This is a genomic window from Flavobacterium reichenbachii (assembly GCF_002217435.1).
Lineage (GTDB): Bacteria > Bacteroidota > Bacteroidia > Flavobacteriales > Flavobacteriaceae > Flavobacterium > Flavobacterium reichenbachii.
In genome coordinates this window covers 1-115,343 of record NZ_MUHF01000016.1, presented here as the reverse complement: position 1 = coordinate 115,343, position 115,343 = coordinate 1, and the positions used below count along the sequence as shown (strand labels likewise).

Genomic DNA, 115,343 nt, shown 5'->3' with positions numbered 1-115,343 from the left:
CGAACTTCATTCGAACTTACTTTTTTATTTTCAGAATTGTAAACTCTCCCTCCGCTTTTGTATGTCAACTGCTGTGAATATCCCGCAATCGTAAGCATCAAAAATAAAACAATCAGGTTCTTTTTCATAGTTTAATGGTTTTTGGTTATGTTATAAATGCATTTTTTTATCAAAAAAAGAATTAAATATAAAATCTTTTTTCAGGTTCGCAAAGATTATCAACTATATGATTACAAACAAATCATTTTCTTTATTTTTGCATACTACCTGAAAAATTAAAAAATGCGAACATTTGTTATAGGCGACATACATGGAGGACTACTTGCCTTAGAACAAGTGTTGAATAGAGCCCAAGTTACTAAAGAAGATACCCTTATATTTTTAGGCGATTATGTAGACGGCTGGAGCCACTCTGCAGAAGTAATTGACTTTCTGATTGATTTAAAAAGCAGTCAAAACTGTATATGCGTTAGAGGAAATCATGATCAGCTGGCATTGGACTGGCTGGAAAACCGTCATGACGATTTTGATGAGGAAATGTGGTACAAACATGGCGGAAAAGCAACGGTTGATGGTTATTCGAAACTTTCTGAAGAAAAAAAGAAACTTCATATTGCTTTTTTACAGGATTTGCAGGATTATCATCTTGATGATCAAAACCGACTTTTTGTACATGCAGGATTTACCAATTTGAACGGCGTAAAATGGGAATATTTTGCGAAGCTTTTTTATTGGGACCGAACGCTTTGGGAAACTGCACTTTCTCTAAATCCAGATCTTAAGACAGATGATTTACTTTATCCTAAACGTTTTAATGTTTACAAAGAAATTTTTATCGGTCATACTCCCGTAACACGTATAGGAAAAACAACTCCCGTGCAAAAAGCATGTGTATGGAATGTAGATACCGGAGCTGCGTTTAAAGGTCCACTGACGATTATGGATATTGATACCAAAGAGTACTGGCAGAGCGAACCGTTAAATGAACTGTATTTTAACGAAAAAGGTAGGAATTAAAGCATTAAAAAATTACATTTGCCACGCAAAATAATTAATATTTAAATTTATGAAAAAGGTTATTACACTTTTGTTCTTAGTATCATTTGGTTTTATTAATGCACAAAAGGCTTTTACAGGAAAAGGAGACATTAAAGTAAATGTTGGTGCTAATCTTCAGGATGGCGGTACTGGTATTCAAGGTTCTGTTGATTTTGGTTTAGGCGAAAATTTCTCTGTTGGTTTTGTTTCAAGCTATTTAATTGGCGTAGATAATTACTCAGGTTTTTATAATGGAGGATCTTATGCGTATCTTGATGAGAGACCGGATTTTGTAGATCGTTTTGATGCAAAAGCAAGAATTAATGCAAATTTATCTAGTGTTATTGGTGTTGAACAATTAGATGTTTACCCAGGATTAAGCATTGGAACACATAATTTTGGCGGTCATGTTGGTGGTCGTTACTTTTTTACTGATGGATTTGGAGTTTTCACAGAAATTGGAGTTCCTATTGCAAAATTTGGAAGCAGCAACAATCTTTTTCACGACTTGAACAATCAGGTAACTTTTAGTTTAGGAGCTTCTTTCAATTTGTAATTCAGAAATTGAAGCGCAAAATACGCTAAGGATTTATATAGAAAAACCGCCTCATTGGGCGGTTTTTATTTTTCTAAAGCTTTGTTCTCCACTTATTCAGAAAAAATGCTTTGTGTACATTATTCTTTAAATCCTAAATTGACATTTCTGGAATTTCGCCTTCAATTATCAAATCGGCTTCAGTTGAATTGATAATGTGCTCCACAGAAACACCTGGCGCTCGTTCTAAGAGCTTAAAACCTTTTTCTGTTACTTCCAGAACCGCAAGCTCTGTGACAACCTTTTTAACGCATCCGACGCCTGTTAGTGGTAAAGTGCATTTTTTTAGGATTTTTGATTCGCCTGCTTTGTTGACATGCATCATAGCAACGATGATATTTTCTGCAGAAGCAACCAAATCCATCGCGCCACCCATTCCTTTTACCATTTTTCCGGGAATTTTCCAGTTGGCAATATCTCCATTTTCAGAAACTTCCATTGCGCCCAGAATAGTCAAATCTACTTTTTGGCTTCGAATCATTCCGAAACTAAAAGCAGAATCAAAGAAACTCGCTCCGGGAAGTGTCGTAATTGTTTGTTTTCCGGCGTTGATTACATCTGCGTCTTCTTCTCCTTCAAAAGGAAACGGTCCCATACCCAGAACTCCATTTTCACTTTGAAATTCAACTGAAATATCCTCGCGAACATAATTGGCAACAAGAGTAGGAATTCCGATTCCAAGATTAACAAAGTATCTATCTTTAACTTCTTTTGCAATTCGTTTTGCTATGTCTTCCTTTGTAAGCATATTTTTTTAATGTGTCAATTTTTTAATGTGCCAATTAGTCAATTTGATAATTAGATAATTTTTCTTTGCGCCAGGGGCATTTTCTAATTATCACATTTTCTAATTATCTAATTATTTCTGTCTCACAGTTCTTTGCTCGATTCTTTTTTCAAATTTTTCTCCTTGAAAGATGCGCTGCACCATAATTCCCGGAATGTGAATCTGATTTGGATCTAATGTTCCAACAGGAACCAGTTCTTCAACCTCGGCAATTGTAATTTTTCCTGCTCCGGCCATACAGGCATTAAAGTTTCTGGCAGTCCCTTTAAAGATGAGATTCCCGGCTTCATCACCTTTCCATGCTTTTACAATAGCAAAATCGGCTTTAAAAGCTTCTTCCATAATATGCATTTTACCATTAAATTCGCGTATTTCTTTTCCTTCTGCAACTTCGGTTCCGTAACCCGCAGGAGTAAAAAAAGCAGGAATTCCGGCCTGAGCCGCACGAGAACGTTCTGCTAAAGTTCCTTGTGGAATAAGTTCAACTTCTAATTCTCCGGAAAGCATCTGACGTTCGAACTCAGCGTTTTCGCCTACATAAGATGAAATCATTTTTCTGATCTGCTTTTTCTGCAAAAGCAATCCTAATCCAAAATCATCAACTCCCGCATTATTGGAGATGCAGGTTAAATCTGAAATTGATGTATTTACCAATGCTGCAATTGTGTTTTCAGGAATACCGCATAAACCAAAACCGCCAAACATAATAGTCATGCTGTTTTCAATTCCTTTTATAGCTTCCTGAACATTGTTTACTTTTTTTGTTATCATAACAAAAGTCTTTATTATCGTATAGTTTTGATAAAAATAAGATTTTTTGATTTAATTATAACGATTTCGTAAAAAATAAATCATTTGAATCCAAAAAAATATCCTTTTGCAAACTTTAGAATTTATAAGTCTGCAAAAGGATATTTATATTAGAATGAACTTGTAATTAAAGTTCGAACTCGTCTGTACTTTGTTCTGTGGCAGTAGTGTCTTTTACTTTTGGAGCACTGTAACAATCTACTTTTATAGAAAGATTTGCCGGGCGTTCAAATTCAGATTTTGAGACCTGAAGATTTTTATCGGCATAACATAATTTCATAAAATAAGCCCAAACCGGCAATGCCGCTGTAGCTCCCTGACCGTAAGTTAAACTTTTGAAACGTGCAGAACGATCTTCACATCCAACCCAGACACCTGTTACTAAATTTGGCACCATTCCCATAAACCATCCATCAGATTGATTTTGTGTTGTTCCTGTTTTACCAGCAATTGGATTTGTGAACATGTATGGATAACCTGTCCAGCGATTGTCACCGCTTCCTCCACCCTGTGTACGTAAACGTGCTCCAGAACCAGTTTCGGTTACACCTTGCAGCAGCTTAATTACCGCAAATGCAATGTCTTTGTTTAAAACGTCGTGAGATTCAGGAATTGGTTCATAAATAACCTCACCGCTTTTATTTTCAATTCGGCTTAAAAACTGTGGTTTTACATAAACTCCCTGATTTGCAAAAGTACTGTAAGCCGCAACCATATCTTCGACTGTAATATCTACGGCTCCTAATGCGATAGAAGGCTGGACCGGGATTTCAGTTTTAACTCCTAATTTTTTTGTCAGTTCAACAACTGCTTCCGGACCTGTTCTGTCGATTAACTTTGCCGAAACTGTATTAATAGAGTTTGCCAGTCCTTGTTTTAAAGTTACCATTCCGCGGTATCTGTTGTCTGAGTTTTTTGGCTGCCAATCTTCAGTAACGTGATGGCGTCCTTTATGAATCATAAAAGGTCCGTCAAGAATAGAGTCACAAGGAGACATATTCAATTGTTCTATTGCAGTTGCGTAAACAAACGGTTTAAAAGTAGAACCTACTTGTCTAGCGCCCTGACCTACGTGATCGTATTGGAAATATTTGTAATTAATACCTCCAACCCAAGCTTTAATCGCTCCGGTTTGCGGCTCCATTGCCATTAACCCAGACTGCAAAAAGTGTTTGTAATAACGAATAGAATCTATAGGAGTCATGGTTGTATCACGTTCTCCTTTCCAGGTAAAAATTCGCATTTTGGTTTTTACTTTGAATGAAGCGATAATATCATCTTCGCTTTTATCCATTTCTTTCATCTGAGCCCAGCGAACAGAATTCTTCATTGCCTGCATGATGATTCGATCTGTCTCAGCTTGAGTAATATTTACGAAAGGGGCGTTTTTATTGTTTTTCATATCAATAAAAAACTGCTGCTGCAGATTCTTCATGTGCTCAGAAACTGCTTCCTCTGCATAAGACTGCATTCTTGAATCGATTGTAGTGTAGATTTTTAAACCGTCTTTATAAATATCATAATCAGAACCGTCTGGTTTTTTATTCTCAGCCATCCATTTTTTCATATAATCGCGAAGGTATTCTCTAAAATAAGTTGCAGTTCCTTCTCGGTGGCTTTCTAGTTTAAATTTTAAAGCAATTGGCAGTGCTTTGTACTTCTCTTTTTCAGACTCTGTAATCATCTTTGCTTTTACCATTTGACCAAGCACTACATCACGACGGTTTTTAACACCAACAGGATTTCGCAACGGATTATAAAGAGAGGAATTATTAAACATTCCAACCAATATTGCCGATTCGTCTATCGTTAAATCTTTAGGGTCTTTTGAAAAATAAGTTTGAGCTGCCGAACTTACTCCAACTGCATAATTTCCGAAATCATAAACGTTGCAGTACATCGCTAAAATCTCATTTTTGGTATATTGTCTTTCCAGACGAATGGCGATAATCCATTCTTTTATCTTTTGTACTATTCTAAAAGGCAAAAAGCTGGATCCTCCACGATGAAATAACTGTTTTGCTAACTGTTGTGTTAGAGTACTAGCTCCTCCATTGGTTCCCAAAGAAAAAGCGGCACGTAAAGTACCACGACCATCAATTCCTGAATGTTCATAAAAACGGGCATCTTCGGTAGCAACCAAAGCATCTACCAGGTTTTTAGGTAAATCTGAATATTTAAGTTGAGATCTATTGGTTTTAAAGTATTTACCGATAATTACACCATCAGAAGAAATAATTTCTGTAGCCAGATTTGAATCCGGATTCTCTAAATCTTCAAAAGAGGGCATTGAGCCGAATAATCCCCATGATGCAAACAAAAAGAAAGCAAGAACTCCTAACAAGGAATAAGCAAAAATTCTCCAGAATTTCTTTTTGTAGTAATTAATATCTTTAACGCTATTTGATTGATTGTTTTTCTTAGCAGCCATAACTATTTATTAATCTTTTTGTTCTATTCTAAAACCTACGTCTGTAATTCCTTCTAAAGCTTCCACTCCAGGGATTTTTCCTGATTCGCGAACTGCTTGTTTGATGTGTATTTTATATTTGCCTTTAAATTTTACATCTTCTTTGTAAAACAGTTTACTTTCTTTAATATCAGTAAAACCGTTTCCTAATAATGTTCCGTCGGGATTTGCCATTTGGTACTCTAAAGTATCTACTTTGGTAAAACCGCTAGGGGTTTCTATAGCCACAATTAAAAACAAATTATTAAACGGATAATTGTTGTTGTCTCTCAAATTTACAAATAAGTTGTACTTTTTGGTAGAATCTAAAACGGGCAGATCAAAAGATACAACGCTGTCTTTGTGCCAGGCACTTCCAACAGATTTATACTCGTCAAATACTCTTTTTTTATCACAGGAAAAAAGAAGTATTGCTCCCAAAAGAAGAATACCGCTACTTTTTATTCTCATTTTTAGTAATAATTATAGGTTTTCTTGGTTCAGCAGGTTTATTCTCATTAGGTTTATTTCCTTTGTTCGAATTGCTGTTCTTATGATTTGGCTTATTCGGTTTATTAGGATTTGCGCCTGCCGGCTTATTATTGTTGTTGCTGCTATTAGTATTATTTCCCTGCTGTGGTTTGGCCGGAGTTGCCACAATCGCATTTTCAGCATTTGGTTTGCGTTTACGACTTGGTTTTTTCTTTCTCTTAGGCTGATCAAAACGAGTTAAACTTTCCTGACCCATTGCATTATTAAAATCTTTTTCAGGCTCTGCTGTTACTTCTATAGCAAAGTCTTCTAAAGAAGAAACCTTGTTTTTCTGCTTGTTTTCGGCAATAATTTCTTTTACCTGATCGATTTTCAAAACATGCCAGTTTGCAAAATTGTTGGTGTAAGCAAACCACATTAATCCTTTAAAAATATCTTGTTTCTGGCAGATAGCATCTCCTTTTTCTGTCACTAATTTAGTGTCATAATCCGGAAAATCTTTTAACGCATCCATGTAAGTATCAAGCTCATAATTTAAACAACACTTTAATTTACCGCATTGTCCGGCTAATTTTTGTGGATTTAAAGATAACTGCTGATAACGTGCTGCCGATGTATTGACACTTCTAAAATCTGTAAGCCATGTAGAACAGCAAAGTTCTCTTCCGCAAGAACCAACGCCGCCCAAACGTGCTGCTTCCTGACGAAAACCAACTTGTTTCATCTCAACTCTTGTGCTGAATTCTTTGGCAAAATCTTTAATTAAAAGTCTAAAATCGACTCTGTCGTTTGCTGTATAATAAAAAGTTGCTTTTGATCCGTCACCTTGGAATTCGATATCAGAAATTTTCATTTCCAGTTTATGCTGAATTGCCAATTCTCGCGCGCGAACTTTCATTGGTTCTTCGCGATCACGCGCTACAGACCAAATATCAATGTCTTTTTGAGAAGCTTTTCTATAGATTTTTGGAATTTCGTTACTTTCATGGTTTGCACCTTTTTTCTTCATTTGAATTTTTACCAATTCTCCTGTCAAAGTAACAATTCCGATATCATGTCCTGGCGAAGCTACAGTTGCAACAATATCACCAATACTTAGGGTTAATTTCTCTGAATTTCTAAAAAATTCTTTACGTCCGTTTTTGAAACGAACCTCAACGCAGTCAAAAATTGCTTCTCCATTTGATGGACTCATGTTTGCGAGCCAGTCAAAAACCGTCAATTTATTGCAGCTATCGGTGCCGCAAGTCCCATTATTTTTACAACCTTTTGGTGCGCCGCCATCTGAGGTTGAACAACTTGTACATGCCATAATATATATGTAGTGCCGCAAAAAAGCAGCTTAAGTTCATAAACGTTTGATCGGTAAAGATAGTATTTTTTTTATTTTGCTTTTTATGGATTAGTTCTAAAGGGTTGTTAAATGTAAAAGCTTTTGGGTTTTACCTCAGATATTTCTTTTATAAAAGCCACAATTACCCTAAAAACTTGCCAAAAAAGACCTATTCTATCTATATTATACTTTTTATGGGTAATTTTTAATTTCTTTTTAAAATATATTTATCAGTTTTATGTTTCTTTATTACTAATGTTTAATCTTTTCATAATTCACAACTAGAAATTAACCTTTATCTTTCGATATAATTATACTTTTTTTTCAAATGCAGACACAAAATCAAATTGAGAGTTTTCTTTTTCAGGGAAAATTTGACGACGCCAGAGAATGTTTAAAAAACGGGGAAACATTTAATGAACAATACCTTAAAAACAATTTTTCTCAAATTGCAGCCAAAATCATTGATGCCAAAGAAATTGATTTCATTGAAAAACTGATCAAAGCAGGCTTTATCGAAACTGATATTTACGAACTGGATAGCTTTGATAAGTCGATTTTTAGTCCGCTGGCTATGTATTCAAAAGACGATGATGATTCCATTTCTTTTTTCAAAGAAGTGATGTCGAAAATTGACAATTTAAATGACGAAATCAGTGATCAAACGTTATTGGGATATTTTCTTGAAAAAGGCACTTCGCCAAAAATCATTAAAACTCTTATTGATGATTTTGGAGTTAATGCTCAGTTTAAAAATAACGCTGGTGAAAATTTCATTTATAAAACACTGAACTCTTATGGTTTAGATACAGAAAAAGTAAAAGCTTACATTTCTTTACTTCTGGAAAATGGCGTAGACATTAACGAAAAAAATATTGTTGGAACAACCCCGCTAATGTGTGCCGTTAAGAGAAACAGAAAAGATCTTTTGTCCTTTTTACTTGAAAACGGTGCAGATCCTAATGAAACAGATAATCTCAACAATACTGCTTTTTATTATGCCGCCGCCGAACAGTTTTCTTATGAAATGTACGATGCTTTGGCTTCTGTTTCTACACCAGATTTTAATATTGTGAATAAAGACGGCCGAACATTATTTACAACTTTCGTCAGTTCTGGTTCTACGACCAACATACCGTTTTTAGAAAGATTATTATCTGATGGCGCCGATGTTAATTTCTGCGCTCAATATTACGGACAACCCAAATCTGGTATTGATTTTATTGTCGAAAAAAAATCAGAAGTTTTAAAATCAGTATTAGAAACTATTTCTTTGGATGTAAATGAACAAGACAATCAGGGAAACACTATTTTGCATAAAGTTTGTGCCTACAATGTCAATTATGATGCTGAAACGGCAAAAGAAACTTATAGAAAAGTAAAAATATTACTAGATCAAGGTGTTGATATTTCGATTACAAATGACAAAGATGAAACTGCTTTAATGCTGGCATCGGGAGATAACTTGAAAATCAAAACGGTAGAACTTTTAATGAAACAATAAAACGAAAAACTTACTTTAAAATATTATATACATGTCAATGTCATTTATAATTGCCTGTGAAAACGGCAACAGAAAAATAGCCGAATTATTGCTTCAAAATAAAGAAGTTGATGTAAAATATACGGATGAAAGAGGAAGAACTGCCCTGCATTACGCATCACACAGAGGTTACTTGGATATAGTAAAAATATTGGCCGAAGACGGTGCTGATATCAATTACGAAGATCATCAAGGAGAAACTCCTTTGTATTTTGCCTGTCTGCAAAAACAAAAACAAACGGCGCTGTATCTTTTAGAAAATGGAGCAGAAATTAGCAAGAATGACAAATACGGAAACAGCCTTTTACATTTGGTCGTTCAGACTGCCCAAATTGAAATTGCAACAAAGTTGCTTGAAGCTGGGGCCGACGTTAATCTTCTGAATAACAATGGAGAAACTCCACTTTTATTGGCTTCAGCAAAACTAAACAGAGAAATAATTCAACTTCTTTTAGACAAAGGTGCTGATATTAACGTGACGGATAAACAAGGAAATACACCATTACTTTATGCTTGTCATACCAAATCTATTCCGATGGTAACCTTATTGCTTGACAATGGCGCGGCTATAAATCATGTAAATCATTCTGGCGAAAATGCACTTTTGACAGCCTGTTACGAAACCAACAGAATGCTCGCTAAATTATTGGTAGAAAGAGGCGCAGATGTTTTCACCTCAAACAATAACGGATATTCACCAATCTGGTACGCTTGTTCTAATAATCAAAAGGAAATTGTGGCGTTGTTTTTAGAAAATGGAGTTGATGTAAACTATAGTAAACCACTAGCCGAAGACACCTCATCGATGAATGATTATCTGGACTGGGTTGTAAGTGCGACTAATATTTCTAATGAATCTAGTTTTACATTAAACAGTTCTTATACTTATGGAGGAGAAAGTCTCTTGCATGTTGCAACCAAAAAAGGCAATCTGAGCATGGTGAAATTGCTGATCGAAGCTGGAGCAAATATCAATATACAAGACGAATCCGGAAATACGCCTTTACACTACAGTGCCGCAAACGGAAAGAAAGATGTGGTGAAATACTTGCTTGATAATAAAGCCGACGCCTCTATTGTAAATGTAAAAGAGCAAAAAGCAATTGATTATTCGAATGTTAAAGGATTCAATGAAATTACAGAATTGATTCTAAAATATGCGCCTTCCGGAACAGTGGTAACACTAATTCAGAAAGAAGAACCTCAAAAAACGGATTCATCAAATTCTATGGAAGCCAAAAAGAAAGCGTTACTGGATTTAAAGGAACTTTTGGATGCCGGAATTTTGACTTCCGAAGAATTTGATGCGGAAAAAACCAAAATTTTGAAAGGATAAATAATAAATAATTAAAAAATGAAAAATAGAATAAATAATTCGATCATAGTATTAGTATTAATCGCAGCAAGTATGTTTTCTACTTCTTGCACCAACCTTTCGCCAGAAAAAACTTTTGAATTAGCCGCTTTAAATTCGAATTTGTTATCGCGCTTTGGCAGTAAAGACATCAATTTTAAATTAGAATCTGAGCCTCAGGTTTACGATGAAACTCAAAAGAAAATGATTCCATCTTCTTATTACGGTTATTTTAAATTTGAAATATCCAATTTAGAAACTCAATATAAAAGAATTACAGAAATAAGTGAAGACGATGACAACAGAGAACTTCTTAAGGCATCAAAAGACCTATTCGGGTATGCGATTGCTAAAGAAAAAGAAGGCTATCTGCCAATAGCTAAAATGAAAGACGAAAAAGCTTCTCCAGAACAAATAGAAAAAGCGATTACCGATTTTGACGCGTCAACCCAAAACGAAATTGATAGTAAGTTTACAAAATTAATGACTGTGGCAAAAGGATATTCGGAAAAACATAAAATCAATGCTAAATTTGGTATTTAAATAATCTATTTCTTCTCTTATGAATTATGTTGATTCATAAGAGGAGAAATAAATAAAAATAAGAATTATGCTTATAGAAAAATGGAAAGACACTGTGTTTGGAAGTGACTACGGAGGCGATTTTAAAGACTTTCTGGAAGGAATGGGATCTGGGAAATTGACTTTATCTGAAATTTATAAGCATTGTGACCTTAAAAAATATTTTGACAATCCAATTCTATTAAATCAAAGCACAGATCATAATGTACAACTTGAAAATCCAGATTTTGAACAGTTTGTACATTATGAAGATGCTGTTATTGCATTAACTGCGATTGTTGTTGAGTGCGAGTTAAACGGAAGTGCCGATCTTAAAAACGCATACGGTTCTAAAATACTATCATTTGAAATCGGCAAACCAGAATTAATACATCTAAAAAATGCTTTAGCCTATATTTATGGTAATGCTGAAAAATTTGTATTGTTTGAAATGTGCAGTGCCGAAGAAAGAGAAGAAGCGCTTTCTGATATAGCAGAAATCATTGAGCAGCTTGAAAATTGCATCAGCAAAAAGTAAAATACATTCTTATCAACCTAAAAGCTATAAAATGTTTGACATTTTAAAAATATTATCCACACATACCTTTTTTTTAGAAAACAATCTTAAATTGATTGAACTCAATCAAAGAAAAAATATTGGGCTTTCTTTTGCCAAATTCTATTTTTTACTGCCGAATGTATCCGAATGTTTAGAAGAACATTTGAAAATTAAAGTCTCGGAAGAGCAGTTTATTGCTGATTTAAGAAATGATAATCTCCAATATTTCAAAGATGCATTACAAAAATATGATGCCGAAACAGATTCGTACTCAGAAGATTTTATTGAACTGGAACCAATGGAAATAAATATTCTAAGCGGACTTGAAAATTGCCTTTACAGCTCTGAAAAACCACAAACAGCTATTTCTAACTTTTTATTGATCATTGATATTCTGGATTATTACGAAAATTTCTCAGACAATCCCAAGTATTGGAACAAATTGCTTGAACAAGAAATTAAATCGCAGCAGGAAATAGTGCAAAGAATGGTAAACGGAGAAATAATGAATGAAAACATTTATATTAATCGATATAAAGAAGTTCCGTTTGATAAAATCTAAACTGTCGTTAAAAACTTAAAACTCCTACTCCATCAATGAAATATTCGCTTTTAGTTTTCCTATTTACCTACAACTTCACTTTTTCTCAAATTAAAACACATTCTTCAAAAATGCTTTCCTTTGAAGTTAATTATCCAGCAAATCCTCTGGACATAGAAGATATTGATTTTACTAAAGAAAAACCCAAATGCGAATTTACTTTGAAAGGCAAAATTCCTTTAAAATATTCTTTTCATTTAGAAAGTGATTCTACAGCAACTCTACATCATTTTAAAAATAACAAATTTCATTTGCAGGAAACCTTAAATTACCAGCCTTATTTATGGCATTTAGAAGATCATTTACTTTATTCTAATTTTAAAATAACCGACTTTGACAATGATGGAGATGAGGATTTAGTGTGCTGGGTATATTCTAACATAAACGGAAACGAATGGACTGTTATTTTTATCAACGATCAAAAACAGCAAAAACTAGTCAGGCTTTATAATACAGCAGACAAAACCGATATATGGGACAGTCCTCGATTTGATAAAAAAACCAACATTATTAATACCGAACTTTACGGAAGTGCTTTTGGAGAATCAGAAGAGAGCTCTTATAAATTAAATGGTCTGACCGTTACACCGATAAAAAAGCATTTTCAGGATCGAACGGGAAAACGAATGTATGATTATTACTATATTGGCGAAAAAGGCAAATGGAAATTAAAATCAAAAAAGAAACAAGACAATTAATCTTAAAATAACCTAACCCAATTTACACTATGAATAAACAATACTTATTCTTTATACTCACAATTTTAATGTTTGGATGCAATGATTCTAAAACAAAAAATGACTCTTCGCAATCTGTAGAAAGTCGGGAATTAAAAGAAATTCCAGAAGTTGACGAATCTACAGTTGAAACTAAAAAAACACCTGCTGATTTTATTCCAAAAAACTATGTCTGTTTCGACACAATTTATGGCGATCTCAACAAAGACGGCTTGGAAGACTGTACCCTAATTATCAAAGGAACAGATAAAAGCAAATTTGTTACAGATGAATCTCGTGGAAAATTGGATCGTAATCGCAGAGGAATTATTGTTCTTTTAAATAAAAAAGAAGGTTATGAGCTGGCAGTAAAAAATTACGATTGTTTTTCTTCTGAAAATGAAGAAGGCGGTGTTTATTATGCGCCAGAGCTTGATGTTGAAATAAATAAAGGAAAATTATTTATAAGCTATCGCCACGGAAGATATGGTTACTGGCAGTATATGTTCAGACCTCAGGACAATGATTTAGCACTTATCGGTTACGATTCAAGCAGCAACAACGGCCCAATTGTCCTTACAGAAACAAGCATCAATTTTCTGACGCGAAAACAGATTGTAAACCACAACATCAATGAAAACACCTATGACGGTGAAGAAGTTTTTGAAAAGACGGAAACCAAAATTAGTAGAAACAAATTAATTAAATTGTCTGAAATTAAAGATTTTGATGAACTTCGTTTTTTCGATGAATAATAAAAAATGAACGACAGCTTTTAATCCTATTTTTGTTTTCAGAATACCACTCTTATTAAAGGATTTCTAATTTACTAATCATAAAACCATATTCAAAAGAACATTTTAAACCAACTACATGAGCAAACCAGAAAATGATAGAGAAATTGCAGGACAATGGATAACAATTGAAAATTTTAAAAATTATCCTGCATTAGCAAATAGTTTAACAGATCTAACAGGTGATCACATTTTAGGATATGTCTACATTGATCACGCTGCAGGATTAACTTTAGATATTATAAAACTATTCAACAGAAATGACAATAAAATAGAATTTACAGATACGCTGCGTGATAAGGAATTAAGAGTTATTATACGTCATGCTCAATTTTCAGAAACTTCATATCAGGTTGTAAAAGCTGATTCTTTTGGAGACTTCGAATTAATGAAACCTTCGCATCTGGAAAGTTACGACAGGGACGATCTGACAAACTTTAGAAATGATGAAATTCTTGATTCTTTTAGAGCTCCAGGTTTTCCAGATGATATTCAGATATTATTAATTCAAGATGATGAGGATAGTAGACCCGAGTTAGTTTGGGGTCGTATTGAAAAATATACATCCTCAAATCATACAGGAATATGCCATTTAATGGTACAGCCGCATCAAAATTTCGGAATAAATAAAAATGATGAATTAGCTTTTGCATTGACAGAACTTGAAGATAAAATGTGGCTTCTTGGTTTAATAGAGAATTCGAAAGTAAAAGATAAGCCTTGGTGGAAGATTTGGTAACATTGATTGAATCCAATAATATCAATGTTGATAACGCAGCAGGATTTTTTACGCACTTGACCATCAAGCATTATATAATGAAAAGTAAGGCAGAAATGCTGGTTTTATAGATACGATTGAAAAAAATTATTAAATGAAAAAAAACATATTCCTATTATCTCTAACTATTATTCTGTTTTCTTGTCATAAAACCGAAACATCAAACACTAAAGTTGAAACCACCACTAAAAAAGCTATTGTAAAAGATACAATCAAACCAGCACAAAACAAGAATAGTAGTGATACTATAGCCTGTATTGATGTTGTTCTAGAAATTTTGACAACTGCTCCTTCTTATGCAGAAGGAACAAAAGGTTTATATGAAGCGGTTGTAAAAAATGGCGGAACTTCTTTTGGAATTACCGTAGAAGGAAGTCCTAATCCGGAAAGAGATAAAGCTCTTGATTATTCCGAAAATTATGTTTTAAGTCTTCATGAAACGTATCCAGACCGAATGCCTACTATCGCACGGTATACATTTGATCCGTCGAAAAATGAACTGTATGAATACAATACTGCAGAAGACACTTTATTACCCATTTCTTTTAATAAAGAGCTGCTTTTAAAGTATCGCAAAGTTTGCAAATAAATCAAAGAGCCGCAAATTTGCGGCTCTTTGATAATGTAAAATTCTCCTAAGTCTCCTTAACCGTAATAATCTTTACCGGACAGGCTTTTGCAGCCAATTCAAAACTTTCGACAAGGGTATGATTATTCGATTTTAATGTAAAAAATCCTTTTGCATTCTGTGAATGAATCAAAACAGATTTTCCGTCTTTTTTTGACATTTGAAAATGAACAGGATCCATTTCGACGCAATAATTACAGCCGATACATTTATCTCTTTGCAAAGTTACGATTACCATTAGGCTTCAACAATTTTGTATAATTTGTCCGATATTCTGATTCTGAATGGAAGTTTAAAAGTACAATCGTCACCTTTTGTGGCTTTTTCGGCTTCAAGATCATTTACAAACATTTCGTCGATAATCATTTCCTGGGCTCCAGTACTTGGACCTGTAACCAGAATTTTATCGCCAATTTTAATATCGTAAGCTTCAATTTTGAATTGTCCAACATTAGCTTTCGGAAAATAATGTGTTCCTTTTCCAACATAAACCTTTTTCTGCGTTGCTCCAGAACCCGGAATAGCACTCCACTCGCCCAATTCCTTACCCAGATAATAACCTGACCAAAAACCACGATTGTAAACGGTTTCCAGAGCCTGCATCCAAGCTCCCGTTTTTTCTTTGGAGAAAGTTCCTTCGTAATAAGCATCGATAGCTTCACGATAAGTTTTAATAACCGTTGCTACATATTCAGGCGCACGGCCTCTTCCTTCAATTTTTAAAACCTGAATTCCGGAATCAATAACCTGATCTAAGAAATCCAGCGTACACAAGTCTTTTGGTGACATCATGTATTCGTTATCCAGTTCGATTTCAAAACCCGTTTCCTGATCGATAACAGTATATTTTTTTCGACAGTTTTGTTTGCATGCGCCACGATTTGCTGATGAATTATTCGAATGCAGACTCAAATAACATTTTCCCGAAACCGCCATACACAAGGCTCCGTGACCAAAAATTTCGATTTCTACTAAATTCCCATTTGGACCTTTTATCTGTTCTTTTTCTATCTGAGCTGTAATACTCTTTACCTGTCGCAAACTCAATTCACGACTTAAAACCATCGTATCTGCAAAAAGACAGTAGAATTTTATAGTTTCGATATTTGTGACATTCAACTGCGTCGAGATATGAACTTCCATTCCAATTGATCTAGCCATAGCAATTACGGCTTGATCTGATGCAATTACAGCCGTAATGCCGGCATCTTTGGCTTTGTTCAATAATGTTTTAACGACAGATAAATCGTGATCGTAAATTATGGTATTTAAAGTAAGATAGCTGCGAACGTTTTTGGCTTCACAGCGACTGGCGATTTCCTGTAAATCTTCCATTGTAAAATTCACTGTTGATCTTGCACGCATATTAAGCTGTTCAACACCAAAGTAAACAGAATCACAGCCATTATCTAAAGCAGCCTGAAGCGACTCAAAATTTCCAGCGGGAGCCATCAGTTCAATTTTGTTATTAAGTGTCATTTTTATTTGTATTGGGTCTCCTGAGAGATGTATTATTGTTGTGGATATTCGTTGTATTCCTGCGGTTGAAACCGTAGGCTATGTTTTTATTTTTTGTTCGTTTTCACGATAGGCCGTGGTTTCAAATACGGGAGGCTGCGGTTGAAACCGCAGGCTATGTTTTGGCCCGTTTTCACGATAGGCCGTGGTTTCAACCACGGGAGACATATTGCTGAAGCCTATATTATTGTCGATACTCGTTGTATCCCTGCGGTTGAAACCGCAGGCTATGTTTTTCCTTTGTGTGGTATTTCAATGTAGCCCGTGGTTTCAACCACGGGAGACGTATTGCTGAGCCTGTTATTATTGTCGACATTCGTTGTATCCCTGCGGTTGAAACCACAGGCTATGTTTTCGCCCGTTTTTCAACATAGCCCTTGGTTTCAACCACGGGAGACTTATTGAATAGGATTCATTTATCCAAACCATGCAATTTTACAAACTCATCAAACTCATCTTGTCCAGTTTTCTTAAGATGATGTTGTTTTTGATTTTTAATGTAATTGTAAACAGCAGCTATTTGAGATTCACTTACCGAGAAAGCTCCAAAGCCGTTTGCCATGCAAACTTTTTAAGGATAAGTTCTTCTCTATTTATAAAATGAGAAGAACTTCCTTTTATTTGTTTTACAATGTCTCAAATTGTTTTTTGTGGATTTTGTAAAAATAAAACAAGTATATGATCAGGCATTCCATTTATGATTCTAACTGGGCATCCAAGTTCGATAAGCTCCTCACGGATGTAATCAAACAAGTTTTTCTCAATTGAATCATCAATTAACTCCTGACGATTTTTGGTGGCCCAAATTGCATGAATCCATAATTTGGTAAAGGATTGTGACATACATAAATTAGCATAAAATTTTCGCTAATTTACAATTTTATACAATTTATCTGACAAACGAATACGAAAAGGAACCTCAAAAGTAACCTTATCGCCAATTTTTGCAGTTGAAGCAGTAACTTCATTAACAATCATTTTTTCCAAAATCAATTCCTGATTCCCTGTGGTTGGGCCGGAGATTAAGATTTTGTCGCCAATATTTAATTCGTTGTTTTCAATAGTAAAAAGTCCGACTTGTGCTTTTACGTAGTAATGCTCTGCTTTTCCAAGAAGTACTTTTTTGACTTTTATTTTCTGACGAATATCAACAGGCTTTTCTATTGCGGCCAAAGCATCATTTGGAAGTTCACCTGAATGTTTGAATTTTAGATTCTCGGATTTTCCTTTTCTAAAGACTTTGTTTCCAACTTGTTTTCCGGTTCTCAAACGAACCTGATCAACCAATGGCATATGAATAACCTCTAAACATTCTGTAGAACAGCAGTTTTCCATTGCAGCCTTACATTCATCACATTGAATAAACAATAAATGGCAGCCATCGTTTTCGCAATTGGTGTGATTGTCGCAAGGTTTTCCGCACTGGTGACATTGTGAAATAATATCTTCAGTAATTCTTTCGCCCAGACGATTATCAAACACAAAGTTTTTTCCGATGAATTTACTTTCCAAACCTTCTGCCTCAATTTGTTTGGCGTAATTAATAATTCCGCCTTCTAATTGATATACATTTTTAAAACCTTGGTGTTTAAAATAAGCACTCGCTTTTTCACAACGAATTCCGCCTGTACAATACATGACCAGGTTTTTATCTTCCTTGTGATTTTGAAGTTGTTCGTTGATTATGGGCAGACTTTCTCTAAAGGTCTCTACATCTGGAGTAATAGCATTTTTAAAATGTCCGACTTCACTTTCGTAGTGATTTCTAAAATCTACAACAATTGTATTTGGATCATCTAGAATTTCGTTGAATTCTTTGGCTTTCAAGTGAACGCCAATATCAGTAACATCAAAAGTTTCGTCGTTCAAACCGTCAGCAACGATTTTATCGCGAACTTTAATGGTCAATTTTAAAAAGGAATGATCATCATGTTCTACCGCTTCGTTCAAACGAATGCCTTTCATAAAATCATATACTTCCAGAGTAGCTCTAAAAGCTTCCAAGTTTTCCTCAGGAATACTCATTTGAGCATTTATTCCTTCAGTGGCAACGTAAATTCGGCCTAAAGCATCGAGTGCATTCCAGGCTACAAATAAATCATCGCGAAATTTTTTGGGATCTTGAATTTTGGCATACGCATAGAAAGACAACGTTAGTCGTTGTTTACCGGCATCATCGATCATGATGGCTCTTTCTTCTGCGCTCAAAGTGTTGTACAGTTGCATGCTATAAACAGTTTTAAGTTTAGAAATTATTTTTTGAGGTGCAAAGGTAGAAAAAAGGTTCTAAGTTGCAAAGGTTTTCTTAGGTACAAAGTCGCAAAGGCTCAAAGTTGCAAAGGTTTTAGAAACTTAAACACAAAAAAAGCACTATATTTCTATAGTGCTTTTTAAATCTTTGTACCTCTGTACCTTTGCTACTTTGAACCTCTAATTAACAAAACTCGTTAAACGCATCTTGCAAATTCTCAGCAATTAGTTCAGCTGGACGACCTTCGATGTGGTGACGCTCTAACATGTGAACCAATTCTCCGTTTTTAAACAAAGCCATAGATGGCGATGATGGAGGAAAAGGAAACATATGCTGTCTTGCAGCATCAACAGCTTCTTTGTCAACACCTGCAAAAACGGTAATTAAGTGATCTGGTTTTTTAGCACCTTCTAAACTCATTTTTGCTCCCGGACGTGCATTTCTTGCAGCACAACCACAAACAGAGTTTACAACTACTAAAGTGGTACCTTCAGCTTTGATAGCATTATCTACAGCGTCAGCACTATGTAAATCTTGAAAACCTGCAGCTGTCAATTCAGCCTGCATTGGTTTTACCATTTCTTCTGGATACATATTATTATCTTTTAAATTTTACTTTTGAACTGCAAAGTTACAAAGTTTACTCGCAACTACTTAATTTGAAGTATAAAGTTTTGTTATAGTTGAATTAGTAAAGTCAAAAGGTTTAAAATTATAAATTCGAAAGTAAAAACAAAACCTCAAAACACCTGATTCTTATCTAAGTAATACTCGAAACAAAGCCTTTACAAACGGAACTTTTGGGCATTTCATAATCACTTTAAGATCTTCGATGAAATTGGTTTCTTCGTCCAGAAACTTAAAAATCAAAGCAGGATTTCCTTTTTTAAATAAAGAAGAAAAAATAGCACTTCCCAATTCATTATGACGATACAGAATATCCAGAAGCAATAAATCATAAAACCAAAATTTATTTTTTTTATAAAATGATGCCATTTTTAGTTCTTCCGAAGATTTTTTATTTTGAAGAAACTCAACCAATTCCGAAGATTTTTTATCTGAATTTTTAAAAGTATATCCCGTACTTGCTTTTGTCCAGCCACCTGCAGTTCCGATGTTTAAAACTCTTTTGGTATTTTTCTTCCAAAAAGGAAAACACGTCATCGGGATACTTCCCTGCTCCTTTTCGAGAATTTCGTATTGATCAATTCCTAAATTTCTTAAATAGATTTGAATCTCATTTTCATATTCTTCCTTAGCAAGCAATTTTTCCGAAAACAACGTATATTCAACCAAAGCTTCGGTTTTAGAAGTGGGTAAAACATACATAAATCTGGTATTCCCTCTTTGCTCTACCGAAAAATCCATGAAAGTCGCTTGTTCGGAATGAAAGATTTCAAATTCAGATTTTACACACCAACCCACAAAATGCTGTTGCAAAACAGGATATTTTGTCTGACTTTCGGCGAAAGCCTTAGTATAAATACTATTGAAAAGATAATTTCCTGTATATCGATTTTCTTCTGTTCCAACAAAAACATGCGTTTCGAGTTCATTGATATCGGTTACTTTTTCGTTTGAAAATGTAATATTCGATTGCTTCGAAAGTGTTTCAAAAACAAAATTGTAAAAATCTATTCCGTTGATTTTATTGTATTGATACGGTTTAAGATCTAAATCACGTTTGAAATCTTTAGCAAATAACGCCGAATCCCATTTTTTGGAAATAACCGAATCCCAAATACTTTCCTTTTTATCCCAAAAACACCAGGTTCTGTCGTTTACTTTTTTTGAATCCTGATCTAATAATAAGATAGATTTCTCAGAAAATTTCTCAGACAAAGCCATTTTGTAAACGGTCATCAAAGAAGCCAGACCAGTTCCTGTAAAAATGTAATCGAAGTGTTTGATTTGCGAAGAATTCATTCTCAAAAATAATGATTTTAAACCCATTGATTGTAATTCGTAAAAAAAGAGCACAAAAAGAACCTAATTTCCCCCATACAGCTATATTTGTTAATACAAGTGAAATGCGTCTCTGAAGTTTACAAAGTCTATGATTCTAGTATTAAGAGTTACAGCTGTAGGCTACATTTTATTCTTTCAGTTTTCCTAAAAGAATTTTAAAATCGCTTGTACTTAAATAGAAATTATATTGAAAAATAATTTCATTCTTCTCATTCAAAACACACAAAACAGGATATGTAATCTGATTGCTGATAGTTCCGAGCTGCAAAGCCAGTTCATGAACACCGACATTATTTCCTGAAGGTCTATATTTAAACCTCTGATTATTAAAAGAAATATCGCGTTTTTCCTCGGCATTAAAATCAATAAAATAGAAATCTGAATTTAAAGTATTAATGATTTCCTGATTTTTAAAAGTCGTCGATTTCATTCGCTGGCAAAACTGACACCAATCGGTATGTATGAAAACAATTGTTTTTCGCTTTTGAATTTGCTGTAAACTATCAATTTCTTCAAACCTGCTGCTTTTAAGCTGACAGAATCCTGTTGAAGTAATTCCAAAAAAGAAGATTATCAGAAATAGTTTTTTCATTTTATTTTGTTTTTTGTCACAGATTTAAAGGATTTTTGAAAAAGAGTTGCCACAAATTACATGAATTTCCACGAATCTAATTTGTGGAAATTTGCGTAATTTGTGATGGAAATAATCCTTTTAATCTGTAGCATTAAAATCTACCTCAAATTATATCGCAAACCAAAAAACCCACGAATCGTCTGATTTTGTCCGTAAACATAAGTTGTATCAAAAGTCAAACCATAAGGATTATCTGGAGTTACCATCACTTTTCCGGCCGAATCGTATTGCACATTTTTATCAAAAGGATCGTTACTTCTCGAAATCAAAAACGGATTATTTTGTTTTGGAGTAAAGTTCAAAAGGTTTTTGATGCCGGCATAAACCTCAAAATTCTTCCATCCGGAATAAGTAAACTGAATGTTCTGAATGCTATACCAAGGCGATTTCGGATTTCTCGGGTCGTATTCGTTCAGCAAAGGCAACTTCATCGGACTATAAACATTTCCCGTATAATCCATTGATAAATTCCACGGTTCAATTTTATACGAAACACTCCAGGTTCCGGTGAAATTTTCGGTTAGAAATGGCTGCTGCGAAATTCCGTTTTCTACATTTTTGTTATCTAAAACTGTTGCACCAAGAATAAATTTTAATCCGTTTGTGAAATTCAAATCTACGTTGGTGCTGATTCCCTGACTGATAGCATATCCATCGATATTGTCATAAATAATCTTATTCGGATCTGTTTCATAATCTGAAATGATTTTATTGCTGAATCTGGTATAAAAAGCCGTTGTTTCAATCCCCATAAAAGTTCCGTTTTCGAAATTAATTTTCTGAATGTAATTCAAATTGACATTTACAGATTGTTCCGGATTCAAATTATTTGCAATCACAACATCGCGTGAGCCTGTCAGCGCTGCGTGATCTTCTGTAAACAAATTCACAACCCTAAATCCTGTTCCGGCGTTCAATCTGAAAATCGTGTTTTCATTTGCCTTTAGCCTGTAAGCCAATCTTGGCGTAAAAATCGAACCGTGAATAGAATTGTAATCATAGCGTGTTCCTAGCAAAATCTGACTTTTTGGAGAAATCGTGATTTCGTCCTGAACAAAAATCCCTGGTAACCAAGTACTTTCCGCTTCTTTTGTGGCCGTAGTATTGTCGTCGTAATAGGTATATCGACTGGCAATTCCGGCAAGGAAATCATTTCTGCCAATCTTTTTATCCCAGGTCAATTGCAGGAAACCAATTTTTTGATTGGCGATATAAGATGTTGTTCCATAACGACTGTCTTGATAATGAACATTTCCGGAGAAAGAAAGCATCAGTTTTTCTTCAAAGGGCAATTGATAACTTCCAATTAACTCTGCCCTTTTGGTATAAATGCTTTCGCCGTAAATTTCGTCGCCTCCGCGGAATTTTTTCTCCCAACGCACATCGCCTCCCCAGCGGTCTTCATACATACCACGCGCTGCAATTGTAAAAAGTCGATTATTATTGCGCTGAAAGCTCCATTTATTAAAAACCGAAACGCGTTCAGAAAGCGTTACATCGGTAAAATTATCTTTGTCTTTGTCTATAACCTGATCGTAATTAAAATAGTTAACACCTAAAATTGAGGTCGCTTTTTTTCCAGCATTAAACTTCATTCCCAAATCAAGATTACTTTCAAAATAAGTGGTTGTAAAATAATCCGCAGAAAAAATCGGAGCATTCATTGGGTTTTTAGTGATAATATTGATCAAACCGCCAACCGCTTCACTTCCGTAAAGAGACGAAGCCGGGCCTTTTACAATCTCAATTCGTTCCACCAAAGAATTCGGAATTCCCGACAAACCGTAAACTGTAGAAAGACTGCTTACAATTGGCATTCCGTCAATCAAAACCAAAGTATACGGGCCTTCCAATCCATTAATATGAATATCCCCGGTATTGCAAACCCCGCAATTGAGCTGTGGCCGAACGCCATTAATATTTTGAAGCGCATCGTAAATACTCGCTGTTGGATTTTTTTTGAAGAATGCGGGCGAATAAACCTCAACCGGAACGGCACTTTCTAATCGTTTTACAGGTTTTAAAGTTCCTGAAACCACTACTTCATTAAGTTCGTTTTGATCTTCATCCAAATCAAAGTCAAAGTTTAAATTTTGATTTTCGAATACTGAAATTTTTTGAATTATTGTTTTAAATCCCTTTGACACAACAGCCAACTTGTAAATACCATTCGGTATATTCTCGAGTTTGTAAAGTCCAAGTGAGTCTGTTTGAGTTTTGAAGTTTGTATTTAACAGGCTGATAGAAATTTCGTTCTCTGGAGGAATTACTGTATTCACTCTTCCCGAAATGTTTTGCGAGATCATACTTGTAGTTGAAATTATTAATATCGTCAAAAATAAATATTTCATTATATTAAAATTAAATTTAGACAAATCTAAAAATTAAATTCGACAAACAAATACATTTTTCAAACAATTCAATTTTAATCCGTTAAAATTTAAAATAAAGAATTAATTGATTTTTATTGCTGTTTTTAAAACTTGCTTTCAATAGATTGCCAATAATATTTATCTCGTGTCAAATTATTTACGAATTTTATGTAGATTGTAATTCAATACATGTCCGATAATCATTCCTATGCCTCCAAAAAGAATTAGGTCAAGATGATTTTCATAGAAAAGTTCGCTTAAAATACTAATCCAAATCAGACTCATTGAAACAATCAAAATTGAAGAAACCAAAAGAGAGGTTTTTTTCATAATTTTGAAAATTGCAAATAGACCAATAGAAGCAAACATTAAATCTATAATTGGGTTATGAATAAATCCTAAAGGGAGGATCGTTAAAATTGGAAAAATCAAGCAATGCACTAAACAAAGAGCCGCGCTAGAAATACCTAAAAAATCATAACTGGATGAAATTGTTTTCTTCATAATCCTTACTTTTTATTAATGCAATATTGTTGCAAATATATACAATTTTTATAAAACGCAACATTGTTGCTATAATGTTTTTTAATTGAAATAAAATGAAAACCACCCGTAACACTACAGCAAAGACGGCCGTTTTGGAGATTTTTGAGAAATCTACAACAGCACTATCACATACTGAAATTTACAAAGAATTGCATGATGTGTGCGATCGCGTCACAATATATAGAATTCTGGATCGCTTAATAAATGATGATATAGTTCATAAAATTTCGAACTTGGACGGAACTGTAAAATATGCAAAATGCAATCATTCGCACCAAAAAGTACATATACATAATCATGCACATTTCAGTTGTGAAAACTGCAATGAGATTACCTGTCTTGAAAATGTTAAGCCAAGTTATATTATGCCTCACAATTATAAAGTAAATGAAATTAATTTTACACTTTCTGGAATATGTCCAAAATGTTTAAATTCTAACATTTAACTTTTAGACTTGTCTAAAAATATTGTTGTGCTAATTTAATTTTTCCATATATTTGGAGAATCAATACTTTAGCAATGACCAAATCTTTAGAAGAAGTTAACCAATCGGTCCCTACCGAACATAAAAAAAAGGGATTTAGAAAAATATTAGCCTTCTTAGGCCCGGCATATTTAGTAAGCGTAGGCTATATGGATCCCGGAAATTGGGCAACCGATATTGCTGGCGGCAGTCAGTTTGGTTACACTTTAGTCTGGGTTTTATTGATGAGTAATTTAATGGCTTTGCTATTGCAGAGTTTAAGTGCGCGTCTGGGAATTGTAACACAGCGCGACCTTGCCCAAGCTTCGAGAGAAACGTATTCAAAATATATTAATTACATTTTATACTTTCTGGCTGAAATCGCTATTGCAGCCTGTGATCTTGCCGAAGTTCTCGGAATGGCAATTGGTATTAATCTCTTATTTGGGATTCCGCTGCTCGAAGCTGTATTAATTACTGTTTTAGACACCTTTTTATTGCTTTTCCTAATCAATAAAGGAATTCGAAAAATGGAAGCTTTCATTATTGCCTTAGTTGCTATAATTGGTTTTTCATTTATATTCGAAATGATTTTTGCAGAACCCGAAATGCATAAAGTTTTAGAGGGACTTATTCCTTCTATTCCAAATTCTGCCGCTTTGTACATCGCAATCGGAATTATTGGTGCAACGGTAATGCCGCATAATCTTTACTTACACTCTTCGCTGGTACAGACCAGAAAATTTGACCGAACTCCTGCCGGAATCAAACAAGCTTTAAAATACAATTTTATAGATTCTACAATTGCACTGAATCTTGCATTTTTTGTCAACGCAGCGATTTTAATTTTAGCAGCAGCGACTTTCCATAAAAACGGAATGTTTGAAGTGGCAGAGATTCAGGATGCACATCAATTCTTAGAACCATTATTAGGAACAAAATGGGCTCCTGTTTTATTTGCAGTTGCTCTAATTGCAGCAGGACAAAGTTCGACGGTAACCGGAACACTTGCCGGGCAAATTGTTATGGAAGGTTATCTGCACTTTAGAATTCAGCCTTGGGTAAGACGTATTGTTACCCGATTAATTGCCATTATACCTGCTGTTATTGTAATTCTAATTTATGGCGAAGGCGTAACAGGAAAGCTGTTAATTTTAAGTCAGGTCATTTTGAGTCTGCAATTGGGATTTGCCATTATTCCGCTGATCCATTTTGTGAGTGACAAATCTAAAATGAACGGTTTTCATATCTCAAAAACTACGCAGGTTGTTTCCTGGATTATTGCAGCGATAATTGTGTCTTTAAATGCTAAATTGGTTTATGACGAAATCACTTCATGGCTTGAGAGTTCCAATCATCCAATCATTTTATGGCTGACTGTCGTGCCGCTTGCTTTCGGATTCTTGACTTTACTGCTTTATATTGTTTTTAAACCTTTCATTACCAAAACAAAATCTATCGTAAATCATTCTCCTCATAACTTGCAGCTAAAGTTTACACCCAAGGAAAGTCAGAGCGTAAAAAATATAGCTATTTCTGTAGATTTTTCGAATGCTGATGAAGCAGCTTTAAACAGAGCTTTTGAGTTGGGCGGTACAGCAGCAAACTATACTTTAATTCATATTGTAGAAACAGTTGGCGCACTTATGTATGGTGTTAACGTACATGATCATGAAACTACTATTGACGAAAAATTATTATTGGAGTACAAAGAAATGCTTTCTGAAAAAGGTTTTAACATAAAAACTGAACTAGGTTTCGGAAAACCAAACAAGGTAATCCCAAAAATCATAAATGAAGGAAATTTTGACATCTTAGTCATGGGAACTCATGGTCACACTGGTTTGAAAGATATTCTTTTTGGTACAACAGTAGATAAATTGAGACATAAAATTTCGATACCTTTGTTGATTGTTAAAAAATAGTTCCGCTAAAAGGAACAAAGGTTCAGAGGTTCAAAGCGACAAAGGTTTTAAACTCTGAACCTTTGTACCTCTGCCACTTTGAACCTCTAAAAATAAAAAATGACCTTTTCAGAAGAAAATTATCTAAAATCTATATATCACTTAACTGCTTCGTTAGAAACTGAAGTCAGCACCAATGCCATTGCCGAAATAATGGAAACGAAAGCTTCTTCTGTGACTGATATGCTTAAAAAGCTGGCAGACAAAGATTTGGTTAATTATAAAAAATATCAAGGTGTTTCGTTAACAGAAAACGGAAAGTTGGCTGCCAAAATGATCGTTAGAAAACATCGTTTGTGGGAAGTGTTTTTGGTTGAAAAACTTAATTTCAGCTGGGATGAGGTTCATGATATTGCCGAACAATTGGAACACATTAAGTCTGAGCAGTTAATTAACCGTTTGGATGATTTCCTTGGAAATCCGACTGAAGATCCACACGGAGATCCGATTCCGGATGCAAACGGAAGAATCATTAAAATCGAAAAACAGCTTTTATCTGAATTAGAAGAAAAACAAATCGGAGTTTGTGTGGGAGTAAAAGATACCTCATCAGAATTTTTGAAATATCTGGACAAGCAGGAAATTGCATTGGGTTCTAAAATCGAATTTTTATCTAAAGAATCTTTCGACTTATCGGTAAAAATAAAAGTTGACGGACGCGAATTATCTATTTCGAATAAAATCGCTTCTAATCTGTTTGTAAAGCTGGTTTAGAAGAGGATTCAAAGAGATGCACAAACGTTTTGGGCAACGTCCCGAAATTTCGGGATAATCCGTTGCACGCAATATTTTATTTTAAACAATTCCTTTTTCAATCATTTCCAGCATTACTGGCGAAGCATTTTTAAAAGTAGGTTCCTGCTCGATAATGCTTCCTGCGTTTTTCTTGTTTACTTTAAAAGTCACATCATTGTCTGTAGTAAATAAGAGTGCCGTTAAAAACGGATTCTTAATATAAGTTCCCAAAACCAATAACGCTTCATCGAGAGTATGAATGCTTTCGATTTCTTCTGTTTTATAACGAGTTGTTAATGATATTGAAAAGGTATTATCTTCATTTAAAACCAAACGGAAGTAAATATTTTTGATCTCGGTATCGCCTATTGTTTTTGCCAAAGTTAGTTTAGCGAAAGTTCCAGCTTGAATACTTTCTTTAACGCGTTCACAAAAAAGGGCAAATATTGGTTCGTACATTTTTTTTAAGGTTCTAAGGTTCTGAGATACTAAGGTTCTAAGTTTTTAAAACCTTTATTTAATTATTTAACCGCAAAGGTCGCAAAGTTTTTCGCAAAGGACACAAGAAATTTAAACTTTGTGAACCTTGCGTAAATCTTAGCGACTTTGCGGTTAAAACTTTATTTTCCTGTAAATTCAGCTTTACGTTTTTCTAAAAATGCTGTTGTACCTTCTTTAAAATCCTGAGTTCCGAAACATTTTCCGAATGATTTAATTTCAGTGTCAAAACCGTTTTTTCCGTCTGCAAAATTAGCATTGATTGCTTTAATCGCTTTGCCGATTGCAAAAGGCGCATTTTTAATAATTTTTTGAGCAATAGTTTTTGTAAAAGACAATAGCTCTGTCTGCGATACTACATGATTTACCAAACCGTACTGTATTGCTTCTTCTGCAGTTATCATTCCGGCAGTCATAATCATTTCCATTGCACGGCCTTTACCTACTAATTGCGGTAAACGCTGTGTTCCTCCGTAACCCGGAATCAAACCTAAACTTACTTCCGGAAGTCCCATTTTGGCATTATCAGATGCAATTCTAAAATGACATGCCATTGCAAGTTCTAAACCGCCTCCAAGAGCAAAACCATTGACTGCTGCGATAACCGGTTTTTTTAAATTTTCAATATAATCAAACAGTGATTCCTGACCTTCGGCAGCTAACTGCGCTCCTTCTATTATAGTATAATTAGCAAACTCAGAGATATCTGCTCCGGCCACAAACGCTTTTTCTCCAATTCCTGTAATTATAATTACTCGAACATCATTGTTTTTTCCCAATACTTTTAGTGCTTTACTTAAGTCACTTATGGTTTCTTTATTTAAAGCATTAAGTTTTGTTGGACGATTAATAGTAACAACAGCAATGTTTTCTTCAATAGAAATTAAAAGATTTTCGTAATTCATGATACTTTTTTTAGGAGTTTGTGATAGGCAGAGAAACTATAAAAGTGGTTCCTTTTCCGTAAGTTGATTCAAAGATAATTGTTCCTTTGTAATTTTCGATAATGTTTTTGATAATTCCCAAACCAAGTCCCATTCCGCTGGTTTTAGTTGTAAATTTTGGTTCAAAAATTCTTCCGATATCCATTTTTTGAATTCCGATTCCGTTATCCTTTACAGCAATCTCAACATTATTATTTCTTCGTTTAACTGTAACGACAATCGATTTATTAAATTGGCTTTCAGGAATTGCCTGTGTTGCATTTTTAACCAAATTGGTAATCACACGAATCAACTGTGTTCTGTCCATTTTAGAAATAATTTCATCTTCATCGCTTTCAAAGGAAATGTAATCCTCATTAAAAATATCCAAAGCCAATTCGACAACCTCAACAACATTCAACGTTTCGTTTTGCTGCGCAGGCATCGATGCAAAGTTTGAAAAAGCAGAAGCTACAGCAGTCATGGTATCAATCTGCTGAATCAAAGTTTCTGAATAATCATTCATTTTTTGCTTTACGTCTGGATCTGTTGGATCAAACTTTCGCTGAAAACTCTGCACAGTTAAACGCATTGGCGTAAGCGGATTTTTGATTTCATGCGCTACTTGTTTTGCCATTTCACGCCACGCCTCTTCACGCTCACTTTGCGCCAGTTTTACAGCACTGGTTTCGAGTTTGTCAACCATTCCGTTGTAAGCTTTTATCAGGAAGTTGACTTCTTTGCTGTTTGCTTCAAGTACAATTTTTTCGTTTTTCTGATCCAGATTCGTTTCTTCAAGTTTATCAGAAATAGTTTTAAGCGATTTTGTAATATAAGTTGAAAGGAAATAAGCCAATGCAAAAGCCACTATAAGCATAAAAGAATATACCTGGCTTAACCGAATCAGGAAAGTATTTAACTCGTTGTCATAATAACCGTCATCTTCTAAGTAAGGCAGGTTTAAAACTCCAAGAGGTTTAAATTTTTCGTCTTTTATTAAGCTGTAAGATGATCTGTTCTTAACTCCATCTATTGTTTTAATATCGACAAAACGTTTTTCTATAGACGAACGAACTAATTTTAGAATATAAACCGGAATAGGAGGCGCGACTTTATCAACTGCAAAAGATTCTTTAGAGGATTTGAGCAGTTTTCCGTCAAGGCTGTAAATGTTGATTTCGATTTTATGAATCTGCGCTAACTCGTGAATTTTATCTTTGAAGATTAAATCTAGATTTCCGGTTTTCAGCGGATAAGTTGTGGTTGAAAGCACATAATTAATGTGTTCTTTTACCGCATTTTCTTTTCGTTCTAACCGTTCCTGATGATATTCTTTGGCTTCGGTTTTAAACTGAATAATCGAAATCGAAGCCAATAAAAATGATGCCACAACAATCAATACAATCATCGACAGGAAAATCCTGGTACGAAGGGAAAGCATTGACATTTTTATGTTGTTTTGCATTATTGTTTGTTTTCTTTTGTTTCAGGTTTAAAGTTTCATGTTCCGTTGCGATTTGTAACCTGAAACTTGAAACCTGAAACAAAAAACTATTTTTTCTCTCTAATTCTTTTGTAAAATTTAAAACCAAGCATCAGTAAAACTGAAAATAAAATGATTCCGACCACTCCGAAAATCCAATTGAAGGCACTTTTTAAAACTACTAAAAAAACAATTGCAAACAATATAATCGTTGCGCCTTCATTCCATAAACGCATATAGTTACTCGAATATTTTACTTCATCATTTTGCAATTGCCTGAAAATCTGATGGCATCTTAAATGATACAAATACAAAAGAAAAACGAAACCTAATTTTATATGCATCCAAGGCATTTTGAGCCAGGCATTTCCTAAATCGGTAAAAAACAACATCCAAAAAGCAAAAATGCTTGCTAAAATAGCAGATGGCCAAGTAATAATATACCATAAACGATAACTCATTATTTTGAATTGCGCCTGCAAAATTTCCTTTTCCGGAGATGGTTTACCGTTAGCTTCAATTTGATACACAAATAAGCGTACTATATTAAATAAGCCTACAAACCAAGTTAGTACGAAGATTATGTGTAATGATTTTAGATAATTATAATACTCCATTCTTTTTAATTTTTGATTCCATAAAAACAATAATTTTTTCAAAGTCTTCTATTCCAACTTCCTCTTTTTCAAGAATAAAATTACAAGCAATACTATCTCTTAATTCTAAGATTATATAGTCATTAATAACTTTAAAAGTCTTGATAGTTTCCCATTTAATTTTCAAATCAAATTTATAATTGGAATAACAAAAGTTATCCTCCAGAAACTCCCATACAGCAAAAGATTTTTGAGAAAGACGTCCACTAATATTATCGTCAACTGTTTTAAAGTATATCTTTTTATTCTGATTATAAAAGCGCCTATGATTAATGAAATTAAGCAGTAAATAAGCTCCGATCCCAATAAAAAGAAAACCTATATTATTTTTTCCATAAATTATTAAGGCTCCCAATAAAGTAATTGCAACACCAATGTAGAGTGAGTTTTTGTTTTTTTTTAGTGCTTCTTTCCAATGCATATTAAAAAGAAATACCGATTGTTCTCTTGAAATTTTCTCATTAAATGGGATTTCAAAACGCATAAAATAATGTTTAATCTTTTTCTATCTTCTTTCTTCTATCTTCTTGCTTCTATCTTCTTGCTTCTACTTAGCCCAATCATTAATCCAATTCCCAACAGTTTGACACCATTCGTCGTCATCATTCAAACACGGAATTGCAAGGAACTCCTCTCCTCCATTCGCTTCAAAATCTTCTTTGGCGCGCATAGCGATTTCTTCAAGAGTTTCAAGACAATCCGAAACGAAAGCAGGCGTTACAACGGCTAACTTTTTAATTCCTTTTGCCGGCATTTTATCTATTTCAATGTCGGTATAAGGTTCTAACCATTTGTCTCCCGCCAAACGAGATTGAAAAGTCAGGCTGTATTTATCTTCCGGAAGTCCTAATAATTTAACGACTTGTTTTGTGGTCTCGTAGCATTGATGACGGTAACAAAAATCATGCGCCGCTGAAGGTGTGTTGCAGCAAGAACCGTCAATTTTACAATGTGATTTGGTTACATCAGTTTTACGAATATGGCGCTCCGGAATTCCGTGATATGAAAACAACAAATGATCGTAATCATAACCAACTAAATGTTTCTGAATTGAATCTGCTAAATTCTTGATATAATCTGGTTTGTTATAAAATGCCGGAACATCGGTAAAAGTCATGTGCGGAAATTTCTTCTTACGAATTTCCTCCGCTTTTACTAAAATAGTCAAAGTCGAAGCCATCGCATATTGCGGATATAACGGAAAAAGCATTACTTCTGTAACTCCTTTTTCATGTAATTCCTGAAGTCCTTTTTCGATCGTCATACTTCCGTAACGCATTGCCAAAGCTACAGGAACATTTACCAAAGGCTGTACTTTTTTCTGCATTCTTTCAGACAGCACTACTAAAGGCGAGCCTTCTTCCCACCAAATTTTTGCATAAGCATGCGCAGATTCTTCTGGTCTTTTTCTTAAAATAATTCCGCGAACTAAAAAGGCTCTCAACAAAAATGGAACATCAATTACGTATTTATCCATTAAAAATTCGTCTAAATACGGTTTTACATCTTTTGGTGTTGGACTTTCTGGAGATCCTAAGTTTACTAATAATACGCCTTTCATTATTGTTTTTTTTGCTTTAGGCTTTAAGCTTTAGGCTTTAAGCTTTTTGTTTTTGTTTAAATTTTCGTCAAAAGTAGTTTGTACAACTTTTTGGAAATATGATAAATGTTATTTTTTATTTATTGTTGAATATAGAAAATCAATTTGCTATCAATATATTTTTTTAAAATTTTCTCGCAGATTCAGCAGATTTTAAATTCGTGCTAATTTGTGAAATTAGTGGCGAAAGAAAACTTAAACATTCGTATTAATCGACATCAAATACTTTTTTGGAGTTGTGGCAAACTTTTTCTTGAACGCCGCTATAAAGTGGCTTCCGGTGCTGTAGCCAATTTTCAGTCCAACTTCGTTTACATTATATGATCCGCTGTCGAGAAGTTTTCGGGCGAAATCCATTTTGTAATCGAATAGAAAACCATAAACTGTATCGCCGTAAATTTGTTTGAAACCCATTTTGAGTTTCTTCAAATTCAAACCAATTTCATCTGCCAGTTCTTGTAATCCCGGCGGTTCGGCCATATTGGCGATGATGATTTCTTTGGCTTTTCTGATTTTCAAAACATTGTCTTCATCAATCAAAAACGGACATTGTTCTGCATTTGGATCTTCGGTTCTGTTAAAATACAAACTCAGTAATTCATATCCTTTTCCTTTATAATAAAGGTTTTTTATCGATGGATGAAGGTTATAATGAAACAACTGACTCAAAACAATGGCCATGGACGGACTTATATTTCCTTCGTTATAATACTTTTTATCCTTATTATCAGGACTTAAAAAAGTAATATAATCCGCTTCCGCAGAAAATAACGCGTGAAATTTTTTGATCGATACAATAACCGAAATCACCCAGGAATTTGGAGCGAGTTCTAAATTGAGCGGTAATTCTTTTTGCGGATTGTATAAAAGCAGCGATTTTTCTTCTTTCAATTCTAGAGCATAACTGCCTTGATTGAACAAAAATTTTGCATTCCCTTTTATTCCAAAGTGAAACTGTATCAGCCCAGTACCTATTTCATGCTGTGCAGAAAAGGGTTCTAAACTATCGTTTTGAAAACGGATAAGCGTAAAGTCGTCTTCAATTTTTATAATTTCTTGAGAACTCATAGCGATATTTTTTTAAAACTAAAATCGGATCAAAAGCGAAATGTTATTTAGAATCACTCTAAACAAACCCTTTGTAACCAATTGATTTTGCTACAAAAATACTTCTTTTTACTCAAAAACACCTATTTAGGTTCAAAAAATCATACAGCGACATAAAAAGCACCTGCAGCGTTATTTTTATCAATGCTATAGTAATAATTTTGTTGCACTTTTATGAAAGTGAATTTATGGAAAACAATAACGTACCGAAACACCTTTATTTTTACTCAGTTGGTCTGAGTTACAAAAAAGCTGATGCTGAGGTAAGAGGTCAATTTAGTTTGGATACAATCGCCAAAACGCGTTTGCTGGAACAAGCTAAAGCTGAAGGAATAGAAAGTTTACTTGTCACTTCGACATGCAACAGAACCGAGATCTACGGTTTTGCTGAACACCCTTTTCAATTAATAAAACTTATTTGTGATAACAGCAACGGTTCTGTTGATGCTTTTCAGAAAGTGGGTTTTGTTTATAAAAATCAGGAAGCTATTAATCATCTTTTTCGCGTTGGAACTGGTTTAGACAGTCAGATTCTCGGCGATTTTGAAATTATATCTCAAATAAAAACCAGTTTTATCCACTCAAAATCTTATGGTTTAGCCAATACTTTTATGGAAAGATTGGTAAATGCGGTAATTCAGGCGAGTAAAAGAATTAAAAATGAAACGGAGATTAGCTCTGGCGCCACTTCGGTTTCTTTTGCATCGGTACAATACATTCTTAAAAATGTAGAAGACATCAGCAATAAAAATATTTTGCTTTTTGGTACAGGAAAAATTGGAAGAAATACTTGTGAGAATTTAGTTAAACACACTAAAAACGAACATATTACTTTAATCAACCGTACAAAAGACAAAGCAGAAAAATTAGCTGGAAAACTAAATTTGATTGTTAAAGATTATTCTGAATTACACCTTGAACTTCAAAAAGCCGATGTTGTCGTTGTGGCAACGGGCGCACAAAACCCAACGGTTGACAAAGCGATTTTAAATCTTAAAAAACCTTTATTGATTTTAGATTTATCGATTCCAAAAAACGTTCATGAAAATGTAGAGGATTTAGAAGGTGTCACTTTGATCCACATGGATTATTTATCTCAGCTGACAGACGAAACTTTAGAAAACAGAAAGTTACATATTCCTGCTGCAGAAGCGATTATCGAAGAAATTAAAGAAGAATTTGTAACCTGGATGAAAGGACGCAAATTTGCTCCAACCATAAATGCTTTAAAAGAAAAACTGAATGCCATTAAAAATTCGGAATTAGATTTTCAAAGCAGAAAAATCACCGATTTTAATGAAGCACAAGCTGAAATCATCAGCAACAGAATCATTCAGAAAATCACTACTCATTTTGCGAATCACTTAAAAGACGACGACACCATGGTCGATGAAAGCATCGAATGGATCGAAAAAGTATTCAAAATAAAAGCATCTTAAATAAATTTTAACCATATAAGTTATATAAGCTCATTTAAAAGTAAACTGCTTAAATTATCTTATAACTTATATGGTGCAATTCAACAAAATGGCTGAAAAAACAATCAGAATTGGAACTCGCGACAGCGAATTAGCACTTTGGCAGGCACATAATGTCGAGAAAAAACTAAATGACTTAGGTTATAAAACCTCAATTGTTGCAGTAAAATCTCAAGGCGATATTATTCTGGACAAGCCTCTTTATGAACTTGGCATTACCGGAATTTTTACTAAAACCTTAGACATTGCGATGATAAACGGCGATATTGATATTGCAGTGCATTCTATGAAAGATGTTCCAACGGCTTTGCCAAAAGGAATTGTTCAGGCAGCGGTTTTAGAAAGAGCCAATGTTTTAGACATTTTAGTGCACAAAGGCAATACTGATTTTACAAATCCAAGTACAATTGCAACCGGAAGTTTACGTCGTCAGGCACTTTGGTTTAACAAATATCCGAATCATACTGTAGTTGATTTACGCGGCAACGTAAACACACGCATGCAAAAATTACAAGACAACGATTGGGATGGAGCTGTTTTTGCTGCTGCAGGTTTGGAGCGCATCAACATAAAACCAGAAAATTATATCAATTTAGACTGGATGATTCCCGCACCGGCACAAGGTGCAATGCTTGTTGTGGCGATGGAAAATGACAATTATACTTTAGACGCACTTTCGCAGCTGAATCATATTGAAACTGAAATCTGTACTTATATCGAACGTCAGTTTTTAAGAACGCTCGAAGGCGGTTGTACCGCGCCAATCGGTGCTTTGGTAACGTATAACGAAGACGAAGACACGCTGCATTTTCAAGGTGTTTTGCTTTCTGTTGATGGAAAACAAAAATTGGAAATCGACAAAAAGGTTGACATTTCAGAGTGGAAAAAATTAGGTTTTCATTCTGCTCAGGAAATTTTAAACAACGGCGGAACGGAATTGATGGCATCTATTAAAGAATCTTTAAAAAAATAATGGCAAAATCAATTCAAATATTATCCACAAAAAAGCTATCAGGCGAACAAAAACAAGAGTTGGTGCAAGCCAATATCGAAGTTATTGAAGCTGATTTTATTCAAACCCAAAATAAACCGTTCGAACTAAAAGACCTCAACGAAAGTCTGATTTTTACAAGTCAGAATGCCGTTCACAGCGTTTTATCGAATCCAAAATCGGAAGAGCTAAAAAACAAAAATGTGTATTGCGTCGGACTAAAAACGAAGATTCTTTTGTCTGAAAGTGGTTTTAATGTGGTGGCTTACACCGGTTATGCTTCTGATTTAGCTGAAATTATTACTTTAATTTACCGTAACGAAAGCTTTACTTTTTTTAGTGGAAACATGAGACGAGAAACTTTACCAAAAGCGTTGAAAGATGCTGAAGTAAAATTCAACGAAATTCAGGTTTATGATACTTCATTAACGCCTCAAAAAATAAAAAATCAAGTTGACGGAATTTTATTTTTTAGTCCGTCTGGCGTTGAAAGTTATTTAAAAGACAATACAATTAAGAAAGAAAAGTGCTTTTGCATTGGAGAAACCACCGCCGAAGCTTTACATAAAATTACCAAAAATATCATCATCGCAGATCAGCCAACGGTTGAAGATGTGCTTGAAGATGTTTTACAAGAATATAAATAAAAACCTTTGCAACTTTGTCGCTTTGTGACTTTGCACCTAAAATAAAAAACATGTTAAAAAACGACCTATTTTTAAAAGCACTTAAAGGAGAAACTGTTCAACGTCCGCCGGTATGGATGATGCGTCAAGCAGGAAGATATTTACCTGAATTTATCGCTTTGCGTGATAAATACGATTTCTTCACACGCTGCCAGACTCCAGAATTAGCTGCTGAGATTACAGTTCAGCCAATTCGCAGAATTGCACCGGATGCTGCGATTTTATTCTCCGATATTTTGGTTGTACCTCAGGCAATGGGAATCGAAGTTTTAATGAAAGAAAATTTTGGTCCGTTTTTACCAAACCCAATTCGTTCTTTAGCAGATGTTCACAGAGTTTACGTTCCGGACATTCAGGAAAGTTTAGGATATGTTATGGATGCTATTAAATTGACTAAAGAAATGCTGAACGACGAAGTGCCGTTAATTGGTTTCGCTGGTTCGCCTTGGACAATTTTCTGTTATGCTGTCGAGGGAAAAGGTTCCAAAAGTTTTGATACGGCAAAAGGTTTCTGTTTTTCAAACCCTGCTGCAGCGCATACTTTATTGCAAAAAATCACCGATACGACAATTTTATATTTAAAAGAAAAAGTAAAAGCGGGAGTTGACGCCGTTCAGATTTTTGATTCTTGGGGTGGAATGCTTTCTCCTGTTGATTATCAGGAGTTTTCATGGAAATACATCAACCAAATCGTTGAAGCTTTGGCTGATCACGCTCCGGTTATTGTTTTCGGAAAAGGATGTTGGTTTGCTCTTGGCGAAATGGGAAAAAGCCGCGCTTCTGCATTAGGAGTTGACTGGACTTGTTCGGCTAGAAATGCACGTTATTTGTCTGGTGGAAACATTACTTTACAAGGAAATTTTGATCCGTCAAGATTGCTTTCTCCAATTCCAACCATCAAGAAAATGGTTCACGAAATGATCGACGAATTCGGAAAAGATAAATATATCGTAAACTTAGGTCACGGAATTTTACCAAATATTCCTGTAGATCACGCAAAAGCGTTTATTGATGCGGTTAAGGAATACGGAAATTAGTATATAGTTTTTCAGTCGCAGTTTTCATTCTCTCTTTGAAACTGAAAACTGTGATTAAAACTAAACCATTTGATAAGTATGAACCAAAAGAATGTTAGTACTGAAATTGAGGAAGTGAGTGTTAATTTCATTGGCTTTAACGCTTTATTACTTTTCATTTTTATCATTTGGTGGTATAATGTAATTAGTGCATTTTTTTTTTGTAATTATTATTTATCAGGCGAAAAGCAAATGTTTGAAATATTCATTTATACCATTGGTTCATTTGGTTTACCATTATTATATACTTTTTATATTTTAGCTCATATCGATTACAATAAAATTAAAAATCAGTCACTATATTTTAAACTCATTGGATTAGCCTGGCTCCCATCCTTAATTCTTTTAGTTTGTTACTTTTATAATTTAGCAACTGTTGATAATCGAGTGTATTTCGAATAATAATAACTGATAAATATGTTAAACAAAGGCCTAAGAGACAACGAAGCAATCAGAATTGACAATGTCCTCAAAACATTGCGATCTCTTGACTTTGTACCTCAACCCTTAACAGACGATACGAAATTCGATATCGAAAATCAGTTAAAAGAATTGGCTTTAAATATCGAAACATTAATAAGTTATCAAAATGATGAATTAATTTTATTATTATGTCGTCTTCATTTAGATTTCAACCAATTAGAACAATTTGCAGATTTTTTAATGGATTTCTCTAAAGTTGAAAATTATAATTTCGAAGAAAAAGCACTTGCCGTTTATCAATATATTCAGCAGGAAAGCAAAGTTTTTTCCTTCGGAATAAATACAAAAATCGCTTCTCTAAAAAACAAATAAACATGAGTTTTACAGATTGGAAAACAGATCGAATTGAAGACATTCTTCCCGAAGAGTTTTATAAACTAATTGACAGGAATAAAAATCATATTGGTAAAACTTTTCCGGTAACGCTGGCAAACTCTGACTCTTTAGAAAAAGCTCAAAATTTTATTAAAGAAAGTATTGAAAAAGAAAAAACCAAAGAAGGTTTTCACTTTTATGCACGAGATGTATTAACCAATAATTTGATTGGGTATTTGTGTGTAAAAACGATAAACTACCGCATCTCTAAATGTGAGTTTGGCTATTTTTCTGACAAGGATTATCAAGGAAAAGGAATTACCTCGAAAATGGTTTCTGATGCTCTTGATTTCTGTTTCAATGAATTGATGCTGAATAAAGTATTCATTTGCACTTCAGAAGTTAATATTGCTAGTCAGCGAGTTGCATTAAAACATAATTTTAAACAAGAAGGAATTTTAAGAAACGAATTTAGAAATGGAGACGGCGAACTGCAAAACTCTGTTTATTTCGGATTGCTTAAATCAGAATATAATCAAAATGAATAAATTTCTTATATTATTAATTTGTTTCAGTTTGTTTTCTTGTAAAACCTACACTATTAGTCCTGAAAGCTTTAAAGAACAATTTGGAAATATTGAATATGACTTATCCACATCTAAAAGTATTATAGGTTCAATTTATTATAACGGCTATCAAATCAAAAAATTCATTGTAATAGATAAAAATGAAAAAAAAGAGATTTTAGAAAATAAACCATCTCTGGAAATGCGTGTTACTTTAAATAATAGAAATCGAAAAGTTTTTTACTTTGATAGCATGAAACTTCAAAACGATACTTTGATTGGACATAAATCAAGATTTTTTCCAAAGATGATTACAAAAATTCCATTCAATGACATTTCAAAAATTGAAATTCAAGAAAGTGGAAAGAAAATAGAATACAAAAATTAATCTAAAATGAAAGATAAATTTTACGCTTACATACAAAATTTACAAGACCAGATCTGTGCCGGATTAGAAGCTGTTGACGGAACGGCAAAATTCCGTGAAGATCTTTGGAAACGTCCTGAAGGCGGTGGCGGAAGAACGCGCGTTATAGAAAACGGTTCAGTTTTCGAAAAAGGCGGTGTAAACATTTCAGCCGTTCATGGAACATTACCGGAAGCGATGCAAAAAATGTTTGGCGTTGGCGAAGCAGATTTCTTTGCCTGCGGACTGAGTTTGGTAATTCACCCAAAAAGTCCAATGGTTCCCACTGTTCATGCTAATTGGCGTTATTTTGAAATGTATGATGAAAAAGGAAATGTGATCGAACAATGGTTTGGCGGCGGACAGGATTTAACGCCTTATTATTTGTTTGAGGAAGATGGAAAACACTTTCATCAAACTTGTAAAACTGCCTGCGATAAGCACAACCCTGAATTTTATCCAAAATATAAAAAACAATGCGACTCGTATTTTTGGAACGCGCACCGAAACGAAGCGCGTGGTCTTGGAGGTTTATTCTTTGATTATTGTAAAGCAAACGAACAAATGTCAATGGAAAATTGGTTTGATTTTGTAACTGAAGTCGGAAATAGTTTTCTGGAAGCGTATGTACCAATTGTAGAAAGAAGAAAAAATCTTCCTTATACTCCAGAACAAAGAAACTGGCAGGAAATTCGTCGCGGCCGTTATGTCGAATTCAATTTGGTTCATGATAAAGGCACTTTATTCGGTTTAAAAACCAACGGAAGAATCGAGAGTATTTTGATGAGTCTGCCTCCGCATGTGCAGTGGGTTTACGACCATCATCCGGAAGCGGGAAGCGAAGAAGAAAAGTTATTAAAAGTCCTTGAAACTCCAATTGAGTGGATTTAGAATATTAAAATAAAACATCAACATGATTTAAGAAAAAGATCGACGACTTATCCATTCAAAAGTCTAAATCTGAAATCTAAAATCTAATAATCTATAATTATTATGTTCCCATTACACAGAGGCAGAAGATTAAGAGTAAATGAATCCATCCGTTCTTTAGTACGCGAAACAACTTTAAGTCCGTCGGATTTTATGTTTCCAATGTTTGTTGCTGAAGGCGAAAATGTAAAAGTAGAAATTCCTTCAATGCCCGGAATTTTTCGCAGATCAATAGATTTAACTGTAGAAGAAGTAAAAGAAATTTTTGCTTTGGGAATTCGTGCGGTTAACATTTATGTAAAAGTAAGCGAAAACCTGAAAGACAATACCGGCAAAGAAGCCTGGAACAAAGACGGATTAATGCAGCAAGCCATTCGTGCTATCAAAACTGCTTGTCCGGAAATGATTGTTATGCCAGATGTGGCTTTAGACCCTTATTCTATTTATGGCCATGATGGAATTATTGCAAATGGTGATGTAGAAAACGACAGCACCGTTGAAGCTTTAGTAAAAATGGCGGTATCTCATGCTCAGGCTGGAGCAGATTTTGTAGCACCGAGCGATATGATGGACGGAAGAGTTTTACGCCTTCGCGAAGGTTTAGATGCTGCTGGTTTTCATAATGTCGGGATTATGAGTTATTCTGCTAAATATGCTTCGGCATTTTATGGCCCTTTTAGAGATGCTTTAGATTCTGCACCTGTTGACACTACCGATATTCCTAAAGATAAAAAAACGTATCAAATGGATTATGCTAACCGTATTGAAGCAATAAAAGAAGCTTTGTCTGATGTAGAAGAAGGCGCAGATATGGTAATGGTTAAACCCGGAATTGCTTATCTGGATATTGTTCGTGAAGTAAAAAATGCTGTACATGTTCCTGTTACGGTTTACCATGTTTCTGGAGAATATGCTATGATAAAAGCTGCAGCCGAAAGAGGCTGGCTGGACAACGACAAAATCATGATGGAACAGCTAATGTGTATTAAACGTGCCGGTGCAAGCTTAATCTCTACATATTTTGCTAAAGAAGCTGCAATTCTTTTAAACAGATAAGCAATGCAGAAATTAATTTATTTAACTGCTGTTTTAGCTTTGGCATCTTGCAAAAAGGAAACAACAGAAGATCGAGTTCAAAACACCACAGAATCGTATTCTGAAGGAGAATCGGCGAAAGCCAAAAACCCGGAAGAATTAGGCAGAGAAATTTTTGAAGGCAGCGGTAATTGCGCTTCATGCCATCAGCCGGATCAAAAAATTATAGGACCAAGTATCAAAGAAATTGCAAAAATCTATAAAGACAAAAATGGGGATATTGTGAAATTCTTAAAAGGAAATTCAGATCCGATTGTCGATCCGAGTCAGTTTTCTGTAATGAAAACCAATTTTCCGGTAACACAGGCAATGTCTGAAGACGAATTGAAAGCAATAGAAACTTACATTTACAGTCACCTGAAATAATTTTGTGACTTCTTATTAAATAAAAAACGGCGCCTTTAAAGCGCCGTTTTTCTTGCACAAATTTTTCAGAAAATTAATTAGTGTTGCTGACATACTGTTGTCATAAGCGCACTTTACTTTTGTTGTATTAATAAATAAATCTAAAAAAATGTATAATCAAAAATTCAGCATAATTGGGATTTCGGTAAGAACAACAAATGAAAACGGGCAATCTGCAAAAGACATTCCGGCACTTTGGAACAAATTTATAACGGAAGGTATTGCTGAAAAGATTCCGAATAAGATAAACAACGACATTATTTCGATTTACACCGATTATGAAAAAGATCACACAAAACCTTATACAACCATTTTGGGATGCGTGGTAGAAAATTTAGAGTCAATTCCACCAGAAATGACAGGCAAGACAATGGAAGCTCAACAATATGAAAAATTCGTTGCCAAAGGAAATCTTGCAGATGGAATTGTTTATAGCGAATGGCTAAAAATATGGGAATCAAATCTAGAAAGAGCCTACAATAGCGATTTTGAAGTATATGGTGCAAAGGCGCAAAATCCCGAAAATGCAGAAGTAGAGATTTATATTAGTGTTAAATAGAAATAAAAACGGCGCTTAATAAGCGCCGTTTTACTTTTTATACTATTACCAGATTTTAACTCTTTTCTCTGGTTCAATATACATTTTATCACCTTTTTTGATTCCGAAAGCTTCATAAAAAGTATCCAAATTCTGAATCGGCACTACCGCTCTGTACATTCCTGGAGAGTGCGGATCTGTTTTTACCTGACTTTTAATTGCTTCGTCTCTTGCTTTTGTTCTCCAAACTGTAGCCCAAGAAATAAAGAAACGCTGTTCTGGCGTAAATCCGTCAATTAATCCAGGATTTCCTTTAGCTTTTAGATACAATTGCAAACCATCATAAGCAGCATTTGTTCCTCCTAAATCACCAATATTTTCTCCTAAAGTAAATTTACCATCTACGTGAATTCCAGGCAATGGCTCTAAAGCACTGTATTGCGCTGCAAGTTCTCCTCCAAGAGCTGTAAATTGTTTTAAATCGTCAGCTGTCCACCAGTCAACAAGATTTCCATCTGCGTTGTAACGTGCTCCTGAATCATCAAAACCATGAGAAATTTCGTGACCAATAACAGCTCCAATTCCACCATAATTTACTGCTTCGTCAGCTTGGTAATTGTAGAAAGGCGGTTGTAAAATTGCTGCAGGGAAAACAATCTCGTTGTAAGATGGATTGAAATATGCGTTAACGGTTTGTGGAGACATTCCCCATTCTGATTTATCAACTGGTTTGCCTAATTTATCAAGGTTTTCTGCATATCCCCATTTTGAAATATTTTTCATATTATCAAAATAAGTACCTCCTTCATTAACGTTTTTCACAACTAAAGCTGAATAGTCTTTCCATTTATCAGGATATCCAATTTTAACTGTTAGTTTTTTCAATTTCTCAATTGCTTTAACTTTAGTTTCTTTTGACATCCAAGGTAAAGCATTAATTCTGTTTTCGTACGCTAACATAACGTTTGCAATCATGTCTTTTGCTTTTGCTTTTGCTTCAGCAGGGAATAATTTCTCTACATAAAGTTTTCCTAAAGCTTCACCAGTTACTCCGTTAATTACCTGCAAAGCAACTTCTTCACGCGGACGTTGTTTTAGAGCTCCTGTTAACGTTTTTCCGTAGAAATCAAAGTTAGCATTTTCGATATCTGTACTTAAAGTCGAAGCTGCTCTGTTTAATAAAGACCATTTCAAATACTCTTTCCATGCTTCTACTTTCTTTTCGGTAAAAGTTTTTTCTAAAGCGATCATGTAACGAGGCTGTGCCACATTTACAGTATCTAATTTAGCCATTCCAATTCCGGTGAAATATTTCTCCCATTGAATAGATGGCGTATTTTTTTTCAAATCAGCAACAGCAGTTGGATTGTATTGTTTTCTTCTGTCTCTTCTTTCAACACGATCCAGTCTTGGTGCAGACATTTCAACTTCTAAAGCTAAAATTTGTTTCGCGCTTTCTTTTGCTTTAGCAGGAGATTCTCCAATAAACTGCATCATTCGAGCAACGTGCTCTTCGTATTTTTCACGTTTCTCTTTAGAATCTTTATCATCAGAATTGTAATAATCCTTGTCAGACAATCCTAAAGTACCTGGCGTTAAGCTTACAGAATTTTTGTTACTGTTTTTAGCATCAGCACTTACGTAAACGCCAAAGAAACCTGAACCACCTGTAAGCTGCATTTCTGTAATATAGTTTTGCAGATCTGCAACATTTTTAATTGCGTCGATTTTCTTCAAATAAGGCTGCAGCGGTGTAACTCCTTTTTTATTTCTTCCAACTGTATCTAAGATCGTATTGAATAAAGCAATTGCTTTTCCTTGATCTGTATTTGATTTATATTTTGGATTTTTAGATGCTTCTTTTAAGATCGCAAGCGAATTTTCGTCTGTCTTTTGTCTCAATTCATTAAAACTTCCCCAAGCATTTCTGTCACTTGGAATTTCAGTTTTGTCTAACCATGTTCCGTTAACATACTTAAAGAAATCTTCTTTTGGACTAATCTTAGTATTCATGTTTGAAACATTGATACCTGGTTCCTTTGGTGAGGCATTTTGAGCCTGCAGTGTTGCAAAAGAGAACATTGCAGAAACAACACAAAACACAGGTTTTACAAGCTGTCTTTTCATAATAGTTTATTGTTTTAGGTAAAAGACAAACATATTGTTATTATTTCTAATTTTGTGTTAAAATTTCGACAATATTTAACAATAAATTATCAATATTTTCTTTCAAAAACAACAAATAAGAAAATTATTATTGAATTTGATCCTATTGAAATTTAGATTCAAGGTAATGATCGTTAAATAAATGTGTAAACAAGATTTTAAAAAGTGGTTTTTGTATTTTTGCGCCAAATTTTGTTTATGAAATCGTTACTTTACAAATACCGCAAATTTTTTATTGTTTTAATTATATTTTCGGCAGTCACTATCTCTTTATTTTATGCTGCTTTAAAACCACAAAAAACACTGCCAATTTACAATCCAGCCGATGTAAATCCAGAATTGGTAGACAGTACAATTCAATATAAAAGTAAATATCATACGATTGCAGATTTTTCATTTGTAAATCAAAATGGAGATACAATTACTCAGAAAAATTACGAAGGGAAAATTTATGTGGCAGATTTTTTCTTTACTACCTGCGGTTCGATCTGTCCAAAAATGTCAACCAATCTGTCTGAGGTTCAAAAGGCAGTTTTAAATAATCCAAAAGTTCTGCTGCTTTCTCACACGGTTTTTCCAGAAGTAGACAGTGTTTCTGTTTTAAAAGCTTATGCAGTAAAATATGGAGTTGTAGACAGTAAATGGAATTTGGTTACCGGCGATAAAAAACAGATTTACACTATGGCCAGAAAATCTTATCTGGCTGTAAAATTGGGAAGCCCAGATCAGCTTTATGATATGGTTCATACCGAAAATTTTGTTTTGGTCGATCAAAAAAGACGTGTTAGAGGATTTTATGACGGCACTAATAAAGACGAAATCAAACGTCTTCTGGAAGACATTGATTTCTTATCTCAAGAATAAAAGCCTTATTTTTAGAAACATTTAGCATTTGCTGTCGTATTATATGCCATTATATATAGAATAATTACCTATTTTTGCAATCTAAATTCAATCTAAATAAGCTTTGCAAAATACTATCCATACTCTAAAAAAAGGCGATAAAGCCATTATCAAAGATTTTGATATCGATCTTATTCCTCTCAAGTTATTAGAAATGGGTTGTTTGCCGGGCAACGAGGTAGAATTACTGCAAATTGCTCCTTTTGGGGATCCTTTGTATTTAGATATTAATGGTTCTCATGTTGCTATTAGAATAGAAACCGCTCGTGAAATTGAAGTTGAACTTATCAAAAACAATTTGTAATGAGCCTTCAGAATATCAATGTTGCCCTTATCGGGAATCCAAATACCGGAAAAACTTCTGTTTTTAATCAGCTTACAGGACTTAATCAGCAAGTGGGGAATTATCCCGGAATTACGGTTGAGAAAAAAATCGGGTTCTGTAAATTACCGCACAACATAAAAGCAAACATTTTAGATTTACCCGGAACATACAGCTTAAATGCCAGTTCTATGGATGAAAGTGTGGTTATCGAACTTTTGCTAAATAAAAACGATAAATTATATCCGGATGTTGCTGTTGTGGTAACGGATGTTGAAAACCTGAAAAGGAATTTACTGATTTACACTCAAATAAAAGACCTTGAAATACCAACGATATTAGTCATTAATATGGCGGACCGTATGGAAAGTAAAGGAATTACAATTGATATTCCTTATCTTGAAGAAAAACTTAAAACTAAAATAGCGCTGGTAAGTTCTCGAAAAGGTCATGGAATTGAAGAATTAAAAGAACTAATCGTTTCTTATAAAACTGTTCCTAATGAATCTTGCTTAAATGCATCTGTAATCGATTCTGAATATTTTGAAAAACTGCAGCATGCTTTTCCGAATCAATTGTTGTATAAATTATGGCTTGTAATCACGCAGGATGTTAATTTTTCTAATCTGGATCGAAATGAAATTCGAAGCACTTTCACAAAATCACATTCAGAACTAAAACGACTGCAGCAGCAAGAAACCATAAAGCGTTATCAATTTATTAATGAGGTTCTAAAAGGAGGCTTAAAAGTAGATGCCTCAATGGCGAAAGACGTTAGAGCAAAAATAGATCGTGTTTTAACTCATAAAGTCTGGGGTTATGTAATATTCTTTGCGATTTTGTTTATCATTTTTCAGTCCATATTTTCTTGGTCTACAATACCAATGGACTTTATTGACAGCACATTTGCATCTTTAAGCAGCTGGGCATCCTCTGCGCTTCCGAGCGGGATTTTAACAGATTTAATTTCACAGGGAATAATTCCGGGAATTGGCGGGGTTATAATCTTTATTCCGCAGATCGCATTCCTGTTTTTGTTTATTTCTATCCTGGAAGAAAGCGGTTATATGAGCCGTGTGGTATTTTTAATGGATAAAATCATGCGCAGATTCGGACTTTCAGGAAAAAGCGTTGTACCTCTGATCTCTGGAACTGCTTGTGCAATCCCGGCTATTATGGCCACTCGAAATATCGAAAATTGGAAAGAACGTCTCATTACTATTCTTGTAACACCTTTTACTACTTGTTCTGCCAGATTACCTGTTTATGCGATTATTATTTCGCTGGTAATTCCGAGCAAAAGAATCTTCGGAATCTTAAATCTTCAAGGCTTAACGTTAATGTTTTTGTATGTTTTAGGATTTGTTGCGGCGATTATTTCTGCTTACGTTTTAAATAAAGTTCTAAAATTAAATACCAAAACGTATTTTGTTGTCGAAATGCCAAGTTATAAATTACCGCTTTTTAAAAACGTTGGAATCAATGTTGTTGAAAAAACCAAAGCATTTGTTGTGGGAGCTGGTAAAATCATTCTGGCAATATCTGTTATTTTATGGTTTTTGGCTTCTTACGGACCCGGAAAGGATTTTAACGAAGCAGAAGCCATCGTAAAAGAAAGAACAGCAGAAAAGCCCTTAAACGAAATTGATTTTGAAAATGAGGTAAATTCTCAAAAATTAGAAAATTCGTATATCGGATTAATGGGAAGAGCAATCGAACCCGCAATCGAACCTTTAGGTTATGACTGGAAAATAGGAATTGCATTAATTAGTTCGTTTGCTGCACGTGAGGTTTTTGTTGGAACATTGGCGACAATTTACAGCGTGGGAGACAGCGACAATGAAGCCACGATAAAAAGCAAAATGAAGCAGGAAGTTAATCCGGCAACAGGCGAAAAGATTTTTAATTTTGCTTCTGGAATTTCGCTGCTTTTATTTTATGCTTTTGCCATGCAGTGCGCCAGTACGCTTGCTATTACCAAAAAAGAAACCAATTCCTGGAAATGGCCTGCAATGCAGTTAGTTTTCATGAGCGCCCTTGCCTATTTTGCGGCACTAATCGCTTTCCAAATTTTAAAATAAAACTATTATGATACAAGAAATTACCGCCTTTGCTATTTTAGCGTTTGCCATAGGTTTTTTGATCAAAAAATTCTTTTGGAAATCTAAAAAGAAAAAAAACTGCGGCGACGGAGATTGCGGATGCAGTTAATTGCCTTATTCTAACATAAAAAAAACCTATACAGGAACTTTCAGTGCGATTATGTCTATAATTTTAAGCCATTAATTTCTAAAGCTAAAGACATGAAAAACTCAGAAAGAACAGAGATAATTAGAGACAATAGAGTTGCCAGACTACTATGGTTTTTTTTAGGCTTTATGTGTGCAACTATAATTGTTTACTTTTCTTTGAAACAACATCAATAAACAAAAGGAAATCTTTACAATTAAACTGTCTATATTTCACTCCCTTCTAATCTTAGCAAAATTGAGAAAGAAACGTTTCCATAAACGATTTCCTTAAGTTTGTTTTTATATTTAAAGAAATTTTTTCTTTTATAATATTAAAAAAAACATTTCCACTTCAATACTAATCTGTTTTGATTTAGTAGTAAAAACTCTGTTATTTTTTTTATGCATAATTACTTGTATGAGTTTAAAATTAGCTATTTTCGATGCGATTCAAAAAACAACTAAATCTAATAACTTACACAAATGGCAAAAAACTTCAGATCACGATTTTGGAAATTAAGTAAATGGTCTGCGGGACTTTTTATTTTATTATTTGCATTCAGAATTCTTTATGGTTATGTCGCAGCCGATGCATCTTCGCGTAACGATTACAGTGATAATTTTTTTGGAAGTATAGACAATTTACGAAAAAATTATGCGTCAGAAAAAATCGCAGTCAAAGGAGATATTCAGGCTGCATCAAACATGGCATCGAGTCAAAAATTTGAAAAAACCGCTTCAATCAAATCAAAGACATCTGAATTTGATAAAGATGAAAATCTTATCAAGGCAAAAACAAAATCGTACAACGCTATTATTCAGTACGAACAAAACCTGGGACAAAAAGGCAACAGACAGATTCATCTGCTGATTGGAATAAATCCTGCAAAATTTGAGAATTTCTATCTTGAACTCCAAAAAATTGGAATGCTTAAGGACACTGAAATTACAAAAGTTGACAAAACAAACGAATACCGTCAACTGAATGCTAAAAAGATTTCGATAGAAAAAATGCTTCAGTCTCTCATCGAACTAAAATCTAAAGGAGGGCAGATTGCTGATTTTATTTCGCTGAATAACAAAATTTTAGAAGTTGAAGAACAATTGCAGGGATTGGGAGTTGAACTTGGAAATTTTAACACCGAAAATGAATTCTGTACTGTACGGTTTTCTATGTATGAAGGAGCCACAGAAAAAAGCATAAGTTTTATTCACAGAACAAAAGTCGCGTTTGAATGGACCATAAAATATTTTGCGATACTTGTAATTACTTCGCTGTTTCTTTCTACGTTAATCTTTGTTTTACTTTTAATAGTTGACAAACTAAAAATCATAACTGCTGTAAACAACAAGCTTAACGAGTAATATATTTTAGAACACTTCACTATTCGGATTGATAACAATCATCAATCCGAATACTGAAGTGTTTCTACTTAATCCCTTCCCACTCTGCGTAAAACTGCGCGAGAAAAGATTCCATAAAGCGATGTCTTTCTGCTGCAATTTGTTTTCCAGTTTCGGTATTCATTTTGTCTTTTAAAAGCAAAAGTTTTTCATAAAAATGATTTATCGTTGGGGCATTATTGCTTTTGTACTCTTCTTTTGTCATTGTAGTGACTGGAGCAATTTCAGGATTATATAAAGAGCGGTTTTTAAAACCTCCGTAATTAAAAGCTCTTGCAACGCCAATTGCTCCAATCGCATCTAAACGATCGGCGTCCTGAACAATATCTAATTCTAAAGAAGTAAACTTTTTCTCAAAATTGCCTCCTTTATAAGATATATTCTCGATAATCTTTATTACATGATCAATAATATCTTCTGAGACATTTTTGGATTCCAGAAATAAACGAGCAGTTTTTGGCCCTATCGTTTCATCTCCGTTATGAAATTTGCTGTCTGCAATATCATGAAGCAATGCGCCTAATTGTACCACTGTTAAATCACAATCGGTATCCTTGGCAATTAAAAGTGAATTTTTGTACACACGTTCAATATGAAACCAATCGTGTCCGCCTTCAGCATCATTTAGTTTTTCTTTTACAAAAGCAATTGCAGCGTTTATTAATTCTGTATTATTCATTAAATATTTTTTATTTGGAACAGATTTTAAAACAAAATCTTTCTTAAATTTTCTAAAAGTACTTCAATTTTAAATCAAAAATTAGAGCAGAACAAAGTTGCATTAACAAAATTGTTAAAATTTGATAAAAATAAAAATGTTGATTGTCAAAGATTTATCAGCTTTTTCAATCAACATTTATTTTTTAAAACTTAAACGCAGTTTTGTTGCGTTTATCGTTTTTTCTACTAATTATAATCTTGCAGGTTCAACCCATTTGAAAATGTGAGATTCTTGAGGAATAACCAAACGCTCAGAAATTCTTGCCATACGAGCTGGCAATTTCATTAAATAATCACGCGCTTTTTCGGCTTCGTCTGTCAAATTAGAAATTTTATCAATTTCCCATTTATCCATCAATTTCTGCATAATGTCTACATAATCGTTGGCTGTATAAACTCCTATACGCTGTGCTGAATCAGAAAATTGTTCAAATGCAGTACTTATTTTTTGACCAGATTCTCTTAGGAAATGAGCCGGCATAACGATTTTCTGTTTCATCATATATTGAAAAGCCAACATCATTTCGCTTGGATCAACCTGAAAAATTCTAGTTACAAATTCGCTGTAAGCATGGTGGTGGCGCATTTCGTCACCCGCAATCATTTTACACATTTTAGACAACTTATTATCACCAAATTTCTTTGCGATCTGAGCTACTCTATTGTGCGAAACGTAAGTTGCTAATTCCTGAAAACTGGTATATACAAAATTTTTGTATGGATCAGATCCAGTTCCAATATCAAAACCGTCGTTAATCAAATGCTGTGTTGTCATTTCGACTTCACGCATATTTACACGACCAGACAAATACAAGTATTTATTTAGTAAATCTCCGTGGCGGTTTTCTTCACCTGTCCATTGACGAATCCATTTAGACCAACCGTTTCCACCATCTTCTACCTGATTTACACCTTCTACATCCATTAACCAAGATTCATAGGTTGGCAAAGCTTCTTCGGTAATGGTATCACCTACAAGCGTAACCCAGAAATCATATGGTAATTCTTTGGCAATTTCTCTTAATTCTTTTACCTCTTCAAAGAAATTCTCTCCTTGAGAATTAGGTAAAAAATCTGTAGGCTGCCAAATTTTCTCTACTGGAATTAAATACTGTTCAACGAAGGTATCCACGTTTTTTTCCAAAAACTGCATTACTTCTAATCTAATGTTTTTTATAGACATTATTCATTTTAGATTTGGGACTTTAGTGATTAGCGCTGCTAAAAACAAAAATCTATTTATATTCATTTACTCCTTCTACAATTGCTTTTTCTGTAATTGCCATTAATTCGACAAAATCATAATCTTTTACAGCCAAAGCTTTATGAACTGTAAAGCTAAGGCGATTGCCCAAGCCAACAGGAAACATTCCGTATCTCACCATTTTCCAGGAATTATTAATACTCACCGGCACAATGTACGCACTTGGCGCATATTTGCATAAAATTTTTAAACCGCTTTGAGCAAATTCTTTTGGTTTACCAGTTTTACTTCTGGTTCCTTCTGGAAAAATCACCGCAGATCTGGTATTCTTTTCAATATATTCAGATAAGCCTTTGATTACTGGAATAGCTTGTTTTGGATCTTTACGGTCAATAAGCACTGATCCTCCATGTCTCAAATTGAAAGAAACACTTGGAATACCGCTTCCTAACTCTTTCTTACTTACAAATTTACAATGAAAACGTCTAAAGTACCAAATCATTGCTATGATATCGTACATACTTTGATGATTAGAAACAAAAATCAAGGGAACTCCGACAGGAATAGTTTCCCGGTTTTCTATTTTGTAAGTTGTTCCGACAAGATTAGTACATCTTAAAAGAAAAAAATTTAAATAGTCAACACTCTTTTTGTGAGCCTGATAACCAAAAAGATTTAGGCAGACCCATTGAATAGGGTGAAAAATCGCCAAACAAAATCCAAAACATAAATAGTAAATTACAGATATCGGATATGAAATTATCTTTTGCATGCTTGAAAAATTAAAGGCCAAAAGTAATAAATATATCTTTAGCCCTATTATAATTAAAAACAATAACCGTTTTTCTGGTTTAATTGTACCTTTGTCCTATAAATTTGCAACTTTTTTCTGAATTAAATGAACTTTACTTACCCAAAAAACGAAAGACTTAAAAGTAAAACAACAATTGGTTTACTTTTTTCTGAAGGAAAATCGGTGTCTAAATATCCTTTACGCTTGGTTTATTGCGCAGCCGAAGCATCAAGTGAAGAAAAAATTAAAATGGGTGTTTCGGTTTCTAAGAAATATTTTAAAAAGGCTGTTGACCGAAATTATTTTAAGCGTGTGCTGAGAGAAACCTACCGACTAAACAAACATTTGCTGTGGGATAATCTGCAAGAGCCTTATTCTATAATGTTTTTTTATCAGACCAAAGACAGATTAACTTTTGAAGAAATTAATACCAAAACAATTCAATTGTTTGAGAAGTTTCTCCAGCAAACAGAGAAATCAAAAAATTCTGAAACCACTTTAGAATCTTAAATATACTTTTCTATAGCTGGCGTAAAAGTTATTACTTAAGATTCGGAGAAGCGAATTATCGACATTGACGATTTATTCTTATTTTAGTACATTATTTATCTACATATCATTACAAAATGGCTGATTTTTTCAAAAAGAAGTTTGTTATCCCTGCAGTTGCAGCTGGATTTTTATTTATCGGAACTAGTTTTAAAGACGATTTTTTTGAAATAGCCAAGCAAATCGAAATCTTTACGACTTTGTTCAAAGCTGTAAATACGAATTATGTTGATGACACTAATCCGGGAGATTTGATGGACAAGGCGATAAAAAGCATGCTCGGAAGTTTAGATCCTTATACCGTTTATTTTAATGAACAGGATGTTGTAAATTTTAAAATCAACAATACCGGAGAATATACCGGAATTGGCGCTTTGATTTCTAGAAAGAAAGACCGCCTTATTGTTCGCGAACCGTATAAAAATTATCCTGCAGATAAAGCAGGATTAAAAGCTGGAGATGAGATTATTCAAATTGGCGATGTTTTAATTGCTGATTTTAAAGACGATGCTTCGCAATTGTTAAAGGGAATAAAAAACACAAAAATCACCATTAAATACCTACGTCAGGGAAAAATGAATACCACAGTTCTTGTTTTAGACGAAGTGGATATTAAGTCTGTACCTTTTTACGGAAAAATTGACGACAAAACAGGATATATTGTTTTGGCACATTTTAGCAGAAAAGCTTCAAATGAAGTAAAAGAGGCATTAGAAAAACTAAAAGCAGATGGAGCAACACAAATCGTGCTTGATTTGAGAGGAAATCCAGGAGGTTTATTAAATGAAGCAATTGATATTTGTAATTTATTTGTTCCGAAGAATGAAGTAATTGTTACTACAAAATCTCGCATAGAAAAACACAACAATACTTATAAAACTCAAAAAGAACCAGTTGACACAGAGATTCCGCTTGCTATTTTAGTAAATGGAAGAAGTGCTTCTGCCTCTGAAATTGTATCTGGTGCGTTGCAGGATCTGGATCGTGCCGTAGTTCTTGGAAGCCGCAGTTTTGGAAAAGGTCTGGTACAACGCTCTGTTGATTTGACTTATGGTACTCAGCTAAAAGTTACAATATCAAGATATTACACACCATCTGGCCGTTGTATACAAGCTCTTGATTACGCGCATAAAGACAAAAATGGTGTAGCACAAAAAACAGATGCGAAAAACTTTAATGCTTTTAAAACCAGAAAAGGAAGAACTGTTTATGACGGGGGCGGCGTTTTACCGGATATAGAATTGGATGAAACCAAAATGAGTCCTATTACTACTGCTTTGCTTAAAAATGATGGTATTTTTGATTATGCAACAAGTTATTATTACAAAAATCCAAATTTGGGTGATAAAATTCCAACACTGACAGAGGCAGATTATGCAAGCTTTAAACAATATTTAAAAACGAACAAAATCAGTTTTGATACTGAAACCGAAGTAGCGTTGAAAAACACTTTGGCAGCAGCAAAAAATGAAAAAATAGACGAAACTATTGCACCGGAATACCAGCAGCTATTGGCTGCACTTGAAAAAAGTGAAACCACTTTATTAGATAAAAACCAAAAAGAAATAAAAAACCTGATTACAGAGGAACTTATAAAAAGATACCAATATCAGGAAGGTTTATATCAATATTACATCAAAAACAATTCGGAAATTAAAAAAGCCGTGAATGTATTAAACAACACGGCAGAATATAAAACAATCTTGAAAATGTAATAAGCGGGTTTAACCTCTGATCATCTCAATATGCGGAATGTCATCTTCAAGATACATTTCGCTTGTTTGTATAAAACCATGGCTTTCGTAGAATTTTTTAAGATATAACTGGGCTCCAATAGTGATCTTTTCTTTATTGAAATACGATTTTATTGCCGCAATAGCTTCTTGCATTAAATTGTGTCCCCACTTTTTATCTCTGTAATTGGCGTCTACAACTACTCTTCCTATCGAAGCATTTTCAAAACTAATTCCAGAATCGAATAAGCGTGCGTACGCAACAATTTTGCCGTCGTATTCACCAATTAAGTGTAATGCTTTCTTGTCTTTACCATCAAGGTCCAAATAGACGCAATTTTGTTCTAGTACAAAGATCTCACTTCTTAATTTAAGCAAATCATATAGTTCAGTTACATTTAATGCCTCAAAAGGCTTTATTTTCCATTCTAATTCCATATTGGCTATTTTATTATTCTACTAAAGTTTAGCAAAAGACAAAATTACATCAAATAATACAAAATAAAAATCCCGATTTCATTTGAGATCGGGATTTATCATTAATTTACGTTGAAGAATCTAACTTGTTATTTCTTGCTCATCACAATTTCCATACTTTTATATTCCTCGCCATTTTTAACATCAAACATTTCCATTTTACGGGTTTTGCCATCAACAATAGTATAAATCTCTCTGTAAGGCGTTTTTTTACCATTGACAGGATTTACTACTTCTCCTTTTAATTCCATGCTTTTTGTTTTCTCGTCATATTTACCCATGGCTACCATCATACCAGTTCCCATATTGTCTATAAATGTTGTGGTATATTCTCTACTGGCGTTATTGTAGGCCAATGTACTTTTTCCTTCAAATGGCTGTCCCATCATAGTTCCTTTGTAATTAGCTTCTTGGTATCGACCGCCGAGAATCATTTTAATCTCTGCTGTAGAAGCAGCTTTTTCAGGTTTGCCATTGGGAGTCATCCAAAAAGTCATCTCACAATTCCAAGTACCTGTTTCATCAGCCATCATTTTATGAGGATTTCCCGGAGCGGCATATTCTGCCCAGGCTTTCATTTCGGCAGCAGAATCTATAGGTTTTTCTGCGATTGGTTCTTCTACTTTTACACCATCTGCAGTTATAGTGTTCTCTGTTTCTGCTTTTATCTCTTTTTTACAAGATGAAAAACAAAATACTAACACTGACAATGTGATCATAAAATTTTTCATAATTACTTGATTTAAAGTTTTTTAAAACAAATGTATGAAAATAATAAATTTAACGTTTATCAATTTTTACCGATTTTATGATTGCTTCCAGATCCAGCATTAAATCACGTTCCTGATTTGAAGGCGAATAGCAGAAACCTTCTATAACCAAAATACGGTTGTAGGTTTTGTCTACTACAGCATAATTTATAAATGGACCCGCCATAAAATCGTTCTTCAATTCCCATGCTCCTTTGGTTTCGTAGGTTTTTTTACCATCGAGAGTTGTAGTAAAAAAATAGGGTGCATATGCTTCGCCGGTAATCATTGGTGTATTTGCTTCACGGCCTTTAATATAGCGGCCTACAGAATCACGCATTTTAATTATGTTACCGATAACATTATTGTTATTCTTGAAATTATGAAGTGGAATTTGATAGACTAAGAGACTGGTACTGCCGCTGATAATATCTTTTTTGAGCCAGATAAAATTCTTTTTGTGCAGCATATATTCATAACCAATCGGAATCTGCAGATCGATATGAAATTTGTTTTTGATTATTGCGGGACTCAATAGCGCTTTACTGTTGTCTTCTTGTATTTTTTGGATTTCAGAATCACGGATTACTTTTATAATCTCTGCAGAATTAAGTTCGATATTGCAAATGATATCGTCTATAGATTTTCCGTAAATTCGGAAGGTATTGTGTGGGAGGGTTTTGCTTTTTGTAATTTCAAACTTATCGGTTGCTGCTTTTTTGACCACAATAATACTGCGGCTGTCGGTAACAAAACCTTCAAGCAATCGGGCTGGATATTGATTAATGGTAAATAAAGGTTCTTCCTGGGTAAGACCAAGAACGGGAGAAGCAAATTTATTTCGGATACTGTCTCCAACTTCTCCATACCACAACTGATCGTCTATGATTATCGAAATTGTATTAGGTCTTCCGGATACGGGTTCAAGCTGCTTTTCGTTTCGGAAGCAGGAAATTAGTAAAAACGGAAGTATTAGAAATAAAAAATGGGTTTTATTCATTTTCTTATGTTATGAAATAAAACCCAAATTTAAATAAGATTTTTTATTATCCGTTTATTTTCAGTTTCATTCCGGGTTTAATATCTTCATCTTTAATATCATTCCATTTTTTAATATCTGAAATTGTTACTCCAGGATATTTTTTAGAAATGCTATACAATGAATCTCCTTTTTTTACATAATAATCTTCACTGTTTTTTAATGACGGCGCTCTTTTCTTGAAAGAATCAATAGAGTTAGAAGCTACAGCAATTGTCATTGGTTCTTCTACTTCTAAAACTGCTTTAGAAACCATAAGCGTTTTTCCTAATCCAATATTATTTGAAGTTAGATTATTAAGTTCTTTTAACTCCGCAATAGTCGTACCGAATTTTTTGGCAATGCTTCCTAAATTATCTCCGGCAGCTACAGTGTACTCTTGAGAAGCAGCAGGATTTTTGTCTTTATTATCAGCAGAAGCAAGTGCTTCTTCTGGTTTTTTGTCTATTACCGGAACAGATTTTATTTCTTTAGAAATTTTAGAATCAGCCTCAGATTTTATTTTTAAAGTTTTTCCTAAAGCAACAGAATTTGATTTTAGGTTATTCCATTTCTTTAAATCAACAACATTTACGTTGTACTTTGATGCTATAACTCCTAAGTTATCCCCTTTTTTAACTTTGTAAAATTCAAAATCTTTAGATAGTTCAGTATTGTATGTTCTTGTTGTTTGTTTTCCTTTTGGTGCAATTTTTAAAGCCAATCTTGCAGGAATAGTTCTAAACTCAGACTGATGTTGTACATAAGCATAAATTTGAGATTCATTAGAAACAAAAGTTGCAATTTTATCTTTAGGAAGACGCAAGAAATGTTGTTCTCCTTTGTAGTAAGGCACTACATTTAATTTATAAGAAGGATTTAAAAGCTGAATCTGCGATTGAGGCATATCTAACAAATCTGCAATCTGCTTAAAAGTCATCTGGTTTTTTATGCAAACGGTATCTGTTTCGAAGTTTTTAACCACTGCTCTTTCAGGATTGATTCCGTGTTCTTTATGATATTCAAAAAGATACATTGTTGCCAAAAATGCGGGAACATAACCTTGAGTCTCTTTTGGAAGATAATTACGAATGTCCCAGTATTTTGTTTTTCCTCCAGAACGGCGGATTGCTTTAGTAACATTTCCCGGACCTGAGTTATAAGAAGCGAGAACAAGTTCCCAATCTCCAAAAATGTTAAACATTTTTGTCATATAATCAGATGCTGCTGCAGTAGCTTTAAGAGGGTCGCTTCTTTCGTCGATATAAGAGTCGATTTTTAAGGCGTATTGTTTACCGGTTCCGTACATAAACTGCCAAAGACCCGTAGCGCCCATTCCAGAAACTGCTTTAGGATTTAAAGCAGATTCTACAACGGCTAAATATTTAATTTCTAAAGGAACTTTGTTTTGTGCAAAGCTTTCTTCAAAAATTGGAAAGTAATATTCTGATAAAGCCATTAATCGAGAAAACGATTTTTTACGATTCTTAAGAAATGACTTTATTACATTTTCTAAACCTTGATTGTATTCTATTTCAAAAGGTGATTTTTCATTCATCGCCTGCAGACGCTCTTTTAGCAATTCTGTCGGGAGTTCCTGATCAACAGTAACATCTTTGTTTATTGTCTGAATATCTTTAGTAAGATCATCATAAATATCCATACTCACCAATTCATTCATCCAAAGACTGTCAACCTTAGATGCGATATCGTCTTTTTTGAATGTGCTTTTGATTGAATCTAAATACGAAAGTTTAATATCGGACTTAACTTCAAGTTTTGCTGCTGGAATTTCCTGTGCAAACATCGACATTGAAAAAAGAGCTGTAACCGCTAAAGATAGTTTTCTTACAATCATATAACATTTTTTTAAAATTCTATAAATCAAATAATTACTAGACTTGTACTTTTGCAAATCTAAGGCCTTTATTGAATAAAAAAACGCAAAAAAATGTTAATTGTTATTTTTTAGTCTAAAATCGCTGCGATTCCAGGTAAAATTTTTCCTTCTAACATTTCCAGCATTGCCCCGCCGCCAGTGGAAACGTAGCTCATTTTATCTTCTAAACCAAACTGTTTTACAGCTGCAACAGAATCACCTCCTCCAACTAAAGAAAATGCTCCATTTTGGGTAGATTCTGCAATAAAATCTCCTAAAGCGATCGTTCCTTTAGAGAAGGTTTCCATCTCAAAAACGCCTAATGGACCATTCCATAAAATTGTTTTAGAGTCTAGAATCACTTTTTTAAAGTTTTCTAAAGATTTTGGACCTGCATCAAGACCCTGCCATCCATCAGGAATTGCGGTTACATCTACAATCTGAGTATTTGCTGTATTTGAGAAATCATCTGCAGCCACAACATCAACAGGAATATGAATCTGAACTCCTTTTTCTTTAGCCAATCTTAAAATCTCAAGAGCTAGTTCTTGTTTATCATCTTCACAGATAGATTCTCCAATTTTACCACCTTGAGCTTTTATGAATGTAAATGTCATTCCGCCTCCGATGATCATGTGATCTACTTTGTCTAAGATGTTTTCGATAACTGTAATTTTTGAAGATACTTTAGAACCTCCAAGAACAGCAGTTACTGGTTTTTCACTATTTTTTAAAACTTTATTTAAGCTTTCAATTTCTTTTGCTAATAATGTTCCGAAACATTTTTCAGTTGGAAAAAACTGAGCGATGATGGTTGTCGAAGCATGCGCTCTGTGTGCAGTTCCGAAAGCATCATTTACATAGATATCTCCAAGTGAAGCTAATTCTTTTGCAAAATTAACATCTCCAGCTTCTTCTTCGTTATGAAAACGTAAATTCTCTAATAACAATACTTCGCCAGGTTTTAGGTCTTTTGCAGCAGTTTGTGCTTCTTCGCCAATACAGTTTGAAGCAAATTTTACTTCTACTCCTAAAATTTCTGAAGCAGTTTTTAAAATGTGTTTTAAAGAATACTTTTCTTCAACACCTTTTGGTCTTCCTAAATGCGACATTAAAATTACACTTCCGCCTTGAGCCAGAATAGCATCAATGGTTGGTTTTGCAGCTTCAATACGTGTTGCATCAGTTACATTAAAATTTTCATCCAACGGTACATTGAAGTCAACGCGGATAATGGCTTTTTTATTTTTAAAGTCGAAATCGTTTAAAGTTTTCATTTGTAAATTTTTTAATTTTTTGAAAGAATAACAAATATAGAACTTTTAGAGTAGTATTAAATTTCAAAAAACTAAAAAAAACACATCAATAAAAACGAAAACGTTGTAATTTATGAAAATACACAAATTAACTTTTAGAAAAGATAAAAATCTTTGATATGTTCTTAAAACAAAAAAACTTACTGCATAACAAACGCAGTAAGTTTTTTGTTAGGTTTTTAATCGTGAACCGGACTCTGTGTACAAGGACAATTACTAATTGATCCTAAGAAATCGAATCCGATTGTTATAGAGTGCGTACCCGTATTATAACTGCCAAGATCATTGAACATAATCTGATACGAATAAGCAAAGTAAAATTTAGATTTCATAAAACCAGCCATTGGCCCGACTGATAATGGTTTTGGAAACTGGTCGTTTAAGAAACGATATGAAACTCCTAACCAGTAGTAATCTTCGTAACGATTATAACGTCTGTACTTAAAGTTGAAATCGGTTGTTGAACGTTGATCACTTGCAAAAAACTGATAGAAAATAGACGGTTCGTATTCTATACGGCTGTTTTCACCGTCTTTGAATGTATAACCGGTATAAACCTGATAGTTTGAAAGCAGGTCTGGCTCAACTCCTCTGTACTTATCTGTATTTTTCTTTAAAACGTTGTTTGCATTAAAACTAAAATAGAAGCTTTTATTACGATACAAAGCACTAAGGTCGAAGTTGTTGTTTGAATTATTTCGATCACCCATAATTGCAGGATCCAACGTTACCGGAGCACCATTATTATCGAAGTTTCCTGTCAGGATTCGAAAAGTATTAAAGTTATACGAAATACCAAATGATAGATATTGTTTTGAATAATAATCTAAGATAAGGTGATGCGCAAACGAAACTTTGGCACCAGTTTGTCTGGTGTTACCGTTACTGTCATTGTACAATGACAAACCTACTCCTGAACGATCCAGAATTCGAAAATCTGCATACAATGACTGGTTGTCTGGTGCGTCCTTAATTCCGACCCACTGTGTTAAACCATTGGCACGAATTCTAAGGTTATCACCAATACCGGCATACGCTGGTGAAAGGATAAATGGATTGTCTGCCAAATACTGGGTAAACACTGGTAGGTTTAACTCTTGGCTGTAACTTGTTGTTACAGCCATGAGTACTAGGGATAAAAATAATTTTTTCATTGTAATAATTTTTTTAGATAACATCATTCGGGGCCTTTATTTTGTTATCTGTATAATGTGAAATGTCCAACAAACTCTCTTGCATCTTTCTCGTCATTTAGTTTAAGAACATACCAGTAATCTCCGGTAGGTAATTCTGCACCATTGTAACGACCGTCCCATTTTTCTCCTACATGATACTTGGCTACTACTCTACCGTATCTGTCGAAAATATCGAAAGTAAGGTTTTTGTATGCTAATGCACCACAATCAGGACCGATTCCGTCATTTTGTCCATCACCATTTGGAGTGAAGTAGTTTGGTAAACAGAAATCATAGAATGTTGCTGGTACTATTATTTTCGCCTCACAACCATTTTGGTCTCTAACAATAACCTCATATTCACCTGTTTTATAGATTCTATAAGTATTAGAAGATGTAAATGGTTCTCCGTTGAAACTGTATTGATAAGCTGGTACACCTCCTGAAGCTATTACTTCGATAGTGTTTAGATCTTTGTTAACGTTAGTATTGTTTACAAGCGTTAATGGATCTTTTAGAATTATCGTTACCATGTTTGATACTTGTGCACAACCTTCTAGTTCAGCTCTTACAGTGTAATCACCAGAAGCAGTAATTCTAAATACAGGGTTACCTGTTTGAGAAACTACCGGGGTAACTCCATCTAATAATAATGTATAAACAACTTTAGCTTTTCTAACGTCATCAATACTTTCATCGATAGTAACTGTAATATCAACAACTGGCAGATCGTTTTCACATGTATAAGTTTCTTCTGCTAACGGATTTAATGTTATCGGTTGTGGCATAGAGTTACTTGTAAATGATATCACACAATTGTTGGCATCTTTTATATAAACAATATGCTGTCCTCCGTTAATTCCAGTAAAACTAAATGTACTGTTAGGTAAATTTGGATTAATAAATGGTCCGTCTTCATTATCAATACTTGCTGTGAAAGGAGCAGTTCCGCTTGTTTCATCAACTTTAATAACGATAGTACCTGTTGTATCACCTACACAATATTGTGGAACCATCATGTCAACTAATTCTGTTGCTTTTAGAATTCCTGGCTGTGTAATTGTGAAAGTATGAATTTCATAACATCCGTTCTCATCCATTGCTACAGCAGTATATTCTCCCGGAGCTAATTTTTCGAATAAGAATACTGAATCGTATTTATCTAAGTCTGGTGAAATTGCGTATTGAATTTTTCCAGTTCCTCCAGAAGCTACAATTTCTAACTTACCATTATTTGCTCCAAAACAAGTAACGTTTGTTACTCTAAATTCTGCTGATACAGGAGTGTTTGGTTGCAAGATTTCGATTGGAGCACTTGTGAATTCACAATCACCACTTACAACTTTTACTCTGTATATTCCTGCTGCAAGATCTTCAAATCTTCCGTTTGTCTGATCTGGACGAACAGTACCGCCTGCATTGTTTAATAAAGTATAAACATAGTTTCCTAATCCGCCAACTGCGTCAGCAAATATAGAAGCTGTTGCATCATCTTTACATTTAACTACTGCTGCAGAAACATCTATCTTAAGATCTAATTTTTGTAATGGCTCAACATTTCTTTCTTCAGTAACAAACGAAATACAACCGTTAGCATCTTTTACGTAGTAGCTGTAAACTCCTACTGGCACATCAAATGAAATTGATGAAGCAAAAGATCCTATTGTGTTAATTCCATCTGTACTATAAGTATAAGGAGCTGTACCGCCAACCGCACTTAATGTAAGCTGTGTAAGTGTTGTACAAGTTTGTTGTCTTGACACTGTTAATGTAGGCTTAACTAAAGTTGGTTCGCTTATCACTATTTCTCCAGAAGAAGCCTCACAGCTAAATCCATCAGTAACAGTTACAATGTATCTTCCTGCTCTTAATCCTGTAAATACCGGATCTGTCTGCGGTCCTACAATACTAACCGGATTGTCTGAAATTACATTTAAAGTATAAAGGTAATTACTTCCTTGTCCTCCAGTTGGAAGTGAAGCTCTAATCACTCCTCCATTGTCATCAAAACATAACAACATTGGAGCATCTGCAGCTGCAGTGAATGTTATTGGAGCCGGAACAACTAATTGAACTGCTGCCGAAGCCTCACAACCCTGACCGTCTTTTACTAAAACTGTATAAGTACCTGCTGATAAATCAGTAAACTTAGACTGTGTTGAGTAAGGAACTAATATGTTTCCATTTAATACCAATTGGTATTGGTAATCTAAATCCCATCCTCCTGTTGCAGCAGCGTAAATAACTCCATCATTATTACCTGTTACACAAGTAATATCATCTTTCTGAGCAGTTACAGTTAATGCCGCAGCTGGCTGAGAAATTGTAAAGATAGTCGATACTGTACAGAAAGGACTTCCTACTAATGTAGCCTGAACTGTGTACTGACCTGCTGTTAGATTATCAATTCTTACAGGACCTGCATTTGTCGAAGTTCCAGAACTTGGTACTGGACCTGTAATGGTATAATTGAATATACCTGCATCATTTGTTGGATTTAATTGATTGTCAACAAAAGTTAAATCTACGCTTCCGTTTGAAGCTCCAAAACAAAGTTTTGCATTAACTGCTACTGCTTTGATCTCGAATGTATTTGGATCAGCTACGTAATGCGCTTTTTGTATGCTGCAGCCTGTTGCTGGGTTTGTAACTGTAATGATATAATTTCCAATTGTTAAACCAGTGAAACTTCCATTAGTTTTAGTTTGGTTATAAGCATTATCTGTACCTGCAACAGTATAGTTTAACAGAGCAGGAGTTCCTCCTGTAGTTGTAACTGTAATGTTAATGTCTTCAGGAGAATTACATGTTATAGCAGTTACCGCAACATTAACAGCATCTAAGCTGATAAAAGGATTCACTCTTCTAGTGATCACATTTGCACCTGTACATCCATTGCTGTCTGTAACATTTACAGAGTAATCTCCACCTAATAGATCAGATTCTATATAAACCGTATTTGGTCCTTTTTGTACCGCAACACCGTTTCTGATAAATTCGTAAGTATAAACTCCAGAACCACCACTTACTGTACCAACTGTTACAGTTGCATAATTTGGAGCGTTTGTTCCAGCTGTACAACCGTATTGTACAATTGTCGGAACTGCTACAGTGATTAAACCTGGCTGGCTGATTCTTACGTCTTCAGAATCTTCACATCCACGTCCAGAATTAACTGTTACTGTATAATCTCCCGCTTCTAAGTTTTCGAAAACAGGACTAGTTTGTTTTCCTATATTTACCGGAACACCTAAAGCTGTAGTTCCTGATAATCTATATTCGTAAACAGGATTATCGTTTACACCAGGTGCATTTGCTGTTAAGCTTGCCGTGATTGTACCGTTGTTACCACCGAAACAAGTTACTGGTGTACCAACAATTGTAAATCCTGTAATATCTGTAGCCGGAGCTACAAATACTGTAACTTCAAAAGTACATGTTGTTGCAATGTCTCTAACTCTTACAATATGGTTTCCAGGAGTAACATTATTAAATACGGCTGGAGTTGTAGTAATTATAAAACCACCATCTAACGTATAGTTATAATTTGCAGTTCCTGAACCACCAGTTGCAGAAGCTGTAATAACACCATTGTTTGTAATTGTACAACCAGGAAGAGTAGTAATCGTTGCATCTAGTTGTAATACTGGTTGTATTGTTACAGCAGCGTTTACTGTTACTTCACATTGGTTAGCATCTTTTACGATTACATTATAAGTACCTGGTTTGTTTACCGTAAATACATTACTAGATTGGAAACCGTTTCCAATATTATATTCGTAAGGAGCAACACCAGTTCCTACATTCACTGTAATTGTATATTCACCAGTTGCAGAAGGACATTGGCTTGCAACGTTTGCTGTTATTGTACCTGGCAATGGGTCTGTAGCAATTGTAATAGGAATAAATGTTTCACAATTTTTAGAATCGATAACATAAGCTCTCCAGTTTGTTCCTAGTGCAGGATTTAAAACAGCAGTATTAATATTAGAATAATCTGTTGCTGCTGGAGTACCCGTTCCTAAAACAAATGCATATTTATAATCTGGAGTACCTCCTGCTCCTACTACAGTTACCTGAGCACCAGAATTACAATTTGCGTTAATATTTCTTGTTTCTGTTAATGATAATACGGCAGGCTGTCCTACAATTACCGTAGCAAAAGCAGTACAATTTGTAATATCATCAGTAACTTGAATTGTATAAGTACCAACTGGTAAATTAGTCAAAGTTACCTCTTTACCAACTGTTGTGATTGTTCCGGTTGTTGGACCAGCTGTTTGTGCAACTGAATATGTACCTCCGAAATTATCAACATTAAATTTCACTGAACCATTAGATTCTCCGTTACAAACAACATTGTTTACTAACTGACCCGCGATTGTAATGTTAATTAATTGATCTACTGTATAAGTAGCTTGATCTGTACAGCCATTATCATCAGTAACTTTAAATATATAAGTTCCGGCTGCTAATCCTGTGAATATTCCGTTTGCTGCTCCAGTTGTATTTGAAGCCGAAGCTGCAGGAGAAATAATCTCATAATCTAAAGTACCAACACCGTTAGTAACATTTAAAGTTACAGTACTAGTTGTGTTTGCTGCAGGTGCACACCAAATTGGTGTTCCCGTTACAGTAGTAATTGTAGGCGGGTTTAATGCCGGAACCACTACGCTTACTGGAACTGCGATCACACAATTATTAGCATCTTTTACATAAGCAGTAACTGTACCTGAAGCAGAAGTAGTGTATGTATTTGATTGTCCATAACTAACTCCATTATTAAAACTATATTGATATGGCTGCGTTCCAGTACCAGTAGTTACATTGATTGTAACTGTTGCCGGCTGTGTTGCATTTCCAGTACCACAAGTTAAGTTTTGCGTTAATACAGCTGTAGCCGCTAATGGCGCAGGCTGTGAAATAACCGCTTGTAAAACCATTGTTGACGGACATACTTTAGCATCTCTAACTACGATATCATATGTACCAGCTCCTAGATTAACAAAGATATTAGACGGTTGGAAAGTTCCTCCGTTAATACTGTACTCATAAGGAGCTACACCATTTGAAGGAGTAATTACGATACTACCATCTGCACCACCAGGACAACTAACATTATTTGTAGTAAATGTTGCTTGTGGTGTTGTTTGCGGTGTAACTTCTACCGAAACAGAAACTGCCTGACATCCTTGACTATCTGTTACTCTGAAAGTATAAGTTCCAGGAATATTTGTAGTATAAGGCAATGGCAATGTAACTGCTGTATAAACACCACCGTTAAAACTTACTTCAAAATTGCTATAAGTTAATGTACCTTGAGTTGCCAATAAATCTATACTTGCATCACCAGCACAAGTGTAATCTTGTGTTAATGTCGCTTTAAGCAATAATTCTTGGTTTAATGTGTATGGTCTTGAAACGATACAACCATTACCATCTTTGATATAGAATGTGTAGTTTCCTGGCGCATTCAACACAAAATCAGGGCTAGATTTGTATCCGTTACCGATACTGTACATTGGCGTACCAACATAAGTACCAGTGATTGTAATAGCAACTGGACCACCTTTATAACAATATGGAAGCGTAGAGGTACCAATTGTTGGAAGAGCGTCTGTAGCAATTGTTATGTGTTCAACATCACGACAATCATTAGCGTCTAATACATAAACATCCCAAGCTGTATCTACAGCTGGATTAAGAACTGCAGTTGATACTGTATCATAGTTTCCAGCAACTGGAGTTACACCGCTTCTAACGAAAGCATATCTGTAACCAGGTGTTCCGCCCGTTGCAGCAACTGATACTATCGCACCGTAATTACAATTTGCGTTTACATTTTTAGTTACGCTTAAATCAACTGCTGTTGGCTGTATAACATCTACAAAAGTTGTAGCTGTACAACCTGTAACATCATCAGTAATTACAACTGTATATGTTCCCGGTGTTAAATCAGTCACATTTACAATGTTTCCTGATTGTGCTACATTACCGATTGCTGGAGTTACAGAAGCAGAATATGTCCCTGTAAAGTTTGATGCAGTAAATCTAACCGCTCCATTAGTTCCTGCGTTACAAGTAACGTTGCTTACTAATTGGCCCGCAACGGTAATTTTTGTAACATCATCTATCGTCAATGACTCAGAATAAATACATCCGTTTGAATCTGTTACCTGGAATATATAAGTTCCCGGCTGTAATCCTGCAAATGAATTTCCTGTTTGAGTTACTCCTGCAGGAACTGATGGAAGCATCGTATAAGTTAATGTTCCAACACCATCTGTAACAGAAGTAATTGTAGCAGTACTTGTTGTATCACCAGCGCCTTGTTGTACACAATAAATTGGTGTACTTGCAATTACCATGTCTTTTGGCGGGTTTAATGCCGGTACATTTATAGTAATTGGTCCGCTGATACATCCGTTTGCATCTTTAACATAAGCAGTAACATTTCCTGCTGTATATGTAGTATATGTGTTTGTAGTAGTATAATTTAATCCACCATCAAAACTATAAGTATAAGTTCCTACTCCACCAGCTCCTGTTACGGTAACAAGTGCTTGTTGTGCAGCATTTCCAGCACCACAGCTTAGAGCTGTTGTTAAAACTGGAGTACCTGTTACTAATGCAGGCTCAGTGATAATTAAATTTTGAGGATCTGAAACGCACATTTTAGAATCTCTAACAAGAATAGTGTAAGCAGTACCTGCACTTAATCCTGTAAATACATTGCTTGTCTGGTAAGCTCCACCATTATTAATACTATACATAAAATCAGAAACTCCAGCAGTAGCAGTAATTGTTACTGTTCCATCATTTGATGAGATACAAGTTTCTGGTGTTTGAGTAAATGTAAAGTCAGGTTTAACTTTAGGATCAACTGTAACCGTTTTAGTTACCGAACATAAATTACTATCTGTAACTCTAAATTGGTATGTTCCGGCAACTGCCGCAGTAACAAGAGTATTTGGAGCAGCAAAAGGAGCAGACGGAGCACTAAATCCTCCACCATTAATATTTACTTCGTATGTAAATGGACCTCTACCATCTAAAACATTCAATGTAATAACAGCATCAGGAGAACCTGTACAATCTAATTCTTTTGTAACAACCGGGTTAATATCCAGTTTTTTGTACAAGATAATGCTTTGAGGTGCTACGTTAGTACAAGCATTAGAATCCTGAATTTGAACAGTATGTGTACCAGAATTTAATCCAGTTACTGTATATGGCAATGTAGCAGGGAAGAAAACTCCACCATCTACACTTAAACTGTAAGGACTAACTCCAGGAGAAGTTAAAGTAACTTCAATTTCGAAATTACCTTCAGTCTCACAATTGTCCACTGCTGCAATTGCAATTACAGGAGACGGATCTAATACTATTGATCTATTGATACGTACCTCACATTCGTTTGCATCGTGAACTACAATATCCCAATTTGTTCTTATTGTATAATCTAAATCTAATACATTTTTATTTAATACAAAATCACCAGGAGCTGGAGTAAATCCAGGAGCACCGATAGCATATTTGTAAGGTCCTGTTCCTCCAATCGTTACTAAAGTAACTTGAGCAGGATTATTACAATTTGCATTTTTTGTATTTGTTATAGTAGATGAAAGCGCTTGTGCTGGCTGTCTGATTTCGAAATAAGCAGCAGCAGAACATAACGTTCCATTTGTTTCTCTAACATATAATGTATAGTTACCTGGTCTTAAACCTGTTATAGTATTTGAGTAAGCAGCTCCAGATAAACCAGTTGCTGTTCCGTTTTTAGCAGGAGCAATAGCAACATTCGTTAAATTATCTCTAACCTCATAATAAAGAGCTGTAACGCTTGCATCATAATTTGATACTGTAAAGTCAACTTCACCATTATTACTTCCGAAACAAGTTACATTTTTAGTAACTGGAGTAACAACAATAGGAGAAATTGTTGGTGTAAGATAATCCAAATAAGAAGGACATCCGTTCACATCTTCTACTTTAAGTATATATCTCGTATTTTGATCTAAACCAGTAAATACATGTGTAGTAGAAGCCGTTGTAACTGGTGGTACAGTACTACCTACAATAGAATAAGTGTAAGGAGCAACTCCATCTGTAACATTTACTCTAATTGATATACCTGTTGCACAAGAAACTGATGAAACTACAGCATTAAAGAATAAATATGGAGTAGGCTCAATTCTTAATTTAGAGCTTTTATATTCACATCCTTTAGAATCTACTATAGTAATATAATAATCACCAAAATCTAATCCAGTAAAACTATGAACTGGAGTATTAGCAGAAGCCGTTGAAGCAGTTTCTATATAAGAAGCGATTTGATTTAATGAATTGTCATATAATCTGTATGTAAATGGCGCAACACCTGTTCCGATATTTACTCTAACATCAAAACTACCTAATGTAACAGAGTTACATTTAATACCATTGATACCAATAGTAGGTGTAATAGCAGGAGGATTTGCTAAATTAATTGTTCCTGTAGCATCACAACCATTTTTATCTCTAATAACATATTGATATGATCCAGATGCCAGACCACCAAAATTACCTGTATTTACAAATGTTCCTCCATTATCAATACTAAATTGATATGGTAAAAGACCTCCGGTTGCACTCAATGAAATAGAACCGTCTGCATAACCATTACAAGTTGGGTTAACAAAACTTGTACTCGCAACAGGGCTAGTTGCAGTATGAGTTGTTATAACATTTGTTTGAATACTACAAGCCGTTGGAGTGTTTGAATCTGTGATTAAAAACTGGTAAGTATTTCCAACTAAAGAAGTAACATTATAAGTGAATGTAGGTCCCGCAAAAGAAGTTGATCCTGCAAAAGCACCAGCACCTATTTTAGTCTGAAGCGTATATGGCCCTTTACCTCCGCCAACTGTAATCGTGATTGTTCCTTCTTGAGGAGTAGAACAAGTTAAATCTTTCGTTAGAACAGCCGATGCTGTAATAGCCTGATAAACATCAATGATAGTTGTAGCGATACAATTATTTTTGTCTTTAACTGTTACAGTATAAGTACCAGGTGCAACATCAAACGTGTTTGCAGTTTTAAAATTAACTCCGTCAATACTGTACGTTAAAGGAGCAACTCCAGTTCCTGAAGCAGTGATAGTAAACACACTAGCATTAGGCACGCACTGATTAACAGTAGCTGTAACTGTTGGAACCGCATCACTAAGGATATTAACCTGAGTATTTACAGTACAGCCATTAGCATCTTTTACGTAAACATCCCAAGCCATAATAGCTCCAGAATTTGTATCTACAGTAAGTACATTACTTGCCTGATATGCTGATGCAATAGGGGCAGTTGCTAGATGTTGTACTACAGCATAACTGTAATTAATTGTTCCTCCTGCAGCAACAACGGTAATTTTAGAATTATCGTTTGAACAATAAATATTAGTTGCTGTTGCAGTTGTAATTGTTAATGCTGCTGTTGGCTCACCAACTACAACAGAAGCTGTAGCTGTACAACCTGTTGCATTATCAACAATGTTATAAGTATAGGTTTCTTTTGGTAAACCTGAAATTGTAATTGTTTTTCCTCCATTTGTAATCACTTCAGTTGCTGTAATAACAGTTCCTAAAGAGTTTGTCAATGTATGAGAATATGTTCCAGAATAATTTTCTGTTGTAAATTGGATTGAACCTGTGCTTTCTCCAAAACATTTTGCATCACTAATTTTAACTCCTGCAACTGTAATGTTTATTACAGGATTAATTGTAAATGATTGTGTAGCATAACATCCATTAGCATCAGTAACTTTAAACATGTAAGTTCCTGGCAATAATCCTGCAAATGAATTTGAAGTTTGTTTAGCTACAATTGATGGAGATGGTGCAATAGTTTCATATTGTAATGTTCCTACACCAGTTCCTGCAGTTACATTTACTGTAACAGTACTTGTTGTTGCAGTACAAGTCACGGTAGATGCTGTGATTGTAGCAATTTTTGGAGGGTTTAATCTCGCTAAAGTACCAGATCCAGTAATCGTACAGCCTTGACCATCTTTTACTGCATAGTTATAAGGCTGATCTACACCTGTATCGTTTAATGTGAAAGTATTGGCAGTTCCAAAACCTCCTCCGTTAAAACTATATTGATATGGTAAAGTTCCTGTACCAGTTGTAACATTGATAGTTACTGAACCCGCTACTTTTCCATTAGTTGTGTTACAAGAAAAAGGAACCTCTGTAACAGTTGCAGCCAATTGTGCTGGAGCTGTTAAAATAATGCTGATTGTTCCTACACATTCTTTTCCGTCTTTTACATAGAAAGTATAAGTTCCTGCTGCTAATCCTGTAAATGTAGCATTTGGTGTATACGTTATATTATCTCTACTATAAGTATATCCTCCAGCACCACCAGAACCAGTTAATTCTACAGAACCATTACTTCCTCCATCACATGATGGATTAATGTGCGTTTCTGCAAGAGCTGGATTTGAAATCGGATTTACAGTTGTGTTCGTTGTACTTGCACATCCATTTGCATCAGTAACTACAAAAGTATAGCTGTCTGCATTAGCACTTGTAACTGGGTAAGTAAACGATGCTGTTGAGAAAGGGGCACTTGGCGCACTTGTAGTGCCAGTTCCTTTTCTTACAGTGTAAGTAAATGGAGCTCTACCTCCGGAAACTTCAACAGTTATCGTTGCATTTGGTGTAGCTGTACAATTTAATTCTTTTGTAACCGATGCCAAAGCAGTCAATTGAGGGAATATTGTTAATGTTGTTGCAGCAGTAGCTATACAAGAATTTCCGTCTTTTACAGTTACTGTATAAGTACCTGCAGGTAAATTAAATACGTTACTTGTTTGGAAAGAAGTTCCGTCAACACTGTAACTTAAAGGAGCAATTCCTGTTCCTGTTGCAGTAACTGTAAACGTAGATCCTGAACCTCCACATTGGTTACCTAGTGAAGCTGTAACTGTTGGTAAAGCATCACTTGTAATAGTAACCGTGTTTGTAGTAATACATCCGTTGGCATCTTTTACATAAACATCCCAAGCCATATCTGCTCCAGTATTTGTATCTACTGAAAGAGTATTACTTCCTTGGTATGCAGATGCTATCGGAGCTGTTGCTCCTGATTTAACTACTGCGTAAGTATAATTAATAGTACCTCCATTTGCCGTTACTGTAATTTGAGCGTTATCATTATTACAGTTTATTTTTGTTGCAGTAGATGTAAAAGTTAATGCATTTGTTGGCTCGCTGATAATAACTGTAGCACTGTTAGTACAACCTGTAGCATTATCTGTAACCTGAACAGTATACGATCCAGCTGCTGCATTATTTAATGTCAAAATGTTTCCAGCTTTAGTAATTGAAGCTGTTGCAGGAGTTACAGTATAAGTATAAGCTCCTACTGTTGCATTTCCTGATACTTCGAATGTTCCTTTACCAGTTGCGCCGCCTTTACACAATGCATCATTTACTTTGTTACCAACAATAGAAATTGGTGTAACAGCATTGATGGTGTATGGTTTGTCAAAATAACATCCGTTTGCATCTGTTGCTCTGAAATTATAAGTTCCAGCTGCTAATCCAGAAAATGCACCCGTTGTATTTGTAGCTGCAGATGCTGTAGGTGATGTAATCGAATAGGTAATAGTTCCAACGCCATTTACCGCTGTAACATTAACCGTTGTTGTTGTAGCTGTACAAGTAACATTAGCCGCCGTGAATGTTAAATTCGTTGGAGGATTTAATCTGTTAATTGTGATAGTCTGCACTGGAGTTTTACAACCTTTTGCATCAACAACTACATAAGAAATCGTTTGGTTTGTACCATTATCTGTAACAGATAATGTATTGGTGTTTGTAAAAATTGTACCACCATCAAAACTATATTGATATGGTGCCGTTCCTGTTGTAGGAACCGCAATCGTTACTGTTGCTGCTTGTTTTACATTTGATGTATTACATGTAAATGTATTAGCACTTGCAGTAGCCGTTAATGTCGTTGGTTGTGCAATAATTACACTTCCTAAAGCAGATATACATCCTTTACTGTCTTTTACTCTATAAGAATAAGTTCCGGCAGCTAAACCTGTATAATCAAATTGCGCTGTATATGTTGTAGGAGCTGGAGTTACTGTACTATTGTAGAATAAATACGTATAAGTTCCCGATCCGCCTGCACCAACTAGTTTTACAGATCCTGTTGAAGCACCATTACATGTTGCATCAACTTTAGTAGCTGTTACTGTTGGGTTTACTGTTGGGCTTATTGTTGCACTTACAGTAGTAACACAACCTTTAGAATCTGTTATTTCGAAAGTATATAAAGCTGCAGTACTTGCAGGATATATGAAAGATGTTCCAGTTACAGGATTACTTGAACCGTAAGCTCCAGTACCTCTTTTTACTTTATAAGTAAATCCAGCAGTACCTCCTACAATGTCTACAGTAATAGTAGCATCTGGTGAAGCACTAGAACAATCTAAAGTTTTAGAAATTGTAGCACTACCTACTAATTGATCTGCAATAACAATATTACTAACTGATGCAGTACAATTGTTACTATCTGTTACTAAGATATTGTGAATACCAGGACCAACATTTGTAAATGTATTAGAATTTTGAGCCGGCGCACCGTCTAAACTATAAGTCAAAGTTCCTGTACCAGTTGCTGTAACTACCAATGTAGATCTATTTGTAGTATCATAGCATAAATCTGATGTCGCTGCCAATGTTGCCGTAGGCGCTGTTGGCACGCTGATATCTACACGAACAGAAGCAGGAGATCCACAAGAGTTAGCATCTCTGGCCACTACTGTATAAGATCCTGTAGGTACATTTGTAAATACATTACTTGACTGGAATGCAGTAACAACTGTTGTTCCGTTAGATTGTCTTAATTCATATTGGTAACTTGGAGTACCGCCATTTGCTGTAGCTGTAATAGAAGCTCCTGTTGTACAGGTTGGCTGAGTCGTTACCTGAGCTGTTACTGTTAATGCTGTCGGTGATTTAACTTGCTGCGATAAAGGAATAACACAGCTCGATGCAGAAGCATCAAAACGAACTCTTATAGAATACGTTTTACTTGTTAATCCTGTTGCAGTAACTGGAGATACTTTAGAGTTTACCCAAGTTACTCCATTATCTAACGAATAATCAAATCCGTAAGGAAGATTAAAGTTTTGAGCCGAAATTGTAATTTCTCCATTATCAACTCCTGCACAAGTAAGATCTTTAACACCCGTAATTGAAGCAGTAAATGCTTTATTGCTATCAATAACAATTGGGAAATCTTTGGTAGCAATACATGATTTAGGTATTTGGCGAACCCAAATATCATCTAAAAGAACGTCATTACCATTAAATTCATTACTGTAAGATCTAATAACAAAACTTAAGTTATTGTATGCTCCAGGATTTAATGATAATTCTTTGTATTCCCATTTTTCAGTTTTAGGAACTACCCATGGATTTGTTGTATCTGTGGTTGCAACAATAGTCTCTGTACCACCAACTCCATTTAAATTGTTAACTAACTGAATCGTTAATTTAGGATCAGCATGCGATGTTGATGTTTTTACAATAAGATTTTCTGCCCATAATGATATAATTACAGGTTGATTTACAATAACATCTTTAATTGGTTTACTGTATAAAATTCCACCAATACCTGCAGAACCTCCAACATTCACACATAAAAATCTTCCTAAAGGATCAGACGGAAGCGTATGATCTTTTGCAAAAATCCATGAATTTCCGAAGTTCGTTTTAATAGAACTAGCTACAGCATATTTTCCGTCATTAATTTGATAATCATCAAAACCACCACAAGGATAACCTACAGGGTGTGGAGTCGATTCATCTTCAAAACAATATGCAGGATTAATACCCGGAGTAGTTGTATAACCTCCTTTTCCAAAATCTTCCTGTAATAAGTTACTATAAGTAGATACTGTTGTTACATTATATTTTACAGAAACAGTATGAGAACCAGAAGGTACGTTTGTAAATACATTATTAGTTATTGGAGTATTTGCAACATTGTCTAAATAATATTCATAACTATAATTTGCAGAAGAACCATTAGTAACTGTTACAGTACTTGTTGCAGTTCCGTTACAATTGAAAACCGGATCTCCAACTGTAATTGTTGGCTCAGATGGTTTTTGATCTAGAATAATGTCATATGGAATCTTATATTGACAACCAACATTATCTCTAATTACAAGTATATAACTTCCTGGTAAAACATCTTTTTCGTTAGAAGCCTGCCATGTTTGACCATTATCAAAGCTATATTGATAAGGAGCAGTTCCTCCTTGAGCATTGTTAATACGTAATTTACCTCCCAATTGAGATAGTGTACATCCTGCCAATTCAGCAACACCTCCAGATGCAGTAACTGCAGAAGTTGGTCCTGAGATAATTACCTGCTGTGCCGGATCTGTACAATATTTAGTTACAGGTTGTGACTGCCATTGCGGTGTGTAAGAAATTCCGTATCGAACCACTACACTATAAGTACCTGGCTGTAAATTTGAGAATAACGGATTAGTTTGGAAAGTTCCTCCATTATTAATACTATAAGACATTGTGTATCCGTTAGGAACAATGTTTGTAATTCTAATCTCAGAATTATCATTGTAACAAACACTGTTAGTATGAGTTACATTATAAGTTGGTTTTGCAGCGTTTGGAACTGTGAACTGAATTGATTTTTCACAATTATTATCATCTCTAACAAGTACAGTATATGTTTTTGCTGTAGTCGCTACAATAATTATATTGTTATTTTCAGTATTATCATTTTCAGAATAAGCCTGAGGAGTTGTTGATCCGTCTACGAAATACGAATATTTACCCTGACCTCCAGTTGCACTTACCCTATATTTACCGTCACTACAAGCCGTTAAAGGTTCGATAGTGTTTACAGTTGGAATAATTTGAGATGATGGATTATTAATATATTTTCCAGCAGTTGCAGGACATAATTTTGTACCATCCTCATTCAATGAATAAATTTCGACTGTATAATAATCACCCGGAGCAACTGAGAAAGCATGGATACGATCTGTAACCGGTCCTATTTTTTCAAGCAGTTGTCCTGCATTATTTTTAAGTTCAAAATAATAATTTGTGAAACCTGCAGAAGCACTAGCGGTAATAGTTCCGTTTGTACCAAAACATAATGGCTGTACATTAGGATCTTCAATTTTTGTATCCATCAATAAATGATTGACTACAACTTGCTCCGTTTTGTATTCACAAGTACCAGGAACATTTTTCAATCTATAGGTAGCAATGTAAGTTCCTGCCTGATAAACATCAAAAGTATTACTGTCTTGAAAACCTGTTTCAGTATTATTAGAAAGGTTTCTTAATTTATATTCGTATCCGTCCAGTTTCTGTACAGTCACGGTACCTTTTCCATAACATTTCATGTCTGTTTTGGCAATGGTAGCAGAAACTATACTTTTATAAACGTTAAAGTAATACGTATTAATACAACCTCCCGAATTTATGGTTACTCTATAATAACCGGCGGTGTCTGCATTAAAAATTGGTCCGTTTGCACCTGCAGAAACCCAGTTACATTCACTTCTTTCATCAGCACATAATTCAGACAAACTTTGTGGACGCACACAATCGGTTTTTTCCCAAACTATAGTAGCACCGCTAATATGTGTATTAATAACTCTTACGTCATTGGTACCGCATAAATAAATTTTTGGCAGTGGTTTTCCATCAATAAGACAACCCGGTACAACACCATTTACTTTATTATCTGCATATTCCAAAATCGGATTCACTCTTGCAAGACCATCAAGTACTGTAATCGTTTCTTGTAAGTCAACACAAGGCGGATTAGCCGTATTGTAAACATAATAAACTCCCGGTTGTGTAACAGTAAGCGTTTGATTTGTTCCAATTACTGGTGTTCCAGATTGATTTCTAGACCAAGAATAAGATTTGTAACCTCCAGATGCAGAAATAGTACGGCTTGCCGTACAGATGTATAAGCTTCTCGCTTTACAAGCATCTAATCCAACTAAAAAGTTAGTCGATTGAGGTATAAGGTTACAACCTGCTAAAGAAGAATAACTTTTATCACCAAAATCTGTAGCATTACCTCCTAAGTCACCAAAATAATGCGATTCTGCTGTATTTTGAATTAAGTTAGAACAGGCATCCGTTAGTTTAGAACAATCATCTACAACTTTTACTTTGAATTTAATAGTAGATTCAGGCGTTTTTGGATTAAACGTAACGTACGAGTTTGGAATAGTAAATGTTAATGTTCTCGTTGCAGCATTATATTTTACATATTGATTACCTGCAGAAGTTGTTGGTATTGGTAATCCAACAGGCATTTCTATAATATCGCCTGGAAAATTAAAATCAGTATTTATTGGTAATTTATCCTCGATAGTAAATGATGTAGCATTGTCATTTCCTTCGTTTTTAAATTTTAATGTATAAGTAAGCTGCTCGCCTAAAGTAACATTTTTATTACTCGCATCATTTCCAGCGATATCCTGTACGCCTTTTGTTACTACAACTTTTGGCGCAATGATGTCAACCGAAAATGCCGTAAAATAATAAATAAAGATATCACTGTTTGTACCTAAGGTAATTATCGCAGAAGTATCATTATTTTTAATAATATTAGACGAAGGGTCAATATCGATTACACCCGTATCAAAACCTAAAGTATTAGTACTATTAGGAACTCTGTCTGTAAAAGACGCCCCTAAACTATTAATAGAACTATTAAAAAAGTTATTTTGATTACTTTCTCTTGGTCGTGTTGGAGGTGTAATAGTTGTACTATTGATCTGAAGATAATCACCTTTATAACCATAATCCCCTTCAAGAGCCGCAAAAGCAAACCTCGCGTGTACCGGACCAGTAGGAATAGTTGTAAAACCACTAATAGTAGTGTTATTTGGACCTCCTCCTTGTGCTCTTGCTGTAAAACCATTAAAGGTAGAAATTGCTTTTGAAGGAAGACTTGAATCTTCATAAACAATAAAAAGAGACCATCCCGCAGACAAACCAGTTCCTCCGTTTGATCCTTCGCTCGAAATTACGTTTGCAACAGTATAGGTTCCGTTAGGATTTGTAGTACTTAGTAAACTTGTAATATCTGCAAAACAAGCATAGGCCTGTGTATTATCAGGGTTAATACCATCAGCGCTATTTACGATGTCGTGAATCAATGTTCCAGTTACATCCTGATAAGCATTATTCGCTGTATTTGGAACCTTAATTTTTACTTTATTAATATTTGACCTGTTTGCAGGTGATTTTAAAGTAGCCGACCAATATAAAGCAGCATACGCAACTCTGTAACACGGATCTGCCGGAGCCCTATTATTAGGCACCGTTAAATTGGCACTACTAGAACTAAAAATACCAGCAGTAGCTCCATTGTCGATATTGATATATCGCATATCAAAATCTCCATTGTAACCGGTTCCCGTATACGCGGTATTCGGAACCGCCGTAACATTACCAAATCTATCGGTTGTACGTCTGTTAAGAATGTTATTTCCAATAACAAGAATATCTCCTTTGAGCTGTTTATTGTACTCTCTGGTGAAAGGTTTCAAGTTTTGCGAAAACACTATATCTCCTTGTAAAAAGAACAGTAGTAATAACGCAATTTTTAGAATAGTAGGTTTTTTCATAATCTTTACTTTTATTGGGCTTTGTCTCATTTTCTGAGGGGCATCAGATAATAAAATTTCTGCGCTTTAAAACTCTTATTTCAAATGCTTCTTAACCTGTTTAAGAAGCACGTAACTTATATTGATTTGTATTTGATCCTCTTACTAATTTTCCACTTTTACAATGGCCATTTTTCCATTATAAGGTTTATTTCCTTTTGCCTCCAGCGCCTTGGTCGCTTCAGATAAACCTTCAAATTTCTCGTAATAAATATAATATTTACTTGTTGCTATATTGTAAAAGAAATTAACATCTGAACGGCCCGCAGCAACTGCTTTTGTTAAGAATTCATCTCTTTTTTGAACACTGTTATGAACTGCAATAATCATATAATAACCGCTTTCAGAATTTTTAATATTCTTAATAATCTGCATATTCGACTGGTCTTCACCAAAATCAAAATCACTTGCCGTTAGAGGTGTACTGCTTACTTTAGTATTCTCTTTTATACGTTTAAGAGCGGCAACGTCCTGCGCATATCTTCCCTGATCATTCTCGTATGCTGCCTGCTTAATTCTACGTTTTTTCTCAATTTCGATTTCAGCCTTGATACGTTCTAGCTCTGCAAGTAACGCTGCACCATCTTGTTCCATTTTTAACTGAGCTGCTTTCAGCTGGTTAATTTTCTCAAGATAAGCCTTGTTCAAAGGATCCGTTTTCGGGAACTTTTTAACTCTTTCATTATACAAATTAGTCAGTTTAGCGATTTCAGCATTCTGTGCTCTGTTAGCTTCAGCAAGTTCTAATTTCAATGCTTCAATCTGACTGTTCTCAGCAGCTACACTTTTGAAAGGTTTTGGCTCTTTATAAATTCCTTTTTCACTTAAATCATTCTCTTCTTTTAAGTCATTCAAGTCTTTTTGTTTATTGGCCACTGTTGTATTAAACTTAGCCAGCAAATCGTTTTGTGTTTTACTTGAACTTTCTATAGACTGAGTCAAACTCTCAATTGCTTTTCCTGTTTCATCACTTGGTGTTGAAGCAGCTTTTGCAGCAGCCGCAGCTGCATCAGCAGCTAATTTAGCATCGGCAGCTAATTTTGCCTGACGTGCTTCTTCTGCTAATTTTAATTGTCTGCTTTCTTCCTCAGCTCTTATTTTTTCTGACGCTTCTGCATCAGCTTTTGCTTTTTGATCCGCTAATAATTTAGCTTGAGCTGCCGCCATATCCGCTTTTGCTTTTGCATCAGCCGCTGCTTTTGCTTGCTGCGCTTCTGCATCGGCTTTTGCTTTTGCATCTGCAGCTAACTTAGCCTGACGTGCTTCTTCTGCAACTCTTGCTTTCTCTTCAGCAGCTTGTTGTACTTTTAATGCTTGTGCATCAGCTTTTGCTTTTGCATCTGCAGCCAATTTAGCTTGCTGTGCTTCTGCATCGGCTTTCGCTTTAGCATCGGCAGCCAGTTTAGCCTGACGTGTTTCTTCTGCAACTCTTGCTTTCTCTTCAGCAGCTTGTTGTACTTTTAATGCTTCTGCATCAGCTTTTGCTTTTGCATCTGCAGCCAATTTAGCTTGAAGTGCTTCTGCATCAGCTTTTGCTTTTGCGTCTGCGGCCAATTTAGCCTGACGAGCTTCTTCTGCAACTTTAGCTTTTTGTTCTGCATCAGCCTTAGCTTTTGCATCAGCAGCTAATTTTGCTTGCTGCGCTTCTGCGTCAGCTTTTGCTTTTGCATCTGCAGCTAATTTTGCTTGTTGCGCTTCTGCATCTGCTTTTGCTTTTGCGTCTGCAGCCAATTTAGCCTGACGTGCTTCTTCTGCAGCTTTAGCTTTTTCTTCAGCAGCTTGTTTTACTTTTAATGCTTCTGCATCAGCCTTAGCTTTTACATCAGCAGCCAGTTTTGCTTGAAGTGCTTCTGCGTCAGCTTTTGCTTTTGCATCGGCAGCCAGTTTCACCTCAAGTGCTTCTGCATCTGCTTTTGCTTTTGCATCTGCGGCCAATTTAGCCTGACGTACTTCTTCAGCAGCTTTAGCTTTTTCTTCAGCAGCTTGTTTTACTTGAAGTGCTTCTGCATCAGCCTTAGCTTTTACATCTGCAGCAAGTTTCGCTTGAAGTGCTTCTGCATCCGCTTTTGCTTTTGCATCTGCAGCCAATTTAGCTTGTTGTGCTTCTGCATCAGCTTTTGTTTTTGCATCAGCAGCCAATTTCGCCTGACGTACTTCTTCTGCAGCTTTAGCTTTTTCTTCAGCAGCTTGTTTTACTTTTAATGCTTCTGCATCAGCCTTAGCTTTTACATCAGCAGCCAGTTTTGCTTGAAGTGCTTCTGCATCCGCTTTTGCTTTTGCATCAGCAGCTAATTTTGCTTGTTGTGCTTCTGCATCAGCTTTTGTTTTTGCATCAGCAGCTAATTTCGCCTGACGTGCTTCTTCTGCAGCTTTAGCTTTTTCTTCAGCAGCTTGTTTCACTTTTAATGCTTCTGCATCAGCCTTAGCTTTTGCATCTGCAGCCAATTTAGCTTGTTGAGCTTCTGCATCAGCTTTTGCTTTTGCATCGGCAGCTAATTTCGCCTGACGTGCTTCTTCAGCAACTTGTAATTTTTGTGCTTCTGCGTCAGCTTTTGCTTTTGCAGTTGCTTCTGCATCAGCCTTAACTCTGGCATCAGCTAAAAGTTGCGCTTGTAAAGCCTGCATGTCTGCTTTTGCTTTTGCGTCTGCAGCTAGTTTTGCTTGTGCTTCTGCATCAGCCTTAGCTTTCGCATCTGCAGCCAATTTAGCCTGAAGTGCATCAGCGTCTGCTTTTGCTTTTGCATCTGCAGCTTCTTTTACTTTTAACGCTTCTGCATCTGCTTTAGATTTTGCATCCGCAGCTAATTTTGCCTGAACCGCGTCAGCATCTGCTTTTGCTTTTGCATCGGCAGCTAATTTTGCTTGTTGCGCTTCTGCATCGGCTTTCGCTTTTGCATCTGCAGCTAATTTTATTTTTAATGCTTCAGCATCAGCCTTAGATTTTGCGTCTGCAGCTAATTTCGCCTGAATCGCATCAGCATCTGCTTTTGCTTTAGCTTCCGCAGCAAGTTTTGCTTGTTGCGCATCCGATTCTGCTTTTGCTTTTGCATCAGCAGCTTGTTTTATTTTTAATGCTTCTGCATCAGCTTTTGCTTTTGCTTCTGCAGCTATAAGCGCTTGTCTTGCTTCTGCATCTGCTTTTGCTTTTGCATCGGCAGCTAATTTCTCTTTAAGCGCAGCTTCTTCTGCAGCTTTCTCTTTTAATGCAGCGGCAGCAGCGGCTTTATTTGCAGCATCAATGTTTGTTTTAGTTTTAGCAGTGGCAGCAGCTTTTGCTTTTGCTTCTGCAGCTAATCTAGCTTGAAGTGCATCAGAATCTGCTTTAGCTTTTGCATCTGCAGCCAAAATAGATTGTAAATCTGCAGCTTCTGCTTTAGCTTTTGCATCGGCTTTACGTTTTGCTTCTGCGGCGTCTGCTTTTGCTTTATTGTCTGCAGCAAGTTTTGCCTGAAGTGCTTCTGCATCGGCTTTTGCTTTTTCAGCAGCGACAAGTCTTGCTTTAGCAGCTGCTTCTGCATCTGCTTTTGCTTTATCAGCGGCTAATTCTGCAGCTGTTTTTTGTGCAGCAGCAGGCGTTGCCGGAGCGGCTGTTTGTTTAGCCTGCGATTCTGCATCGGCTTTTGCTTTAGCATCTGCTGCTAATTTTATTCTTAATGCTTCTGCATCTGCTTTAGATTGATCAGCAGCTAATTGAGCTGGTGTTTTTTGTGCAGCGGCAGCTGTTTGTTTAGCCTGAGATTCTGCATCGGCTTTTGCTTTAGCATCCGCGGCTAATTTTATTCTCATTGCCTCAGCATCGGCTTTAGATTTATCAGCAGCCAATTGTGCAGCTGTTTTTTGCTCTGCTGTAGCATTTGGTTTGTTTGCAATTGCTTGAGCTCTCGCAGCAGCAGCAGCATCAACTTTTGCTTTATTGTCTGCAGCTAATTTTAATCTGCGTTCTTCAGCATCGGCTCTAACTTTATCAGCGGCTAATTGTGCTTGTGTTTTTTGTGTTGCAGCTACTGCTCTGTTTGCAGTTGCTGTTTGTGCTCTTGCAGCGGCAGCAGCATCGGCTTTTGCTTTAGCATCGGCAGCTAATTTTATTTTAACAGCTTCAGCATCTGCTTTTGATTTATTGTCTGCGGCTAGTTTTGCGGCAGCGGCGGCTGTGGCATCTGCTTTTACTTTTTCTGCTGCGGCTAGTCTCGCGGCTGCGGCTGCGGCAGCATCGGCTTTCACTTTATCGGCTGCGGCTAGTCTTGCGGCTGTGGCAGCTGCTGCATCTGCTTTTGCTTTTTCAGCGGCAGCTAGTCGTACTTGTTTAGCTTCGGCATCTGCTTTTGCTTTAGCTTCTGCAGCCAATCTTGCTTTTTCTGCACCGCTTTCTCTTGCTGCTGTTGTAGCTGCTGACGGTTTTGCCATTACTGGTTTTGCTCTGGAAGGATCTATAAGTGCGCCCTCTTCATCATCTCCGTAATAGTAATTTTTGTTTTTGAATTTATATGCAATAGCAAATTCATGTGAGCCTCCTAGATTAGCAAAATTCCCCATTCCTCTCTCGTAATTGTATTCGATTGCGATACTTGGTGAAATATTGAAACCTAAACCAGCAGAAACTCCATATAGTGTATTATATCCAGCCTGTGCCCAAACTCCTTTTGGAACGGCAATCATGGCAAGTCCGGAAATAACTGTTTTATCCATTTTAAGTTCGGTCTTTACTATTCCAGAAAATTTACTTCTGTCAAAAAAACCGTAGCTATCAATATAGCCTGTGTACATTCCATGCAGTACAATTGCTCTTTCCGGATCGTCTTTTATCATTCCTGATCCAAAATTGTAAAGTACTAAATTGTTTACCGAAACTCCGAAATCCAGAAAAGCATTTCCGTAGTTAATACCAGGATTAACAGTAAGCAAAGTGTTTGATGGATACTCTCCTCCAGAGATTGAAGTATCATCTGAAATAATTTTCCCTTTGTCTAAAGCACTCGAGTAAGCACCAACATTTAAACCAAAGGTTAGATTACTGTCCTGAGCTAAGACAATATTGTGCGCAAAATTGGCAACACCGCCAAAGACAGTCATTAAACCATAATTTTGCTGAAACAAACCAAAAGCAAAAGCTTCATTCTCTCTAAAACGTCCAGAATAACCAAACAAGTAACTGTTTGGAGAGTTTTCGAACTGTGTCCACTGTCTCTTGTTATAGAAACTGATGTAGGCATTCTGTTCTCTAACAAAACTGAAAGCTGGGTTTATTAAATATCTATTAAACTTTAAAGAATTTCTAATGGGTAACGAAAACGAAACAACTCCATCCTTAGAAGCCGTCTCCTGAGAATAGAGTAAAGTTGAAAAACTGTAAAATAAAGTGATGAATAGTAAAATTTTCTTCATATTATTTTATGACAGTTATTGATCCTTTTTTTTCACCACTGTCAGATTTAATGACATAGTAATATACGGGATTGACATTTTTATAATCTTTAATAAATGAGTTGAGTTCAGGATCGTAATTACTTCCAATATCATCATAAATGACATCTCCATTGGAACTCAAAATTATTATTTTGGTTGCATCTGTTTTATATTCATCAGGCAGATTCCAGTAAGGATACATACCGCCTAATTTTACAACATTTGGAATAACGCTTGTTTTTGAATCTGTTTCTGAAGTAATTCTAAAACTAAATTCTTTTGTAGCTACACAACCAGAAGCCTGTGAAATTTTAACTTTATATTGACCTCTAACAGAAATTGAATAACTAGAAGACGAAGCCCCAGAAATTAGATTTCCATTTAAAAACCATTCAAATGTAGGAGCCGACGCATCTGTAGTAACAGAAACGTTTAAGGTTTCTCCTTCTTTTAATTGATAACTATCTGCAACATCAATACTGGCATCAAATCCATTACTGCTTAAATTAATACTTCCTGTAGCATTACATCCTCCAAAATCTATATCTACGCTGTAAACACCAGATTCATTTGTAGAATATGTTCTGTTTGTCGCTCCTGCAATTACTACTCCGTCTTTTTTCCATTGGTACTTGTTACCAGATGTAGCCGTTAGAACTGTTCCTGTACCACCGGCACAAAAAGGGTTTCCTAAACTGGAAGTAATAGTAACAGCAGAACCTCCGGCAGAGGAGGAAACTGTAACACGGTTCGAACTGAAGTTTTCATCAAGACATCCTCCATAATCAATTTGAGCAAAATAAACACCTGCTGTATTAACCACTAACGTTGTACCGCTTTGTCCTGCAATTAATACGTCGTCTTTGAACCATTTATATTTTAGATTTGTAAAAGCTAAAGGTGAAGACGGGGTCTCTGCAGTTGCAGCATCTATAGCAAGGGTCATACTGCCGCCGGCACAAAAAGAAGCTGTAGCACTTTTGTTATTTATAAAAAACGAATCGACAAAAGTTCTGTAATAGATTGGGAAAATGTTTAAATCCTGAGAGTTTTTAAACTTAATACTGTAAGAGGGTGTACTGGTAAGGGCTTTTACACGAAGACTGTATGTATCTGAACCTTTTAAATCGGTCGGAATTGCAAAGGTGATCGTCTGTTGTTGTAAACCGGGATTATCTACAACTTTAACCGTTGTAGTTGCATGTGTTGTTGTAAAATTTCCTACTTCATTTGAAAGCTCTACTTCGAAAACAGTACCAGCCGGAAAATCAACATAACTAAAAGTTGCATTGTATTCATTAAAAGGCTTTCCCGCAACAATAAGACCCGCACATATTCTTGGATAACCAAGTTGTTGCGGGACAATTGTTTGGGCATACATGTTTGATTCAGCACAAAGAATTATACTAAATAAAATAAGTAATTTTGTAAAAAATAAAGTAGTTTTTTGAATCATATATTACGTGTTCGTGATAAATCTATACGTTCAAAAAATAAAATATCGATAAATGTTTCAGAAAAGTCATATTTGTAGTTTTCAATAATATCTTTTGCAAGTATTGAAGTAGCACTAATTACGGCGTTTTCCTGGCACTCTGTAGATGAATTATCGGTCTCAGCTGCAATAGCAAAGCTGTCCTTGGGGGTGGACAACTTTGCTATAAACTGATGACAATTATCTAATTTGCTGATTTCAGAACCAGCATTATCATTTGTTTGATTAAGCAAGCTACTCGCAGTCAAGGCGCACTTACCCGCAGCAGTAAACGTAGGTTTTTCTGCTGTTGTTTGTGCAAATAGACTTAACGAAATAGGCGAAACCAAAAATATTGTATATAATAAATACTTTCTCGTAGATATAGCCATTATGTCTTGATCTTTATTTGGGTCCAGTGAGACGATTAAATTGTGTCTGGGGACGGACTTTATTAATAAAATTTACGCTCTGTGAAATAAAAATCGAAATCTATTTATCTATTGCCGCTAGATGCTGTGATTTTTCCTAATTGAAGTCTAAAATCTGGCTTTTTAGGGTTGAAAATGTCAATGAATGTTTCTCTGTTATTACTTTGAGAATAAACGTTGAAAAACACACTGTTTCCGTACCAGCTCTCTAAATCTTCATTGTTAGAATTGTACTCTGTAAAAATGTTTCCATTACAAAGGTTGAAGTACATTTCTTCAAATTTGATTTTCTTAAGGTTGGCATCATTGATTTCCGTTTTGCTGTCTAATAAAACTGCAGGATTAAATCCAGAGATCACACTGCGTTTCATTTCTAGAGAAGCAGTTTCAGCAACATATACAGCTTCTTTTACTAAACCTGATTGGATATCAGCTTTAATGTTTTCGCTGTCGTTAAGTAACGTGATGTTTGTAGCTGCAACAAAAGTTTGTTTTTTAGTAAAATCTGTTTCGCTTTTCTTTTCGAATGATTTTACCTCTAAACAACGAGATCCGTCTTTGTTACTAGATAAGTAAGAAGATCTAACTGCTAATGAGTTAAATAAACGACATTGTACACCTTGTGTAAATTTGAAGTCATCGTTTATAGATTTGTAAGATACTAATTTAGTAGCGTTGATATCACCTCCAAAAAAGGCAAATGAATCACCACCAGAGTAGCTTACCATTACATTGTCAAAAATTGTTTTGTTTCCAACACCTGCAACAGTCAAACCATTAAAAGTATCAACACCTTTAACTTTTTTACCTGCAAATTCGATTCTAACAAATCTTAAGATACCAGAGTTTGATTCCACTTTATCACCACCGTAAGTAGTTAAAGAAGGATCAAGATCTAAGTTGTAAGAACCAACATTTCCAAATTTGTTGATTGGTGCATCTCCAAGAATAACAACTCCACCCCAGTCTCCAGCTTTTTTCTGGCTTCTGTTTGAAGTAAATACAATTGGATCTGTTTCTAAACCGTCAGCAACAAGCTGTGCACCTTTTGTAACTACCAATGTTCCTTTTGTTTCGAAATCACCGATAATTAAAGTACCTGGTTCAATAGTTAAAACAGCATTGTTTGTAACATAAACGTTACCTTGTAGAACATAAATGTTCTTTTTTAGCAATTTAGTATTAGTAGAAATGTTTCCTGCTAAAATTTGGTTTGCTTCTCCATAGTCTACTTTGTTTGGCTTAAACTCAGTCCAGTTATTTAACCAATTGTTGTAGCCCATAATTCCTTTTTCTTGTTGAGCAGTCATACTTGTAACTGTCAAAAGAACACAGATCATTTGAGTGATTTTTTTCATGACAAAGGTGTATTAGGTTAATAATAAATTTGGGATGCGTATGCGTAATACTATAATAACTCTTCTCGAGTTCTGATGGATTCAGAACACCGAGAATGAGTTATTGTTTTTATTTCTTTTTTAATCATCCACGTTTTTGAAATCTAATCCATCTACGTAAACAATTCAAAAAAGGTTTAAAAAAAAATATTTTTTATTACATTTCGTTCAAGTCGTTGAACTCGTGTAATGATTTCAATGTACTTTCGTAAAATAAAATTGCAGCGATCAAGTTACCTTTATCAGAGTAAGGCATCATTTTTCTTTGAAATTCTACAGTAGTATCCAAGAATGCAGACGTACCAACAGCTTGGTTATCTAAAACTTTTTTGTGCTCACTGTCGTCTGGAATACCTAAGTCCGCCATCGTAACGCCAGGTTTTGTAACCAACGCGATGTAAGGGAGCGTTTTAACTAATACTTTAATACGCTCAATGTACAATTCCAAAAGTTCTCCTTTTTGCATTCCACTCAATTCTTTTTGATCGTGGTACTTGCGGATAAGAGCTGTTGTACTAATAATACTTCTTGGCGCATTTTTTGCTTGGGCAGAAGCCGCTGCAGCAGTTAAGATAAAAAATGCACTAAATAAAATAATTTTCCCTTTCATATATTCTATTTTATAATTGGTTGTTGATAAAAACAAAAATATATAAATTAACTTAAACTACAACTTTATTGAATTTTTTTTTCAAAAAAAAATCTTAAAAAAAACTTAAAAAAACCCCTTATGTCGAGAAAATGTGCGTTTTAACGCGCTTTATGTTAAATTTAATAAAACTTAAACGATAAGAAAATCGCTATAAAAAATTCGAAATTTTTACTTTAAATAATAAAAAAAAACTTACGTTCGTCGTTTTTCCCGAAAAAATATTAACAAAAAACAGCTGATATCTGTTCACTTTAAGCCTGTTATTAACAAAAGCTGACTCAAAAAACGAAAAAAAATTAGTTAAAAACATTTTCCAAAAAAAATTTACAGCCTCTCAAGAATCTTTTTGCCGAATATTTTTGACTCCATCATTTTCTTCTATCTTTGCTTCATGCAATTTTCTCAAATTTTAGGTCAAGATTACATCAAAAGCCACCTGATAAAAAGTGCGGCTTCTGGCAGAATTCCGCACGCTCAATTATTCGTTGGGCCAGAAGGAAGCGGCACATTATCAGCAGCCATTGCCTACGCGCAATATATATTATGCAGTAATACCGGTACAGAAAACTCAAACGGAAATGATTCCTGCAATCTTAAGTTTGAAAACATTTCGCATCCCGATCTGCATTTTATTTATCCCACAGTAACCACCGAAGATGTAAAAACAAAACCCAAAAGTTTAGATTTCATTCAGGATTGGCGTTCTTTTATTCAGGAAATGCCATACGGCGGTTTATTTGATTGGTATAAAATTCTAGGCGTTCAGAACAAACAAGGAGAAATCAGGGTCGAAGATGCACAGGAAGTTTTAAAATCGCTTGCACTTAAATCTTACGAAGGCGGTTATAAAATCATGATTATCTGGATGGCCGATAAAATGAATATTGCAGCATCCAACAAACTATTAAAACTTCTGGAAGAACCTTCGGATAAAACCATTTTTATTCTGATTTCTGAAAATGAAGAAGATATTATTCAAACCATACGTTCTCGCTGTCAGGTAATTCACTTTAACGGACTTCCGGAAAAAGTAATTGCAGAAGCTTTGGTTTCACAAGAAAATATAGACTCTAATCTGGCAAAAAAAATTGCACATCAGGCACAGGGAAATTTTAATAAAGCACTGCATTTGTTAAAAGAGGATGATTCAGAATATCCGTTTGAGCAATGGTTTGTCAACTGGGTTCGTGCGGCTTTTAGAGCAAAAGGAAATGCCGCGGCAATTCAGGATCTTATTTCTTGGAGTGAAGAAATTGCCTCGCTAGGTCGAGAAAGCCAGAAAAAATTTATTCAGTTTTGTATCGAAATGTTCAGACAGGCACTTTTGCTAAATTATCAGGCGCCAACTTTGGTCTACATAGAACCAAAAGTAGATAAATTTAAACTCGAAAATTTTGCTCCATTTGTAAACGGAAATAACATTCATGAGATTTTCAAAGAGCTTTCTGATGCAATGTATCATATAGAAAGAAACGGAAATGCGAAAATAATTTTGACCGATTTATCTATAAAGCTTACACGTTTAATTCATAAAAAATAGTTTTCAAATGAATAATGTTGCCTCAATTTTATTATTAGCTTTTTTAGCTTTAACGTTTTTACAATCAGGCTATGAAAAGATTTTTTACTGGAAAGACAATGTCGAATGGCTTAAAGGACATTTTGCCAAAACACCATTAAGAAATCAGGTGCCGCTTGCTTTACTTCATCTCTTAATTTTAGAATTAATTTCTGGAGTTTTATGTGTAGTGGGAGCAATTCAATTGTTAACAAACAGCGGTCGTGAATATGGTTTTTACGGCGCAATATTTTCATGTATATGTTTATTAATGATGCTTTTCGGACAAAGATTAGCCAAAGACTACGATGGTGCGAGAACCATTGTTATTTATTTTATTCCAGCTGTTATGGCTGTCTATTGGTTGAATTAATCGACCACAAATTATCTTAAATTTTTACATAAAAGAAATGAACCCAAAACACCCATCAGAATCCTTAACAATCTTAACTGATTTAGTTTTGCCGAGTGAAACAAATCCTTTAAATAATCTATTTGGCGGCGAATTATTAGCCCGTATGGATCGTGCGGCGAGTATTGCAGCACGCAGACATTCACGCCGAATTGTAGTTACTGCTTCTGTAAATCACGTTGCTTTTAATAGAGCCATTTCGCTGGGAAGCGTTGTAACGGTCGAAGCAAAAGTTTCAAGATCTTTTAAAAGTTCTATGGAAGTTTTTATAGATGTCTGGGTAGAAGACCGTGAATCTGGAAACAGAACCAAAGCCAATGAAGCTATCTATACATTTGTTGCCGTTGATGATACAGGAAGACCAGTAGAAGTACCGCCTATACAGCCGGAAACCGAATTAGAAATACAACGTTTTGATGCTGCTCTGCGCCGTAAGCAATTAAGTTTACTGCTGGCCGGAAAAATAAAACCTTCTGATGCCACAGAATTAAAGGCTCTGTTTTTATAATGAAATTTGTGACAATTTGGAACAATTTGAGGTAGCGGTACATCAAAAAAAAGAAGTATTTTTACAACCTTACAAGCCTGGATCAAATCTTAATCAGCAAGTTATCAAATTTCTGATTTGTTTTTGAAAATGAAAAAATTATAAAAATTTACATGAAAGAAAAAGAAAAAGAAAAAGAAAACATGAGTTCAGAAAAAGATGCCAAATTAAAAGCGCTGCAGTTAACGCTTGACAAATTAGATAAAACTTACGGAAAAGGTACCGTAATGAAAATGGGCGACAAAGCCATTGTAGAGGTAGAAACGATTTCTTCTGGCTCCCTTGGGGTTGATTTGGCTCTAGGAGTAAATGGATATCCAAAAGGAAGAATAATTGAAATATACGGTCCAGAATCTTCTGGTAAGACTACATTAACATTACACGCTATTGCAGAAGCTCAAAAAGCGGGCGGAATCGCTGCTTTTATCGATGCTGAGCACGCTTTTGATAGAAATTATGCTGAAAAGTTAGGTGTAGATATTGAAAACTTAATCATTTCGCAGCCAGATAATGGAGAGCAGGCGTTAGAAATTGCTGAAAACTTAATTCGCTCTGGCGCAATAGATATTGTGGTAATTGACTCGGTTGCCGCATTGACTCCAAAAAGTGAAATTGAAGGCGAAATGGGAGATTCTAAAATGGGGCTTCACGCTCGTTTAATGTCTCAGGCTTTGAGAAAGTTAACCGGAACTATCAGCAAAACAAATTGTACGGTTTTCTTTATCAACCAGCTGCGTGAGAAAATTGGTGTTATGTTCGGAAATCCTGAAACTACAACCGGTGGTAATGCCTTGAAATTTTATGCTTCTGTACGTATCGATATTCGTCGTTCTTCTCAAATTAAAGATGGAGAAAACGTAATCGGAAACAGAACTAAAGTTAAGATCGTTAAAAATAAAGTTGCTCCGCCGTTTAAAACTGCCGAATTTGACATTATGTATGGAGAAGGAGTTTCTAAAACTGGAGAAATTCTTGATTTAGCAGTTGAATTTGAAGTTGTTAAAAAAGCTGGATCTTGGTTTAGTTATGGAGACACAAAATTAGGCCAGGGACGTGATGCTGTTAAAGCTTTGATTAAAGATAATCCTGAATTAGCTGACGAATTAGAAGAGAAAATTAAAGCTCATATAAAAGAATTAGCCAACGCATAAAAAAAAAGTCTGCAAATTGCAGACTTTTTTTTTGACAAATTTTTTACACAATACGTTTTTTATCAAGACAATCAATAGTTTACTTCATATATTAATTACTTGATTTTTAAATTCTTAAAAATAATTTCTTCTTATTTCGAAAAAAATAAAAAAAAACAACGCAACCATTTTATAAAAGTATCATCTTAATTAAGAGTACGCTCGATTTGCAGATATCTGCCATAATATCCCTATCGAGACTTTTTAGAATAAATTTGGTTGTTTAGATTCAATAAAAATCCGCTGGAAACTTACCACCGGCGGGTTTTTATTTATCCTTTAAAGAATTTTCTTCTTTTTGACGCAACCTTTTTTGTGTTTTGCTATCTATATAAATGTAACCTTAACTTGAGTTTAAAGCTTAAACTCTTTATTATCAACCTTTATTGTATTTAGCCATGAAAGAGAAATTAGAAGTGTTGTTGAATAAAAACCGAAGAAAAACCAAATTAAAATTTAAAAAAGTATTACGTTTTATTTCAGAGAAAATAATTCACAGATAAATTTTTGAATATAAAAAGGGGTTTTTAGTTCAAAAGAAAACCCGGCAGTTTGAGCAGCTGCCGGGTTTTAATATTTTAGAAATTATTCTTTTAAATCTTCTTTTTTAAATTCGAGTAAACCTTTATAAATCACTTGTCTAACTTGATCCCGAAGGTCTTTTCTCCGCTCAATTGTTAATCCTAAAGTGTCGATAAATGGTAAAATTTTACCGCGCATAATTCCAGGACTTCCACTCAAAAAAGTATAAGAAAAACGTTTTTTATTGTCTGCAAAAACAATTGGAACAATCGGAATTTGATGTTCAATTGCCAATCTAAAAGCTCCGTCTTTAAATTCGTCCAGCAAAACACTTTCGTCGTCAGGAACTCCTCCTTCTGGGAAAATACAAATACTTAATCCTTGATTTAGACGACTTTGAGCTCTCGCAAAAACTTCATTTTTACTTTTTGACGAATTTCTATCAACCAAAATACAGGTTCTTTTATAGAAAAAACCAAACAACGGAATTTTTACTAATTCTTGTTTTCCAACAAAAACAAACGGATTTTTAATAATCACGAGCATTAACATGATGTCTGTCATAGAAGTATGATTGGCAACAATCATATAACTTTTATTCTTAAGCAGCTTTTCCTGACGCTCGATTTTATAATAAAATCCCATCCCGAAGAGGATGAATCGGGCCCATATGCGAGCCATTTTAAAAAAATACGGATAACCACTTTCGGATATAATAGAAATCAACAAAAACGGCAGCATAATCAATATGGGAATGGCCATTAAAATATAGAACCAAATTCTCCACAATACCCAAAAAATAATTTTTAATCCTTTCATGGTTTCAAATGTAATAAAACAGAAGTTAATTTAGATCATTAGACTTTTAGAATATTAGACTTAAGTGGAGATATCAAACTATAAAACATTCAGAATGTTCAACAAAATTTGCGAAAATCTTTGCGGGCTTTGCGGTTAAAAAAAACATCACGACCTTTGCAGTTAAGAAAAAAACTAGAATGGCAAAAATACTTACTGGTGTTCAGAGTACAGGAACACCGCACTTAGGCAACTTATTGGGAGCAATTATTCCCGCAATCGAATTATCGAATAATCCAGCAAATGAATCTTTTTTGTTTATTGCAGATTTACATTCGATTACGCAGATTAAAGATGGTAAAACATTAAGAGAAAACACCTACAGCACTGCTGCTGCCTGGCTTGCCTGCGGACTTAATCCTGATAAAGTAACATTTTACAGACAATCTGACGTGGTACAAACTACAGAATTAACCTGGTATTTAAGCTGCTTTTTTCCTTTTCAGCGTTTAACGCTGGCACATTCTTTTAAAGATAAAGCAGATCGTCTTGATGATGTAAATGCCGGTCTTTTTACTTATCCGATGTTAATGGCTGCAGATATTTTATTGTACGATGCAGAATTTGTTCCGGTTGGAAAAGATCAATTACAGCATTTAGAAATTACACGTGATATCGCTTCTCGTTTTAATCACCAAATGGGAGAAACTTTTGTAATTCCAGAAGCTAAAATTCAAGAAGACAGCATGTTGATTCCTGGTACAAATGGAGGCAAAATGAGTAAGTCTGCCAATAATATTATCAATATTTTTCTTGACGATAAAACTTTGCGCAAACAAGTAATGAGCATAGAAACGGACAGCACGCCGCTTGAAGAACCTAAAAATCCTGATACTTGCAATGCTTTTGCTATTTACTCATTACTTGCAGATGAAAATCAAATTGCAGCAATGCGAGCAAATTACCTCGGCGGAAATTATGGTTACGGTCATGCAAAACAGGCTCTTTTTGAATTGATTACAGAAAAATTCAAAACCGAAAGAGAAAAATACAATTACTACATCAACAATCTGGAAGAAGTAGATACGTTGTTGAAAAAAGGAGCTTCAAAAGCTTCTGTTATCGCCGACGGAGTTTTGGCAAAAGTTCGTGAAGTTCTTGGGTTTGGGAAATAAAAAAACTACATAAAAATTTAAAGCTATAATTAATTTTATAGCTTTTTTGTTTTAAGCTATGCGTAAATAAATCTATAGAATCATGACAAAAGAAGATGCAATTGAAGAATTAATGTACCAGAGTGGGAATCATGAAAATATAGAAAGTGAGAGATGGGAAAGTGGTTTTCTAGGACAGTTACGACCTTTTAAAGGTACTTTGAATGAAAAAAACTATCATTTGATTATGCAAGCCTTAAAAGTACTGGCTCCAGAATTTGAAAAAGAATTGATTGATCGAAGAATAATTGCGTGTGTTTGGGGAATTTGTCATTTAGGTAAAATGTGGGCAATTCATCCTGAAGGTATGCTGCAGAGTAATCATTTAATTAGTCAAAAACAGACTTCACAAATCGATGACTGGCTTAGCGACATATCTTATGCTGCTTTTAGTCTGCTTGATGGTACAGGTGCAGCTGAAGCTTTTTGGAATTATGAGCAAAATGAATAATACTAAAACGCCAAAGCTTGCCAAGTCATTGAGTAAAAGAGCACTATTACAATCCCGACAGATTAGATAAACTGCCGGGATTTTATTTTAAATTGCTTCAAACAATTTGCCGGGCAAAGGCCGAATTACGCCTTTAAGTTCCATGTTTAAAAGAACACCGGACATTTTATAAATTGGAAAATCGCATCGGAGTGCAATAATGTCCAGCAATTCTTTTCCGTTTTTCAAAAGGAAATCATATACTTTCTGCTCATCAATTTCTAAATCTATAAAAAGCTGTTTTTGAATCGTTTTAGTTTTATTTTCAATGTCCCAATTCAGCATATAAATAAGATCTGCGGCATCTGTTAAAACATTTGCTTTTTGGGTCTTTATCAGATTATTACAACCTTGGCTGTAGCGATCGGTTACGCGGCCGGGAACTGCAAAAACATCGCGGTTGTATTCGTTTGCCATATTTGCTGTGATTAAAGAACCTCCTTTGTCGGCCGATTCTATTACAATTGTGGCTTCTGTCATTCCTGCAACAATTCTATTTCTGCGTACAAATTTTTCTTTATCAGGGTTTGATGAACTCCAAAACTCTGTAATAAAACCGCCGTTTTTTTCCATTCCGGCCATATATTTTTTATGCGTTTTGGGATAAATTTGATTTAAACCGTGCGCGAGAACCCCAATAGTCTGCAGGTTATTATCCATCGCAATCTGGTGGGCCACAATATCAACGCCGTACGCAAAACCACTTACAATTACAGGATCGAGAGGGGCAATATCTTCAATAAGTTTTTTACAAAATTCAGTACCATATGATGTAATCTGGCGTGTGCCTACGATACTTATTATTTTCTTGTTTTTTAGATCAATATTACCGGATGTAAAGATTAAAACCGGAGAATCGATACAGTGTTTAAGACGTTCCGGATAACTTTCATCCTGAAAAAAAGATACGTTGACTGAATCCGATTTAATGAATTCAAGCTCTTTAGCTGCTTTTTCAAAAATAGATTTATCGTTCAAGTTTTTTAGAAGAACAGTTCCTACTCCATCGATAGAAGAAATTTGATTTTTTTTGGCTTTAAAAATTTCTTCGGCACTGCCAAAGTGTGTAAGCAGTTTTTTAGCCATAATATCCCCGACTCCATCTACTTTTAGCAGCGCTAACAAGTAAAATAATTCCTGATCTGTCATTTCTTAATAATATTATGTAAAATAGAAAAACTAAAATTAAATTTTTCAAAGCGCAAATATCCATAAAATAAAGTAATTTCTTAATAATATTAAAAAATAATAGCCGAAGAACGTTATATCATGGAACAACAAAATATTTAACTTATTGGTTTTTAATTGTCTATAAAATAATCCTAATTGTTAATAAAAATTGTGAATAAAATTTTGATAACTATATTGGTTCGCTAACTTTGTTCCTATGAAAATCGAAAATTACATCTCACAGTTATTGTATCGTTATCAGTGTGTAACGGTGCCTGGGTTCGGAGCTTTTTTAACCGAAATTCATTCAGCACATCTGAATGAAAGTACAAATTCGTTTTTTCCACCTAAAAAAACGATCTCATTCAACAGCCATTTAAAAAATAACGATGGTTTATTAGCCAATCATATCGCTCAGGCAGAAAGCACATCTTATGGATTTGCTGTAAGTGCCATTTCGCATGAAGTTTTAAGCTGGAAGCAGAATTTGGAACAAAATGACACCATCAGCCTTAAAAACATAGGGGACTTACGCCTTAATGCTGAAGGAAATATCATTTTTACACCAACTGATAATACTAATTTCTTGACAACATCATTCGGATTAAGTCCGTTTGTATCGCCTTTGGTTAAGAAAGAAGTTTTTGAGAAAAAAATCGAGAAAATTTCAGAGAAGCAAACTGTAAATCTATATGAAGATGATGAAGAAGTAAAATCATCGGGTTCATTGTTGAGATATGCAGCTATTTTTGTTTTAGGTCTTGGAATTACAGGAAGTATTGGTTATCCTTTATATCAAAATCAGATTGATTCTCAAACACTTGTTGTAGAAAGTTCGGTACAGAAAAAAGTTCAGAACAAAATTCAGGAAGCAACATTTATGATTCAGAATCCTCTGCCTGCTGTAACACTTTCTGTAGATTCATCAAAGGTAGAAGAAACTGCGGTAATCAAAACTATGCCTTATCACATTATGGCCGGAGCATTTAGAAGCCAGCAAAATGCAAAAAAAGCATACGATCAATTAATTAAAGATGGTTATCAGGCACGCATGCTTGGCGAAAACAAACACGGTTTATTCCCAGTTTTATACGGAAGTTATGCGACAATGGCTGAAGCTGAAAAAGCGCAAAAAGAAATTCAGAAAGGCGAAAATCCAGATGCCTGGATTTTGGTTGAAGCTTTATAAAAATTATCTTTTCAAAATACACTTAATCCTTTTTTCATCTTTTTGAGAAAAGGATTTTTTTATTTCTTCAAAAAAAATTAGATGCATTGATTTATAGTAAAAACGCTGTTAAAATTTATTAATTTTCAAATGCGTTTAATAAAGTCAATTTTAAAAGATTTTTGAACGTGAAATGACCCGAAATAGCTTATTTATGTTTGCTTCTCTTAAAAGCTTTAAAAATGAAGCTTTAGGCTGTAATGAAACTCATTTTACAAATAAGATTTAAGCCTAAAAGTTAAGGATAATAATATTGTAATATTTATACTACGGAACGGAATGATATTTGCTGTTGTTTCAAAAACAAAAAAATATTTATTACCATGAAACGCACACAAAAATTAGTATTATTGATTGGCCTTTTAATTTCATCACAGGTATTCTATGCTCAGCAAATATCATTAAACAATGATAGTCAGGAAATTGCAATTAGAAAAGATAATTCTTTAATCGAACAGCAAAGATTAGAAAAAGAGCAAAGAGATTTAAAAAACAGCAATAAAAAAATAGAACAGCAGCAAAAGCAGCTGAAGGAAGAGCAGAAAAAAGTAGAGAAAAGAAAATCTTCAATTGAAAAAGCACAAAATAACGTTGAAAAAACCAAGAAAGACATAGCTAAAAAACAGGATCAAAATCAGAAACTGAAAAACGAAATAAACACTCGTGCAGTCTCTGAAGAAAAGCTTCAAAAAAATGAAATTAAATTGAAAGAACAAGAAATCGATATCCTGAAACTTCAAACCAAGCTGACTCAGCAACAGAAAGATCTTGATAAACTATTACAATCCAAGTAATTAATTATCAAAGTTTAAAAAAGAATTGTAATTTAAAATCCTATTCACATGAATAGGATTTTTTTATTTCAAATAATTATTCTACAATAATTTTGGCGGCTTGTGAAACAATTTCTTTTCCGTTTTGAGAAACCTCCAAAGTCGCATCTGGAGAATCACTTTGTCCCAAAACTATGATATAACATCTGTATAAATAGTTTCCTTTTTTAAAATCATAATAATGGTTTCCGCCAGTTCCATCAGCAAAAAATTTTCCGTTGGTAATAACCAAATCCGGTTTTTCGCTCATTTTTTGTTTTGGCGACCATGATGCATATCTGTATTTATCATTCCCCAAGTCATCAATTCTGATCTTAAATTTAGAAGTCAGCAGTATATAATTCGGTTCTTTAAAAACAGCTAGTGAAGGATGAAGAGTTTTTTTATCTTTTGAGATCAGCTTCTTTTTAAGATCTTCTTCAAATTTTGACTGATGCGTTATACTTATCAATCGTCCGTTTTCGTCTATCCAAATGTCACCGCGATCAAGCATAATCCCACGCCAGCCGACTTGAGACCAATCTGTTGCCGGATTTGATTTTATAATTTTGGTTTTCAATGCAGTATCAAAAACTTCATCATATCTTTTTACAAATTCTGCTTTGTTGTTAATGGGCGGAATTGGATAATCTCTTTTAAACGGATATTTAACCACTGCGGCAACCGCTTCTTTTTTATTGTTTTTTACACAGTCAATAAAATAGATAATTCCTTTTTGATATTCTTTTTTTAATTCCTGGCTGCAGACAATTTGAATTGAAAAAACAGATAGAACCAGATATACGAGTTTTAATTTCATCTTAAATAATTTGATATTAATCAATGTTTTACGTGGAACAACGAATATTAAAGATAATTAATTTATGCTCGCTTTAAACATTTTAAGTTCATCCCAGGTAAATTCGTCGCCATGTTTTTCTTTCAGGCCATTTAGTGATTCTTCCTGATAAAACTGAAACGCTTCTCTCAATGCTAATATTTTATCATACGGAAGAACATCAGAAATTTCTATTTTCTTAGATTGTATTAATTTAACTAAATGCATTTCAATAGTTTGTGCGGTTAGCTTTCGAATTCGGGCTATATCCTGAATTGAATTTTTTTCTACCCACAAATCGTATGTTTCTTCTACCGTTGTTTTCTTAGCCGTTTTGGGCTCACTTTTGTCCAATTTTTTAGAAGTATAACGCACCACCGGTTCATCTGCTTTAAAAATGTCGGTATTGGTCATTTTGTATTCTTCTCGGATTTTTTCCAGCTTATTTAATTTGAAATTTTTAATAGCAGGCGACGTCAGCTTGTCTTTGCTTATGGGTTCACCGGCCACAACAATTTCGATTAATAATTTGGCTTTCATTAAACGCAAAACAGCATTTGTCTGCAGATCATCCAAAAAAGCTAATTCTTCATAAAATTCTTTTACTTTTTTAAATTTCTGAATTTCAGCCATTTTCTGAAGAAGATCGGTCACCAATTTGTCCATTGGCTTAAAGAAATAGTCATAAGCCGCTTCTACCCTTTCCTGAACAAAGAATAAGTCGACTGTTTCTTTATTAAAAATTTTATTAAGCTGATTGATGAATTTCTGCGAAGGATCTATAAGCTGTTCTATTGTATCTAAACGTTTGTGTGCCCAAACCGAATGTTTTGATTTTTCTGAGGAGGCAGCATTTTCATTATAACTAAAACGGTGATTTCGCCATTCTTGCGCCAAATCGGTCCAATTAAAACTGTTAATCAAGTAGTTATGAATAAAATTTTTAGTTTCAAAATGCAGTGATTTTTCAAGAATATCATCTGTTGCTTTATTCAAAGCATAATCCATTACATCCTGATCGTTAGAAATACCATTCATCTGCATCGGAGAAAGCAAAATAAGCCCTTTTAAGGAACGTAAACGCGACAATGCTACATATGCTTGTCCGGGAAGAAAAACCTGCGATACATCAAGCGCGGCTTTATCAAAAGTTAAACCCTGACTTTTATGGACCGTTATTGCCCAGGCCAACTTGATCGGATAATGTGCAAATGTGCCTAAAACCTCTTCTTCTATCTCTTTTGTAAGCTCATTTACTTTGTAACGAATGTTTTTCCATTCGTATTTTTCAACTTCTATGGTTTTATTTTCTTCCGGAAAATGAACAAAAATTTCTTCTGGTGAAAGTGACTTAATAATCCCCATTTTACCATTAAAATAGCGCTTTTCAAAAGATAAATCGTTTTTTATAAACATTACCTGTGCCCCTATTTTGAGTTTTAAGTTTTCCTCTACAGGAAAAATTTTCTCCGGAAAATCGCTTACAATAAAGGGTAGATAAGTGTATTCGTTTCCAGCTAAATCGTTTATAGACTGCTCGTTAATAGCATCTGCTTTGGCATTGTGAGTGGTTAATGTAATGTAACCTTCATTAGATTTGAGATCAAAATCGGGTTGTACATATTGGTTTAAAAACTGCACATCCTGCTGTGAAATCTGATTGTTTCGCAGATTATTCAAAACAGAAATAAAATCATCATCAGTTTGGCGGTAAATCTTAGACAATTCGATATATAACGGCGGATTTTGCTGCATTACATGCGAGTGAAAAAAGAATTTTCCTTTGTAATAATTTCGCAAAGTACGCCATTCTTCGTCCCGAATAACAGGCGGCAACTGCAGTAAATCGCCGATAAAAAGCACCTGAACACCACCAAAAGCATAGGAATTTCTGCGAACGGTCTGCATCATAAAGTCTATTGCATCCAGCAGATCTGCTCGCAGCATACTAACTTCATCAATAATCAGCAACTCCATGTTTTTGATCACATTACGCTTTACATTATTCATTTTGAAATGCCTGCGTAATGTTTCTTTATTCTCAAATTTTACGGTTTCTGTAAATTGAGAATTGGCCTCGTAAGACGGAATAAAAGCAGAAAAAGGCAGTTGAAACATCGAATGAATAGTAACACCGCCGGCATTTAGCGCCGCAATTCCGGTTGGTGCTACCACGACCGTGTTTTTGTGTGTTGTAGCGATAATTTCGCGTAAAAGCGTAGTTTTTCCTGTTCCGGCCTTACCCGTTAAAAAGATTGACTTCTGCGTCTGATTGATAAATTGTAAAGTGTAAGCTGCTGCTTCTGAAACGTTTTGCATTGCGTAAATTGAATTCTAAAAGTATCGCATTTTTATAAAAGAAAAAACCTAAATCTGCATTAGATTTAGGTTTTTTCTTTTAGTTAGTTAGTTTGGTATTATTTCTTAGCTTCTGCTTTTACTTCTGGCTTAGCAGCCTCAGTTTTTGGAGTTGCTTTATACTTATCATTTAATGCCTTAATAACTTCTTTTGTAATATCATACTTCTCTTCTGCATACAAAATAGAAGCTGCGTCTCCTGTACCGTAGATATAAGAATAACCTTTTTCTTTACCGTAAGTTTTGATGAATTTTTTAACTCCGCTTACAAGTGAGTCCATTTCTACACCGCTTTCTTGTTGCAATTGCTGCGATAATTGTTGTTGAGCATAACCCAATTGTTGTTCTCTTTTTTGCAATTCAGCTCCTCTTTGCTGTGCCCAAGCTTGGCCATTTGCTTGTGCTTGACTTTGAAAATTAGCAGCGTCTTGTCTAAAACGAGTAATTTCTGCTTGTAGCTGTCTTCCTTTTTCTTCTGCCTGAGCTTTATATTTTGCCTCAAGATCTTTTGCTTCAGTGTACTCTTTCATTAAAACTGAAGTATCAACGTAAGCTGTTTTTACTTCCTTAACTTCTGCTGTTTTATTGCATGAAACAACCAAAATTGAAAGCGCGATAATTACTAATGCTTTTTTCATTTTTTAAATTTCTATTTTTTTAATGTATTGAAGACAAAAATATAAAAAAATAAATAGCATCAACATAAACTTTAAAAAATGGGCTAATTTTATGATATTACTTTTACTTATGGTATAAAAAACTATCATAATTAAACCCTATTAAAACCGGCTTTAATAGCTCGTTTTAGAGACGATTTCAAAAAAAAGCCAATATTTCTCCTCAATCAGGGTGAAATATTGGCTTAAATACGCTTAAATTGCGTTTTACTTGTTTTTTAAGACATAAATGTGCGATGAATACTCTAACGTACGCTTTGCTTTTAAGTTTGATCGTAATCCCACTAAAAATGCGGAGATGTAATTCATTTTTCCCGTTTTATATTTTTCCGATAATAAGCTCACATAAAAAGAATCAAATTTCATCGGAAGCACTTTTTCTAATTTCATTTCTACTTTTTCAAAAAGGGACTGAATGGCTTTTTTTGAAAAATGCCAAAAATGAATTGGCACATCATAAGCTGCCCAAAATTCATTATAATATTTTGCGTCGTAAGATTTAAAATTTGGAACCGCAACAATTAATGTTCCAGTTGGCTTTAGCAATCGCTTTAATTCCTGAATTTGTAATTCTAAATTTGGGACGTGTTCCAAAACGTGCCACATTGTAATTACATCAAAAGTATTATTTTCGAGCTCGCTGATTTCTTCTACAAATGAAATTCCTTTTTTCTTTGCAATTTCTTTTGCTCTTTCGCTTGGTTCTACTCCAACCGTTTGCCAGCCGTCATTTTTTGCAGTTAATAAAAAATCTCCGGTTCCGGCACCAATGTCTAAAATTTTTCCTTTTTGAGATTGCTGCGCGTTAATTAAATTCAGTTTATTTTTAAGCGCAATATTTTTTACAAAATGATATGCTTTTTCAAATAAGGAACGTTTGTTATCTGTGTGCGAAATATAATCTTCGCTTTCATAATATCTTCCAAGATTTTCTAAATCTGGCTGCGGAGAGGTAATCAGCATATCCAGATTTTCATCATAGTACAATTCAAAAATTTCTTTTGAAACAGAATGGTCTTTTACGGTAAGAAAATGTTTTTTGTTTAAAACGTCCATTTTTTAATTAAAGGTATTTTGGTTTAATTTTATAGTAAATCCTAAAAGTTTAAAATTAGAATTTTAGAATTTTTTATTTATTTGATTTCGTTTGTCCAGTTTATTTTTACACCCGACATTTTTTCGTTTTCAATTCTTACTTCTTTTAAAACAGTAAAATCGTTTTTAATATAAAACGGCATCGGAGATATATAAAATTCTTTATTCTGTTTTACTTCATTTTCCTGATCGATCACCCAACCATTCAAACTATTATTATTCTTTTTTAATTCGTTAATCAAAAGAGAGCCGTTTCCTTTTCCTTGCGTTTTGTGATCTAAAATTATGGCAAACCAATTTTCTTGATCTCTCAAAAAAGTAAAGGCCCATCCGTTAATTTTATCTGCATCGTTAAACAGTAAATAATGTTTTGTATTGGAAAGACTGTTTAAATAGAATTCAAAATCAGCGGTAGTTTTACAATTCAATCTCAAAGGATATTCATCATTCCAAAGTTCACGCAAAGCTTCTTTTTCTTCGACAGATAAGTTTTCCTTTTCAATAATCTTCATAATTCAAAATTTTAGAATCTTGTAATAACTCAACCTAACTTAGAAAACAAGACGAATAGTTTCACGTGGAACATTTTTTATTTGTTTCAGGTTTCAGGTTTCAGGTTTCACGTTACGAAAACTTAAAACTTAAAACGTGAAACGTGAAACAAAATTTACCTCCCCATATAAATCAAAAGCACGGAAATATCACTAGGTGAAACTCCGCTAATTCTTGATGCCTGAGAAATTGTTACTGGACGAATTTTACTTAACTTTTGTTTTGCTTCAATAGACATTGATTTGATTTTATTATAATCAAAATTCTCGGGGATTTTTACTTCCTCGAGTCTTGTCAATTTATCGGCATTATTTCTTTCCTTTTCGATATAGCCAGAATATTTAACTTGAATTTCTGCCTGCTCTAAAATTTCCTGATCCAAATTATTCTCTTCGACATAAGCTTTTACTTTTTCGAATTTCATCATATCTTCTAAATCAATCTGAGGACGAGAGAACACTTTAAACATTTTATCACCTTGCGTAATCGGAGCCGTTTCTTTTGCTTCAAGAATCGGATTTGTTTCTGCAACCGAAACACTGGTTTCTTTAAAGAAGGCAACCATCTTTTCGGACTCGTTTAGTTTCTGTTCCATTCTTCGCAAACGTTTCTCAGAAGCAAGACCAATTTCGTGAGACATTGGTGTTAATCTAAAATCAGCATTATCTTGACGCAACAATGTTCTATACTCTGCTCTTGATGTAAACATACGATAAGGTTCTTCTGTTCCTTTCGTAATTAAGTCATCAATCAAAACTCCAATATAAGCTTCATCACGTTTCAAAATTAATGGCGCTTTTTCATGCACTTTCAAATGTGCATTTATTCCCGCCATCAAACCTTGCGATGCAGCTTCTTCATATCCGGTCGTTCCGTTTATCTGTCCGGCAAAATATAATCCTTCAACCAATTTGGTTTCCAAAGTATGTTTCAATTGTGTCGGCGGAAAATAATCATATTCGATTGCATAACCAGGACGAAGGAATTTCACCTTCTCAAAACCTGCAACAGAACGAAGCGCTTTAAATTGAATATCTTCTGGAAGCGAAGTCGAAAATCCGTTTACATAAACCTCGCAAGTTTTCCATCCTTCTGGCTCCACAAATAATTGATGTCTTTCTTTATCTGCAAAACGATTTATTTTATCTTCTATCGAAGGACAATATCTCGGACCGATACTTTTGATTCTTCCGTTAAACATTGGAGAACGATCAAATCCTGATCTCAAAATATCATGAACATCCAACGACGTATACGTCATGTGACAAGATCTTTGTTCTGTCAATGGAACTGTCAAATCTGAATAAGAAAACTTATCTGGCTTTGCGTCTCCTTTTTCTTCATTCATTTTAGAATAATCCAAAGAACGACCATCTACTCTTGGAGGCGTTCCTGTTTTCATTCTTCCAGACTCAAAACCTACTGCAACCAAATCTTCGGTAATTCCAAAAGCAGCGCTCTCGCCTGCTCTTCCTCCACCAAATTGTTTATCTCCAATATGGATCAATCCATTCAGAAAAGTTCCGTTTGTCAACACTACAGATTTCGAACGAATCTCAACTCCCAGAGAAGTTCTGATTCCTTTTATCTTTCCTTTCTCAATAATCAAACCTTTTACCATCTCTTGGTAGAAATCAAGATTTGGAGTTCCCTCCAACATCATTCTCCACTCTTCGGCAAATCGCATTCGATCACTTTGAACTCTTGGCGACCACATTGCGGGTCCTTTTGATTTGTTCAACATCTTGAATTGAATTGCTGTTCTGTCTGAAACAATTCCGGAGTAACCTCCAAGCGCATCAATCTCACGAACGATTTGTCCTTTTGCAATTCCACCCATCGCAGGATTGCAAGACATCTGGGCAATGTTCTGCAAACTCATTGTAACCAATAAAGTTTTGGATCCTAGATTTGCGGCCGCTGCCGCGGCTTCGGATCCTGCATGACCTGCACCAACTACAATAACATCGTATTCTTCTAAAAACATTTTGTTTTATTATTCTCTGGAAACCGATTAAGGCGGTTCTCAGAATTAACTTTATACTCTTTTTGTTCCACGTGGAACGGTTTTGTTTTGTTTCAGGTTTTCTTTGTTTCGGGTTTTCTTTGTTTCAAGTCTCAAGTTTCAGATTTCAGATTTCAAAAACAAACTTAAAAGTTCCAGGTGGAACACTCGACACTTTTTCTCAAATCTTAAACGTATTACATAATGTTTCACGTGAAACATTATACAAACAACAAATCTGAATTTCATGTTTAAATTTACGTGTTCCACGTGAAACATATCCGAAACTCCAATTAACTTTAAATCAATTTATATGTTCCACGTGAAACACTTTTGATTTACAATGTCTTTTTTAGAGAGTGTTTCACGTGGAACAACTTTATAATTTATGTGCGTGCCTGAAACTTGAAACTTAAAACTTTGAACCTAAAACCTGAAACCTCAAACAAACAACCTACTGTTCCACGTGAAACATCGCGATCTTTTCGTCTTCTTTAGATCGCATAATTTCAGCGTCTGTATCTGTTTTATCTTTATATCCGCAGTAATGTAATATACCATGAGCAAGAACACGTTTTAATTCTTCTTCAAAAGAAACATTAAAATCTTTCGCGTTATCTTCTACTCTTTCAACAGAAACAAAAATATCTCCGTTTAATTCATTACCAACAGAATAATCAAAACTAATAATATCTGTTAATGTATCGTGATCCAGATATTCTACATTAATTTTATGAAGATACTCATCATCACAAAATATATAATTTATCTCTCCTTCGTTTTTCTTTTCAGAAACAATTACAGCACTCAACCAATCAGAAAAGGCTTGTTCGTTATCTAAATTAAAATCTGTTTCGTAATTAAAATTGATCATTTTGTATTAAAATATTCTTGAACCATTTGGTTAAAATTTGAGCGCAAAGGTAGTGATTGTCTATTTAAAATCTCTACACTGTTTAAATAATCCAATAATGAGCTTGGCAACACATTTGACTTATTTGAAAATTCAGCCTTATTTGTTTCAGATTGACGCTTGGTATCTTGCCCTTGTTGTTGCACTGCATTATTTAATTTTAATAATTCTTGCTGAATATTTAAGATTCTTTGTAAGTTCTCATTCTTAAATCCTTTATTCAAAAGTTGCTTTTCAGATTGTTTCATTTGATCTATTACAGATCTTCCTTGAGAATCTAAACCTTTTTTAGCTAACTCTTTTTGCAAGGCTTCGCGAAGTTTAACCTGCTCTTTGTAAATTTCCATTATTGCTTCGGCATCTCCTTCTCCATCTTCTCCGTCTTTACCGTCTTTCTCTCCTTTTCCGTTTTTACCATCTTTACCAGAAGAACCTTTATCACCACTTTTTCCTTGTCCTTGTTTGCCCTGACTTTCTCCCTGACCAGATTTTCCTTCTTGTCCTTGTCCAGGTTTTTCTCCAGGATTGTTTCCCGGTTTATCTCCAGGCTTCATTCCTTCTTTCATTTTATCAGCAAGTCCTTTTTGTTTTTGAATAATATCTGGAAGCTGCATTCCTTGTCCATCTCCCGGTTTTGGTTTTCCTGCTCCCGGTTTAGACATAGACATCTGCATGTTATTTAATAAATCACTTAAAAAATCAGCCAATTTATTTGCAGAAGAAACTGCATATTGCTGGTGAGATACTCCTTTTGGAACCTGAACTTCTGTCAACGATTCGATGGCTTTGTCTACATTGTATTGTACATTTCCAATTTCCTTGGTTACATCTTCGGCTACTTTAGGATTACGTAATGATAAAGCAAACAAACTATCATCGACATGTTTGAATTGTTGTTTCAGGTTTTGCTGTACTTTTATATTCTTCGTATATATAGAAGAACCCAGTTTCATAGATTTAAATTGTTTCATAACATCTTCCTGAGATAATGAATACGCCAGAAGATTATCCAGAATCTGACGAAGCATTGCAACATCTTCTTCTAATTGTTCCTGCTCTCCTCCTTCCATACTAGAATCCATTTGCTGTGCCATACTCTTCATTTTCTTAGAGGCACTTTTCTGTTTTGGCTTAGCCGAAGAAGTATTCTTTTTATTCAGTTCTTCAGATGCTTTTTGCAAATCATCTTTAACATCTTTTTCTTTAGATGCATCAGAAGGAATATCAAGCGGAGATTTTAAGGTTTTGTTTTCTTCTTTCAAATCTTTTAAATCTTCTTGTATCTTCTCAAAAGCTTTATTAATCTCTTCTTGTTTTTCTGAAGTGTTTTCTTTGTCTTTATTAGAAAGCTGTTCTTGCTTCTCTGCAAGTTTATCTAGTTTCTCTGCAACTTGTCCTGCTTTCTTTTCTACATAAAATCGTTTGGTCAGCTCGACTAATTGTTCTAAATTTCTGGATTGGTTTTTACTGATTTGCTTAAACTTTTCCATTTTATCATACAGTTCTTCGCTGTTTAATTTATCATTTAGATTCTTCAATTCATCTAATAATTTCTGATTCTTCTCTAAATCTTTATCTGCATTATCTAAACGCTTTTGTAAATCTTCGGCAGTTTTGTCTTTCTTGTCTTCTTTGAATTTATCTAAATTCTTATTCATTTTCTCTGCAAACTGTTTCATCTGTTCGTCTTGTTGTTTCTGACGTTTGATAAACTCATTGATCTTTTGCTGATCTTTAAACTCCAAATTATCTTTTTCTTTTCCTGTGTTTTGAATCTTATCCATTTCAGAAAATTGCTTAGTTTGATTCTTCAGCGATTTTGACAAACTATTAATGTTTTGATTTTGCTGTTGCAATTCTAAATCATGAACTTCATCTGTTGTAGAAACTCGATCTGAAAACGTAGAAGACTTTGTACTTTTAAATCCGTGCGGTGCATCGTTATCAAAAACCTCAAAATAATATTCGTAAGACACTCCTTCTTCTACAGCCAAATTACTTGGAAAAGAAAAAACGAATTGATCAAAAACAGATTGCTTCACCGGAATAGTTCCACGTTTTGCCGACTGAGGTTTGTTACGTTCGTAATAAACAATCTGCAATTTTGACAAACCATAGTCATCTCCCAATCTTCCTAAAACATAATTTTTATCTAGTTTCAAACTGTCTGGTGCAGGCGCAACAGTAATTGTTGGATGCTGATCTTTGATAACAGACAACTGATAATCTAGTTTTTCGTAGTTTTTGACCTTATTATTAGAAGTAAGAATTTGATATTCTGTGTTTTGACCTATATTTTTACTCAATTTAAACTCATTTTCGGCTTTATTAAATCTAAAAGTTGAATTTTCATCCTTCCAAACGATCTCCTGAGTTGCCTGAGTATTCATTTTCCAAGTTACCAAAGTACCTTCTGGAACAATTGCATTTCCAGTTCCCTGAATAGTTTCTGATTTCTTTTTTAAGTAAGATGGGAAATTCAAAACCATTTCGAAATTGGCAATGGAGGGAACTGTGATTACTTTCAATTCATATTCCTGAGATGAAACTGAATTTCCTTCAAAAGAAAAGGAGACATTCTCAACAGGTTTTTCAATCTTAAATTCGAACTTACCCGGTTGAGAAGATTCCATAAAATAACTTTCATTACCAATATGAATCATTACATTTTCGGGAACGATGTTTCCAACAGATTCCATTTTTACAACAAAATCTTTATTCTGTTCTGTTTGCAGATTTTGATTAAGAACTACAAATTTGAAAGGAGCCGGAGGCAAAAAAGAAGCATTAAAATGTACTACTCTATTTAAACTTTGAGAAATAATATTGCTATTTCCTGAAACAAAAAACACCGCAAAAAGCAAAACAGGAATCAAAGCCAATGGCAGATACTTTTTGTTTGACTTAAAATTGACAGCATTGCTAAATGGAATTGGCTGTAATGAATTTGCTTTTTGTTCTATTGAAGCTAACATCAATTCAGAACTTTCTGCTGCATTCTCAGAAGCCGAAAGTTGTAGAAAGTTCGTTAGTTTATCACTTACCTCTGTAAAATGATTTCCAATAATTGCCGATGCCTGATTATAATCGATTCCTTTTTGAAGTTTGAATAACTTAAAAATTGGAAATAATATAAATCGAAACAACAGAAAAACTTCTACTGCAATAAACATCCAGAATAGAACTGTTCTTCCTAATGGTTTTAACCAAAGGAAATACTCAATAAAAAGTGTAAACAGAAAATATAAAAGTCCGAAACCAATAAAAAGAAGTGTTCCTTTTATTAATTCATTGGTATAATATTTCTTTATAAATCCTTCTAATTTCTGATATATTGCAGATGATGTTTTCAAAATAAAATCTCTTTTAATTATAACCCCTAAAAGTAATAATTTTAATTAGATAATAGTCAATTAGAAAATTAGCCAATTAAGGCTGTGAACAAGATATTATCTCATTAAACTCATTTTCTAATTTTCTAATTAGAGTTGTATCTTTACATCAAAATTTTAAACAAATGTCAAAGCAAGTTCGTGTGCGTTTCGCACCAAGTCCAACAGGAGCATTACATATTGGTGGTGTTCGTACTGCCCTATTTAATTATTTATTTGCAAAAAAACATAATGGTGTTTTTTATCTGAGAATTGAAGATACAGATCAGACGCGTTTTGTTCCCGGAGCAGAAGCTTATATAATGGAAGCATTAGAATGGTTAGGAATTTCTCCTGATGAAACTGTTGGAAAGAATGAAAAATTTGGTCCTTACAGACAAAGCGAGCGTAAAGATTTATATAAAATTTATGCAGATCAATTGATCAATTCTGGCTGGGCATATTTTGCTTTTGATACTCCAGAAACTCTAACTTCATTACGAAATGAACAAGAAGCACAAGGAAAAACATTTATATACAATCATACAAATCGTGAAATATTGGATACCTCTTTGGTAATTTCTGCTGAAGAAACTGCTAAAAGAATTGCAAATGGAGAACATTATGTAATTCGTTTTAAAACTCCGGTTGATGAAACTTTACATTTAAAAGATATTATTCGCGGTGATGTAAAATTTGAAACTAGCTTACTTGATGATAAAGTCCTTTTTAAAAGTGACGGAATGCCAACTTATCATTTGGCGAATATTGTTGATGACCATTTGATGGAAACTTCACACGTAATTCGTGGTGAAGAATGGCTTCCTTCTATGCCTCTTCACGTTTTATTATATAGAGCTTTTGGCTGGGATGCTCCGGAATTTGCACATTTACCATTGATTTTAAAACCTAGCGGAAAAGGAAAATTATCAAAACGTGATGGAGAAATTGGCGGATTTCCTGTTTTCCCATTAGAATGGAATGGCTTAAAAGGATTTAGAGAAGAAGGTCATTTACCAGAATCTTTAGTAAATTTCCTTGCTATGATTGGTTGGAATGACGGAACCGAAAAAGAACATTTTTCATTAGAAGAACTTAGCCAGGTTTTTGATCTAAGCAGAGTACATAAAGCTGGCGCAAGATTTGATATTGAAAAAGCAAAATCTGTAAATCATTACTATCTGTCTAATAAAAATGATTCATTTTTAGCAGATTTATTTGAACCGGTTTTACAATCAAAAGGGATTCAAATTAGTAAAAATACAATTGAAAAAATAATGTCATTAGTTAAAGAACGTTTGGTTCTAACAACTGATATTTGGGATTTAACAGATTTCTTTTTCCAGGCACCAACTTCTTATGATGAAAAAGCAAGCAAAAACTGGAAGGAAGAAACTCCAGCTTTAATGCAGGAATTGATTTCGACTCTGGAATATATTGATGGTTTTGATTCGGCAAATATTGAAGCAGTTGTCAAAGATTGGTTAACCAAAAACGAAATTGGAATGGGTAAAGTAATGCAGCCTTTCCGCTTGAGTTTAGTTGGAGCACTCAAAGGTCCTCACCTATTTGACATTGTAGAAATCATCGGAAAAGAAGAAACTATATCGAGAATTCAGAAAGCGATAGCAACTTTATAAATAAAATATTTTAAATTTTAAATCAAACGCTAATAAACATTACTAAAATGTTGTTAGCGTTTTTTTTATGTTTAAAAAAATTGAAATTAGCAGAATATTCGTAATTTACCAGATCATAAAAACTAAATCTATATTATCATGAGTACAGCAATTATTATCATTCTAGTACTGGCATTCTTTATTTTCATGTCCTCTTTCTTTACCGTAAAACAACAAAGTTCTGTTGTAATAGAAAGATTTGGAAAATTTCACAGTGTCAGAAATTCTGGATTACAATTAAAAATTCCAATCGTGGATCGCTTGGCCGGACGTGTCAATCTTAAAATCCAACAATTAGATGTTATCATCGAAACTAAAACCAAAGACAACGTTTTTATTAAAATGAAAGTTTCGGTTCAGTTTAAAGTAATTCAGGATAAAGTCTACGACGCATTTTACAAATTAGAATATCCGCACGATCAGATTACAGCTTATGTATTTGATGTAGTTCGTGCCGAAGTTCCTAAACTAAAACTGGATGATGTTTTTGAGAGAAAAGATGATATTGCAATTGCAGTAAAAAGAGAATTGAATGAAGCCATGACTACTTATGGATATGACATTATCAATACTTTGGTTACCGATATTGATCCGGATATCCAGGTAAAAAATGCCATGAACAGAATTAATGCTGCTGATAGAGAAAAAACTGCAGCAGAATTTGAAGCAGAAAGTTCAAGAATCAGAATTGTGGCAAAAGCAAAAGCTGAAGCTGAAAGTAAACGTTTACAAGGTCAAGGTATTGCAGATCAACGTCGCGAAATTGCAAGAGGATTAGTAGAAAGTGTTGAAGTATTGAATAATGTGGGAATCAATTCTCAGGAAGCTTCTGCCCTAATTGTTGTGACACAGCATTATGATACACTGCAGGCAATTGGAGCTGATGCAAATTCTAATTTAATTTTACTTCCAAATTCGCCGCAAGCAGGAAGCGACATGCTGAATAATATGGTTGCTTCATTTACGGCTTCAAATCAAGTCGGTGAAATGATGAAAAAAACCAATAAAAAAGTTGAAAAACCAAAACCAATTCAGCGTCAATCTGGTTACGAAGATGATATTCAACCAGAAACACAACAATAATAATAAAAAAAAAGAGGCTTAACTGCCTCTTTTTTTATTTATAAACCAATTGATTATAAGCGGTATAATACCCTGTATGATTTTTGGATATGATTTTGACAAATAATCTCTATAAGAAGAAATTATTCCTCCGGCTATATTTTGTGGTGTTATGCTTTCTTTAGTTTTCTGAAAACTTAAAACTAATTTCTGATAATTAATATCTTTTTCTAATTTTAAAATTTCAAGATCTCTTTCGATCTCTGCATACGATGAGTATTTCTTTGGTCCCATAAATTAATCATTAAAAAAGATTTCTGAAAATTTTTCTAAAATCGGACCTTCCACAAACTTATCTTTTATAAAGAAAAGCAGTATTGTAAACAAAAGATAGATCCCTCCTACTGCTAAAAATCCCAAAGCAGTACTCCCAAATAAAGATCCGAAAGCATATGCTGCCGCAAAAGATCCAAAAAGCAAAACCATACTAAAACACAATAATATAAGGGTAAACTTAAAAATTAAAGTTGTTGATTTCATTGCAACTTTAAAGCCCCATAATTTATAGTACGCTAAATGGCTGTCAATGTAAACCTTAGTTTGTTCCTGAATTTTTTCAGTATTTTCTTTTAACTCTTCAAACGCCATAATTTATTTTTTAAAATAAAAAAGCACAAAACTGTCTTATAAAAATAAGAAAGTTATGTGCTTTTTGTACAAGTATTATTTTTGAAGTTTAGCGTTTTGTGCTTTCAAATCAGCCAATTTAGATTCTAAAAAAGTGATTACTTCTTCTGTTTTATGACTTACATTTGATAATAAATCATCTAAAGTTCCGTCAAGATTTTGAGTTGCACTGGTAAATTTTTCACGTAGTACTTCAGAACTTGCATCAAAAGAATCTTTAAGATTATGTTTTGCGTCATCAATTCCTTCTTTCAATTTAGCTCTAGTTTTAGAGCCTTTGTCCGGAGCAAATAAAATTCCGATCGCTGCTCCTGCTGCCGCAGCCGCTAATATTGCTGCTACTGTATTTAAATTCTTAGACATAATATAATATTTTAATTGATTACTAAAGGTACTCTTTTTTAAAACTACAAATAGTTGAATATCTGTATTTTTTGCATTTTAAAAAAGATCAATACACATAAGCAACAGCTTCATATTTTCCATCAGCCTTTTCTACTATACTCACAAAAGGATAACCATTTGATGCAGATTGTGTTTTAATTCTCATCGCAGTTTGATTTTGGTTTGCAATTGGCGGTTCACCTTTTGTCCTTGTCGAGACTCCAGAAAAATTAGCAGCCTGTTTTAAGCCAATTGTCTTTTCCTGAGGTAAAACAGTTACCATTTTATAATCGTCTTTTGAATTAACTATTACTTTATCTGAAATTTTTTGAGTTTGTTTGGTCTGCTTATTCGTTAAATGTGAAACTGCGTGTTTGCTGATTTTGATTTCTTCAGAATTTCCGTTTACAGAATAATGAATTAAATCTTTTTCATGTTTAATGAAATTAACATCAAGCTGTTCACCGCTGTGTTTTGTAATTTGATGTGTTTGTGAAATTGCAATATTTGCAAATAAGAATGCTAGCGTAAAATATAATACTCTCATGATAATTAAATTTAAGTTTTTAAAAAATATACTCTTACAGAAAGAAATATAAAAACTTAATTTACCTAAAACGAATGCTATGGAATTTCACAATTACGAAACAATTTGAAAAATACCTTTTACGCGAAATATTATCAAAGTTATTTCATAATAAAAATTGGAACATAAATTTGTCTTCTCGAGAATTCAATTAAGGAAAATCTAAAATTAAAATCATAATCAATTAAATTTTAGAAAACCAATTTAGAATCTGCACGGAAATTTTAATTTTTATAAAATCATAACTGATTTTTGGTATGCTATAAAAATACCAACTTTATAAACAATTGTATGTTAATAACCCGTTAAACTAACAAAAATAACAGTAAAAACTAAAATAAAGGTCATATTTAAACAATTATTCAAAAAACGAATATTGTATCGACCGAATTAAAAACAAGTCTTAAAATAACTTTATGCAAGTCATTTTTAATATAAAAATTTTATTAATATAAAAATTAGAATAGTTTTTATATATAATAATTAAAAACAATAGAAAAGTTATTTTCAATACTTCATGTTGATATTTATACTGATACTCAAATTTAGGTGTAAAACTTAAATTTTATATTAAAGCAACATTAGATTTCAGATTTTTAAAAGACTTTTTAAGGTTATAAACAATTCAATGTTAATAAGCCCTAAAGTGAAGTAAAACGAGGACTAAACTTTAAATTAAAGCTTATTTTTAATGATTTTCTAAAAGATGATAGATCATATAAAAGAAGTAAAATAATTGAT

Annotated in this window: 93 protein-coding genes and 1 pseudogene (1 of these 94 running past the window's edge); 42 read left to right on the top strand and 52 right to left on the bottom strand. The window is 34.4% G+C overall.

The annotated features are described in order from the left end of the window. Nucleotides 1-128: the beginning of a hypothetical protein gene (locus tag B0A68_RS13160; RefSeq protein ID WP_035687350.1), read on the bottom strand. 382 nt of this gene lie to the left of the window's left edge; only the first 128 of its 510 coding nucleotides appear in the window; the start codon lies at nt 126-128; the stop codon falls past the left edge of the window. A 154-nt stretch (nt 129-282) separates the two neighbouring features. Here B0A68_RS13160 and B0A68_RS13155 point away from each other — a divergent pair, with 154 nt between their 5' ends. Continuing rightward, entirely contained in the window at nt 283-1,017 is a 735-nt protein-coding gene (locus tag B0A68_RS13155; protein ID WP_035687346.1) for a metallophosphoesterase family protein, read from the top strand. A 49-nt stretch (nt 1,018-1,066) separates the two neighbouring features. Further along, nucleotides 1,067-1,594, top strand: a complete 528-nt coding sequence (locus B0A68_RS13150) for a DUF6646 family protein (protein WP_035687344.1) — start codon at nt 1,067-1,069, stop codon at nt 1,592-1,594. 133 nt (nt 1,595-1,727) lie between these two features. On the opposite strand, the gene B0A68_RS13145 is transcribed toward B0A68_RS13150, so the two are convergent. The 5 genes from B0A68_RS13145 to B0A68_RS13125 all read right to left on the bottom strand — a co-directional run bounded on the left by B0A68_RS13145 (nt 1,728) and on the right by B0A68_RS13125 (nt 7,483). Further along, the gene (locus B0A68_RS13145; protein ID WP_035687341.1) at nt 1,728-2,381 is read right to left on the bottom strand and encodes a CoA transferase subunit B; all 654 of its coding nucleotides are present in this window, start codon (nt 2,379-2,381) and stop codon (nt 1,728-1,730) included. 111 nt (nt 2,382-2,492) lie between these two features. Next, on the bottom strand, nt 2,493-3,191 hold the full coding sequence (locus B0A68_RS13140; RefSeq protein ID WP_035687337.1) for a CoA transferase subunit A: 699 nt from the start codon (nt 3,189-3,191) through the stop codon (nt 2,493-2,495). Between the two features lie 166 nt (nt 3,192-3,357). Then, the gene (locus B0A68_RS13135) at nt 3,358-5,661 is read right to left on the bottom strand and encodes a penicillin-binding protein 1A (RefSeq protein WP_035687335.1); all 2,304 of its coding nucleotides are present in this window, start codon (nt 5,659-5,661) and stop codon (nt 3,358-3,360) included. Nucleotides 5,662-5,670: 9 nt separating this feature from the next. After that, nucleotides 5,671-6,150 (bottom strand): gliding motility lipoprotein GldH, encoded by a 480-nt coding sequence (locus B0A68_RS13130; protein WP_035687332.1) that lies wholly within the window; start codon nt 6,148-6,150, stop codon nt 5,671-5,673. Next, nucleotides 6,134-7,483: a PSP1 domain-containing protein gene (locus tag B0A68_RS13125; RefSeq protein ID WP_035687330.1), complete on the bottom strand. Its 1,350-nt coding sequence runs from the start codon at nt 7,481-7,483 to the stop codon at nt 6,134-6,136. Before B0A68_RS13125 ends, B0A68_RS13130 begins: the two co-directional genes overlap by 17 nt. A gap of 349 nt (nt 7,484-7,832) precedes the next feature. Between B0A68_RS13125 and B0A68_RS13120 the strand changes: the two genes are divergently transcribed. The 9 genes from B0A68_RS13120 (at nt 7,833) to B0A68_RS13080 (ending at nt 14,999) form a co-directional block, all read left to right on the top strand. After that, complete coding sequence (locus tag B0A68_RS13120; protein WP_035687328.1) at nt 7,833-9,008, top strand: ankyrin repeat domain-containing protein; 1,176 nt, start codon at nt 7,833-7,835, stop codon at nt 9,006-9,008. 31 nt (nt 9,009-9,039) lie between these two features. Next, complete coding sequence (locus B0A68_RS13115; protein WP_035687326.1) at nt 9,040-10,383, top strand: ankyrin repeat domain-containing protein; 1,344 nt, start codon at nt 9,040-9,042, stop codon at nt 10,381-10,383. Between the two features lie 18 nt (nt 10,384-10,401). Further along, entirely contained in the window at nt 10,402-10,944 is a 543-nt protein-coding gene (locus B0A68_RS13110) for a hypothetical protein (protein ID WP_035687323.1), read from the top strand. 67 nt (nt 10,945-11,011) lie between these two features. Further along, nucleotides 11,012-11,500, top strand: a complete 489-nt coding sequence (locus tag B0A68_RS13105; protein ID WP_035687320.1) for an imm68 putative immunity domain-containing protein — start codon at nt 11,012-11,014, stop codon at nt 11,498-11,500. A gap of 31 nt (nt 11,501-11,531) precedes the next feature. After that, nucleotides 11,532-12,083 carry a hypothetical protein gene (locus B0A68_RS13100; protein WP_123947510.1) on the top strand — a complete coding sequence of 184 codons (552 nt, stop codon included), beginning with the start codon at nt 11,532-11,534 and terminating at the stop codon, nt 12,081-12,083. 35 nt (nt 12,084-12,118) lie between these two features. Then, nucleotides 12,119-12,820 (top strand): hypothetical protein, encoded by a 702-nt coding sequence (locus tag B0A68_RS13095; protein WP_035687314.1) that lies wholly within the window; start codon nt 12,119-12,121, stop codon nt 12,818-12,820. Nucleotides 12,821-12,849: 29 nt separating this feature from the next. Beyond that, a complete protein-coding gene (locus tag B0A68_RS13090) occupies nt 12,850-13,593 on the top strand; it encodes a hypothetical protein (RefSeq protein ID WP_035687311.1) in 744 nt (247 codons plus the stop codon). A gap of 118 nt (nt 13,594-13,711) precedes the next feature. Next, nucleotides 13,712-14,371, top strand: coding sequence for a hypothetical protein (locus B0A68_RS13085; RefSeq protein ID WP_035687308.1), 660 nt, complete (start codon nt 13,712-13,714; stop codon nt 14,369-14,371). A 133-nt stretch (nt 14,372-14,504) separates the two neighbouring features. Next, complete coding sequence (locus B0A68_RS13080; protein WP_035687305.1) at nt 14,505-14,999, top strand: hypothetical protein; 495 nt, start codon at nt 14,505-14,507, stop codon at nt 14,997-14,999. A 46-nt stretch (nt 15,000-15,045) separates the two neighbouring features. Here the strand turns inward: B0A68_RS13080 and B0A68_RS13075 are convergent, their stop codons facing one another. From B0A68_RS13075 to B0A68_RS13035, 9 genes and pseudogenes are all read right to left on the bottom strand, one after another. Beyond that, entirely contained in the window at nt 15,046-15,276 is a 231-nt protein-coding gene (locus B0A68_RS13075) for a ferredoxin (protein WP_035687303.1), read from the bottom strand. After that, on the bottom strand, nt 15,276-16,517 hold the full coding sequence (locus B0A68_RS13070) for a peptidase U32 family protein (protein WP_035687300.1): 1,242 nt from the start codon (nt 16,515-16,517) through the stop codon (nt 15,276-15,278). Before B0A68_RS13070 ends, B0A68_RS13075 begins: the two co-directional genes overlap by 1 nt. A 451-nt stretch (nt 16,518-16,968) precedes the next feature. After that, nucleotides 16,969-17,399: pseudogene (tnpA, locus tag B0A68_RS24885) on the bottom strand (IS200/IS605 family transposase). 24 nt (nt 17,400-17,423) lie between these two features. Then, nucleotides 17,424-18,782 carry an oxygen-dependent tRNA uridine(34) hydroxylase TrhO gene (trhO, locus tag B0A68_RS13060; RefSeq protein ID WP_035687298.1) on the bottom strand — a complete coding sequence of 453 codons (1,359 nt, stop codon included), beginning with the start codon at nt 18,780-18,782 and terminating at the stop codon, nt 17,424-17,426. Between the two features lie 208 nt (nt 18,783-18,990). Next, entirely contained in the window at nt 18,991-19,401 is a 411-nt protein-coding gene (locus B0A68_RS13055; RefSeq protein ID WP_026982321.1) for a BrxA/BrxB family bacilliredoxin, read from the bottom strand. 162 nt (nt 19,402-19,563) lie between these two features. Then, nucleotides 19,564-20,733 carry a lycopene cyclase family protein gene (locus B0A68_RS13050; protein ID WP_035688405.1) on the bottom strand — a complete coding sequence of 390 codons (1,170 nt, stop codon included), beginning with the start codon at nt 20,731-20,733 and terminating at the stop codon, nt 19,564-19,566. Between the two features lie 169 nt (nt 20,734-20,902). After that, entirely contained in the window at nt 20,903-21,367 is a 465-nt protein-coding gene (locus tag B0A68_RS13045) for a thioredoxin family protein (RefSeq protein ID WP_035687293.1), read from the bottom strand. Between the two features lie 140 nt (nt 21,368-21,507). Continuing rightward, nucleotides 21,508-23,760 carry a TonB-dependent receptor gene (locus tag B0A68_RS13040; RefSeq protein ID WP_035687290.1) on the bottom strand — a complete coding sequence of 751 codons (2,253 nt, stop codon included), beginning with the start codon at nt 23,758-23,760 and terminating at the stop codon, nt 21,508-21,510. A 174-nt stretch (nt 23,761-23,934) separates the two neighbouring features. Next, the gene (locus B0A68_RS13035) at nt 23,935-24,285 is read right to left on the bottom strand and encodes a MerC domain-containing protein (RefSeq protein ID WP_035687288.1); all 351 of its coding nucleotides are present in this window, start codon (nt 24,283-24,285) and stop codon (nt 23,935-23,937) included. 95 nt (nt 24,286-24,380) lie between these two features. On the opposite strand from B0A68_RS13035, the gene B0A68_RS13030 reads away from it, so the two are divergent. From B0A68_RS13030 to B0A68_RS13020, 3 genes are all read left to right on the top strand, one after another. Beyond that, nucleotides 24,381-24,773, top strand: a complete 393-nt coding sequence (locus B0A68_RS13030; protein WP_035687285.1) for a Fur family transcriptional regulator — start codon at nt 24,381-24,383, stop codon at nt 24,771-24,773. 74 nt (nt 24,774-24,847) lie between these two features. Continuing rightward, nucleotides 24,848-26,716 (top strand): Nramp family divalent metal transporter, encoded by a 1,869-nt coding sequence (locus tag B0A68_RS13025; RefSeq protein WP_035687283.1) that lies wholly within the window; start codon nt 24,848-24,850, stop codon nt 26,714-26,716. Nucleotides 26,717-26,815: 99 nt separating this feature from the next. Beyond that, nucleotides 26,816-27,469, top strand: a complete 654-nt coding sequence (locus B0A68_RS13020; protein ID WP_035687280.1) for a metal-dependent transcriptional regulator — start codon at nt 26,816-26,818, stop codon at nt 27,467-27,469. Between the two features lie 81 nt (nt 27,470-27,550). Here B0A68_RS13020 and B0A68_RS13015 read toward each other — a convergent pair whose 3' ends face one another. From B0A68_RS13015 to B0A68_RS12985, 7 genes are all read right to left on the bottom strand, one after another. Further along, nucleotides 27,551-27,949 (bottom strand): hypothetical protein, encoded by a 399-nt coding sequence (locus tag B0A68_RS13015; RefSeq protein ID WP_035687278.1) that lies wholly within the window; start codon nt 27,947-27,949, stop codon nt 27,551-27,553. Between the two features lie 161 nt (nt 27,950-28,110). Continuing rightward, nucleotides 28,111-28,893: an enoyl-CoA hydratase/isomerase family protein gene (locus tag B0A68_RS13010; RefSeq protein ID WP_035687276.1), complete on the bottom strand. Its 783-nt coding sequence runs from the start codon at nt 28,891-28,893 to the stop codon at nt 28,111-28,113. 10 nt (nt 28,894-28,903) lie between these two features. After that, nucleotides 28,904-30,319, bottom strand: coding sequence for an ATP-binding protein (locus tag B0A68_RS13005; RefSeq protein WP_084679094.1), 1,416 nt, complete (start codon nt 30,317-30,319; stop codon nt 28,904-28,906). A gap of 143 nt (nt 30,320-30,462) precedes the next feature. After that, nucleotides 30,463-31,011 (bottom strand): CopD family protein, encoded by a 549-nt coding sequence (locus B0A68_RS13000; protein ID WP_035688402.1) that lies wholly within the window; start codon nt 31,009-31,011, stop codon nt 30,463-30,465. Beyond that, complete coding sequence (locus B0A68_RS12995; RefSeq protein WP_123947509.1) at nt 30,998-31,534, bottom strand: hypothetical protein; 537 nt, start codon at nt 31,532-31,534, stop codon at nt 30,998-31,000. Before B0A68_RS12995 ends, B0A68_RS13000 begins: the two co-directional genes overlap by 14 nt. Nucleotides 31,535-31,597: 63 nt before the next feature. After that, nucleotides 31,598-32,611 (bottom strand): ferrochelatase, encoded by a 1,014-nt coding sequence (gene hemH, locus B0A68_RS12990; RefSeq protein ID WP_035687269.1) that lies wholly within the window; start codon nt 32,609-32,611, stop codon nt 31,598-31,600. A 234-nt stretch (nt 32,612-32,845) separates the two neighbouring features. After that, nucleotides 32,846-33,718: a helix-turn-helix domain-containing protein gene (locus tag B0A68_RS12985; RefSeq protein ID WP_035687267.1), complete on the bottom strand. Its 873-nt coding sequence runs from the start codon at nt 33,716-33,718 to the stop codon at nt 32,846-32,848. A gap of 227 nt (nt 33,719-33,945) precedes the next feature. Between B0A68_RS12985 and hemA the strand changes: the two genes are divergently transcribed. The 11 genes from hemA (at nt 33,946) to B0A68_RS12925 (ending at nt 42,747) form a co-directional block, all read left to right on the top strand. After that, on the top strand, nt 33,946-35,196 hold the full coding sequence (gene hemA / locus B0A68_RS12980) for a glutamyl-tRNA reductase (RefSeq protein ID WP_035687265.1): 1,251 nt from the start codon (nt 33,946-33,948) through the stop codon (nt 35,194-35,196). An 88-nt stretch (nt 35,197-35,284) separates the two neighbouring features. Then, on the top strand, nt 35,285-36,208 hold the full coding sequence (gene hemC / locus B0A68_RS12975) for a hydroxymethylbilane synthase (protein ID WP_035688399.1): 924 nt from the start codon (nt 35,285-35,287) through the stop codon (nt 36,206-36,208). Next, nucleotides 36,208-36,873 carry a uroporphyrinogen-III synthase gene (locus B0A68_RS12970; protein WP_035687263.1) on the top strand — a complete coding sequence of 222 codons (666 nt, stop codon included), beginning with the start codon at nt 36,208-36,210 and terminating at the stop codon, nt 36,871-36,873. Before hemC ends, B0A68_RS12970 begins: the two co-directional genes overlap by 1 nt. 50 nt (nt 36,874-36,923) lie before the next feature. Then, entirely contained in the window at nt 36,924-37,949 is a 1,026-nt protein-coding gene (gene hemE, locus B0A68_RS12965; RefSeq protein ID WP_035687261.1) for a uroporphyrinogen decarboxylase, read from the top strand. A gap of 456 nt (nt 37,950-38,405) precedes the next feature. Further along, nucleotides 38,406-38,783 carry a hypothetical protein gene (locus B0A68_RS12955; protein WP_035687257.1) on the top strand — a complete coding sequence of 126 codons (378 nt, stop codon included), beginning with the start codon at nt 38,406-38,408 and terminating at the stop codon, nt 38,781-38,783. Nucleotides 38,784-38,785: 2 nt separating this feature from the next. Then, nucleotides 38,786-39,334: a GNAT family N-acetyltransferase gene (locus B0A68_RS12950; RefSeq protein ID WP_035687255.1), complete on the top strand. Its 549-nt coding sequence runs from the start codon at nt 38,786-38,788 to the stop codon at nt 39,332-39,334. Beyond that, nucleotides 39,327-39,740, top strand: a complete 414-nt coding sequence (locus tag B0A68_RS12945) for a hypothetical protein (protein WP_035687253.1) — start codon at nt 39,327-39,329, stop codon at nt 39,738-39,740. The genes B0A68_RS12950 and B0A68_RS12945 overlap by 8 nt, the downstream gene beginning before the upstream one ends. Nucleotides 39,741-39,746: 6 nt before the next feature. Beyond that, a complete protein-coding gene (hemF, locus tag B0A68_RS12940) occupies nt 39,747-40,649 on the top strand; it encodes an oxygen-dependent coproporphyrinogen oxidase (protein ID WP_035687251.1) in 903 nt (300 codons plus the stop codon). A 102-nt stretch (nt 40,650-40,751) separates the two neighbouring features. Further along, complete coding sequence (hemB, locus tag B0A68_RS12935) at nt 40,752-41,744, top strand: porphobilinogen synthase (protein WP_035687249.1); 993 nt, start codon at nt 40,752-40,754, stop codon at nt 41,742-41,744. 3 nt (nt 41,745-41,747) lie between these two features. Next, complete coding sequence (locus B0A68_RS12930) at nt 41,748-42,149, top strand: c-type cytochrome (protein WP_035687247.1); 402 nt, start codon at nt 41,748-41,750, stop codon at nt 42,147-42,149. Between the two features lie 148 nt (nt 42,150-42,297). Next, entirely contained in the window at nt 42,298-42,747 is a 450-nt protein-coding gene (locus tag B0A68_RS12925; RefSeq protein ID WP_035687244.1) for a GyrI-like domain-containing protein, read from the top strand. Between the two features lie 45 nt (nt 42,748-42,792). Here B0A68_RS12925 and B0A68_RS12920 read toward each other — a convergent pair whose 3' ends face one another. Further along, a complete protein-coding gene (locus B0A68_RS12920; protein ID WP_035687242.1) occupies nt 42,793-44,853 on the bottom strand; it encodes a M13 family metallopeptidase in 2,061 nt (686 codons plus the stop codon). Between the two features lie 237 nt (nt 44,854-45,090). On the opposite strand from B0A68_RS12920, the gene B0A68_RS12915 reads away from it, so the two are divergent. The 5 genes from B0A68_RS12915 to B0A68_RS12895 all read left to right on the top strand — a co-directional run bounded on the left by B0A68_RS12915 (nt 45,091) and on the right by B0A68_RS12895 (nt 49,713). Continuing rightward, nucleotides 45,091-45,756, top strand: coding sequence for an SCO family protein (locus B0A68_RS12915; protein ID WP_035687240.1), 666 nt, complete (start codon nt 45,091-45,093; stop codon nt 45,754-45,756). A gap of 103 nt (nt 45,757-45,859) precedes the next feature. Continuing rightward, the gene (locus tag B0A68_RS12910) at nt 45,860-46,099 is read left to right on the top strand and encodes a FeoA family protein (RefSeq protein WP_035687237.1); all 240 of its coding nucleotides are present in this window, start codon (nt 45,860-45,862) and stop codon (nt 46,097-46,099) included. After that, a complete protein-coding gene (feoB, locus tag B0A68_RS12905) occupies nt 46,099-48,198 on the top strand; it encodes a ferrous iron transport protein B (protein WP_035687234.1) in 2,100 nt (699 codons plus the stop codon). Before B0A68_RS12910 ends, feoB begins: the two co-directional genes overlap by 1 nt. 7 nt (nt 48,199-48,205) lie before the next feature. Then, nucleotides 48,206-48,328 (top strand): FeoB-associated Cys-rich membrane protein, encoded by a 123-nt coding sequence (locus B0A68_RS12900; RefSeq protein WP_205623792.1) that lies wholly within the window; start codon nt 48,206-48,208, stop codon nt 48,326-48,328. A 503-nt stretch (nt 48,329-48,831) separates the two neighbouring features. After that, nucleotides 48,832-49,713 (top strand): DUF4349 domain-containing protein, encoded by an 882-nt coding sequence (locus B0A68_RS12895; RefSeq protein WP_035687232.1) that lies wholly within the window; start codon nt 48,832-48,834, stop codon nt 49,711-49,713. Nucleotides 49,714-49,777: 64 nt separating this feature from the next. On the opposite strand, the gene B0A68_RS12890 is transcribed toward B0A68_RS12895, so the two are convergent. From B0A68_RS12890 to B0A68_RS12880, 3 genes are all read right to left on the bottom strand, one after another. Beyond that, entirely contained in the window at nt 49,778-50,431 is a 654-nt protein-coding gene (locus B0A68_RS12890) for an HD domain-containing protein (RefSeq protein WP_035687229.1), read from the bottom strand. 231 nt (nt 50,432-50,662) lie between these two features. Continuing rightward, nucleotides 50,663-51,655: an acyl-ACP desaturase gene (locus B0A68_RS12885; protein ID WP_035687228.1), complete on the bottom strand. Its 993-nt coding sequence runs from the start codon at nt 51,653-51,655 to the stop codon at nt 50,663-50,665. Nucleotides 51,656-51,707: 52 nt separating this feature from the next. Next, complete coding sequence (locus B0A68_RS12880) at nt 51,708-52,448, bottom strand: lysophospholipid acyltransferase family protein (protein ID WP_035687225.1); 741 nt, start codon at nt 52,446-52,448, stop codon at nt 51,708-51,710. Between the two features lie 126 nt (nt 52,449-52,574). Between B0A68_RS12880 and rnpA the strand changes: the two genes are divergently transcribed. Together rnpA and B0A68_RS12870 are read left to right on the top strand one after the other, a co-directional pair. Beyond that, nucleotides 52,575-52,979, top strand: coding sequence for a ribonuclease P protein component (gene rnpA / locus B0A68_RS12875; protein WP_035687222.1), 405 nt, complete (start codon nt 52,575-52,577; stop codon nt 52,977-52,979). A gap of 116 nt (nt 52,980-53,095) precedes the next feature. Continuing rightward, nucleotides 53,096-54,733: a S41 family peptidase gene (locus tag B0A68_RS12870; RefSeq protein ID WP_035687219.1), complete on the top strand. Its 1,638-nt coding sequence runs from the start codon at nt 53,096-53,098 to the stop codon at nt 54,731-54,733. A 9-nt stretch (nt 54,734-54,742) separates the two neighbouring features. Here the strand turns inward: B0A68_RS12870 and B0A68_RS12865 are convergent, their stop codons facing one another. The 12 genes from B0A68_RS12865 to B0A68_RS12810 form a co-directional block, all read right to left on the bottom strand. Continuing rightward, nucleotides 54,743-55,189 carry a GNAT family N-acetyltransferase gene (locus B0A68_RS12865; RefSeq protein WP_035687216.1) on the bottom strand — a complete coding sequence of 149 codons (447 nt, stop codon included), beginning with the start codon at nt 55,187-55,189 and terminating at the stop codon, nt 54,743-54,745. Nucleotides 55,190-55,317: 128 nt separating this feature from the next. Then, entirely contained in the window at nt 55,318-55,959 is a 642-nt protein-coding gene (locus B0A68_RS12860; protein WP_035687212.1) for a DUF1579 domain-containing protein, read from the bottom strand. A gap of 49 nt (nt 55,960-56,008) precedes the next feature. Continuing rightward, nucleotides 56,009-56,977 (bottom strand): DUF4837 family protein, encoded by a 969-nt coding sequence (locus B0A68_RS12855; protein WP_035687209.1) that lies wholly within the window; start codon nt 56,975-56,977, stop codon nt 56,009-56,011. A 46-nt stretch (nt 56,978-57,023) separates the two neighbouring features. Next, nucleotides 57,024-58,853, bottom strand: a complete 1,830-nt coding sequence (locus tag B0A68_RS12850; RefSeq protein ID WP_035687207.1) for a LysM peptidoglycan-binding domain-containing protein — start codon at nt 58,851-58,853, stop codon at nt 57,024-57,026. 110 nt (nt 58,854-58,963) lie between these two features. Continuing rightward, on the bottom strand, nt 58,964-60,151 hold the full coding sequence (locus B0A68_RS12845; protein ID WP_035687203.1) for a phosphoglycerate kinase: 1,188 nt from the start codon (nt 60,149-60,151) through the stop codon (nt 58,964-58,966). A 218-nt stretch (nt 60,152-60,369) separates the two neighbouring features. Continuing rightward, nucleotides 60,370-61,344, bottom strand: coding sequence for a PorP/SprF family type IX secretion system membrane protein (locus B0A68_RS12840; protein ID WP_035688396.1), 975 nt, complete (start codon nt 61,342-61,344; stop codon nt 60,370-60,372). 44 nt (nt 61,345-61,388) lie between these two features. Continuing rightward, nucleotides 61,389-79,058, bottom strand: a complete 17,670-nt coding sequence (locus B0A68_RS12835; RefSeq protein WP_165571352.1) for a T9SS type B sorting domain-containing protein — start codon at nt 79,056-79,058, stop codon at nt 61,389-61,391. A 144-nt stretch (nt 79,059-79,202) separates the two neighbouring features. Further along, a complete protein-coding gene (locus B0A68_RS12830) occupies nt 79,203-84,479 on the bottom strand; it encodes a PorP/SprF family type IX secretion system membrane protein (protein ID WP_089069740.1) in 5,277 nt (1,758 codons plus the stop codon). Nucleotide 84,480: 1 nt separating this feature from the next. Beyond that, nucleotides 84,481-85,881 (bottom strand): gliding motility protein SprC, encoded by a 1,401-nt coding sequence (gene sprC / locus B0A68_RS12825; RefSeq protein WP_316930999.1) that lies wholly within the window; start codon nt 85,879-85,881, stop codon nt 84,481-84,483. Between the two features lie 71 nt (nt 85,882-85,952). Beyond that, nucleotides 85,953-86,366, bottom strand: a complete 414-nt coding sequence (locus B0A68_RS12820; RefSeq protein ID WP_035687196.1) for a hypothetical protein — start codon at nt 86,364-86,366, stop codon at nt 85,953-85,955. A 104-nt stretch (nt 86,367-86,470) separates the two neighbouring features. Further along, nucleotides 86,471-87,763 carry a hypothetical protein gene (locus tag B0A68_RS12815; RefSeq protein WP_035687193.1) on the bottom strand — a complete coding sequence of 431 codons (1,293 nt, stop codon included), beginning with the start codon at nt 87,761-87,763 and terminating at the stop codon, nt 86,471-86,473. A gap of 196 nt (nt 87,764-87,959) precedes the next feature. Continuing rightward, a complete protein-coding gene (locus tag B0A68_RS12810; protein WP_035687191.1) occupies nt 87,960-88,412 on the bottom strand; it encodes a hypothetical protein in 453 nt (150 codons plus the stop codon). A gap of 433 nt (nt 88,413-88,845) precedes the next feature. Between B0A68_RS12810 and B0A68_RS12805 the strand changes: the two genes are divergently transcribed. From B0A68_RS12805 to recA, 4 genes are all read left to right on the top strand, one after another. After that, on the top strand, nt 88,846-89,994 hold the full coding sequence (locus B0A68_RS12805; RefSeq protein WP_035687186.1) for a DNA polymerase III subunit: 1,149 nt from the start codon (nt 88,846-88,848) through the stop codon (nt 89,992-89,994). A gap of 7 nt (nt 89,995-90,001) precedes the next feature. Next, nucleotides 90,002-90,385 (top strand): hypothetical protein, encoded by a 384-nt coding sequence (locus B0A68_RS12800; RefSeq protein WP_035687184.1) that lies wholly within the window; start codon nt 90,002-90,004, stop codon nt 90,383-90,385. A gap of 37 nt (nt 90,386-90,422) precedes the next feature. After that, nucleotides 90,423-90,932 (top strand): acyl-CoA thioesterase, encoded by a 510-nt coding sequence (locus B0A68_RS12795; protein ID WP_035687182.1) that lies wholly within the window; start codon nt 90,423-90,425, stop codon nt 90,930-90,932. 182 nt (nt 90,933-91,114) lie between these two features. Further along, nucleotides 91,115-92,122 (top strand): recombinase RecA, encoded by a 1,008-nt coding sequence (gene recA, locus B0A68_RS12790; protein WP_035688384.1) that lies wholly within the window; start codon nt 91,115-91,117, stop codon nt 92,120-92,122. 624 nt (nt 92,123-92,746) lie between these two features. Here the strand turns inward: recA and B0A68_RS12785 are convergent. Continuing rightward, on the bottom strand, nt 92,747-93,502 hold the full coding sequence (locus B0A68_RS12785; RefSeq protein WP_035687180.1) for a lysophospholipid acyltransferase family protein: 756 nt from the start codon (nt 93,500-93,502) through the stop codon (nt 92,747-92,749). A 179-nt stretch (nt 93,503-93,681) separates the two neighbouring features. On the opposite strand from B0A68_RS12785, the gene trpS reads away from it, so the two are divergent. Together trpS and B0A68_RS12775 are read left to right on the top strand one after the other, a co-directional pair. Beyond that, nucleotides 93,682-94,656: a tryptophan--tRNA ligase gene (gene trpS / locus B0A68_RS12780; RefSeq protein WP_035687178.1), complete on the top strand. Its 975-nt coding sequence runs from the start codon at nt 93,682-93,684 to the stop codon at nt 94,654-94,656. Nucleotides 94,657-94,738: 82 nt separating this feature from the next. Next, the gene (locus tag B0A68_RS12775) at nt 94,739-95,146 is read left to right on the top strand and encodes a hypothetical protein (RefSeq protein ID WP_035687175.1); all 408 of its coding nucleotides are present in this window, start codon (nt 94,739-94,741) and stop codon (nt 95,144-95,146) included. Between the two features lie 87 nt (nt 95,147-95,233). Here the strand turns inward: B0A68_RS12775 and dprA are convergent, their stop codons facing one another. Then, nucleotides 95,234-96,334: a DNA-processing protein DprA gene (gene dprA / locus B0A68_RS12770; protein WP_035687172.1), complete on the bottom strand. Its 1,101-nt coding sequence runs from the start codon at nt 96,332-96,334 to the stop codon at nt 95,234-95,236. Between the two features lie 238 nt (nt 96,335-96,572). Here dprA and B0A68_RS12765 point away from each other — a divergent pair, with 238 nt between their 5' ends. Both B0A68_RS12765 and B0A68_RS12760 read left to right on the top strand, forming a co-directional pair. Beyond that, nucleotides 96,573-97,544, top strand: a complete 972-nt coding sequence (locus tag B0A68_RS12765; RefSeq protein ID WP_035687169.1) for an HU domain-containing protein — start codon at nt 96,573-96,575, stop codon at nt 97,542-97,544. Between the two features lie 362 nt (nt 97,545-97,906). Beyond that, nucleotides 97,907-98,377, top strand: a complete 471-nt coding sequence (locus B0A68_RS12760) for a hypothetical protein (RefSeq protein WP_035687167.1) — start codon at nt 97,907-97,909, stop codon at nt 98,375-98,377. A gap of 76 nt (nt 98,378-98,453) precedes the next feature. Here B0A68_RS12760 and B0A68_RS12755 read toward each other — a convergent pair whose 3' ends face one another. The 8 genes from B0A68_RS12755 to B0A68_RS12720 form a co-directional block, all read right to left on the bottom strand. Next, nucleotides 98,454-99,215: a hypothetical protein gene (locus tag B0A68_RS12755; RefSeq protein ID WP_035687164.1), complete on the bottom strand. Its 762-nt coding sequence runs from the start codon at nt 99,213-99,215 to the stop codon at nt 98,454-98,456. Between the two features lie 57 nt (nt 99,216-99,272). Further along, nucleotides 99,273-101,552 carry a helix-turn-helix domain-containing protein gene (locus B0A68_RS12750; protein WP_035687161.1) on the bottom strand — a complete coding sequence of 760 codons (2,280 nt, stop codon included), beginning with the start codon at nt 101,550-101,552 and terminating at the stop codon, nt 99,273-99,275. Nucleotides 101,553-101,650: 98 nt separating this feature from the next. Next, nucleotides 101,651-102,229: an OmpH family outer membrane protein gene (locus B0A68_RS12745; RefSeq protein WP_035687158.1), complete on the bottom strand. Its 579-nt coding sequence runs from the start codon at nt 102,227-102,229 to the stop codon at nt 101,651-101,653. 246 nt (nt 102,230-102,475) lie between these two features. Continuing rightward, on the bottom strand, nt 102,476-103,324 hold the full coding sequence (locus B0A68_RS12740) for a class I SAM-dependent methyltransferase (RefSeq protein ID WP_035687156.1): 849 nt from the start codon (nt 103,322-103,324) through the stop codon (nt 102,476-102,478). A 77-nt stretch (nt 103,325-103,401) separates the two neighbouring features. Next, the gene (locus B0A68_RS12735; protein WP_035687152.1) at nt 103,402-103,875 is read right to left on the bottom strand and encodes a hypothetical protein; all 474 of its coding nucleotides are present in this window, start codon (nt 103,873-103,875) and stop codon (nt 103,402-103,404) included. Nucleotides 103,876-104,030: 155 nt separating this feature from the next. After that, complete coding sequence (gene mnmG, locus B0A68_RS12730) at nt 104,031-105,902, bottom strand: tRNA uridine-5-carboxymethylaminomethyl(34) synthesis enzyme MnmG (protein ID WP_035687150.1); 1,872 nt, start codon at nt 105,900-105,902, stop codon at nt 104,031-104,033. A 472-nt stretch (nt 105,903-106,374) separates the two neighbouring features. Next, a complete protein-coding gene (gene ybeY / locus B0A68_RS12725; protein ID WP_035687147.1) occupies nt 106,375-106,794 on the bottom strand; it encodes an rRNA maturation RNase YbeY in 420 nt (139 codons plus the stop codon). Beyond that, nucleotides 106,791-110,186: a coiled-coil domain-containing protein gene (locus tag B0A68_RS12720; RefSeq protein WP_035687144.1), complete on the bottom strand. Its 3,396-nt coding sequence runs from the start codon at nt 110,184-110,186 to the stop codon at nt 106,791-106,793. Before B0A68_RS12720 ends, ybeY begins: the two co-directional genes overlap by 4 nt. Nucleotides 110,187-110,350: 164 nt before the next feature. Between B0A68_RS12720 and gltX the strand changes: the two genes are divergently transcribed. Beyond that, complete coding sequence (gene gltX, locus B0A68_RS12715) at nt 110,351-111,844, top strand: glutamate--tRNA ligase (protein ID WP_035687141.1); 1,494 nt, start codon at nt 110,351-110,353, stop codon at nt 111,842-111,844. 138 nt (nt 111,845-111,982) lie between these two features. Then, on the top strand, nt 111,983-112,966 hold the full coding sequence (locus B0A68_RS12710) for an SPFH domain-containing protein (RefSeq protein ID WP_035687138.1): 984 nt from the start codon (nt 111,983-111,985) through the stop codon (nt 112,964-112,966). Between the two features lie 18 nt (nt 112,967-112,984). On the opposite strand, the gene B0A68_RS12705 is transcribed toward B0A68_RS12710, so the two are convergent. From B0A68_RS12705 to B0A68_RS12690, 4 genes are all read right to left on the bottom strand, one after another. Beyond that, nucleotides 112,985-113,239 carry a DUF6327 family protein gene (locus B0A68_RS12705; protein ID WP_035687135.1) on the bottom strand — a complete coding sequence of 85 codons (255 nt, stop codon included), beginning with the start codon at nt 113,237-113,239 and terminating at the stop codon, nt 112,985-112,987. Nucleotides 113,240-113,242: 3 nt separating this feature from the next. Further along, nucleotides 113,243-113,593: a hypothetical protein gene (locus B0A68_RS12700; RefSeq protein ID WP_035687132.1), complete on the bottom strand. Its 351-nt coding sequence runs from the start codon at nt 113,591-113,593 to the stop codon at nt 113,243-113,245. Between the two features lie 75 nt (nt 113,594-113,668). Next, a complete protein-coding gene (locus B0A68_RS12695) occupies nt 113,669-113,995 on the bottom strand; it encodes a YtxH domain-containing protein (protein ID WP_035687129.1) in 327 nt (108 codons plus the stop codon). Between the two features lie 88 nt (nt 113,996-114,083). After that, complete coding sequence (locus B0A68_RS12690) at nt 114,084-114,563, bottom strand: hypothetical protein (protein WP_035687126.1); 480 nt, start codon at nt 114,561-114,563, stop codon at nt 114,084-114,086. Nucleotides 114,564-115,343 lie beyond the last annotated feature (780 nt).

Coding starts and splice junctions, on each gene's coding strand:
- B0A68_RS13150 (WP_035687344.1), top strand. CDS start 1,067: ATGAAAAAGGTTATTACACTTTTGTTCTTAGTATCATTTGGTTTTATT.
- B0A68_RS12885 (WP_035687228.1), bottom strand. CDS start 51,655: ATGTCTATAAAAAACATTAGATTAGAAGTAATGCAGTTTTTGGAAAAA.
- B0A68_RS12740 (WP_035687156.1), bottom strand. CDS start 103,324: ATGGACGTTTTAAACAAAAAACATTTTCTTACCGTAAAAGACCATTCT.
- trpS (WP_035687178.1), top strand. CDS start 93,682: ATGGCAAAAATACTTACTGGTGTTCAGAGTACAGGAACACCGCACTTA.
- B0A68_RS13100 (WP_123947510.1), top strand. CDS start 11,532: ATGTTTGACATTTTAAAAATATTATCCACACATACCTTTTTTTTAGAA.
- B0A68_RS13010 (WP_035687276.1), bottom strand. CDS start 28,893: ATGAATTACGAAAATCTTTTAATTTCTATTGAAGAAAACATTGCTGTT.
- B0A68_RS13115 (WP_035687326.1), top strand. CDS start 9,040: ATGTCAATGTCATTTATAATTGCCTGTGAAAACGGCAACAGAAAAATA.
- B0A68_RS12970 (WP_035687263.1), top strand. CDS start 36,208: ATGGCAAAATCAATTCAAATATTATCCACAAAAAAGCTATCAGGCGAA.
- hemB (WP_035687249.1), top strand. CDS start 40,752: ATGTTCCCATTACACAGAGGCAGAAGATTAAGAGTAAATGAATCCATC.
- B0A68_RS13025 (WP_035687283.1), top strand. CDS start 24,848: ATGACCAAATCTTTAGAAGAAGTTAACCAATCGGTCCCTACCGAACAT.
- B0A68_RS12870 (WP_035687219.1), top strand. CDS start 53,096: ATGGCTGATTTTTTCAAAAAGAAGTTTGTTATCCCTGCAGTTGCAGCT.
- hemF (WP_035687251.1), top strand. CDS start 39,747: ATGAAAGATAAATTTTACGCTTACATACAAAATTTACAAGACCAGATC.
- hemH (WP_035687269.1), bottom strand. CDS start 32,611: ATGAAAGGCGTATTATTAGTAAACTTAGGATCTCCAGAAAGTCCAACA.
- B0A68_RS13090 (WP_035687311.1), top strand. CDS start 12,850: ATGAATAAACAATACTTATTCTTTATACTCACAATTTTAATGTTTGGA.
- B0A68_RS12845 (WP_035687203.1), bottom strand. CDS start 60,151: ATGAAAACTTTAAACGATTTCGACTTTAAAAATAAAAAAGCCATTATC.
- B0A68_RS13050 (WP_035688405.1), bottom strand. CDS start 20,733: ATGAATTCTTCGCAAATCAAACACTTCGATTACATTTTTACAGGAACT.
- B0A68_RS12955 (WP_035687257.1), top strand. CDS start 38,406: ATGTTAAACAAAGGCCTAAGAGACAACGAAGCAATCAGAATTGACAAT.
- B0A68_RS12855 (WP_035687209.1), bottom strand. CDS start 56,977: ATGAATAAAACCCATTTTTTATTTCTAATACTTCCGTTTTTACTAATT.
- recA (WP_035688384.1), top strand. CDS start 91,115: ATGAGTTCAGAAAAAGATGCCAAATTAAAAGCGCTGCAGTTAACGCTT.
- B0A68_RS13110 (WP_035687323.1), top strand. CDS start 10,402: ATGAAAAATAGAATAAATAATTCGATCATAGTATTAGTATTAATCGCA.
- B0A68_RS12920 (WP_035687242.1), bottom strand. CDS start 44,853: ATGAAAAGACAGCTTGTAAAACCTGTGTTTTGTGTTGTTTCTGCAATG.
- B0A68_RS12785 (WP_035687180.1), bottom strand. CDS start 93,502: ATGAAAGGATTAAAAATTATTTTTTGGGTATTGTGGAGAATTTGGTTC.
- B0A68_RS12800 (WP_035687184.1), top strand. CDS start 90,002: ATGAATAATGTTGCCTCAATTTTATTATTAGCTTTTTTAGCTTTAACG.
- B0A68_RS13105 (WP_035687320.1), top strand. CDS start 11,012: ATGCTTATAGAAAAATGGAAAGACACTGTGTTTGGAAGTGACTACGGA.
- feoB (WP_035687234.1), top strand. CDS start 46,099: ATGAGCCTTCAGAATATCAATGTTGCCCTTATCGGGAATCCAAATACC.
- B0A68_RS12735 (WP_035687152.1), bottom strand. CDS start 103,875: ATGAAGATTATTGAAAAGGAAAACTTATCTGTCGAAGAAAAAGAAGCT.
- B0A68_RS12985 (WP_035687267.1), bottom strand. CDS start 33,718: ATGAGTTCTCAAGAAATTATAAAAATTGAAGACGACTTTACGCTTATC.
- B0A68_RS13035 (WP_035687288.1), bottom strand. CDS start 24,285: ATGAAGAAAACAATTTCATCCAGTTATGATTTTTTAGGTATTTCTAGC.
- B0A68_RS13120 (WP_035687328.1), top strand. CDS start 7,833: ATGCAGACACAAAATCAAATTGAGAGTTTTCTTTTTCAGGGAAAATTT.
- B0A68_RS12695 (WP_035687129.1), bottom strand. CDS start 113,995: ATGTCTAAGAATTTAAATACAGTAGCAGCAATATTAGCGGCTGCGGCA.
- B0A68_RS13040 (WP_035687290.1), bottom strand. CDS start 23,760: ATGAAATATTTATTTTTGACGATATTAATAATTTCAACTACAAGTATG.
- B0A68_RS13070 (WP_035687300.1), bottom strand. CDS start 16,517: ATGACACTTAATAACAAAATTGAACTGATGGCTCCCGCTGGAAATTTT.
- hemC (WP_035688399.1), top strand. CDS start 35,285: ATGGCTGAAAAAACAATCAGAATTGGAACTCGCGACAGCGAATTAGCA.
- B0A68_RS12705 (WP_035687135.1), bottom strand. CDS start 113,239: ATGGGACCAAAGAAATACTCATCGTATGCAGAGATCGAAAGAGATCTT.
- B0A68_RS13125 (WP_035687330.1), bottom strand. CDS start 7,483: ATGGCATGTACAAGTTGTTCAACCTCAGATGGCGGCGCACCAAAAGGT.
- B0A68_RS12890 (WP_035687229.1), bottom strand. CDS start 50,431: ATGAATAATACAGAATTAATAAACGCTGCAATTGCTTTTGTAAAAGAA.
- B0A68_RS12900 (WP_205623792.1), top strand. CDS start 48,206: ATGATACAAGAAATTACCGCCTTTGCTATTTTAGCGTTTGCCATAGGT.
- B0A68_RS12810 (WP_035687191.1), bottom strand. CDS start 88,412: ATGAAAGGGAAAATTATTTTATTTAGTGCATTTTTTATCTTAACTGCT.
- B0A68_RS12805 (WP_035687186.1), top strand. CDS start 88,846: ATGCAATTTTCTCAAATTTTAGGTCAAGATTACATCAAAAGCCACCTG.
- B0A68_RS12745 (WP_035687158.1), bottom strand. CDS start 102,229: ATGAAAAAAGCATTAGTAATTATCGCGCTTTCAATTTTGGTTGTTTCA.
- ybeY (WP_035687147.1), bottom strand. CDS start 106,794: ATGATCAATTTTAATTACGAAACAGATTTTAATTTAGATAACGAACAA.
- mnmG (WP_035687150.1), bottom strand. CDS start 105,902: ATGTTTTTAGAAGAATACGATGTTATTGTAGTTGGTGCAGGTCATGCA.
- B0A68_RS12915 (WP_035687240.1), top strand. CDS start 45,091: ATGAAATCGTTACTTTACAAATACCGCAAATTTTTTATTGTTTTAATT.
- B0A68_RS12760 (WP_035687167.1), top strand. CDS start 97,907: ATGAAACGCACACAAAAATTAGTATTATTGATTGGCCTTTTAATTTCA.
- B0A68_RS12865 (WP_035687216.1), bottom strand. CDS start 55,189: ATGGAATTAGAATGGAAAATAAAGCCTTTTGAGGCATTAAATGTAACT.
- B0A68_RS13075 (WP_035687303.1), bottom strand. CDS start 15,276: ATGGTAATCGTAACTTTGCAAAGAGATAAATGTATCGGCTGTAATTAT.
- B0A68_RS13140 (WP_035687337.1), bottom strand. CDS start 3,191: ATGATAACAAAAAAAGTAAACAATGTTCAGGAAGCTATAAAAGGAATT.
- trhO (WP_035687298.1), bottom strand. CDS start 18,782: ATGCAACTGTACAACACTTTGAGCGCAGAAGAAAGAGCCATCATGATC.
- B0A68_RS13145 (WP_035687341.1), bottom strand. CDS start 2,381: ATGCTTACAAAGGAAGACATAGCAAAACGAATTGCAAAAGAAGTTAAA.
- B0A68_RS12830 (WP_089069740.1), bottom strand. CDS start 84,479: ATGAAGAAAATTTTACTATTCATCACTTTATTTTACAGTTTTTCAACT.
- B0A68_RS12840 (WP_035688396.1), bottom strand. CDS start 61,344: ATGAAAAAATTATTTTTATCCCTAGTACTCATGGCTGTAACAACAAGT.
- B0A68_RS12850 (WP_035687207.1), bottom strand. CDS start 58,853: ATGATTGTAAGAAAACTATCTTTAGCGGTTACAGCTCTTTTTTCAATG.
- B0A68_RS12995 (WP_123947509.1), bottom strand. CDS start 31,534: ATGCGTTTTGAAATCCCATTTAATGAGAAAATTTCAAGAGAACAATCG.
- B0A68_RS13130 (WP_035687332.1), bottom strand. CDS start 6,150: ATGAGAATAAAAAGTAGCGGTATTCTTCTTTTGGGAGCAATACTTCTT.
- B0A68_RS13095 (WP_035687314.1), top strand. CDS start 12,119: ATGAAATATTCGCTTTTAGTTTTCCTATTTACCTACAACTTCACTTTT.
- B0A68_RS13030 (WP_035687285.1), top strand. CDS start 24,381: ATGAAAACCACCCGTAACACTACAGCAAAGACGGCCGTTTTGGAGATT.
- sprC (WP_316930999.1), bottom strand. CDS start 85,881: ATGTATGCCCAAACAATTGTCCCGCAACAACTTGGTTATCCAAGAATA.
- rnpA (WP_035687222.1), top strand. CDS start 52,575: ATGAACTTTACTTACCCAAAAAACGAAAGACTTAAAAGTAAAACAACA.
- B0A68_RS12945 (WP_035687253.1), top strand. CDS start 39,327: ATGAATAAATTTCTTATATTATTAATTTGTTTCAGTTTGTTTTCTTGT.
- B0A68_RS12880 (WP_035687225.1), bottom strand. CDS start 52,448: ATGCAAAAGATAATTTCATATCCGATATCTGTAATTTACTATTTATGT.
- B0A68_RS12895 (WP_035687232.1), top strand. CDS start 48,832: ATGGCAAAAAACTTCAGATCACGATTTTGGAAATTAAGTAAATGGTCT.
- B0A68_RS13015 (WP_035687278.1), bottom strand. CDS start 27,949: ATGTACGAACCAATATTTGCCCTTTTTTGTGAACGCGTTAAAGAAAGT.
- B0A68_RS13045 (WP_035687293.1), bottom strand. CDS start 21,367: ATGAAAAAACTATTTCTGATAATCTTCTTTTTTGGAATTACTTCAACA.
- hemE (WP_035687261.1), top strand. CDS start 36,924: ATGTTAAAAAACGACCTATTTTTAAAAGCACTTAAAGGAGAAACTGTT.
- B0A68_RS12750 (WP_035687161.1), bottom strand. CDS start 101,552: ATGCAAAACGTTTCAGAAGCAGCAGCTTACACTTTACAATTTATCAAT.
- B0A68_RS13055 (WP_026982321.1), bottom strand. CDS start 19,401: ATGTATCCAGAAGAAATGGTAAAACCAATGCAGGCTGAATTGACAGCT.
- B0A68_RS12835 (WP_165571352.1), bottom strand. CDS start 79,058: ATGAAAAAACCTACTATTCTAAAAATTGCGTTATTACTACTGTTCTTT.
- B0A68_RS12925 (WP_035687244.1), top strand. CDS start 42,298: ATGTATAATCAAAAATTCAGCATAATTGGGATTTCGGTAAGAACAACA.
- B0A68_RS13020 (WP_035687280.1), top strand. CDS start 26,816: ATGACCTTTTCAGAAGAAAATTATCTAAAATCTATATATCACTTAACT.
- B0A68_RS12815 (WP_035687193.1), bottom strand. CDS start 87,763: ATGAAAAAAATCACTCAAATGATCTGTGTTCTTTTGACAGTTACAAGT.
- B0A68_RS12710 (WP_035687138.1), top strand. CDS start 111,983: ATGAGTACAGCAATTATTATCATTCTAGTACTGGCATTCTTTATTTTC.
- B0A68_RS12755 (WP_035687164.1), bottom strand. CDS start 99,215: ATGAAATTAAAACTCGTATATCTGGTTCTATCTGTTTTTTCAATTCAA.
- B0A68_RS12775 (WP_035687175.1), top strand. CDS start 94,739: ATGACAAAAGAAGATGCAATTGAAGAATTAATGTACCAGAGTGGGAAT.
- B0A68_RS12860 (WP_035687212.1), bottom strand. CDS start 55,959: ATGAAAAATTTTATGATCACATTGTCAGTGTTAGTATTTTGTTTTTCA.
- B0A68_RS12690 (WP_035687126.1), bottom strand. CDS start 114,563: ATGAGAGTATTATATTTTACGCTAGCATTCTTATTTGCAAATATTGCA.
- B0A68_RS13005 (WP_084679094.1), bottom strand. CDS start 30,319: ATGATTGTATTGATTGTTGTGGCATCATTTTTATTGGCTTCGATTTCG.
- B0A68_RS12820 (WP_035687196.1), bottom strand. CDS start 86,366: ATGGCTATATCTACGAGAAAGTATTTATTATATACAATATTTTTGGTT.
- B0A68_RS13155 (WP_035687346.1), top strand. CDS start 283: ATGCGAACATTTGTTATAGGCGACATACATGGAGGACTACTTGCCTTA.
- B0A68_RS13080 (WP_035687305.1), top strand. CDS start 14,505: ATGAAAAAAAACATATTCCTATTATCTCTAACTATTATTCTGTTTTCT.
- B0A68_RS13085 (WP_035687308.1), top strand. CDS start 13,712: ATGAGCAAACCAGAAAATGATAGAGAAATTGCAGGACAATGGATAACA.
- hemA (WP_035687265.1), top strand. CDS start 33,946: ATGGAAAACAATAACGTACCGAAACACCTTTATTTTTACTCAGTTGGT.
- B0A68_RS13000 (WP_035688402.1), bottom strand. CDS start 31,011: ATGGAGTATTATAATTATCTAAAATCATTACACATAATCTTCGTACTA.
- B0A68_RS12795 (WP_035687182.1), top strand. CDS start 90,423: ATGAACCCAAAACACCCATCAGAATCCTTAACAATCTTAACTGATTTA.
- B0A68_RS12765 (WP_035687169.1), top strand. CDS start 96,573: ATGAAAATCGAAAATTACATCTCACAGTTATTGTATCGTTATCAGTGT.
- gltX (WP_035687141.1), top strand. CDS start 110,351: ATGTCAAAGCAAGTTCGTGTGCGTTTCGCACCAAGTCCAACAGGAGCA.
- B0A68_RS12700 (WP_035687132.1), bottom strand. CDS start 113,593: ATGGCGTTTGAAGAGTTAAAAGAAAATACTGAAAAAATTCAGGAACAA.
- B0A68_RS12930 (WP_035687247.1), top strand. CDS start 41,748: ATGCAGAAATTAATTTATTTAACTGCTGTTTTAGCTTTGGCATCTTGC.
- B0A68_RS12950 (WP_035687255.1), top strand. CDS start 38,786: ATGAGTTTTACAGATTGGAAAACAGATCGAATTGAAGACATTCTTCCC.
- dprA (WP_035687172.1), bottom strand. CDS start 96,334: ATGACAGATCAGGAATTATTTTACTTGTTAGCGCTGCTAAAAGTAGAT.
- B0A68_RS13135 (WP_035687335.1), bottom strand. CDS start 5,661: ATGGCTGCTAAGAAAAACAATCAATCAAATAGCGTTAAAGATATTAAT.